Annotated in this window: 104 protein-coding genes and 2 pseudogenes (2 of these 106 cut by a window edge); 46 read left to right on the plus strand and 60 right to left on the minus strand. The window is 62.1% G+C overall.

The features are described from left to right. Positions 1-1,039: the 5' portion of a class I adenylate-forming enzyme family protein gene (locus NKF26_RS19990; protein ID WP_253234796.1), read on the minus strand. Its footprint begins 560 nt before the window's first position; the window shows 1,039 of its 1,599 coding nt (coding positions 1-1,039); the start codon lies at positions 1,037-1,039; the stop codon falls past the left edge of the window. A gap of 145 nt (positions 1,040-1,184) precedes the next feature. On the opposite strand from NKF26_RS19990, the gene NKF26_RS19995 reads away from it, so the two are divergent. Next, positions 1,185-1,349 (plus strand): hypothetical protein, encoded by a 165-nt coding sequence (locus NKF26_RS19995; protein WP_253234797.1) that lies wholly within the window; start codon positions 1,185-1,187, stop codon positions 1,347-1,349. Positions 1,350-1,400: 51 nt separating this feature from the next. Here NKF26_RS19995 and dpsA read toward each other — a convergent pair whose 3' ends face one another. Then, positions 1,401-1,946, minus strand: coding sequence for a DNA starvation/stationary phase protection protein DpsA (dpsA, locus tag NKF26_RS20000; RefSeq protein ID WP_253227842.1), 546 nt, complete (start codon positions 1,944-1,946; stop codon positions 1,401-1,403). Positions 1,947-2,333: 387 nt separating this feature from the next. Here dpsA and NKF26_RS20005 point away from each other — a divergent pair, with 387 nt between their 5' ends. Beyond that, a complete protein-coding gene (locus tag NKF26_RS20005) occupies positions 2,334-3,242 on the plus strand; it encodes a hypothetical protein (RefSeq protein ID WP_253227843.1) in 909 nt (302 codons plus the stop codon). A gap of 16 nt (positions 3,243-3,258) precedes the next feature. On the opposite strand, the gene NKF26_RS20010 is transcribed toward NKF26_RS20005, so the two are convergent. The 7 genes from NKF26_RS20010 to NKF26_RS20040 all read right to left on the minus strand — a co-directional run bounded on the left by NKF26_RS20010 (position 3,259) and on the right by NKF26_RS20040 (position 12,766). Next, positions 3,259-3,729: a universal stress protein gene (locus NKF26_RS20010; protein ID WP_253227844.1), complete on the minus strand. Its 471-nt coding sequence runs from the start codon at positions 3,727-3,729 to the stop codon at positions 3,259-3,261. A 72-nt stretch (positions 3,730-3,801) separates the two neighbouring features. Then, entirely contained in the window at positions 3,802-6,546 is a 2,745-nt protein-coding gene (locus NKF26_RS20015) for a cation-transporting P-type ATPase (protein ID WP_253227845.1), read from the minus strand. Between the two features lie 139 nt (positions 6,547-6,685). Beyond that, positions 6,686-7,966, minus strand: a complete 1,281-nt coding sequence (locus tag NKF26_RS20020; RefSeq protein WP_253227846.1) for an MFS transporter — start codon at positions 7,964-7,966, stop codon at positions 6,686-6,688. Positions 7,967-8,167: 201 nt separating this feature from the next. Continuing rightward, positions 8,168-8,527 carry a group 1 truncated hemoglobin gene (locus NKF26_RS20025; protein WP_253227847.1) on the minus strand — a complete coding sequence of 120 codons (360 nt, stop codon included), beginning with the start codon at positions 8,525-8,527 and terminating at the stop codon, positions 8,168-8,170. A gap of 246 nt (positions 8,528-8,773) precedes the next feature. Then, positions 8,774-9,412, minus strand: a complete 639-nt coding sequence (locus NKF26_RS20030; RefSeq protein ID WP_253227848.1) for a helix-turn-helix domain-containing protein — start codon at positions 9,410-9,412, stop codon at positions 8,774-8,776. Positions 9,413-9,446: 34 nt separating this feature from the next. Beyond that, positions 9,447-11,765, minus strand: coding sequence for a PAS domain S-box protein (locus tag NKF26_RS20035; RefSeq protein ID WP_253227849.1), 2,319 nt, complete (start codon positions 11,763-11,765; stop codon positions 9,447-9,449). A 152-nt stretch (positions 11,766-11,917) separates the two neighbouring features. Beyond that, entirely contained in the window at positions 11,918-12,766 is an 849-nt protein-coding gene (locus NKF26_RS20040; RefSeq protein ID WP_253234798.1) for an amidohydrolase family protein, read from the minus strand. Positions 12,767-13,042: 276 nt separating this feature from the next. Between NKF26_RS20040 and NKF26_RS20045 the strand changes: the two genes are divergently transcribed. After that, complete coding sequence (locus tag NKF26_RS20045; protein ID WP_253227851.1) at positions 13,043-14,869, plus strand: ATP-binding protein; 1,827 nt, start codon at positions 13,043-13,045, stop codon at positions 14,867-14,869. On the opposite strand, the gene NKF26_RS20050 is transcribed toward NKF26_RS20045, so the two are convergent. The 4 genes from NKF26_RS20050 to NKF26_RS20065 all read right to left on the minus strand — a co-directional run bounded on the left by NKF26_RS20050 (position 14,866) and on the right by NKF26_RS20065 (position 19,830). Further along, complete coding sequence (locus NKF26_RS20050; RefSeq protein ID WP_190303849.1) at positions 14,866-15,027, minus strand: hypothetical protein; 162 nt, start codon at positions 15,025-15,027, stop codon at positions 14,866-14,868. The genes NKF26_RS20045 and NKF26_RS20050 overlap by 4 nt on opposite strands. Positions 15,028-15,067: 40 nt before the next feature. Then, complete coding sequence (locus tag NKF26_RS20055; protein WP_253227852.1) at positions 15,068-15,364, minus strand: hypothetical protein; 297 nt, start codon at positions 15,362-15,364, stop codon at positions 15,068-15,070. A 607-nt stretch (positions 15,365-15,971) separates the two neighbouring features. Further along, the gene (locus NKF26_RS20060) at positions 15,972-17,753 is read right to left on the minus strand and encodes an asparagine synthase-related protein (RefSeq protein WP_253227853.1); all 1,782 of its coding nucleotides are present in this window, start codon (positions 17,751-17,753) and stop codon (positions 15,972-15,974) included. A 214-nt stretch (positions 17,754-17,967) separates the two neighbouring features. After that, a complete protein-coding gene (locus NKF26_RS20065; protein ID WP_253227854.1) occupies positions 17,968-19,830 on the minus strand; it encodes a bacterio-opsin activator domain-containing protein in 1,863 nt (620 codons plus the stop codon). 144 nt (positions 19,831-19,974) lie between these two features. Here NKF26_RS20065 and NKF26_RS20070 point away from each other — a divergent pair, with 144 nt between their 5' ends. After that, positions 19,975-20,142 (plus strand): hypothetical protein, encoded by a 168-nt coding sequence (locus NKF26_RS20070; protein ID WP_253227855.1) that lies wholly within the window; start codon positions 19,975-19,977, stop codon positions 20,140-20,142. 17 nt (positions 20,143-20,159) lie between these two features. Here NKF26_RS20070 and NKF26_RS20075 read toward each other — a convergent pair whose 3' ends face one another. Both NKF26_RS20075 and NKF26_RS20080 read right to left on the minus strand, forming a co-directional pair. Further along, entirely contained in the window at positions 20,160-20,687 is a 528-nt protein-coding gene (locus tag NKF26_RS20075) for a DUF6789 family protein (RefSeq protein ID WP_253227856.1), read from the minus strand. Between the two features lie 95 nt (positions 20,688-20,782). Further along, on the minus strand, positions 20,783-21,586 hold the full coding sequence (locus NKF26_RS20080; RefSeq protein ID WP_253227857.1) for a Sir2 family NAD-dependent protein deacetylase: 804 nt from the start codon (positions 21,584-21,586) through the stop codon (positions 20,783-20,785). 226 nt (positions 21,587-21,812) lie between these two features. Between NKF26_RS20080 and NKF26_RS20085 the strand changes: the two genes are divergently transcribed. After that, positions 21,813-22,214, plus strand: a complete 402-nt coding sequence (locus NKF26_RS20085) for a universal stress protein (RefSeq protein ID WP_253227858.1) — start codon at positions 21,813-21,815, stop codon at positions 22,212-22,214. Between the two features lie 138 nt (positions 22,215-22,352). Beyond that, positions 22,353-24,104 (plus strand): cbb3-type cytochrome c oxidase subunit I, encoded by a 1,752-nt coding sequence (locus NKF26_RS20090; protein WP_253227859.1) that lies wholly within the window; start codon positions 22,353-22,355, stop codon positions 24,102-24,104. Between the two features lie 51 nt (positions 24,105-24,155). Here the strand turns inward: NKF26_RS20090 and NKF26_RS20095 are convergent, their stop codons facing one another. Beyond that, the gene (locus NKF26_RS20095) at positions 24,156-24,635 is read right to left on the minus strand and encodes a DUF6789 family protein (protein ID WP_253227860.1); all 480 of its coding nucleotides are present in this window, start codon (positions 24,633-24,635) and stop codon (positions 24,156-24,158) included. 171 nt (positions 24,636-24,806) lie between these two features. Between NKF26_RS20095 and NKF26_RS20100 the strand changes: the two genes are divergently transcribed. Further along, positions 24,807-25,655, plus strand: a complete 849-nt coding sequence (locus NKF26_RS20100) for an aldo/keto reductase (protein ID WP_253227861.1) — start codon at positions 24,807-24,809, stop codon at positions 25,653-25,655. Positions 25,656-25,716: 61 nt separating this feature from the next. Further along, positions 25,717-26,718, plus strand: a complete 1,002-nt coding sequence (dhaK, locus tag NKF26_RS20105; protein WP_253227862.1) for a dihydroxyacetone kinase subunit DhaK — start codon at positions 25,717-25,719, stop codon at positions 26,716-26,718. Positions 26,719-26,735: 17 nt separating this feature from the next. Here dhaK and NKF26_RS20110 read toward each other — a convergent pair whose 3' ends face one another. Beyond that, positions 26,736-27,809: a PQQ-binding-like beta-propeller repeat protein gene (locus NKF26_RS20110; RefSeq protein WP_253234799.1), complete on the minus strand. Its 1,074-nt coding sequence runs from the start codon at positions 27,807-27,809 to the stop codon at positions 26,736-26,738. A gap of 1,014 nt (positions 27,810-28,823) precedes the next feature. On the opposite strand from NKF26_RS20110, the gene dhaL reads away from it, so the two are divergent. Together dhaL and dhaM are read left to right on the plus strand one after the other, a co-directional pair. Continuing rightward, positions 28,824-29,567, plus strand: a complete 744-nt coding sequence (gene dhaL / locus NKF26_RS20115) for a dihydroxyacetone kinase subunit DhaL (protein ID WP_253227864.1) — start codon at positions 28,824-28,826, stop codon at positions 29,565-29,567. Then, positions 29,564-29,944, plus strand: a complete 381-nt coding sequence (gene dhaM / locus NKF26_RS20120) for a dihydroxyacetone kinase phosphoryl donor subunit DhaM (protein ID WP_253227865.1) — start codon at positions 29,564-29,566, stop codon at positions 29,942-29,944. The genes dhaL and dhaM overlap by 4 nt, the downstream gene beginning before the upstream one ends. Positions 29,945-29,949: 5 nt before the next feature. On the opposite strand, the gene ptsP is transcribed toward dhaM, so the two are convergent. The 8 genes and pseudogenes from ptsP to NKF26_RS20160 all read right to left on the minus strand — a co-directional run bounded on the left by ptsP (position 29,950) and on the right by NKF26_RS20160 (position 37,902). Continuing rightward, positions 29,950-31,629 carry a phosphoenolpyruvate--protein phosphotransferase gene (gene ptsP, locus NKF26_RS20125; RefSeq protein WP_253234800.1) on the minus strand — a complete coding sequence of 560 codons (1,680 nt, stop codon included), beginning with the start codon at positions 31,627-31,629 and terminating at the stop codon, positions 29,950-29,952. Beyond that, a complete protein-coding gene (locus tag NKF26_RS20130; RefSeq protein WP_253227867.1) occupies positions 31,626-31,895 on the minus strand; it encodes an HPr family phosphocarrier protein in 270 nt (89 codons plus the stop codon). Before NKF26_RS20130 ends, ptsP begins: the two co-directional genes overlap by 4 nt. A 40-nt stretch (positions 31,896-31,935) precedes the next feature. Continuing rightward, a complete protein-coding gene (locus NKF26_RS20135; protein WP_253227868.1) occupies positions 31,936-32,178 on the minus strand; it encodes a hypothetical protein in 243 nt (80 codons plus the stop codon). 9 nt (positions 32,179-32,187) lie between these two features. Continuing rightward, the gene (locus NKF26_RS20140) at positions 32,188-33,141 is read right to left on the minus strand and encodes an MIP/aquaporin family protein (protein WP_253227869.1); all 954 of its coding nucleotides are present in this window, start codon (positions 33,139-33,141) and stop codon (positions 32,188-32,190) included. Between the two features lies 1 nt (position 33,142). Next, positions 33,143-34,681, minus strand: a complete 1,539-nt coding sequence (gene glpK, locus NKF26_RS20145) for a glycerol kinase GlpK (protein WP_253234801.1) — start codon at positions 34,679-34,681, stop codon at positions 33,143-33,145. A gap of 170 nt (positions 34,682-34,851) precedes the next feature. Continuing rightward, positions 34,852-35,834: pseudogene (locus NKF26_RS20150) on the minus strand (aldo/keto reductase). 120 nt (positions 35,835-35,954) lie between these two features. Further along, positions 35,955-36,743 (minus strand): HpcH/HpaI aldolase/citrate lyase family protein, encoded by a 789-nt coding sequence (locus tag NKF26_RS20155; RefSeq protein WP_253227871.1) that lies wholly within the window; start codon positions 36,741-36,743, stop codon positions 35,955-35,957. Positions 36,744-36,912: 169 nt separating this feature from the next. After that, on the minus strand, positions 36,913-37,902 hold the full coding sequence (locus tag NKF26_RS20160) for a lamin tail domain-containing protein (RefSeq protein ID WP_253227872.1): 990 nt from the start codon (positions 37,900-37,902) through the stop codon (positions 36,913-36,915). A gap of 275 nt (positions 37,903-38,177) precedes the next feature. Between NKF26_RS20160 and NKF26_RS20165 the strand changes: the two genes are divergently transcribed. The 3 genes from NKF26_RS20165 to NKF26_RS20175 all read left to right on the plus strand — a co-directional run bounded on the left by NKF26_RS20165 (position 38,178) and on the right by NKF26_RS20175 (position 39,479). Then, positions 38,178-38,606, plus strand: a complete 429-nt coding sequence (locus NKF26_RS20165) for a hypothetical protein (protein ID WP_253227873.1) — start codon at positions 38,178-38,180, stop codon at positions 38,604-38,606. A 118-nt stretch (positions 38,607-38,724) separates the two neighbouring features. Continuing rightward, positions 38,725-39,201, plus strand: a complete 477-nt coding sequence (locus tag NKF26_RS20170; RefSeq protein ID WP_253234802.1) for an SHOCT domain-containing protein — start codon at positions 38,725-38,727, stop codon at positions 39,199-39,201. 74 nt (positions 39,202-39,275) lie between these two features. Continuing rightward, positions 39,276-39,479, plus strand: coding sequence for a DUF4177 domain-containing protein (locus NKF26_RS20175; RefSeq protein WP_253227875.1), 204 nt, complete (start codon positions 39,276-39,278; stop codon positions 39,477-39,479). Positions 39,480-39,484: 5 nt separating this feature from the next. On the opposite strand, the gene NKF26_RS20180 is transcribed toward NKF26_RS20175, so the two are convergent. Further along, positions 39,485-41,212 (minus strand): DNA mismatch repair protein, encoded by a 1,728-nt coding sequence (locus NKF26_RS20180; protein WP_253227876.1) that lies wholly within the window; start codon positions 41,210-41,212, stop codon positions 39,485-39,487. A gap of 81 nt (positions 41,213-41,293) precedes the next feature. Between NKF26_RS20180 and NKF26_RS20185 the strand changes: the two genes are divergently transcribed. Next, entirely contained in the window at positions 41,294-44,068 is a 2,775-nt protein-coding gene (locus NKF26_RS20185) for a PAS domain S-box protein (RefSeq protein WP_253227877.1), read from the plus strand. Between the two features lie 53 nt (positions 44,069-44,121). Beyond that, on the plus strand, positions 44,122-45,402 hold the full coding sequence (locus tag NKF26_RS20190) for a TIGR00341 family protein (protein WP_253227878.1): 1,281 nt from the start codon (positions 44,122-44,124) through the stop codon (positions 45,400-45,402). Here the strand turns inward: NKF26_RS20190 and NKF26_RS20195 are convergent. After that, on the minus strand, positions 45,368-46,513 hold the full coding sequence (locus tag NKF26_RS20195) for a hypothetical protein (RefSeq protein ID WP_253227879.1): 1,146 nt from the start codon (positions 46,511-46,513) through the stop codon (positions 45,368-45,370). The genes NKF26_RS20190 and NKF26_RS20195 overlap by 35 nt on opposite strands. A 169-nt stretch (positions 46,514-46,682) precedes the next feature. On the opposite strand from NKF26_RS20195, the gene NKF26_RS20200 reads away from it, so the two are divergent. The 5 genes from NKF26_RS20200 to NKF26_RS20220 all read left to right on the plus strand — a co-directional run bounded on the left by NKF26_RS20200 (position 46,683) and on the right by NKF26_RS20220 (position 51,526). Then, complete coding sequence (locus tag NKF26_RS20200) at positions 46,683-47,882, plus strand: ABC transporter substrate-binding protein (protein WP_253227880.1); 1,200 nt, start codon at positions 46,683-46,685, stop codon at positions 47,880-47,882. A 342-nt stretch (positions 47,883-48,224) separates the two neighbouring features. Continuing rightward, positions 48,225-49,322, plus strand: coding sequence for an iron ABC transporter permease (locus NKF26_RS20205; protein ID WP_253227881.1), 1,098 nt, complete (start codon positions 48,225-48,227; stop codon positions 49,320-49,322). Between the two features lie 99 nt (positions 49,323-49,421). Next, entirely contained in the window at positions 49,422-50,261 is an 840-nt protein-coding gene (locus tag NKF26_RS20210; RefSeq protein ID WP_253227949.1) for an ABC transporter ATP-binding protein, read from the plus strand. Between the two features lie 173 nt (positions 50,262-50,434). After that, the gene (locus NKF26_RS20215) at positions 50,435-51,064 is read left to right on the plus strand and encodes a lamin tail domain-containing protein (protein WP_253234803.1); all 630 of its coding nucleotides are present in this window, start codon (positions 50,435-50,437) and stop codon (positions 51,062-51,064) included. Between the two features lie 102 nt (positions 51,065-51,166). Further along, a complete protein-coding gene (locus NKF26_RS20220; RefSeq protein ID WP_253234804.1) occupies positions 51,167-51,526 on the plus strand; it encodes a hypothetical protein in 360 nt (119 codons plus the stop codon). A 20-nt stretch (positions 51,527-51,546) separates the two neighbouring features. On the opposite strand, the gene NKF26_RS20225 is transcribed toward NKF26_RS20220, so the two are convergent. The 3 genes from NKF26_RS20225 to NKF26_RS20235 all read right to left on the minus strand — a co-directional run bounded on the left by NKF26_RS20225 (position 51,547) and on the right by NKF26_RS20235 (position 54,573). Continuing rightward, positions 51,547-52,659 (minus strand): Xaa-Pro peptidase family protein, encoded by a 1,113-nt coding sequence (locus NKF26_RS20225; protein WP_253234805.1) that lies wholly within the window; start codon positions 52,657-52,659, stop codon positions 51,547-51,549. 181 nt (positions 52,660-52,840) lie between these two features. After that, complete coding sequence (locus NKF26_RS20230; RefSeq protein ID WP_256487772.1) at positions 52,841-53,203, minus strand: P-II family nitrogen regulator; 363 nt, start codon at positions 53,201-53,203, stop codon at positions 52,841-52,843. Further along, positions 53,200-54,573, minus strand: a complete 1,374-nt coding sequence (locus tag NKF26_RS20235) for an ammonium transporter (protein WP_253227885.1) — start codon at positions 54,571-54,573, stop codon at positions 53,200-53,202. Before NKF26_RS20235 ends, NKF26_RS20230 begins: the two co-directional genes overlap by 4 nt. Before the next feature lie 559 nt (positions 54,574-55,132). Here NKF26_RS20235 and NKF26_RS20240 point away from each other — a divergent pair. Both NKF26_RS20240 and NKF26_RS20245 read left to right on the plus strand, forming a co-directional pair. After that, on the plus strand, positions 55,133-55,963 hold the full coding sequence (locus NKF26_RS20240; RefSeq protein ID WP_253234806.1) for an NAD+ synthase: 831 nt from the start codon (positions 55,133-55,135) through the stop codon (positions 55,961-55,963). Positions 55,964-56,075: 112 nt separating this feature from the next. Further along, the gene (locus NKF26_RS20245) at positions 56,076-57,365 is read left to right on the plus strand and encodes an AI-2E family transporter (protein ID WP_253227887.1); all 1,290 of its coding nucleotides are present in this window, start codon (positions 56,076-56,078) and stop codon (positions 57,363-57,365) included. A gap of 47 nt (positions 57,366-57,412) precedes the next feature. Here the strand turns inward: NKF26_RS20245 and NKF26_RS20250 are convergent, their stop codons facing one another. Then, the gene (locus NKF26_RS20250) at positions 57,413-57,691 is read right to left on the minus strand and encodes a hypothetical protein (RefSeq protein WP_253227888.1); all 279 of its coding nucleotides are present in this window, start codon (positions 57,689-57,691) and stop codon (positions 57,413-57,415) included. A gap of 31 nt (positions 57,692-57,722) precedes the next feature. Between NKF26_RS20250 and NKF26_RS20255 the strand changes: the two genes are divergently transcribed. Further along, on the plus strand, positions 57,723-58,010 hold the full coding sequence (locus NKF26_RS20255) for a hypothetical protein (RefSeq protein WP_066148437.1): 288 nt from the start codon (positions 57,723-57,725) through the stop codon (positions 58,008-58,010). On the opposite strand, the gene NKF26_RS20260 is transcribed toward NKF26_RS20255, so the two are convergent. Then, positions 58,011-58,748: a CPBP family intramembrane glutamic endopeptidase gene (locus NKF26_RS20260; RefSeq protein ID WP_253227889.1), complete on the minus strand. Its 738-nt coding sequence runs from the start codon at positions 58,746-58,748 to the stop codon at positions 58,011-58,013. It lies immediately after the preceding gene. 233 nt (positions 58,749-58,981) lie between these two features. After that, positions 58,982-60,775, minus strand: coding sequence for a S9 family peptidase (locus NKF26_RS20265; RefSeq protein ID WP_253234807.1), 1,794 nt, complete (start codon positions 60,773-60,775; stop codon positions 58,982-58,984). A 288-nt stretch (positions 60,776-61,063) separates the two neighbouring features. On the opposite strand from NKF26_RS20265, the gene NKF26_RS20270 reads away from it, so the two are divergent. The 8 genes from NKF26_RS20270 (at position 61,064) to NKF26_RS20305 (ending at position 70,661) form a co-directional block, all read left to right on the plus strand. Beyond that, on the plus strand, positions 61,064-62,911 hold the full coding sequence (locus tag NKF26_RS20270) for a cation:proton antiporter (protein ID WP_253234808.1): 1,848 nt from the start codon (positions 61,064-61,066) through the stop codon (positions 62,909-62,911). An 83-nt stretch (positions 62,912-62,994) separates the two neighbouring features. Further along, entirely contained in the window at positions 62,995-64,011 is a 1,017-nt protein-coding gene (locus NKF26_RS20275; protein WP_253227892.1) for a HEAT repeat domain-containing protein, read from the plus strand. Between the two features lie 132 nt (positions 64,012-64,143). Next, entirely contained in the window at positions 64,144-65,064 is a 921-nt protein-coding gene (locus NKF26_RS20280; protein ID WP_253227893.1) for an FAD-dependent oxidoreductase, read from the plus strand. Between the two features lie 75 nt (positions 65,065-65,139). Further along, positions 65,140-66,345 (plus strand): ABC transporter substrate-binding protein, encoded by a 1,206-nt coding sequence (locus NKF26_RS20285; RefSeq protein ID WP_253227894.1) that lies wholly within the window; start codon positions 65,140-65,142, stop codon positions 66,343-66,345. Continuing rightward, positions 66,346-67,554, plus strand: coding sequence for an ABC transporter substrate-binding protein (locus tag NKF26_RS20290; protein WP_253227895.1), 1,209 nt, complete (start codon positions 66,346-66,348; stop codon positions 67,552-67,554). Between the two features lie 2 nt (positions 67,555-67,556). Beyond that, positions 67,557-68,825, plus strand: a complete 1,269-nt coding sequence (locus NKF26_RS20295; RefSeq protein WP_253227896.1) for an ABC transporter substrate-binding protein — start codon at positions 67,557-67,559, stop codon at positions 68,823-68,825. A 184-nt stretch (positions 68,826-69,009) separates the two neighbouring features. Continuing rightward, complete coding sequence (locus NKF26_RS20300; RefSeq protein WP_253227897.1) at positions 69,010-69,168, plus strand: hypothetical protein; 159 nt, start codon at positions 69,010-69,012, stop codon at positions 69,166-69,168. Between the two features lie 254 nt (positions 69,169-69,422). Continuing rightward, the gene (locus NKF26_RS20305; protein WP_253227898.1) at positions 69,423-70,661 is read left to right on the plus strand and encodes a permease; all 1,239 of its coding nucleotides are present in this window, start codon (positions 69,423-69,425) and stop codon (positions 70,659-70,661) included. Positions 70,662-70,683: 22 nt separating this feature from the next. Here the strand turns inward: NKF26_RS20305 and NKF26_RS20310 are convergent, their stop codons facing one another. The 3 genes from NKF26_RS20310 to NKF26_RS20320 form a co-directional block, all read right to left on the minus strand. Continuing rightward, positions 70,684-71,955 carry an MFS transporter gene (locus NKF26_RS20310; protein WP_253234809.1) on the minus strand — a complete coding sequence of 424 codons (1,272 nt, stop codon included), beginning with the start codon at positions 71,953-71,955 and terminating at the stop codon, positions 70,684-70,686. 18 nt (positions 71,956-71,973) lie between these two features. Next, complete coding sequence (locus NKF26_RS20315) at positions 71,974-73,080, minus strand: MBL fold metallo-hydrolase (protein ID WP_253234810.1); 1,107 nt, start codon at positions 73,078-73,080, stop codon at positions 71,974-71,976. A 99-nt stretch (positions 73,081-73,179) separates the two neighbouring features. Then, positions 73,180-73,332: a hypothetical protein gene (locus NKF26_RS20320; protein ID WP_253227901.1), complete on the minus strand. Its 153-nt coding sequence runs from the start codon at positions 73,330-73,332 to the stop codon at positions 73,180-73,182. 164 nt (positions 73,333-73,496) lie between these two features. Between NKF26_RS20320 and NKF26_RS20325 the strand changes: the two genes are divergently transcribed. Further along, on the plus strand, positions 73,497-73,892 hold the full coding sequence (locus NKF26_RS20325; protein WP_253227902.1) for a DUF302 domain-containing protein: 396 nt from the start codon (positions 73,497-73,499) through the stop codon (positions 73,890-73,892). A gap of 2 nt (positions 73,893-73,894) precedes the next feature. On the opposite strand, the gene NKF26_RS20330 is transcribed toward NKF26_RS20325, so the two are convergent. The 5 genes from NKF26_RS20330 to NKF26_RS20350 form a co-directional block, all read right to left on the minus strand. Further along, a complete protein-coding gene (locus NKF26_RS20330) occupies positions 73,895-74,449 on the minus strand; it encodes a flavodoxin domain-containing protein (RefSeq protein ID WP_253227903.1) in 555 nt (184 codons plus the stop codon). A gap of 134 nt (positions 74,450-74,583) precedes the next feature. Beyond that, entirely contained in the window at positions 74,584-75,966 is a 1,383-nt protein-coding gene (locus NKF26_RS20335) for a sulfatase-like hydrolase/transferase (protein WP_253227904.1), read from the minus strand. Between the two features lie 127 nt (positions 75,967-76,093). Continuing rightward, positions 76,094-77,425 carry a tryptophanase gene (locus NKF26_RS20340; RefSeq protein WP_253227905.1) on the minus strand — a complete coding sequence of 444 codons (1,332 nt, stop codon included), beginning with the start codon at positions 77,423-77,425 and terminating at the stop codon, positions 76,094-76,096. A 183-nt stretch (positions 77,426-77,608) separates the two neighbouring features. Continuing rightward, positions 77,609-78,844: an ABC transporter permease gene (locus NKF26_RS20345; RefSeq protein ID WP_253227906.1), complete on the minus strand. Its 1,236-nt coding sequence runs from the start codon at positions 78,842-78,844 to the stop codon at positions 77,609-77,611. An 8-nt stretch (positions 78,845-78,852) separates the two neighbouring features. Then, entirely contained in the window at positions 78,853-79,599 is a 747-nt protein-coding gene (locus NKF26_RS20350; RefSeq protein ID WP_253227907.1) for an ABC transporter ATP-binding protein, read from the minus strand. A 196-nt stretch (positions 79,600-79,795) separates the two neighbouring features. Here NKF26_RS20350 and NKF26_RS20355 point away from each other — a divergent pair, with 196 nt between their 5' ends. Further along, positions 79,796-80,248 (plus strand): pyridoxamine 5'-phosphate oxidase family protein, encoded by a 453-nt coding sequence (locus tag NKF26_RS20355; protein ID WP_253234811.1) that lies wholly within the window; start codon positions 79,796-79,798, stop codon positions 80,246-80,248. A 77-nt stretch (positions 80,249-80,325) separates the two neighbouring features. Further along, a complete protein-coding gene (locus NKF26_RS20360; protein WP_253227909.1) occupies positions 80,326-81,564 on the plus strand; it encodes a M20 family metallo-hydrolase in 1,239 nt (412 codons plus the stop codon). A 9-nt stretch (positions 81,565-81,573) separates the two neighbouring features. On the opposite strand, the gene NKF26_RS20365 is transcribed toward NKF26_RS20360, so the two are convergent. Then, complete coding sequence (locus tag NKF26_RS20365; RefSeq protein WP_253234812.1) at positions 81,574-82,146, minus strand: DUF502 domain-containing protein; 573 nt, start codon at positions 82,144-82,146, stop codon at positions 81,574-81,576. A gap of 240 nt (positions 82,147-82,386) precedes the next feature. Here NKF26_RS20365 and NKF26_RS20370 point away from each other — a divergent pair, with 240 nt between their 5' ends. Together NKF26_RS20370 and NKF26_RS20375 are read left to right on the plus strand one after the other, a co-directional pair. Then, positions 82,387-83,055 carry a helix-turn-helix domain-containing protein gene (locus tag NKF26_RS20370; RefSeq protein WP_253227911.1) on the plus strand — a complete coding sequence of 223 codons (669 nt, stop codon included), beginning with the start codon at positions 82,387-82,389 and terminating at the stop codon, positions 83,053-83,055. A 167-nt stretch (positions 83,056-83,222) separates the two neighbouring features. Further along, a complete protein-coding gene (locus NKF26_RS20375) occupies positions 83,223-84,179 on the plus strand; it encodes an AEC family transporter (RefSeq protein ID WP_253227912.1) in 957 nt (318 codons plus the stop codon). A gap of 3 nt (positions 84,180-84,182) precedes the next feature. Here the strand turns inward: NKF26_RS20375 and NKF26_RS20380 are convergent, their stop codons facing one another. Genes NKF26_RS20380 through NKF26_RS20395 form a run of 4 tightly spaced genes read right to left on the minus strand, consistent with a single transcriptional unit; the run spans position 84,183 to position 88,259 of the window. After that, positions 84,183-85,274 carry an AI-2E family transporter gene (locus NKF26_RS20380; RefSeq protein WP_253227913.1) on the minus strand — a complete coding sequence of 364 codons (1,092 nt, stop codon included), beginning with the start codon at positions 85,272-85,274 and terminating at the stop codon, positions 84,183-84,185. A 52-nt stretch (positions 85,275-85,326) separates the two neighbouring features. Then, on the minus strand, positions 85,327-85,515 hold the full coding sequence (locus tag NKF26_RS20385; RefSeq protein ID WP_253227914.1) for a hypothetical protein: 189 nt from the start codon (positions 85,513-85,515) through the stop codon (positions 85,327-85,329). 55 nt (positions 85,516-85,570) lie between these two features. Continuing rightward, positions 85,571-87,286, minus strand: a complete 1,716-nt coding sequence (locus NKF26_RS20390) for a SulP family inorganic anion transporter (protein ID WP_253227915.1) — start codon at positions 87,284-87,286, stop codon at positions 85,571-85,573. 13 nt (positions 87,287-87,299) lie between these two features. Beyond that, a complete protein-coding gene (locus NKF26_RS20395) occupies positions 87,300-88,259 on the minus strand; it encodes a PrsW family intramembrane metalloprotease (protein ID WP_253227916.1) in 960 nt (319 codons plus the stop codon). 301 nt (positions 88,260-88,560) lie between these two features. On the opposite strand from NKF26_RS20395, the pseudogene NKF26_RS20400 reads away from it, so the two are divergent. The 5 genes and pseudogenes from NKF26_RS20400 to NKF26_RS20420 all read left to right on the plus strand — a co-directional run. Then, positions 88,561-89,217 (plus strand): annotated as a pseudogene (locus NKF26_RS20400) (MFS transporter); the annotation flags it as partial. Positions 89,218-89,329: 112 nt separating this feature from the next. Beyond that, positions 89,330-90,094 carry an MFS transporter gene (locus NKF26_RS20405; RefSeq protein WP_253234824.1) on the plus strand — a complete coding sequence of 255 codons (765 nt, stop codon included), beginning with the start codon at positions 89,330-89,332 and terminating at the stop codon, positions 90,092-90,094. 109 nt (positions 90,095-90,203) lie between these two features. Beyond that, positions 90,204-91,022, plus strand: coding sequence for a hypothetical protein (locus NKF26_RS20410; RefSeq protein WP_253227918.1), 819 nt, complete (start codon positions 90,204-90,206; stop codon positions 91,020-91,022). Between the two features lie 121 nt (positions 91,023-91,143). Further along, complete coding sequence (galK, locus tag NKF26_RS20415) at positions 91,144-92,355, plus strand: galactokinase (RefSeq protein WP_253227919.1); 1,212 nt, start codon at positions 91,144-91,146, stop codon at positions 92,353-92,355. A 209-nt stretch (positions 92,356-92,564) separates the two neighbouring features. Next, complete coding sequence (locus tag NKF26_RS20420) at positions 92,565-93,221, plus strand: O-methyltransferase (protein ID WP_253227920.1); 657 nt, start codon at positions 92,565-92,567, stop codon at positions 93,219-93,221. Positions 93,222-93,254: 33 nt separating this feature from the next. On the opposite strand, the gene NKF26_RS20425 is transcribed toward NKF26_RS20420, so the two are convergent. From NKF26_RS20425 to trpS, 8 genes are all read right to left on the minus strand, one after another. After that, the gene (locus NKF26_RS20425; protein WP_253227921.1) at positions 93,255-94,028 is read right to left on the minus strand and encodes a sulfite exporter TauE/SafE family protein; all 774 of its coding nucleotides are present in this window, start codon (positions 94,026-94,028) and stop codon (positions 93,255-93,257) included. Between the two features lie 10 nt (positions 94,029-94,038). Further along, the gene (locus NKF26_RS20430) at positions 94,039-95,331 is read right to left on the minus strand and encodes an NRAMP family divalent metal transporter (protein WP_253227922.1); all 1,293 of its coding nucleotides are present in this window, start codon (positions 95,329-95,331) and stop codon (positions 94,039-94,041) included. A gap of 162 nt (positions 95,332-95,493) precedes the next feature. Continuing rightward, positions 95,494-95,799 carry a hypothetical protein gene (locus tag NKF26_RS20435; protein WP_253227923.1) on the minus strand — a complete coding sequence of 102 codons (306 nt, stop codon included), beginning with the start codon at positions 95,797-95,799 and terminating at the stop codon, positions 95,494-95,496. Between the two features lie 323 nt (positions 95,800-96,122). After that, positions 96,123-96,920: a creatininase family protein gene (locus NKF26_RS20440; RefSeq protein WP_253227924.1), complete on the minus strand. Its 798-nt coding sequence runs from the start codon at positions 96,918-96,920 to the stop codon at positions 96,123-96,125. Positions 96,921-97,013: 93 nt separating this feature from the next. Beyond that, positions 97,014-98,345: an APC family permease gene (locus tag NKF26_RS20445; RefSeq protein WP_253227925.1), complete on the minus strand. Its 1,332-nt coding sequence runs from the start codon at positions 98,343-98,345 to the stop codon at positions 97,014-97,016. Between the two features lie 75 nt (positions 98,346-98,420). Next, positions 98,421-98,837 (minus strand): QueT transporter family protein, encoded by a 417-nt coding sequence (locus tag NKF26_RS20450; RefSeq protein ID WP_253227926.1) that lies wholly within the window; start codon positions 98,835-98,837, stop codon positions 98,421-98,423. 144 nt (positions 98,838-98,981) lie between these two features. Further along, complete coding sequence (locus NKF26_RS20455) at positions 98,982-99,449, minus strand: GNAT family N-acetyltransferase (protein WP_253227927.1); 468 nt, start codon at positions 99,447-99,449, stop codon at positions 98,982-98,984. After that, the gene (gene trpS, locus NKF26_RS20460) at positions 99,449-100,555 is read right to left on the minus strand and encodes a tryptophan--tRNA ligase (RefSeq protein WP_253234813.1); all 1,107 of its coding nucleotides are present in this window, start codon (positions 100,553-100,555) and stop codon (positions 99,449-99,451) included. The genes NKF26_RS20455 and trpS overlap by 1 nt, the downstream gene beginning before the upstream one ends. 264 nt (positions 100,556-100,819) lie before the next feature. Between trpS and NKF26_RS20465 the strand changes: the two genes are divergently transcribed. Continuing rightward, positions 100,820-101,041 carry a hypothetical protein gene (locus NKF26_RS20465; protein ID WP_253234814.1) on the plus strand — a complete coding sequence of 74 codons (222 nt, stop codon included), beginning with the start codon at positions 100,820-100,822 and terminating at the stop codon, positions 101,039-101,041. 82 nt (positions 101,042-101,123) lie between these two features. Here the strand turns inward: NKF26_RS20465 and NKF26_RS20470 are convergent, their stop codons facing one another. Continuing rightward, the gene (locus tag NKF26_RS20470) at positions 101,124-101,762 is read right to left on the minus strand and encodes an NAD(P)-dependent oxidoreductase (protein ID WP_253234815.1); all 639 of its coding nucleotides are present in this window, start codon (positions 101,760-101,762) and stop codon (positions 101,124-101,126) included. Next, positions 101,763-102,803, minus strand: coding sequence for a zinc-binding dehydrogenase (locus tag NKF26_RS20475; protein WP_253234816.1), 1,041 nt, complete (start codon positions 102,801-102,803; stop codon positions 101,763-101,765). Positions 102,804-102,926: 123 nt separating this feature from the next. Here NKF26_RS20475 and NKF26_RS20480 point away from each other — a divergent pair, with 123 nt between their 5' ends. Beyond that, positions 102,927-103,577: a helix-turn-helix domain-containing protein gene (locus NKF26_RS20480; protein WP_253234817.1), complete on the plus strand. Its 651-nt coding sequence runs from the start codon at positions 102,927-102,929 to the stop codon at positions 103,575-103,577. A 37-nt stretch (positions 103,578-103,614) separates the two neighbouring features. Here the strand turns inward: NKF26_RS20480 and NKF26_RS20485 are convergent, their stop codons facing one another. Beyond that, positions 103,615-104,886, minus strand: coding sequence for an MFS transporter (locus NKF26_RS20485; RefSeq protein WP_253227933.1), 1,272 nt, complete (start codon positions 104,884-104,886; stop codon positions 103,615-103,617). A 139-nt stretch (positions 104,887-105,025) separates the two neighbouring features. Between NKF26_RS20485 and NKF26_RS20490 the strand changes: the two genes are divergently transcribed. Next, positions 105,026-106,006, plus strand: coding sequence for a hydroxyacid dehydrogenase (locus NKF26_RS20490; RefSeq protein WP_253234818.1), 981 nt, complete (start codon positions 105,026-105,028; stop codon positions 106,004-106,006). On the opposite strand, the gene NKF26_RS20495 is transcribed toward NKF26_RS20490, so the two are convergent. After that, entirely contained in the window at positions 106,007-107,959 is a 1,953-nt protein-coding gene (locus tag NKF26_RS20495; RefSeq protein ID WP_253234825.1) for a heavy metal translocating P-type ATPase, read from the minus strand. 301 nt (positions 107,960-108,260) lie between these two features. Here NKF26_RS20495 and NKF26_RS20500 point away from each other — a divergent pair, with 301 nt between their 5' ends. Together NKF26_RS20500 and NKF26_RS20505 are read left to right on the plus strand one after the other, a co-directional pair. Continuing rightward, a complete protein-coding gene (locus NKF26_RS20500) occupies positions 108,261-109,703 on the plus strand; it encodes a sulfatase-like hydrolase/transferase (RefSeq protein ID WP_253234819.1) in 1,443 nt (480 codons plus the stop codon). Between the two features lie 105 nt (positions 109,704-109,808). Further along, on the plus strand, positions 109,809-111,356 hold the full coding sequence (locus NKF26_RS20505; protein ID WP_253234820.1) for a flippase: 1,548 nt from the start codon (positions 109,809-109,811) through the stop codon (positions 111,354-111,356). 208 nt (positions 111,357-111,564) lie between these two features. On the opposite strand, the gene NKF26_RS20510 is transcribed toward NKF26_RS20505, so the two are convergent. Together NKF26_RS20510 and NKF26_RS20515 are read right to left on the minus strand one after the other, a co-directional pair. Continuing rightward, a complete protein-coding gene (locus tag NKF26_RS20510) occupies positions 111,565-114,558 on the minus strand; it encodes a glycosyl hydrolase (RefSeq protein ID WP_253234821.1) in 2,994 nt (997 codons plus the stop codon). Positions 114,559-114,867: 309 nt separating this feature from the next. Next, positions 114,868-115,343: the 3' portion of an HdeD family acid-resistance protein gene (locus tag NKF26_RS20515; protein ID WP_253227938.1), read on the minus strand. It continues 121 nt past the right edge of the window; 476 of the gene's 597 nt are visible here — the last part of the coding sequence; its start codon lies beyond the right edge, outside the window; it ends in the stop codon at positions 114,868-114,870.

The following is a 115,343-nucleotide window of genomic DNA, read 5'->3' on the forward strand; positions in this document are numbered from 1 at the left end:
TGACCTCGCTCCCCTGTTTGACCTTCAGGGAGCGCCCGCGTTCGGCGAGGCGGCGCGGCGAGTTCGACGTGGTGATGATGGGTGCGGTCTCGGTCAACCCGTAAATATGGATGATGCGCCACCCGATGTCGTCCTCGACGGTTTCGATGGTCGCCGTCGCGGGGGCGCTTCCGGCCGTGGCGATGCGCAGTTCGCGGTCGCCCGTCGTCCCTACGTCGGGGTTGTTCTCGTTGAACGCGATGACGCGGTTGAGCACCGTCGGCGCGCCACACATGAACGACACGTCGTAGTTTCGAATCTTTTCGAGCGTGCGCTCCGGGGTGAACTTCCGGAGACAGACGTGCGTAGCGCCGGTTCCGGTGATGGCGTAGGTGTGGCCCCACCCGTTGCAGTGGAACATCGGGAGCGTCCAGAGGTAGGTGTCGTCGTCCCGAATCTCCATGTGCTGGTTGAGCACGATGGCGTGCCAGTGTTCGGTGCGGTGGGTTCGAACGACGCCCTTCGGGTCGCCCGTGGTTCCGGACGTGTAGTTGATGCTCGCGTCGTCGTCCTCCGAGATATCCGCCCGCTCCGGCGCGTCGGCCGACGCCTCGTCCACGAGGGTCATGTAGTCCTGCCAATCGCCATCGATTCTGTCCGCTTCGTAGCCGATGAAAAACTCGGCTGGCACCGAATCCCGAACCGCTTCGACCTTTTCGGCGAAGTCGTAATCCGCGATGACGACCGACGCCTCACAGTCGTTGAGGATGTACTCGTAGTTAGCGGGCACGAGACGGTAGTTCATCGGGACGTACACCGCGCCCAGATGGTTGGTCGCGTACAACGCTTCGAGGAAGTAGTGGGTGTTCGACGCCAGCATCGCCACGCGGTCGCCCTGTTCGACCCCGAGGTCCGCCAGAACGTTCGCGAATCGGTCGACCCGCTCGCTGAATTCTTCGTAGGTGTACTCCGTACCGTCGTCCGCGATGACGCCGACCACGTCATCGTAGCAGTCAACGGCGCGGTCGAGGAAATCCAACGTCGTCATTTCCTTCTTCATGAACTGTCATGTAGATGGTTTTCGGAAGAGGGGGTAAAGATTTCGACTCTTGGTAGCACCCCACAGAGACGAAAATGAAATCGGTGGGATACATCCCGAACGGGAATCGAACCCTTTTTCTTTTAGGCCACCCTAAAAATCTCCGATGGCTGTCAACTCACGGGCCGTTGACGAAACGACCACCCCCTCCCGATCGACGACTCCGGATATCGATCTCTGCGAAACACGGCCCGAGCGGTTCGTTTTCATCGAAGACGGAAACACGGATGGCTGGATCGCAACGGATACTGTCGTCTCGTCGTTGCGGTAATATTCGACAATTCGACGAAATCAAAAGCGAGACGATAGAAGAGCGACGGAATCAGTGCGTCGCGGATTCGAGGACGAGCGTGTCGTCTTCGAGGTAGTGGGCGATGGTGTGCGCGTACTCTTCTAGCTCCACCAGTTGTTCTCGAAGCATTTCTTCAGTCGCGTAGTCGCCCAGTCCGTTCGCGAGTTCGATGTGGTCGCGGTAGCTCTCGATGATGTCGCCGTACATTCCGAGGTCGTGGCGGAGCGAAGTCCGAATGTCGTACACGTCCTCGTCCTCGGGTTCGACCGTCGCGGCCGCCGAGAGAGTCGCCATGCTGGCGTGCGGGACGCCACCGATCGCCTGGACGCGCTCCGCAACCGCATCCGCGGCCTCCTCGACTTCCTCGTACGCTTCCTGAAGGAAGAGGTGGATGTCGTGGTGTTCGGCCCCTTCGACGTTCCAGTGGTGCTTGTGTAGTTGATGGTAGAGCACGTACGCGTCCGCGAGGTCCGTGTTCAACGCGTCGATGATCTGTTCTGCCTTCGCCTCTTCGAGGCGAACCGGGTTCTCCTCGACCGTACCGGCCTTCTGACGGACTTCCTCTTGAACACTCATTGCAACTACTACTCCGTGGTCCAGCCACATATATCTTTTCAAAGGAAAACAATTTTTTTGGATGCCCTAAAATTATTTGGACGTTGTCGGGGTCGATGCACCCGTTTTCGAAGGGATCACAACCGCCGTTTACGACGGTTACGAGGACTCTAACGGTGATAAACCGATCTGAATGACGAAAAAGGTGAGGGGGGTGATGGAAGCATCCGAACCGTGTCGATATACGCACCATTTATACATCGAACAAAACACTTTTAGGTTTTTAGGCTAGCCTAAAACCATGGAACAGGGCAACGATGAAACGGTGGACACGCGTAGCACTTCCGCCTCACACCGCCGGAGGACCCCAACGAACGCCGATTACACGGGAACGCGACGGACACACGCATGGTAGGACACACGCTCCACGACATTCGCCGAAGCGTCGAATCGCTCGAAACGGACGACGGTGTATATCACATCATCTGCGCCCGCACGGGGACCAGCCCGGTTCCCATCGCGGGACGACGGTTCGACAGCCGACACACCGCACGGGCGGCACTCCGCTTCGCCGAACAGTATCGAGCAGCGCTTCGTCGGTACGACCCACAGCTACCGTACCACGACCTCATCGTCTGCGAGGCACCGGAAACGTACGCCCTCGTCGGAGAGACGGCCGGAGACACGACAGCGCTGGCGCGACGGAAGGACGAATCGACTGCGGACGGTTCGGTTACCGACCGACAGCCGCTCATCGATTTCTGTCACGACGTTACCGGCGCGCTCTTCGAGACGCTCGCGGACGAGGGATACGAGCGCGTAGAGCGTGCGGTGATGGACGTGTATCTGGACGCCGCGGAGTCGGTCGCGGACCGGGACGAGTTCTGTCTCGTGCTGCTCGAAAGCATGGTCGTCGAGTTGACCGACCAGTTGTCCGCGGACGAACAACACCACGTCCTCGAAGCCGCGTCGAGACGAATGCCGCCGGTCGAAGACGACGGGAGGACGATAGAGACCGCCCTTCAGCGTCTGGTTTCGGTGTCCATCGCGGCCGACTATCACCTCACTCCCCTGGACGACACGTCGTCATCCCGCGGATGGCTCGTCACGCTCTCCGAATACGCGCTCGACGGGGACGAACGCTACCTTCCGACGCTTCCGCTCGCCATCGAACTCAACCGAATCCTTCCCGATCCGGTGTCGATAGAGTGGGCTCGGGCGGTCGATACCCACGATTGGGAGCTACGATTGTCGACACGCGACCCCACGAAATCCACCGACACCGGCCACCTTCGGGCGACGATCAGGGATACCTGACGACGGGCGGAACAGATCACTTGACGATCAATACCGGAACCGATGCCCGCCGCGTGACCGCTTCGGCGACGCTCCCGAGCATGAGACGGGTCGCACCGGACCGACCGTGACTTCCGAGGACGATGCGGTCCATGTCGTGTTCCTCCGCGTATTCGACGATGACGTGTTTCGGCTCGCCGAATTCGACGGCGGTCACTAGCGTGACGTCGAACTCGTCCGCGAGTTCCTGTGCCGCGTCGAACAGGTTCGTTGCTTTCTCGTGGGCGGATTCGTACCACTCGTTCCAGTACTCCATCGAAACGGACCCCGGCGGGGCACCGTCCGTGAACTTCGGTCGCATGACTTCGACGATGTTGAACCCGGATCCGATGGGGTCCATGACGTACAACACCGTGACCGTGGTATCCGGATAGTCCGAAAGCGCGACTTCGAGCGCTTTCGAGGACAACGGGGAACCGTCTATCGGGACGAGGATTCGTTGTGCCATGGGGACTATACGGGACCGTTTAGGATAAGCGATATCGGCGGGGAAAACCGACGGTCGGAATCTATTGCGGGTTCATCCGAGCGTTCGTTCGGCGACCGTCGTGACGATGACGAACGCGACGGTGCCGAGTGCGATCCAGACCCAGTGAGCGGCCGAGACGGGAAACACGTCGAACAGGGCGTTCAGCGGCGTATAGAGCACGAGCAGTTGGAGACCGAACGACACGGCGACGGCGGCGATCAGCCACGGGTTCGAGAACGGGGATTGGTTGTATCGGGATCGGATGACCTGGATGACGACCATCTCGACGGTGACGATGAACGTGAACAGCAGGGTCTGTGCCGTGACGAGCTCACGGACGGCCGCCAATCCGTAGAAGAAGACGCCCAACCCGATGACCGTCATCGTGAGACCGATCGAGACGATGGAGAACACCATGCGACGGTCGATGACACCCTGACCGTCGTTCCGTGGGGGTCTGTCGAGGATGTTGGGCGCTTTGGGGTCGGTTCCGAGAGCGAGCGCCGGAAGGCCGTCGGTCACGATGTTGATCCAGAGCAGCATGACCGGCGTCAGGATGAGCGGATCGGCTTCGGCCGCGAACAGGTCCGGAAAGAGGAGCGTGCCGACGAAGACGCCGAAGAAGACGGTGAGGACCTCACCGGCGTTCGCGGACAACAACAGGTTCACGAACTTTCGGATGTTGTCGAAGATGGCACGCCCCTCGGCGACGGCGTCGCGGATGGTGACGAAGTTGTCGTCCAGCAACACCATGTCCGACGCCTGTTGAGCGACGTCGGTGCCACGGATGCCCATCGAGATACCGACGTCGGCGTTCCGGAGTGCCGGTGCGTCGTTGACCCCGTCTCCCGTCATGGCGACGGTGTGTCCGTTCCCCTGAAGCGCCTGAAGGATCCGGACTTTGTGCTGGGGCGATACGCGAGCGAAGACGTCGACACGCTCGACGACGTCACGCAGTTCGTCGTCGGAAAGGGCTTCGACATCCGCGCCGACCATCGCCGTCTCCGAATCGAACCCGATGTCCCGGCCGATGGCTTTCGCCGTGTCGAGGTTGTCGCCCGTCGCCATGACGACCCGTATTCCTGCGTGCTGACAGTCCTCGATAGCCTCCGGGACTTCGTCCCGAGGCGGGTCGATCATCCCTTGGAGACCGAGAAATACCATGTCCCGTTCGATATCCTCCGGGTCCGCCTCGGTGTCATCGACCGACCGAGCGGCGAAGCCGAGCACCCGGAGCGCGTTCGAAGCGAACCTCCGATTCCGCTCGAGGATTCCCTCGCGTTTCGGGTCCGTGAGTTCCCGAACTTCCCCGTCTTCGAGGAATCGATCACAGCGTTCCAGAACCACCTCCGGTGCCCCTTTCATGTAGGCGGTCGGGGTCGAATCGACATCGACGGGGTCGCCGTGCGAAAGGACGGAGAGCGATTCCCGGGCGACGACCGTCATCCGCTTTCGCTCGGAGGAGAACGGAATTTCGCGGAGACGCTCGTGACCGGGACTGACGTTCGACTTCGCGGCGGAGACCAGAAGGGCGACCTCGGTCGGGTCGCCGTAATACTCCTCGTCCGCGGAGTTCGGCGTTCGTTCGGCGTCGTTACAGTACGCCCCGCAGGACAGGAGGGGTGTGAGTTCTTCGGCGTCCGCACGTTCGCCGTCGCGTCGAAACTCGCCGTCCGTCGAGAGGCCCGTTCCGGTGACGTCGTAGGCAGTGCCGTCGAAGTACACCCGCTTGACCGTCATCTGGTTCTCGGTGAGCGTCCCTGTCTTGTCGCTCACGATGACCTCGACGGAGCCGAGGCTTTCGACCACCGGGAGTCGTCGGACCAGCGCGTCGCGGTTGAGTATCTTTCTCGACCCCAGCGCCAGCGTCAACGTCACGACCGCCGGTAACCCCTCGGGGACCGCCGCGACTGCCAACGTGATTCCGGTCAGCAGTATCGAGAGCCACCCCGCGGCAGTGAACACGAATTGGGTGGCCGCGATGACGAGAATCAGCGCGACGATACCGAACCCGATCCGTTTTCCGAGTTCGTCCACTTCCTTCTGGAAGGGTGTTTCCCGCGGTTCGGCCTCCTGAATCTCGGTCGCGATGTCGCCCACTTCGGTGTCCATCCCCGTAGCCACGACGACGGCCCGCCCCCGACCTTTGATCGCGGTCGTATTCATGTACACCATGTTGTTCCGTTCGGCCAGCGGCGCGTCTGCGTCGACGGTCCCCGATTCCTTGGTGGCGGACGTGCTTTCGCCGGTGAGGGCGGCTTCGTTCGTCTCCATCGCCGTCGATTCCACGAGTCGCGCGTCCGCCGGAATCACTGACCCCTGCTCGATGACGACGATGTCGCCCGGAACGACGTCCGCGGCATCGACGGTGACGGTCTCCCCGTTTCGGAGTACGGTCGCGTTCGGCGTGGAGAGTTCCTGCAGGGATTTGATGGACATCTCGGCTCGGTAGTCCTGCACGAACCCAAAGAGACCGTTCGCCAGCAAGATGAGCAGTATCAGGGCCGCCTCCTCGTATTTGGGGGTTGTCCCCGGGAGCACCCCGACCGCGACCGAGAGGAGGGCGGCGAATATCAGCAGGTAGATGAGGAAATCCTGAAACTGGGAGAGAAACAGTCTGTATGGCGAAATCCCGGCTTCCTGCTCCAGTTCGTTCGGTCCGAACTCCGCTCGTCGGTCCGCGGCGTCATCGTCGGTCAACCCCCCCTCGTCCGAATCCAGTCGCTCGAAAACGCGGTCGCGCGGTTCGCTATACCACTCGGTCGGTCCTTCTTCCGAGAGTTCAACGGCGTTCATCGGTCACGGATGGTTGGAAACGGCGCGTTCGACTGTCGATATCCGTCGGATACAAAACATATATCACCGCACGTTTGCGGTCGTGAAAGAGCTTTGGTGGTTTTCTCGGGAGGCGATTCCTCATCCAACTGCCTGAAACTCAGTCGTCGCTCGGCACCGAAATCGGACGTTGGGTGTCGTTGCCGCCGAGCAGCGTGAGCGCGCCGATGAGAGCCGTTGCAACGACCAGTAGCACGCAGACGAGGTACTCCGTGGTGTAACTGAACTGGACGGCGAACGGGAGGGCGACGAGCGGGCCGACCGTCGAACCGAAGTCGCCGAAGACGTTGTAGACGCCCCCCAGTTTTCCCACATCGTTTTCAGGGCTGATGTCGCCCAGATACGCGAGCAGGGGAATGTTCACGGCCTCGACGCCGATACCGATGACAGCCACGCCGACGAACGTCCCGGCAAGCGTCGGAACGAAGGCGAGAAGGCCGAAACCGACGGCGAGGAAACCGAGCGACGGAATCGAGACGAACGCACGGTTCGACACGCGGTCGGACGCCGGACCGGCGACCAGCGTCGTAGCGCTGGAGAACAGCACGCTGACGGCCATCACGACGCCGCTGATCCCGGTCGCGTCGAGAAAGCCGATGTGGATGCCGACCGCCGCGGCGTACTCCACGACCGTCGAGAGGAGTACCCCGGCGAAGAGGAATCGGACGACGAAGTTCACGAGTCCGACCGAGAGGATGCGAACGTCGGAGGTGACGATGCTCGGTATCTCGCGCAGTCCGGTGTCGGTTTCGACGGCGGGTTGGAGGTCGGGTAGGACGAGGAAAGCGACGAACGCGGCGAACAACCCGGCGACGCCCGCGACGAGAAAGGCCGGGGTGAACCCGTATATGTTCGCAACGAGTCCGCCGACGACGAGTCCGGTTGGAAACCCGAGACTCTGCCCGCCGCGCAGGTAACCCGTCCACTTGCCGCGGTTTTCCGTCGTCGTGACCTTCGTCACGGTGCTGAACGCGCCGACGAAGACGAACGCCGACCCGATTCCCCACAGCACGCGCGACCCGGCGAACGTCGTGGCGCTCACGGCGGTCGCCGTCAGCGGAAGCGCGCCCGCGAGACCCTTCGTCCACGCGGCCGTCAACCCGAGGACGTAGCCGAACGGCGCGAGTCCTTGCAGGACGAACCCGACGAGCATGGGTCGTCGAGTGCCGAAGCGGTCGAGAATCGTTCCGGCGGGCGTGTTCAACAGCATTCGGGTGAATCGGTTGATGGCGAGGATGATGCCGACGGTCAGCGCCGAAAAACCGAGTAGTGTGCCGAGTCGTGGCAACGTCGGAAAGGCGACGCCGCCGCCGATGCCGCCGAAGAAGACGCCCGCGATGAGACTGAGAACGACGGTTTTCGTGTCGTGGTCGGAACTCACTCCGCGATCACCGTCACGTACGTTTCCGGGGTCGGTTCGTTTCGGGAAAACGAATCTGCAGTCATACCTAAACTGAGCCGATTGAGAGGGATAAACGGACGGTTTACGGCAGTTTCGTCGGACGGATACCGTGTGGAAAGTCCGAAGAGTCGGCGGTGTTTTCGAACACCACACCCACGGAGTCCGTCCCTGAAGAGTCCGTTATCGACCGAGAATAGGGTCTTTGAGCGCGACGACTTCCGCCATGATCGCCTCGACGTTGTCGTCATCGACGCCGTTCGTTCGAAGCGCGTTTTCGAGATGTTCGCCGACGGCATCGAAGTCGGGTTCGTCGATGTCGAGATGGTCGTGCGCCTCGCGCATGTCCGCACCCGTATACTCGACCGGACCACCGGCAACCGCACTGATGAACTGGATTTGATGTGCGCGTAGTTCTTGCATGTCCATTCCCTCGAAGTAGGGAACGAGTCGCTCGTCGGACAACACGTGGTCGTAGAAGTCCGTGACGACCGCTTCGACCGCACTGTGACCACCGATTTCCTGATACACTGATTGAGACATCGTGTCGTTACGAATGTCGGCGGGGATTTCGCATACGGTTGGTCACTACCATACACGGGTTTATTTAATTGGGTGTGAATTGATAGCAAGTGAAACGTGAACGAGGGACACGGTTCACGGTTCGTGACTCGCCTCGACGGATTCGTGGACCGCGTCCGGCCGGTTCGTGGTTCACGTTCGACGGGTTCGACGGGTTCAATGGGTTCGCCGATTATTGGACCGGTGATTCATCCGCCGACGGCGGTTTCAGGACGAAAGGATTTGGTCGAGCAGTTTCGTCTGTGCGACCGAGAGGTGTTCGAGGAACGTGGCGACCGAAATCCCGAGTTCGGTTGCGACCTCCTCGGCGGTCGCCCCTTTCGGCGATGCGAAGTACCCCATTTCGTGGGCCGTTTCGAGCGCCTCGTACTGGCGGTCGGTGAACGCTGTACGGTCCACGAACAGCAACGACCGCTCGTCGGCGGCCGCGGACCGTGTGAGCCGATTCACGGTCACGTTCCCGCAGCACGACCGCAAGTCGGTGACGACACCACGGAGCGTTTCGAGGTCGGGCGCGATGAACGAGAGGACGAGTCGGCCGGAATCCGCCCGGAGGGTCCGAACGGGACAACCGTGATCCGGCACGCGCTGACATGGACACTCGTCTTCGTGCGTGTACCGATACACCGATTTCGTCTCGTCGACGAACACTTCCTCGACCGCCGCCGGTTCCGTTCCGGCGTCGTCGGAGCGGTCGACCGTCAGTTCGCCGACGACTCCCGTCGCCGTCCGCGTGGCGTGTTGGTCCACGCGGAGGGATTCGATTTCCAACTCCTCGCTGATCGACGAGACGGGACATCCACCCGCGTCGCTCACCGCGAGTTGGACGTGAATACCGGAGGTCATATCTAAACCTATCCCCCGCCGACGGATAAATAACTCAGTACCGCCCCGCCGAACTACTGCCTTCCGTGACGCCGCGGATTTCGAATCTGGCACCGCCGCTCGTGGAACCGACCACGTCTATCTCCCACCCGTGGGTCTCGACGCACTCGGAGACGATGGTGAGTCCGTACCCCGTCCCGTCGTTTACGGTGTGGCCGTAGTCGAACACCTTGGACCGTTCGTCGAACGGAATTCCCGGTCCATCGTCCTCCACGAAGAACCCGTCGGAGAGCCTCCCGACGCGTATCTCCGTTTCGGGACCCCCGTGTTCGACTGCGTTCCGAAACAGGTTCTCGAACACCGTTTGGAGTTGGTCTTCGTCGGCCAACACTACCGGCATCGCCTCGTCGATGTGGAGGGTCGCATCGAACGTTTTGACGTGACCCCACGCCCGGTCGATGACGCTCGGAAGGGAGACGCTGCTCGGTTCGATGGTCGCCTCCGTGTTCTGCGCCATCCGCAACAGGTTGTGGATGATCCGTTCCATCCGGTCGTGTGCGCGCTTCACCTCCTCGAAATCGCTCTCCTGCCCGTTTATCTCGGCCTCTGTCAGATACATCTGTGCGATGGACAACGGGTTCCGAAGGTCGTGTGAGACGATGCTTGCGAACTGCTCCAATCGGCGTTCACGCTCCTTTCGCTTGGAGATATCGTGGAAATAGACCGAGAGACCCGTCTCCGACGGGTAGGCGTTTATCTCGATCCAGATACCGAGCCGTTCGTAGTTGAGTTCGAATGTGGTCGGCGTTTGGGTCTCCATCGCGGCGTGGAACTCCTCCCACAGGAGCGTGTCGCCGGTGTCGGTAAGCACGTCCCAGAACCGCTTTCCGAGTACTTCGTCGGCGGACTCCGACAGAATCTCCTCCGCACGGTCGTTGACGTGCGTGAACTGCCACTCGTCGTCGAGCGCGAAAAAGGCGTCCGAGACACGGCCGAGAATCTCGCTCAGTTCGGTTTCGAGTTCGCTCCGTCTGCGTTCGAGTTCGCGCTCCCGCTGTTTGAGTTCGGTGATGTCCTCGCCAGCCGAGATGATCCGTTCGAGTTCCCCGTCGGGACTGTACACGGGGGCGGCGCTGACGGACAGCCACAGCCGTTCGCCGTTCGGCTTTTCGATGGCGATTTCCTCGTCGTGCATCGGATCGCCCGTAGCGTGAACGCGCGCGGCCGGTGACTCCTCCGGAGGAAGGGGATCACCGTCCACATCGAAGAGACCCCACTCGTCGGCGTTCTCCCGTTCCGCGATCATTTCGTGTTCGGATAAGCCGAGGAGCTCCTGTGCTCGCCGGTTTGCGAGCCGTATCGTCCCGTCCGCATCCTGCACCGAGATGGCGACCGGTGACGTTTCCAACAGTCGTTCGGTCTGATTTCGCTCACGTCGGAGTTGCTCCGTTCGCTCTTTCTGTTCGGTGATGTCGTCGATGGCGTACACGACACGACCGACCTCGTCCTCGGTATCCTCGATAGGGGAGACGTTTATCGAGAGCCATCGCGGGTCGTCGCTTTCGGGACGGAACTGACAATGGAAATCGACCACGGGTTCACCGGTTTCGATCACCCGTGTGAACGGGTCGTCTTCGAGCGGAATCGGCTCGCCATCCACATCGTAGAGGTCCCACGACGTGGCCGTGTACTGCTGCAGTTCCGATTCATCGATTCCGAGACGATCGGAGATCCAGGAGTTCGACCGCAAGAAGGTCCCGTCCGACGAGATGACCGAGATACCGACCGGGACGATTTCGAGCGCCTGTTCGATCAGGTCGCGTTCCGACTGGAGACGTTGTTTCGCCTCCCGACGCTCGGTCATGTCCCGAGTGACTTTGGTGAACCCCCTGAGGCTCCCATCGTCGTTCCAAAGGGACGTGATGACGACGTTGGCCCAGAACCGCGTGCCGTCCTTCCGAACCCGATAGCCCTCGTACTCGGTACGTCCTTTCTCGACTGCGATTTCGAGGTGGTGTTCCGGAACGCCCGCCTCCTCGTCTCCCTCGGTGTAGAACTTCGAGAAGTGCTCGCCGATGACTTCGTCGGCAGTGTATCCCTTGATCTTCTCCGCACCCTTGTTCCACGTCGCGATGTACCCGTCAGGGTCGAGCATGAAAATGGCGTACTCTTGGACTTCATCGATCAACGACTGTAACTGCGTGTCCTCCTGTTCGAAGTCGGCCGGACGCCACCAGACGCGAGTTTCCGGGGAAATCTCCTTGGAGCGTACGACCCCCTGCTCCGCGAGTTCTTCGAGCATCGCCGTACCGACATCCGAACCGCATCCCGCTTCCCTCGCAAACTCTCGTGCCGAGAACGGCTCCCCCCCCATTCCCGATCCGGTCGAGGGCTTCGAGGGTTATTTTCTCGGGATTCATACACTTCCTCTCTGACGGACGAGCATAGTATTTTCCTTGCGCATCGCTCGACGGTTTCGTTAGAGTTCTTCTCGGCTACAAAACGCCGAATCGAGTGATCTGATGGCTATCTCTCGCCCAGAAATCGCTCCGCCGTATTCCGGAAGAGGTCCTCGTACACGGACGCCGGTAACTCGCGTTCGAGCAGTCCCCGGCGTTCGTCTTCGTAGGGATACGGCACGTTCGGGAAGTCCGTGCCGAACTGCACCGATTCGGCGAGTTCGACCAGCGTCTCGTCCGAAATACCGTCCGCGTCGAACCCCAACACGTCCGCCGAGCGGGGCGACAACGCCATCGTCGTGTCCAGAAAGACGTTTTCGTGGTCCCGCGCGAAGTTCAGGAATTTCCCCGTCTCGAACGTGCCCATGTGGGCCGCACACGCTCGAATTTCCGGATACGATTCGACGAACTCGGCGAACTTCTCGGCCCCGACGTGCGGGCTATCCTCGAACATCGGTGCCGTCCCCGCGTGGAACAGGATCGGTTTGTCGTACTCGGCGGCCGCCTCGAACGCCGGGTCGAGTCGGGGGTCCGCCGGGCCGCATCCCTGCACCGGACACTGGAACTTCAATCCCCTCGCACCCGCCTCGAACGCCTCGCGGACGACCGCCGCCACGTCGTCGTCGCCGTGCACCGTGGCGAACGGAATCGCCATTTCGGACTCCCTCGATCGGGTCAGCACCCACTCGTTCAGTTCCCTCGACATCCCGCGTTTGTGCGCGTACGGAAGGGCAACGTAGCGTTCGACACCCATCGAACGGAGTTTTTCCTCCATCCGCTCCCGGTCGGTCGGATGCTCGAACGACCACCCCGCTTCTTCGGTGAGTGACTTTCGTATTGCGGCCATGAGCTTCTGGGGCATGAGATGGACGTGACCGTCGATGACGTGGCCGTCGAGCGCTTCGGGAAAGGGCATGGGAGGTAGTTGTCGGGGAATCGGTTTGAAGAATTGGGTCACGGGGACGGCGAAACTGAGGAGTGTGTTTGACGTCGTGGGTTCGGTTTCGAAATCCGTTCCCCGTCCACTACGATAACGGCTTGGTAATTTTGGGTGGAGCGAGATGGTTGGTTTTGCTGTGATTGCAACTCCCGAACCACACAAGGTGACAAAGACCAACAATATCCCGCCGTTTCCCCGACCCCGTTGATGCAAAAATTGAAGGATTCGCTGCCGAATCGAGAATGTAAGAGAATGGACAACGAACAACAACTGCCGGTCGGTCACCTCGTCGCCGACGACACCGACGTCTCGATTCCGGTCGTCGAAATCCTGACGGGGCGCGGGTTCGTCACCGGAAAGTCGGGGTCCGGAAAGTCGAACACGGCGTCCGTCGTGGTCGAGCAACTGCTCGACGCTGGATACCCCGTCGCCATCATCGACGCGGACGGCGAGTACTACGGCCTGAAAGAGGAGTACGAACTCCTGCACGTCGGCGCGGACGAGGAATGTGACATCCAAGTCGGGGCCGAGCACGCCGAGAAGGTGGCGTCGCTCGCGCTCGAACAGAACGTCCCAATCATCATCGACGTCTCCGGATACCTGGACGACGACGAGGCGAACGCGCTCATCCGCGAGACGGCGCGGCACCTGTTCGCCAAGGAGAAAAAGCTCAAAAAACCGTTCCTGCTGGTGGTCGAGGAGTGCCACGAGTACATCCCGGAGGGCGGCGGCATGGGCGAGACGGGGAAGATGCTCATCAAGGTGGGCAAGCGCGGACGGAAACACGGCCTCGGCATCATGGGCATCAGCCAGCGCCCCGCCGACGTGAAAAAGGACTTCATCACGCAGGCGAACTGGCTGGTCTGGCATCGCTTGACGTGGGAGAACGACACGAAAGTCGTCAGCCGAATCGTCGGCAGCGAGTACGGGAATGAGGTACCCAACCTCGACGCCGGAGAGGGGTTCGTCCAGACGGACTGGACCGACGGCGGGATTCGCCGGGTGCAGTTCGACCGTAAACGTACGTTCGATGCAGGTGCGACGCCCGGCCTCGACGACTTCGAGCGTCCGGAACTCAAGTCCGTCAGCGACGCGCTGATGCAGGATTTGGAGGGCATCACGGAGCTTCAGGAGCAGGAACACGACCGCGTGGCCGAACTGGAGAGCCAACTGGAGCGAAAACAGGCTCAAATCGCCGAGTTGGAGAACGAACTCCAGACGGCGCGGGACGTGTCCAACGCGGCGCGGAAGATGGCGAACGCGCTCGCCCACGGCGACATCGGCGGTCCGGAGGAGTTCGAGGAGCGACTCCGCGAGAAGAACGAACGAATCCGGGAACTCGAAACCAGACTCGAAGAACTGGAAAACGAGCGAACCGAACAGCGGTCGTTTCAGGACTGGGAGGCTAACGGCGAGGACGCCGCGGAGGTCGAGGACGGCAGGGAAATCGAGGACACCAGAGAAATAGAGGACGTCGCGGAGAGCGAAGACCCACTGAACGTCGAGCGGGATGGGGCCGAGGACGAGGAACCGGCCGCCTCCGACGATGTCGAACCGTGGCCTGCACGAAACGCCGAATCGACGGACGGCATCCCGAAGGGACGGACGACGTGGGGGAACCCGAACGAGACGGGCATCGATCGAACCAGTCCGGACGACAAGGGTTCGATAGAGGCCTACCAACGCGAACTCAAGGAGCGCGGACGCGAACTCGGGAGCGCCGTTTCGAATCGATCCACCTCCGAAACGTCGTCGTTGGTGGAGTTGGCGAACACCGACGCCGTCGTGGTCCGAATCGATGCCGCGCGCCGTGATTCGCTGTGCAACGAAAATCACACCTGGGACGTCGTCGCCGCGCTCGCGAAGAGTGGGCCGATGACGGTCCACGAGATCGACGACGAGGTGGCGGCATCGATCGCGCAGATTCAGAGCCTCCTCGCGGAACTACGGAATCGCTCGCTCGTCACGCGGGACGAAGAGCGTCGATACGCACTCGATAGAAAAGAGATGGTTTCGATCATCACCGATCCGGACGAGCGGGCACATCACAGCGAACTCCACGCCCAGTGGCGCGACTAACGCCACTCCTCGTCGATCCCGGCATCACGTTCCATGTCCACGAGACCGCGTGGTTCCCACTCGTCCGCCGTATGGCACTGATAGAGGATGCCCGCGGCGACCGAGAGGAAGACGACCGTGATGAACAGTTCGGCGAAGAGGAAGACCCCGATCATCATGATTAACGATACGTTCCGCAGCGTGCTCTCTCTTTCGGCTTCATTCGTCAGATGTCGCCGAGTCGGTTCCGTCGTTCCGGTCGGCAGACTCACCGGATTCGGATTCGGCTTCGTCGCCCGATTCGTCGTCCGGTGAGTAGAGAAAACGAAATACACCGGCGACCATCAGTCCGACGCCGAGCGTCATCGCGGCGTAATCGATGGTCGATTCCTCTCCGAGATAGCCGGGGAAGAGTAGAAACGCCAACCAGCAGACGCCCAGCACTGGGAGCATGAGCGCAGTGAGGCGCTTCTTGGATATTCCGATCCCCGATTTGTCGTTCGTTTGTTGAGACACCGTGATCAGCCTGTCTCGGCATTACGGCCCGAATGCTTATATGTTTCTGTTATTTTGGATAGGTAGTAGTAGATCATTCGAGAGGACGCCGACATTACCAAAGAATCGTAAGAAATCAGATACAGATATGTTTCCGATATTTTTGTGTAAGACGGAGTCTGCGTACTCGGTTTGGGGTAGAGATGACCGTTTCAAGCGATGGCGGTGTACTCCACATTCCGAACGGTTTCCCCATCTCCTTTCTCACGATACTTTCCCGACTTGAATCACTATCTTCGTATGTTCCATCTGGGTGTGCAGTCTTCACTCGCCCACTCCACGCTCGACACGGGAGAAGAAGAGAGACAGAAAGGGAGGAGATAGACAGGAAGGAAGAAAGGAGACGATCAAAGGGACGAGAAATCGAGGGGGGATAGAGTAGACGATCAAAGGGACGAGAAATCGAGGGGGGATAGAGTAGACTGACGAGGGGGAATTCGATAGCCCGAGCACTGACGCCACGTACCGCCCCGCCGCGTACCATGCATTCGAACCGTCCAATCGGCGACCCTTGAACGTTGCTATTTCAGTTCAATGTGAGATCGATATCTTATATATCTGTGCCAATCTAGCGCACAGGAACACGCTGTCCAGCGGACGGACGTACCGTGTCGAGGTGCTTTTGCATCCAGAGTTCGAGCGTCGTAATGGCCGAAATCGGCTTCAGGTGGTCCGCGTGCCCGTCGAGGTGTTCGTGTTGGAGGGTCCGCACTCCATCGGCATCGAAAATCTCGCGGTCGGCGGCATCGTCGAGCAGGGAATCCACGAACGCGCGCATCTTCGGGTCGTTTCTGTACCAGCGACCCATCCTGCACGTATCCGGTCCCGTGGCCCGCTTTTTGAGATTGTCCGCGACGAACCCGAGCGCGTGCAGCGCGAGCGGTGACGTCGGCGGCCGATTCGTCCGATTGTAGGGGACGCGTGCGGAGGGACCACCGACGCGACGGGCGACTTCGAGTTTGAGCGGCGCGACGGCGGACGGCACCCGACCACGGGTACCGGGAATCGCCCCGATTCGATAGCGCTGGTAGGGCATCCGAGCGACGTGGTTCATGAACTCGCCGTCGGCGAACGGCACGCGCGTCCCGGCCTGACTGCGATAGAGGCGGTTCGACCGGAAATGAGAGTCGGCGAACAGTTCCCAGAGCGCATCGAGGGTCCGGTGTTCCCGCCGTGGCTGCGTGCTCCCTTCGACCACTCGACTGAGCGACTGCGTGGGCGAGACGTCCGACGAGAGGAGTGATCGCACCTGGAGAGGGGAGATCTGACCCTTCTGGGCGACCAACGCGTCAACGGATGACTTGCCGGTCAGGTACGACCGATACAGCACGTCGCCGAAGAACTCGCCCTGACTGCTCCCTTCGAACAGCACGTCGACTTCCCCCGACACGTCGTTCAGGACGGGCGGGAGGTTGACGAAGAACGACCATTGGAGCATGCCGTCCATGATGTCCACGCCGCGTTCGATGGATTCCATGAACTCGCTCGCGGAATAGTCACAGAACTGGTTGGGAACCGAAAGCGCGTCGGAGACGCGCTCGGCACCGAGGCGGTCCTCCTGCGTCGCCGAGTTGTCGTAGGTGAACGTTCGGACGGTGTCGATCTCGTCCTTCAGTGCGGCGGTGAGCGTCCTGCTGTCGAGGCCCCCGGAGAGCCAGACGCCGGTTCGGCCGTCGATGGTACCCGCGACGTTGCCGACCACTCGGCGATAGCGTTCGATCGCCTCATCGACGTAGCCCTCCTGTGGGTCGATGCCGAAATCGGGCTCCCAGTAGCGACGGGATTGGACGTTCCCGTTCTCGTATCGGAGGTACGATGCGGGTCGAAGCGACTGCACGTCGTTCACGAGCGTTTTGCGGCCGAAGACGTAGCCCATGAACAGCATGTCGCTCACCGCGCGTTCGTCCATCCGCGGCGCGTGGAGTTGGGAGATGAGGGATTTGAGTTCGCTGCCGAACAGGAATCCGTCGACGGTCGAGTAGTAACAGGGCCGCGTGCCGAGTTTGTCCGTGGCGACGATGGTGGAGGAGCGATCAGCGGCGACGAGCAGGAACGGTCCGCTGAGTTCCGGAAGGGTTCGGTCGGGATCCGCGAGCACCCGTTCGAAAATCTCGCCGTTCGAACGACCCAGTTCGTCTCGATTCGATATCACGCCGTGCAGGACGCCGACCTTCTTGCCGTCACGCCAGGTCGTCCATCCGTTCGGGTCTCGGTCGCCGTGGTGAACGAGTCCGATTCGACGGTCGCCAATCGATCGTTCCGCAGTCTCGTACCATTCCTCGTGGTCCATCGCGTCGAGCATCTCGTCGAATGCTCGATCGCTAAGAGTACCACCGGTTACGCCGGGCATGGAGGAAACGTTCACCACTGCCTATATTGTTATGAGACGCCTTCGACCGGGTTAGGCTCGATATGAAGAAAATCGAAGGGGAGCTGAAACGAATTGGGGTGGACTACCTCGAAACGATGGGTCGAGCGACGTGGAATGGTTGGGTCGCCCTACCGTAAAAGGATGGATCGGACTACCTCGAAGGAGGGAAGCGGACAACCTCGAACCGGGGAAGTCAGGCCGACTCATCGCTGAAGAACTCGGCACAGAGTTTCCGCTCCGCGGCCCGAAGGTGTTCGTGGAACGTCGAACGCGAAATGCGCATGGATTCGGCGAGTTCCTCCCCCGTCACGGGTCGCGGCCAGTCGAAAAAGCCGCTGACGTAGGCTTTCTGAAGCGAGGCCAACTGACGCTCCGTGAGCGAATCGGTCAGGCTCTCGATGAAATCCTGTTTGGTCTTCGCGGGACGCTCGCGGTGGCGATAGGCCAGCAGTTCCGTTCCGGAGTACGAATCCTTTAAGCGCTCGATGAGGCCGCGAACGTCCGCCTCCTGTGGGAACTCGACGAGAACGCGGGATTCGTCCGGCGTGGCCGATATCTCCTGCGTCTTCCCGCCGTAATCCGACATCGTGGAGACGAGCGTTCCCGCCGGGAGGACGAACTCGAAGAGGGTTTCCTCGTCCTGTTCGGCCACCAATCGTGCGTCGAGAACGTCGTCGCGCTCCGAGACGATGTCGAACACGTCGTCCGCGGACGCGCCCTGAATCGAGAAGAACGATACCACCGAACCGTCGTCGTGGTTCGTCGATTGCAGGTAACTGATTTCGGCGTCGGTTCGCTCCGCGATATCCACGAAGAAGAGGTCCGAACTTCGGAACGAGAACTCGGCTTCGACGACGCTGTCCGCGATGAGGATCCGACGCGTCTCGCGGGCGTTGATGGCGCTACCGATGGCGCGAGCGAGCGACTTCAGGACGACCTGCTCGCGCTCGTCGAACGCGTCGGATTTCGTCGCGCTTACCACGAGCACGCCGTACTCCGTGTCGTGGTACGAGATGGGAAGCGCCGCGGCCGCCGCACATCCCTCGATGTCGAGGTGGGCTATCTGTAGCTCTCCGGTCTCCAGTGCCTCGTTCACGATGGGATGGTCGGGGTCCGGATCACACTCCCCCGCAACCGTCCGCACCTCCACTCCGTCAGTTCGAACGTCGCGCTCGCCGACCCACGCGAAGGAATAGGGTTCGACCTGCGTCACCTGCGTGCAGACGGCCGTCTCGATGGCCTCGCGCGTCGGCGCTTCGACCACCGCGCTCGTGACGTCCCCGAGCAGTCCCTCGATGCGTTCGAGCAGGTGTTCGAGTTCGTCCGCCCGCTGGCGGGCGGCGAACTCCGCCCGCTTTCGCTCCGAGATGTCCGTCTGGAACCCGACGAAGTGACTGACGTCGCCCGTGTCGTCACGAATCGGCGCGATATCGACCCGATTCCAGAACTCCGTTCCATCCTGACGGTAGTTCAACAGCTCGACCGAAACCGGTTCCTCGTCGTGGATGGCCTCACGCATCGTCCGGACGGGTTCCGGCTCAGACTCCTCCCCCTGCAAAAACCGACAGTTGCGGCCCAGTACCTCGTCGGAAGGGTACCCGGTCAGTTCCTCGAACGCCTCGTTGACGTACAACAGCGGTTGGTCGTCCGGTTGTGCGTCCGCGATGGTGATACCGACCGGGGCTTCGTTGATGGCCCGCTCCTTCAGATCGAGTTCCGCGACGACGTCCTCCGTGGCGGCCTCGGACCGCTGAAAGAGCACCGTCACGCCGTCAACACCGGGATGAACGGTCGCCTGATATCGGGCATCGAAGGTGATGTGGAACGGTTCGGGGCGGTCGTTCCGCCGCGCCGTCTTGCAGTGGTCGAGAATCGTCTCACCCGCCGCCGTGGGAAGCGCCGTCGGCAACTGTTCGTCGATACCGACGCCGAGCAGTTCCCGTGCCGGGTCGTTGAGATACGTCACCCGCCAGTCGGAATCGAGCGCGAGCAGTGGATCGGAAAGCCGTTCGAGAGCCTGACTCGCCCCCACGTGCGTCTCGTCAGGAAGGTCCATACGGACAGTAAGGGCCGACGGGAAATAGTAGTTCAGTTATCGGTTACGAGTCAGGGGTTCGTTTCGGTGGTTCCGACCCCTCGTCGGCTCCTTTTTGTCCCTTTTGGCACGACGTTTTTGGGGGCTCGACGCTTCCGTGAACATATGCCAACCACCGTGTCACTCACGGACGACGAAGTCAGACGGGTCCTCTCGATACTGCGGGAGTATCGGATGCAGACGGGAGACGACGTCAGTGACCTCGTGGAGACGTTCGAGGAGCACGAACGGAAACCCGAAAAGGAGTACACGACGTCGGCGGACGAACGGTAGATCGAATTTTTGCCCGGCTACACCAGCGTCGTCGGGCGTTTCGAGAGGTAATCGAACACCGCGCCGAGGGCGAATCCGTAGGCGAGGTGTCCGAGGAGGGTGATGACGAGGTAGACGCCGAGCAACAGCCCAGCGTAGCCATCGTAGAACGCGATGACGAAGCCGGTCCAGAGGACGAACCCGTACGGGAGGCCCCTGGCGGCGTAGTTCTCACCCGGCAGATACGACCCGATAGAGACGAACAGGAGCGGCCACGTCACCATCCCGCCGCCGAGGAAGATGAGGTAGCCGACCGCCGCCGGATTCGACGGGAGGAGCACGTCGACGCCCGTCAACTGCGCCAACACGGCAAACGAATTCAGGTCGAACGCTCCGAGCGTGGTTCCGACCAGCAGTATCGCGGTCATGACGGCAGTGCCGACGAGACCGCCGACCGCGCCGATGAACCCGTCGGTGATGATTCCCGCGAAGGAGTCGAATTCCGGTTCCACGACCTCCTCGGAGATATCGACTTCCACTGACGGTTGTGAGTCATTCTCTGCCATGGATGGAGGTAGAACGTACACCGACAAAAAACAGTACCCAAACCAGAAGGGAGATATTTCCAAAATCGGGACATTTGGCCCCGAGAAACGTCGAATCAGGGCGTTTCAGTTCCGAGGGAGTTTCCCTCTGTCACGACCCGTGAACGGAGTTCCGGAAGCACCGTCGTCACGTCCCCCCGGACGTCGAACGTCGCGCGCGGACTGAACGGCGTTCGGTCGAAGTTGACGATGGCGGTCGTCGCCCCGTTGCGGGTAGCGGTTCGCGGCAGCGACGCCGCCGGTTCGACGGTGAGCGACGACCCGATGGCGATGAACACGTCCGCTCGCCTCGCATACTGCCGGGCGCGGCGAAGCGTCCCCTCGTCCAACCGCTCCCCGAACAGTACCACGTCCGGTTTCAACAGGCCGTCACAGTCGGTACAGCGGGGCGGCAGTTCGCCGGAGCGCACGCGTTCTCGCACCGGAGCGGCGTCGGCCGTCCGCCCGCAGGACTCACAGACGACGCGGTGGGCGTTGCCGTGCAGTTCGACCAACTCGGTGGCGTCTTGGCCGTCCGCGTGACCGTTCAGACTCTCGGCATGAAGTCCGTCCGTGTTCTGCGTGACGATGGCGTCCAACTGGCCGTTCGCTGCGAGGTCGGCGAGCGCGTCGTGTGCCTCGTTCGGGTCGACCTCGCCGCCGAACATCGTTTCGTGGAGGTCGAGGCGATCGGTCCAAAACGTCGCCGGGTCGGTTCGAAATCGACGGTAGTGAAAGTCCGCTTCGTCGAACTGGGTCCAGATTCCCGAATCGCTTCGAAAATCGGGAATCCCCGATGCGGTACTGGTTCCGGCACCCGTGAACGCCACGACGGTTTCGGCGTCACGAACTCGCTCCGCGAGCCGGGCGATATCGTCCATGTTCCAGAACAGCGGTGCGGGGATTGTATAGTTGTGGAAATCCGCTACGGAACGTGTTGCGTGGCGGCCGTTCGAGAACCGCTCCGTGAACGAGTGTGGATGTCTCGTTCCCTCGTCTACGAGGGGGAACCGCTTTTCGTTTCGACGGGAGGAGAAATATGTACTGACGGGACACATCATTTTGCCTGCCAACTCGTTTATGGTTCTTCCGATACTCGCGTTATTTATGACGAGAATCGTTGCAGGAACAGACAGCGCCGAGACGAGCGAGCGGATATGTGAGTATCTCGACGGCCGACTCCACGAGGGAGACGAGGTTCACGCGTTGAACTCGATTCACGGCGGAAACGACGAGGAGTTAGTCCAAGAAGGGCAGGATGCGTTGGCGGTGTTCCAGGACCGACTCGGGGACCGGTTCGATATCGAAACGGAACAGAACACGGACAGGAGCGACCCCGCTCACGACATCCTCACCACCGCGGATGAACTCGACGCGGACGAAATCGCCATCGGCCTGAGTCAAAAGCGAAGCCCGGCCCAAAAGGTCGTGTTCGGGAGCAACACCCAGTCCGTTTTGATGCAAACCCGGCACCCGTTGATCGGGATACCGATGAAAGACACGAGGTAAAATGACGGTGGCCGTTTTCACCGACTGGGAACGAACCGGTCGGTTACAAACCATCCAGCCATACGTTGGATTACGAGTCGTATCGCACCTGAAACTACGGTTACCAGCCGAGAGATATTCGGTAACGAGAGGATTACAATGAATCTGCTTGGAGAAACCGCGATCGGTGTCGGAATCGGCGTCGCGCTGCTAGCGCTCGCACTCTATTTCGGTCGCTCGATACGCATCGAAGACATCGTCAGCGCCGGACGAAAACCGGAGGCGAAGGCGGACGGCGGCTACGCCCACGGATTCCCGTCCGGGTACGGGAAACCGACGGGCGTCATCAGATGGCTGACGACGGTGGACCACAAGGACATCGGGCTTCTGTATCTCACGTTCGGCAGCATCGCGTTCTTCTGGGGCGGCACGGACGCGATGATGATACGGACGGAACTGTTCACCCACAGCGTCGATGTGTGGGACACGGCGACGTACAACGGGCTGTTCACCATGCACGGCCTGACGATGTTGTTCTTCTTCGCCACGCCCGTCCTGTTCGGGTTCATCAACTACTTCCTGCCGCTACTCATCGGGGCGGACGACATGGCGTTCCCGCGGGTGAACGCCGTCGCCTTCTGGATGCTTCCGGCAGCGTTCGTGTTGGTTCGCTTCGGACTCCTCTCGGACATCATCGGGCACGTGATCCAACCCGTGCTCGGAATGGCCGCTGCGAGTCCGTTCTTCCGCCTCGAACCGCCGCAAACCGGCTGGACGATGTACACGCCACTGGCGCGTCAGCGGCCGAACCCGATGATCAACATAATGCTGTTGGGGTTACACCTCTCCGGCATCAGCACCACGTTGGGTGCGATCAACATCATCGTGACGACGTTCACGCTTCGGGACGTGGACTGGAGTGAACTCGATATCTTCACGTGGACGGCGCTCACACAAGCGGGTCTCATCCTGTTCGCGTTCCCCCTCCTGGGCAGCGCCATCATCATGCTCCTGCTCGACCGCGTGTTCGGGACGACGTTCTTCGCGACGGGGGGAGGTGGGCCGATGTTGTGGCAGAACCTGTTCTGGTTCTTCGGCCATCCGGAGGTGTACATCCTCGTCCTGCCGCCGATGGGGCTGATCAGCCTCATCATCCCGAAGTTCTCGGGACGGAAACTGTTCGGGTTCAAGTTCGTCGTCTACTCGACGTTGGCCATCGGCGTGCTCTCGTTCGGCGTCTGGGCCCACCACATGTTCGCCACCGGAATGGACCCGCGCCTCCGCGCGAGTTTCATGGCCGTCTCGCTGGCCATCGCGGTGCCGAGCGCCGTCAAGACGTTCAACTGGATCTCGACTATGTGGAACGGAGCCATCCGCCTCGAAGCGCCCATGCTGTTCTGTGTGGGATCGATTGCGACGTTCATCATCGGCGGCGTGACGGGCGTCTTCCTCGCCGCGATTCCCGTGGACCTCATCCTCCACGACACCTACTACGTCGTCGGCCACTTCCACCTCATCATCATGGGACTGATCCCGTTCGGCATGTTCGCGGCGGTGTACTACTGGTTCCCCATCTTCACGGGCCGGATGTACGACAGGACCCTCGCGAAGGTCCACTTCTGGCTCACCTTCGTCGGCGTCATGATCACGTTCAACGCCTTCATCGTCCTCGGAATGATGGGACTTCCGCGCCGGTACGCGAGTTACCCGGTCAAATTCCAACTCCTCCAGCAAATCGCATCCTTCGGCGCGGTCCTCATCGCGCTCGGGTCGCTGGTCTGGATATGGAACATGCTCCAGTCCTACCGCAACGGCGACATCGTCACCGACGCGGACGTGTGGAACCTCAAGAAATACGGCATGTTCTCGAAGGAGTGGCAGTGGTTCGAGGAGCAATTGGAGTCGCGGTAGTTCGCCGAGATAGGCGAACGTTTTTCTAATTTTAGCAGACGGGGGTGCCGCCTACCGCGTGAACCGGCCGTAGAAGACGCCGAGCGAGTAGCCGTAGCCGACGTGTGCGAGGAAGCTGAAGGCGAGATAGAGGACGAGGAGTGCGGAACTTTCGAGTTGCATCCCCGTCGAACCGAGGCCGAGGAAGGCCAACCACAGCAGGAGCGAAAACATGACGCCGCGAACGGCGATATCCCCGCTCCCCGGTAGGACTTTGAACTTGTCCTCGATTGCCGCGAACAGCAGTGGCCAAACGACGATGCCGATGAAAACGAAGACGGAGAACCCGAGATACAAGTCCCCCGGCATCCTGACGAACTTCGCAATCGCGGCCGGGACGCCGAGCTTGAACCCCGATTCCGACTCCGCAGCGAGGAAGATGAACAGCATGAGAGCGGTACTCACGATTCCTGCTTTGATGGTCTGCACACCCTCCACGACGGAGGACGGGAGACCGGAATCGCTGTCGTATCCGGCGACTTCCTGTGACATAGTAACAGCGAGGACGGGAAGCCGTTTATAGGTACTCCCCCTCGTTCGGAATATACTACGGGCGACCCGCGAAACCGCCATCGGGAGTTCGGGTTTTCGGGGTCCGGACGAAGCGGCAAACGACACTGTTTGCCAAAAGAAGTTACCTCCTGGGCGGTTACCTCTCTCGATATGACGCTCGAAAACGAGAGCGATACGTTCGACATCGGCGGCGAACTGACCGTCAACCGACTGGGGTACGGTGCGATGCGTCTCACCGGTGAGGACGTCATCGGTCGACCGGACGACGAGGAGGAGGCCCGACGCGTCCTCCACGAGGTCGTCTCGACGGGGACGAACTTCATCGACACCGCCGATTCCTACGGCCCGGCCGTGAGCGAGCGACTCATCGGCGAGGCGCTGCATCCCTACCCGGACGACCTCGTCGTCGCCACGAAGGGCGGTCTCTGGCGGGACGACCGCGACGGCTCGTGGCCGAAATGTGGCGAACCTGGCTACATCCGCAACGCGATTTTGGGCAGTCTCGACCGGCTCAAGGTGGACACCATCGACCTCTACCAGTACCACCGACCGGACCCCGACGTTCCCTTCGAGGACGCTGTCAACACGTTCGCGGAACTCAAAGACGAGGGAAAGGTCAACCACGTCGGGTTGAGCAACGTCTCCGTCGAGCAGTTGGAGGAAGCCCGCGACATCGTGGACGTCGCCACGGTGCAGAACCAGTACAACGTCGGCAACCGCGATTCGGAGGACGTGCTCGAAGCCTGTGAGGAGTACGACATCGGATTCATCCCGTGGTTCCCGCTCGGCGCGGGTGACCTCGGCGACAAGGAAGAAGCGCTCGAAGAAGTCGCAGACGCACACGACGCCTCCGAGCGGCAAATCGCGCTGGCATGGTTGCTCCATCACTCGCCCGTCACGCTCCCGATTCCGGGCACATCGAGCGTGGAGCACCTCCACGAGAACGTCGCCGCCTCGCACATCGAACTCTCGGACGACGAGATGGAACTGCTGGACTGAGGGCGGGTCGTTCCGTCCGAAGGAACCCTTATGCGCCAGCGTGTAGATGGTAACACGACGCATGAAAAAACTCATCAACGAACCATCCGCCGTGGTGGACGAGATGTTGGACGGGATGGTCGCCGCGCACCCGGACGAGGTTCGTCGACTGCCGGACTCGAACGTCCTCGTTCGGAACGACGCCCCGGTCGAAGGAAAGGTCGCCGTCGTCAGCGGTGGGGGGAGTGGACACGAACCGACGCACGCGGGCTACCTCGGTCCTGGAATGCTCGACGGAGCGGCGGCGGGGGAAGTGTTCACGTCGCCGACTGCCGACGAGGTCAGCGAGATGGTACAGGCCTGTGACGGCGGCGAGGGCGTCCTCATGGTCATCAAGAACTACGAGGGCGACGTGATGAACTTCGAGACGGCGGGGGAACTAGCGGAGATGGAATCCGACGTGGAGGTCGCACAAGTCGTCGTCAACGACGACGTCGCCGTCGAGGATTCGCTGTACACCTCCGGTCGCCGCGGCGTCTGTGGAACCATCTTCGTCCACAAGGTCGCGGGCGCGATGGCCGACGAGGGCGGCGATCTGGACGAAGTCCAGCGGGTCGCCCAGAAGGTCATCGACAACGTAGCGACGATGGGAACCGCGCTCACGTCCTGCATCACGCCCGAGAAGGGCGAACCCACCTTCGATTTGGGCGACGACGAGATCGAACTCGGCATCGGGATTCACGGCGAACCCGGCGTCGAACGCGTGGACATGACCTCGGCGGACGACATCACCGAGCGACTCACCGAAAACGTCCTCGATGACCTCGACCTCGACCCCGGAACGGAGGTCGCAACCATCGTCAACGGGATGGGCGGGACGCCGCTGTCGGAACTGTACATCGTGAACCGGAAACTCCAGTCGATACTGGAAGACGAAGGGCTGGAGACGTGGGACGCGTGGGTCGGCGACTACATGACCTCGCTCGACATGCAGGGCTGTTCGGTGACGGTGTTGGAACTGGACGACGAACTGAAGGAACTGCTGGCGCATCCGGTGGAAACGCCCGCGCTGACGGTGACGTAGGCGGAAACTGATTTTTATCAGTCCAACTGAATCGAGTAGAGTTTCGGCTCGTCCGTTCCGAACACGAGGTTTCCGTCGCGAACGGCGGGTGGCGACGTGATGTGACCGTCGTGTTCGAACTCGGTTCGTTTTCCGTGCTTCGGGTCGATGGAGAGGACGGTTCCGTCGTAACACGTCAGAAAGAGGGTCGAACCGCGGATATCGCCCGGCCCGTTCACCCTCGGTGGGAGGTCATTCGTAGCGACGACTTCGCCAGTTTTCGGCTTGACGAGGGAAACCTGACCCTGTTTATCCCGTTCCCACGGTTCACCCGTCACGACCGCGAGCAAATCGTCGGTCACCAAGCCAGCGAACGACACGACCGAACCGGGAAGCGTTCTGCTCCAGCGTTCCGTGTCGTCGTCGGGGTCGATGTAGACGAGTTCGAGACTGCCGTTTCGGTACACCGACGTCACGACGTCCGATTCGTACAGGAACGGGTGAGCCACCATGTTCGAAAACGTCGTCCAGCGCTGTTTGCCGGAATCGAGGTCGAACAGCGCCGTTTCGAGCGACCGAGTGCCGACGACGACCCGTCGCCCGTCCCGGTTCCACCAGCGGCCGGGAACGGTGAGGTCGCCGACACGATGTATCTCGCGGTCACGAACGTCGATACGGTACACGTACGATTCGCTCGTCGTCACGAACGCGGAGCCATCGATGACGATAGGGCGGGACTGGATGCTCGCGTATCCCCCGTCCGGGAGTGCTTGCGACCACCTCAACTCCCCGGACGGATCGAGCAGGACGACGTGGTCGGTGACGGTGAGAAACGAGTCCACGATAGGAACGGGTGGTGTGCCCGCAGCGTTCGAACGGTTGCGCGGCGTACTCGCGACGGAGTTTCCGGAATCCGCGGAAAGGAGACCGATTCCACCGTCATCGGTGGCAACGGCGACGTATTTGTGATCGAGATACGGTTTTTGGGCGATATAATCGCCCTCGAACGGAGCAGACCAATCGACGGAATTTCCGTTGCCGCCGAGCGTACTGCAACCGGAGAGCGTGGCCGCGAGCGCGGTGGAGAGGGCCGCTCGCCTCGTCAATTCCATTGGACGAGGCTCAATCAGTGTCAGTAATGAGTCTTCTGTTCAGAACAAATCGCAGAAGTATCCGCCCAGTATGGCGAGAGATTCGGTCGAAGGTCGGTTATCGTCCAAAGACACCAGCTTCGACCAACAAGAGCGCCGCTAGCGAAATCACGACGAACCAGGCTATCAAGTCAAATCCGAGGACGTTCGGAAGAGAGGAGTCGGTCAGGGATCCGATGAACCCGAGAAGAAGTATCGATGAAAGGGGAAGTGAACGGCTTCCGACGATTACGTTAGGAGTTCCGACGTGCAGAGACGACCCGAAAAACGTTCCATCGAGTCGCAAGCAGGAATTGACCCGCAATCGGAACCCGTTCGGCGATAGGGGACACTGCGAGGCGCTCACCGAGATATCAGTTCCATACCCCAGTAGAGATGTCGTCTCGCGAGCGAGCCGAAATTATCGTGCCCACAATCTGGACACTCGAAACCATCGACGCTGTCTATGTCGATAGGGAAAACGTACCCGCAGTCGGTTTCACAGCGGTTCTGTCGAGGTCCGTTGACGAACGACACCAGCAAATCGTTTCTGTGATCTTCCAGATGTGCCGTACCTCGGTCGTACATCCCGTCGATGGATTCGGTCTCTAACACCTCGTCGCAGAACCCACAGACGAAATGGTACGTGACCGACGTATCGTCGTGTTCCTTCTCGTCACTGTTCTGGTCACTGTCGGGTCGGCGCGTTGGGACGGTCATGGTAGCGTGGAGCGAGCGTGAACTGTGTGATGCGCTCCGCGTGAGTCCTTCCGTCACACGAATAGAATGCCACTAGACTGCCGAGGAACCGCAAATGACCGGCAGTGGACGCATAGTGTGTAATCACTCGGCCGTTGCACATTGAATACATGCTGAGGTCATAAAGATGGTGGGACGGTCCCACACAGAGATGATGATAGCCTTCTCGATGTCATACCACCGTGGCCCGACACGAGCGAAGGTTTACCCCGATAGGGTGCGTGATATCAGGAAACAATGGCAGACACAGCGACGGAACGCGAGGCAGTGCTCGCGGCAATCGGACGGGTCGCCGATCGAATGGCGGACGAAAAGGACTACCTGACCGACCTCGACTCGGCCATCGGCGACGCCGACCACGGGGCGAACATGAACCGCGGCTTCCAGGCCGTTCTCGAAAAGACGGACGGGATGGACGACGCTGAACCGGCCGACCTCGTGAAGACGGTCGGCGTGACGCTCATCTCGGAGGTCGGCGGGGCCGCCGGACCGCTGTACGGCGGGTCGTTCATGAGCGCCAGCGCGGAACTGGCGGACGGTTTGACACCGGAAACCACGGTGGCGTTCGCCGAGGCGTTCCTGGAGAAGGTACAGGACAGGGGAGACGCGCCGGTCGGCGCGAAGACGATGGTGGACGCGCTGACGCCCGCCGTCCACACCTACAAGAAATCCATCGAACAGGACGACCTCGAACCGGTGGAGGCGCTGACGAAGGCGGTCGACGCCGCGGAGCGCGGCGTGAACTTCACGACGCCGATTCGAGCGCTGAAGGGTCGGGCATCGTATCTGGGCTGGCGGTCGGTCGGGCATCAGGACCCCGGCGCGACGAGCACCCTGTTCATGCTCGAAGCGATTCAGGAGACCGCCGTTTCCCACCTCGGGGACGGCAACCTCGAAGCCGACGCGACGTCGCCGACGGTACCGGACGAGGAAGCGACACCCGAGGCGGCCGACGGCGACGGAACGGAGGGGTCCGAATGATCGGACTCGTCGTGGTCTCCCACAGCGAGCAGGCCGCGAAGGGGATTCGGGAGGTCGCCGCCGAGATGGCGGGCGACGTTCCCATCGAGGCGGTCGGCGGCGACCCGGACGGCGGTCTGGGAACGAGCACGCCCGTGATTCAGGAGGCGCTTGATTCGCTCGCCGACGAGGACGGCGTCGTCGTCCTCGTCGATCTGGGCAGTGCGGTGATGAACACCGAGCTCGCCATCGAAATGGCCGATGTCGAAGCGGAAATCGCCGACGCGCCCATCCTGGAGGGCGCGGTCAACGCGGCCGTCACGGCCAACAGCCCGAAGGCCACGGTCGAATCGGTGCTCGAAGCGGCCGAAGAAGCCGGAGAGATTTCGAAATTGTAAGAGGTTTACAACAACTCGGCGACCTCTTCGCGCGTTTCGGCGTCGAGAACGCGCCGAGCGCGTTCTCGCGCCGTCTCGGTGTCGATATCCCCGACGTTCGCTTTCACGTCCGGTACGGTTATCGCGCTCATGCTGAGTTCGTCCAGGCCGAGACCGACGAGCAGTTCCGTCAGGTCGGGGTCGCCAGCCATCTCGCCGCACATGCCGACCCACGCGTCGCCCTCGTGTCCCGCCGAGACCGTCCGACGAATCGCCCGGAGGACGGCCGGATAGCGCGGGTCGTGGAGGTCCGAGACTCGCTCGTTTTCACGCGACGCGGCCATCACGTACTGGGTGAGGTCGTTCGTCCCGATGCTCAGGAAATCCACCCGCTCGGCGAGCGACTCGGCCATGAACACCGAGCCGGGCGTCTCGATCATCACGCCGAGTTCGGGCACGTCGAACGATTCGCCTTCCTCGTCCAGTTCCTCGGCGACGGTTTCGACCCGCGCGAGCGCCGCGTCGAGTTCCTCGACGCTGGCGACGAGGGGAAACATCACGGCGAGGGTCCCCGCGGAATCGTCCGCGGCAGCGCGCAGCAGCGCGCGCAGTTGGGTTTCGAACAGGTCGGAATCCGGGCCGAGCGAGCGCCGAATCCCGCGCTCGCCGAGGAACGGGTTCGCTTCGTCCGGCGCGTCGAGATACGGAATCGGCTTGTCGCCGCCGATGTCCAGCGTTCTGACGACGCATCGCTCGTCCGGGAAGGTTGCCAACGCCTCGGTGTACACCTCGTACTGTTCGTCCTCGTCCGGCGGCGCGTCGCGGTCGAGGAACAGGAATTCGGTTCGGAACAAGCCGATGCCGTCGGCACCCTGTTCGGCCGCGACGTCGAGCTCTGCGAGCGTCCCGACGTTCGCCGCGACTTCGATTTCCTCCCCGTCCGCCGTCGAAACGTGGTCGTCGATGACGGGCGTTTCGGCGTCGGCGATTCGGCGTTTCGCGCCCTCGTCGGGATCGATGACGACGACGCCGTTCTCGCCATCGACCAGGAGTTCCCGGCCGTCGCCGACCTGTGCGAGTTCGTCGCCGACGCCGACGACAGCGGGGATGCCGAGCGAGCGGGCGAAGATCGCGGCGTGCGAGGTTCGCCCGCCGAAGATGGTCGCGAACCCGGACAGCACGTCCGGGTCGAGTTGGGCCGTGTCGCTCGGCGTGAGCCGTTCCGCGACGAGTATCGATCCATCGGGAAGGTCGCCGAGGTCCATGCGGTCGCCGTCGGTGACGATTCGCAGGAGTCGGTCGCGCACGTCGCGCAGGTCGTCGGCCCGTTCGGACATCGAACCCTCCAGGTTCTCGAATCGGGCGATCGGATCGGTGAACGCACGCTGGATCGCGTGTGGTGCCGGAAGGCCGTTCTCGATGGCCGCCTCGATGCCGCCGACGATTTCCGGGTCGTCCACGAACGCGCGATGCGCGTCGAAAATCTCGGCTTCGTCCTCGCCGACGCGGTCGGTCGCTCGCTCCCGCTCCCGTTCGAGTTCCTCGTGTGCGGTCGCTTGCGCGGCCTCGAACGTCGCGAGTTCTTCCTCGGGATCGACCGTCGTCGGGTCGGGCGGATCGGGGAGATCCGTCGCTCCGCGGTACCAAACGACCCCACCGACGCCGGCGCGCGGCGTCACGCCGATTCCGGAGAGTTCGGTCGTCACGCTTCCCCATCCTCCGGCGTAGTGAGCACGTCCTCCAGCGCGTCGAGGGCGTCTTCGGCGTCGTCCCCCTCCGCGACGAGTCGAACGTCGTCTCCTTGCCGCGCGTTGAGCGTCGTCACCGACAGCATGCTTCGGGCGTTGACCGGGTCGCCGTCCGTGAGGGCGACGGTGAGATCCGATTCGAACTCGTTGGCGGTCGTGACGAAGCGCGATGCTGGTCGGGCGTGCAATCCGGCCTCGGGGACGACGGTGACAGTACGTTCCATACGGGTCATTTCCAACGTTTGGTGTGGAACCCGCTTCATGCTATCGCCGCCACCGCCGCAATCCCCACTGTGCTCGCGTGTAGCCGAGACCGAACAACACGGTTCCAACGAGCATCAGCGTCCCGCCGAGAAGCGGCTTGTTGACCGCCGTTCCGGGGGCGGAGATAGCGACGAGCACGAGGCCGGAGACCAGAACGGTGAGTCCGACGAGGCTCACCGGGTCGAGAAACATCAGTCTGAGGTACGCTCCCGTCGAACGGTCCGGGTCGTCTGAAGTCGTCACGGGCACTCGTTAGCTTCCTCCCGTCGAGCCTTCGTGTTCTTCATCGTGCACCGCAGGCTCCTCGGGTTCGATATCCTCGGCTTCGAGTTTGATGACGTACTGACGCGTTAGCACGTCGTATAACCCGCCGCCGATGATACCCCCGACGATGGTCGAAACGGTCGGCAGCCACCAGCCACCCCGCGGACCGGGGAACGCGATGGACCCCCATCCGGCGAAGTAGCCCATGATTCGCGGACCGAGGTCGCGGGCGGGATTCAACGCGGCCATACTGATGGGTGCTTCGTACTGGACGAGCGCCGCCACGAGAAGACCGATTAGAAATGCCGCGAGAGCGGGCGATGCGCGCGTTCCCATCGGGTTCTCGTCGTCCACGAGGGCGAAGATGACGGCCACGAGAATAGCCGTGATGACCATCTCGCTGAAGAACGCTTGTGGGAACGAAACGAGAGATGCTGCCTGTTGCAGCGTGTTGTAATCCCCGACTTTCACTCCCGCAAACGCCGGGTTCGGGAAGAACGTCCAGAGCGTCATTCCCGTGATCGAACTACCGGGTTGTCCGCGAACGACGTTGTTCGCTTGGCTGAAACTCCGGTAGTACCCCGACCACGTGATGAGCAGGGTTCCGGCCGCCAGAAACGCCCCGATGATTTGGGACACGATGTAGCCGGGAACGTGTCGCCACGGGAAGTCCCGCCAGACGGCGTTCGCAATCGTGACCGCTGGGTTGATGTGACCCTCCGAGACGCCGCCGACCCAGTACACCGCGAACATCACGGCGAATCCCCACAAGATGGATACGCCGAACAGGTCATACCCACCTGTCAGCACCGAGACGACGACTGCACCGTCGCCGAGCAGGACGAGGATGAACGTACCGACGATTTCGTTGATGTACTTCGCACGCCAGTACTCCTGGGGACCCTGCGTTGCTGCTCCGGATTCGTCGGCCGTTTCCGACATCTCAGGCACCCCCCTCGCTTGCCCAGCCAAGGGAACGTTCGACCGCGTCCTCCCAGCGAGCGTACTTCTCGTCCGCCTCCGCTTCCGTCATGTCCGGTTCGAACTCGCGGTCCACCTGCCAGTTCGTTCGAAGGTCGTCCGTCGAGTCCCAGTAGCCGACGGCCAGTCCGGCGGCGTAGGCCGACCCGAGCGCCGTCGTCTCGTCCACGACCGGCCGGACGATATCGGCCCCGAGGATGTCGGCCTGAAGCTGACAGAGGAAGTTGTTCTTCACCGCGCCGCCGTCGACTTTCAGCGACTCGACCTCGATGCCGCTGTCGGCCTCCATCGCTTCGGCCACGTCGCGGGTCTGATAGGCGATGGATTCGAGCGTCGCCCTGACGATGTGCTCCCGACGGGTTCCGCGCGTCATGCCGACGATGGTCCCGCGGGCGCGCTGATTCCAGTGCGGCGCACCGAGCCCCGTAAACGCGGGAACCATGTAGACGCCGTCTGTCGAATCGACGCTTCGGGCGAGGGATTCCGTTTCGGCCGCGTCGTCGATGAATCCCACGTCCACGAGCCACTCGATGGCCGCGCCGGTGACGAAGATGGAGCCTTCGAGCGCGTACTGGACGGGTTCGCCCGAGCGCTGGAACGCGACGGTCGTGAGCAAGCCGTGTTCGCTCTCGACAGCATCGTCGCCCGTATTCAGGAGGAAGAAACTGCCCGTGCCGTAGGTGTTCTTCGCGTCACCGGCGTCGAAACAGGTCTGCCCGAACAGGGCGGCCTGCTGGTCGCCAAACGCGCCCGCGACGGGAATTTCCGCGCCGAGGAAGCCGTCGGGGTCCGTCGAACCGTAGGTCTCGTCGTCGCTCGACGGACGTACTTCCGGGAGCATCGCGCGCGGCACGCCGAACTCCTCACACAACTCGTCGTCCCAGTCCATCTCGTGGATGTCGAACAGCATCGTCCGCGACGCGTTCGTCACGTCCGTGATGTGCTCGCCCGTCAGGTTGTAAATCAGCCAGGAGTCGATGGTTCCGAACAGGATTTCGCCCTCCTCGGCGCGTTCCCGGATATCCGCCGGTCGTGCGCGCTGGAGTTTGATGGGGTCGGCGTTGTCGAGCAACCACTCGGCCTTCGTCGCCGAGAAGTACGCGTCGGGTTCCAACCCCGTCTTCTTTCGGATTTCATCGACCTTTCCGTCCGCTTCCAACTGCTCGACGCGGTCGGTCGTCCGCCGGTCCTGCCAGACGATGGCGTCGTGGATCGGACTGCCGCTATCTTTATCCCACAGCAGCGTCGTCTCGCGCTGGTTGGTGATGCCGATGGCTTCTAGCTGATCCGCGGCGACGTCCGCCTCCTCCAGCGCGGCCGTGACGACTTCCTGTGTGTTCTCCCAGATTTCGAGCGGGTCGTGCTCGACCCACCCCGGTTCCGGGTATTTCTGTTCGTGTTTTTCGTACGCGCTGGCGACGACCCGACCGTCGTGGTCGAACAGCATGAACCGGGTTCCGGTCGTGCCTTGGTCGATAGCGCCGACATATGTATTTGACATCTGAATGCCCTCGTTTTGGTGCGCCGGACTCTCCCACTCGACGACACCTCTGGGAGAGAGACGGGACGGAGAATAATGATGTTTTCCCACAGGGAGGTTTCCACGCCCGTAGCCCTGGGTTTTCACTCTCTCGCCAACCAATCGTGAAAAATAGTCGTCAATTTCGTCGCTTATTCGTCTCGACCCACGTTCTCGATCCGGTCGTACTGCTCGCCCGAGAGTTCGATGTCGGCAGCGCCGACGTTCTCCTCCAGTTGGTCGGTCGTCCGCGCGCCGACGATGGGCGTACAGGAGAACTCGCGCTGTTGGATGAGCCATCGGAGCGCGACCTGCGCCGGGGTGGCGTCGAGTTCGTCCGCGACCGCTCGAATCTCGTCCAGAATCTCCCAGCCCTCCTCGGACATGTAGTAATCCTCGAAGTAGTCCACGAGGTCCGCGCGCGACCCGGCCGGGATGTCGCCGTCGCGTTCGTACTTGCCGGTCAGGAAGCCACCCGCGAGCGGGGAGTACGGACAGACCGCGATGTCCTGGTCGGCACAGACGTCGAGGTAGTCCTCCACCGGGCCGCTGGCCGCCGCGTGGTACATCGGCTGGGTCACGTCGAAGCGCTCGAAGCCGTTCACGTCGGATTTCCAGAGCGCCTTCGTGAGTTGCCACGCCGCCATCGTGGACGCGCCGAGGTAGTTCACCTTACCCTCGTCCACGAGTTCCGTCAGCGTCGCAAGCGTCTCCTCGATTGGCGTCTCCTCGTCCCAACGGTGGATGTAGTACACGTCGAGGTAGTCCGTTCCCAGGCGGTCGAGCGTCCCCTCTATCTGGGCGCGGATGTGTTTGCGCGAGAGCCCCGAGTCGTTCGGTCCCGGTTCGCCCCAGCCGTCGAACGGGAAGTACACCTTCGAGGCGATGACGAAGTCCTCGCGGTCGTACTCCGACAGCCAGTCGCCGATCCACTCCTCGCTGGTGCCGTTCGGGTCACCGTAGACGTTCGCCGTGTCGATGAAGTTGATGCCGTTCTCCCACGCCGTGTCGAGCAGGTCTGTGCCGTGTCGTAATCCGTTTCGACCGTGCCGTTCGATTCCATGGCGAATCGCCACGTCCCGAAACACAGTTCCGAGACCTTCGTGCCCGTCGAACCGAGAGTTCGATACTCCATACCACGGCGTCGTCGGGAAGGGTCCTAAAAGCCCGGAAAGCGGCTAAGTTCGGAAAGGTACGGAACGCGGATTCCGTACGTAAAACGGACCGAGCGTGGAGGGTCGCCCGGGTCGCGTCTTCAGGCCCCATCGTACTCGCTCAACCAGTCGCCGACTATTTCTTGAATCCCGAGGGTCGTCGTACCGATGTTCAGAATTTGATACCCGTTCCGAGCTTTTTCGTTGACATCGTCCATCCCGAAACCGAGGTTTCCCACGGGAACGCCTCGGTCGATACCCTCCGTACGAACGGTTTCGACGGCGTCCCGTACGTCCGGATGGTCGAGTTCGCCGGGGGAGCCGACCGCGACCGAAAGGTCGAACGGGCCGACGAAGACGAACCCGAGGTCGGGAACGTCCAGAATGGAGTCGATGTTCTCGACCGCCTCGCGCGACTCAATCGTCACACCGATGAGGACCTCTGCGTCCTCGGTAGCGACGTAATCGTCCTCCCGTCCCCACCGACTCGCTCGCGGAACCGCGAGGCCGCGTTCTCCCGGTTCGCCGTCGTAGCCGAAATACGACGCTCGAACGATATCCCGCACCTCGTCCGCTGTATCGACGTGCGAGAGGAACACGTTTCTCACACCGGCGTCCAGTACCTTCCGGACGAGCGCCGGTTCCGTAACCGGAACCCGAACTAACAGTTCCGTCCCCGTGAGTTCGCTCGCGCGAAGCAACGATTCCACTGCACCGGCATCCCATGGACTCGGTCCCGCGTGCTCGAAATCGATCCAGACGAAATCGAGTCCAAGATCACCGTACAGTTCGACGACCGTCGGCGCGTACGTGTCGTCGGCTATTCCGAGTACGATTTCGCCGTTTTCGAGCCGATTTCGCAAACTAGCTGTGTCTTCTGTCTGTGTCATGAGTCTCCCCCCACGAGGAATCGATTACGGTGGATTCCTCGGATGTGCTTTCTCCCCCCGATCGTTTCCGTACCGCGCCCGGTGATGGAGCGGCGAACCTGCTACGCTACCGGAGGTAGTATCCCTGTTGGTCAGTGATACCAAAGTACACGGTACCGTCGACATCGCACTATTCCTCGGTTGGATACTCCTTTCGCACAACTACGCCGCCGCTCGAATTCCGAACGACGACCGTATCGCCGCCGTTGTTCCAGACGGCGCTTCCCTCGCCCCAGTACAGGTCCGACGCGGAATCGCTTCCGCTGCCGGTGTGGAGCGTGACCGTCGAACCGGCGGCCAGCGTCGTCCCGGTCGGCACTTCGTAGCTGTGCCCCGCCGCGTCCGAAACCGACCAACCGGAGATGTCGAGCGGTTCGTTCCCCGTATTCTTCAGGACGACGTACTCCTCGTTCGGATTCTCGTTGTCGTTTCCGGGGGCGTCCGCACGAATTTCGCTGATGGCGAGGGGGCTGGTCGTGCTCCCTCCAGTCGTCGAGGTGGCGGTTGTCGTCGTCTGCCCGCCGTCACTCCCTCCGCTCGCACACTCCCAGAGTCCGAGACCGGTCTTTTGTGCGGCCGATTCGGCGGCGTAAAACCGCTGGCGCTTCGTGAACTCGCTGTCGTACACCCGCGCGTAGCCCTGCTTGACCAGTTGGTAGTTGAACAGCGTGCCGTCCCCCTCGCGGATGTAGATCAGCAGTCGTCCGTAGTAGCCGCGCGGCCCCTCGTTCTCGTCCAGCGTGATGGTCACCCGCTTGCCCGCGAGTTCGGTGTCGGCGAACTCGCTGGCCTTGTGGCCCCAGTCGCGCAGGCAACTCGAACCGGCGGCGTCGTCCGGAATACCCTCGAACTCCGTCGGGTCGTTTTCGGTGTGGACCTCGGGCGTATCCACGCCGAGCAGTCGTCCCGTGTCAGTCGTTCCGTTCTCGTACTGGAACTTCACCGTGTCGCCGTCAACGATTCGAGTGATGGTCACCGTCCAACTGTGGGCGGACTCCGGGTTCGACTGTCCGGTCGTCGTGGACTGCTGTACGGAGGTACACCCGGAGGTCAGCACGCTCGTCCCGACCAAGAGGAGAACGGCGAAGACGGCGAATCGGGAGGAGACGGTGAGAGACACGACGATATCGAGACGGGGTCGGGGGATAAAACTAGATGAGAGAGGCGAGTGAGTTCGCGGGTCACTCGTTCGTCGGTAGACACGGAAGCGGGCTAACGGGGCAGAACATCGTCGCTTCGGTGAGGAGGTGGCGGTCTCGGGCCATAATTTCCCCCGAAAAAGAGAACAGTTACGGTGGGGTTCGCGCCCCCTCCGACGCTCGACGTCGGGAGTTCGGAATTCGAATCGTAATTCAGCGCGGAACATTTATTATCAGAGAAGAATTGTTATTAGTAATGAATAAATCGGATTCGTCAGGAGTGCTGTACGGAATCGTGGGGATCGTTGGAGCCTTCCTCCTGTATTGGGGTGTCGTGAGTATCATGACGACGTCGTACGTCCCGTCCGTTACGTTCCCGTGGCTCGACCGGACGCTCACGGCAGTTGGTCAATACGTCTGGATTCCCGCGATCGGCGTCCTCCTGCTCACGGTGAGCGTGTCGCCACTCGTGTCAGTCGGTGCTCGAAGGAGTCGAATTGGACGAGTAACGATCGGTGGCTTCGGAGTCGTTCTGCTGGGTCTCGGCGGTGCGATCACGGCACTCACCATCTCCCCGACCTGGGGATTCCTCCAGTTCTCGCCCGTCGTTCTAACCGGCGTACTGCTGATGGCCATCGCTTTCGGGCTTCAGGACCAAGTGTCGAAACGCGTCCACCTGTCGTGATTTCCCCGACGCTCCTTCGACTCGAACGGACTCGGAGTGCTCCCGTCGCGGTGGTCACGAAACGGTAACGGATCGGAGAAGAAGGACGTTTTATACCTCGGCGAAGAAACGAACTGGTATGAGCGGGACCACGAGCGAGCGATTTCAGGAGAACGCGACCGAAATCGCGTCGATCCTCGTGACGGGGATTTGGCTCCTCGCCTTGCTCACCGGCCAAGGATGGTGGCTGTGGGCACTGTTGGGCGGTTACATCGTCGTTATTCCGATAGTCGAATTGCTGTTCGGTGACGAAGACGAGGAGGAAGCGGACGATGAACCGTCCTCGCGGAAACAGCGACGGCGGGAGCGCAGGGAGAGAAGAAGGAACCGACGACGAGACCGGTGGGAAGACGACCCGCAGGGAAACGACGAAAGCACACGCGGAGCGGCGAACAACCGCGACGCCCTCGAAACGCTCAAAGACCGCTACGCACGCGGCGAACTCACCGACGAACAGTTCGAGCGAAAACTGGAGAAACTCATGGAAAACGACACCGTGGAAGATGTCGAGGACCGATTCCGAACCGATCGGGAGCGAAACCTCGAACGCGAATGATCGAAATCGGCGCGATTTTTACTCGTCTCCCGACGCGCGAAAGTTTATAACTGAAACCGGGACAAGGTGTTTCCATGGACGAATGGGAGTACAAAATAGTGGAACTGTCGGACGGCGGCCTCTTCGGAGATAGTGAGAAACCGACGGAAGCGAGCCTCAACGAACTGGGCGAACGGGGCTGGGAACTGGCGGCATCGTTGACCGGGTCGAACAGGTCACTCGGCGGACGGCCCAAAAGCGAGACGAGCGCGCTGGTGTTCAAACGTCCGAAGGAGTAACCCCGTCACTCCTCGACCGTCCAGGAATCGAGCGTTTCCTGCACCAGCGCCTCGCCGACTGCTCGGCCGAGCACGTCGTAACCGGCGCGTTCGGCGCGGTCGTCGGCGGACGCGATGAGCCGCGAAACGATGAACTCCGGCGTGGACCTGCCGACCGTGTCGAAGCGGGGTTGGTAGTCCACGAGCAGGTCCAACTCCTCGTCCAACCCTTCGGCGAAGATACCGTCCTTCCGGGCTTGTTCGGGGAGCGGATTCAGGTCGTCCGCGAGGTGGGTGACGAACACGCCGAGCGCACCCCTGTCGACGGTCAAACTCACGAGGCCGTGGAGGAGGTTCGCGGCGCTCCCCGGTTCGGTAATCGCTTCGAACTCGTCCACCAGCATGAGCGTCCGTCCGTCGTCCGTGAGCGGCGGGACGATGCTCCGGAGCGTGGATTCGAGCACGCCAGCGTTGAAACTGGCGTGGCGGCGGTGGAAGACGATGGCGTCGGAAATCGACACCTGTGCCCGCGAGGCGGGGACGGGCAGACCCATCTGTGCAAGCAAGCCGACCTGACACAGCGTTTCGAGCAGGGTCGTCTTCCCACCGCTGTTCGCGCCGGTCAGAACGGTCACGCGATCACCTTTCGGTGGTCCCGCGACGGCGTGGTCGCCGATGCCGTAGGTGATGGGCTGGACGTCGCCGCTCCCCGTGGCGAGAAAGAGGTTCCGTGCACCCTCGACGGCGAACCCGGAGTCCACGAACTCCGGACGCGTGAGGTCGAACGCTGCGGCGAAGCGGGCGAGCGACAGCGAAACCGCGAGGTCGCTCACGGCCGAAGCGGCGGCATCGATGGCATCACGGGCGGTTTCGATGTCGGTTTCGAGTCGCTCGACCACCGAGGATTCCCGTTCCTCGGCCGCAGCACGGCTTTCGGCGACGAGTTCGCGGAGCGACCCGCCGACGAAGTCAGTGGCGTCGGTCGCCTCGCCCACCGTCGCGTCGCGGATCCGCTGCGGTTCGATGCCGGTCTCGCGGGCGACGTACTCGACATAGCTCTCGCGGAACTCGTCGGGGTTTCGAACGTCACCGGACTGGACGGCTTCGAGCACGTCGAGGGACCCGCTTTCGAGTCGTTCGGCCGCCGCGAGCGTCTCCCGGAGGCGGTCGAGTTCCTCGTCGGCACCCTCCGCGACCGATCCGTCGTCGAGTTTCCCGAGGGCACCGTCCGCGACTTCGAGGTCGTCCGGGTCGATTCCGGCGACGGTGGCAAACGCGCCGTCATCGACGCCGGTTCGTTGGAGCGCCCGCGCCGTCTCGACGGCGGTTCGCTCGCTGCCGTCGTAGGCGTCGAACGCATCGAGGACGGTTTCCCGCGTCTCGTCGTCCAGTTCATCCCACGATTTTACGGCCGCCATCGCGGAGTCGAGTCGTTCCTCCGCCTTCTCCCGGGATCGAACCGGCGTGAAGACGCGAATTCGGTCGCCCGCGTCGGGTGTCACGGCATAGTCGCTGGCAAGGTCGAGCAGTGACTTGTACACCGAACGAGCATCCCGCGTGGCGAGAACGTCCATCCCCTCGCCGCCGTTGGCCTGCCGGAGGATACGTGTCGCCCGTCCTCGGGGAAGCCCCGCCTTCGTCAGTGCGCGAACGTCGCTCGATTCGATGGCGTGAATCGCTCGTTCGACGCCGAGTTCCGATGCGAGTAACTCGCTCGTCTTCGGCCCGACGCCCCAGTAATCCTCCAGCCTCATACCTATCGGCTGACACGGACGAGTATTAATCGTTCCCGTTTGACCGAAAGGTAGAGATAGCTCGGCAGTGTTAATATTCCCATGTCCCTCCATGAATCATACCTGGACACGCCACAAATCGTCTACGTTGGTCAGAGCGGACGAGTTGGACTACAGGGAGCCACGGAGCGGCGAACGAGTGCCACGAAGGTGCTCGACCGACTCGATATCGCCGACTGCGTGGTCTGTGAGCAGTCACCGCCGGAACGTGACGCGGTGGCTGTGTTGGAGGAAGTACGCGAACGCGACACGGAATTGCCGTTCTTCATCGTCACCGACGACGACCGGACGATAACGAGGGCGCTTTCGTCAGGGGTTACCGACTGTGTCAATCCCGACCGTCCCGAGTTACTCACACACAGAGTCGAGCGCGCCATAAACGACTACCGAACCGGACAGGAGTTGGAACAAGCAACGGCGATACTCGGTGGGTTGGCGGATGCCGTCGTAACGATAGACGAGGAGGGACGTATCCGCTACGCCAACGACGGTCTCGAACGCGTTCTCGGGTACGACCCGACCGAAATGCTCGGGAGACAGTTGACGACGGCGATCCCGTCAGTCCTCCGGTCGACACATCGGAAATCGTTCGACCGATACGTCGAAACCGGAGAGCGCCAACTCGACTGGGAGCACGTCGAAACGATAGCACGGCACCGTGATGGCCACGAAGTTCCGGTACTGCTCTCGTTTCACAACGGCATGTGTGGCGGTGACGAGTTGATAACCGGCATCATCCGCGACGTATCGGAACGAAAAGCAGTGGAGACGGAACTCGAAGCGTCACGGGAACGCTATCGGCGGTTGGTCGCCACGAGTCCGGAGGCAGTTCTCGTCGCCGATGCTGAGACGGGTATCATCGTGGACGCCAATGGGGCGGCGGAGGAGTTGCTCGGACGCCCTCGGAACGAGATTTGTGGGATGCATCAGTCGGAGATTCATCCAGTAGAGCGACGGGAGCAGTATCGACAAATTTTCGAGAATCACTCGGAGGCGGAGGGAATAATACGGAACGTGGATCACCTTTCGGTCGTTCGCCCCGACGGCGAGGAAGTGCCGGTCGAGATCAGCGCGAACGTTTCGGAAGTCGGCGACCAACGGCTCGTCAACGCCATCTTCAAGGATATCTCGGATCGGAAGGACCGCGAACGGACGCTCGAATATCTGCGCTCCGCGACGCGTCGACTCATGACGGCGGAGACGAAGACGGACATCTGTGAAATCGCGGTGAAAGCCGCCGGGGATAAACTCGACCTTCCCCTCTCGATACTCCACCTCACGAACGAGGGAGGCGACGAGCTCGTTCCCGCTGCGATGACGGAGACGACCGAGACGCTACTGGACGAAATTCCACGTTTCGAGGAGAACGATGATCCGGTGTGGTCGGCGTTCGAATCGGGTGAAGCAGTCATGTTCGATGGGTCGGACGACGGTCTCGAAGTATGCGAGGAAGGAATGGAAGTCGAACAGGGGATCGTGATTCCGTTGGGGGCTCACGGTGTCTTTCTGCTCGGTTCCCCTTCCACGGGACGGTTCGACGAATACGTCCGTGATTTCGCCGAGATTTTGGCGACGAACGTCCAGTCGGCGCTCGATCGGGCGGAGCGCGAGGAAACGTTGGCGACACAGCGAGGCGAACTGGTCGAACTGAACCGAATCAACGAAGTCATCCGGGACGTGGATCGAACGCTGGTGCAGGCCACGAGCAGGGAGGAAATCGAGGAGACGGTCGTGGGGCGGTTGGCGTCGGCCGGACCGTACGAATTCGCGTGGATCGGTGAGTACGAGATGGGAGTCGAAACCGTCAGAGCAGTGGCGAACGCGGGGGATGATACTTACTACGAATCGGCCGACAAGAAGGCGGGACAACGGAACTGTCCGGTCGCCAAAGCGCTGCGATCCGGGCAGACGGTGGTGGTCGAGGACGTACCGACCGATCCGGCGTTCGAATCGTGGGTGACGGAAGCGCTCGACGGCGACTACCAATCGTTGGCGGCGCTTCCGATTCGATACGACGAAACTCAATACGGCGTCCTCGTCGTTCACGCCGACCGGGAAGGGGCGTTCGATAGCCGCGAACAGTCGGTGCTCGTCGAACTCGGCGAAACTATCGGGATGGCTATCGCCGCGATGGAGAGCCGAAAGGCGCTCGTCTCCGACTGCGTGGTGGAAGTCGAGATGGAAGCGCTGGAGGCCGACCACTATCTCATCGATATTCCGCAGAAACTCGGGTGTACGTTCGTCTTGCAGGGAACGACGATTTCGCCGACCGGCGAAATCCTCTGTTTCGTCACGGCTTCAGGTGCGCCACCGGAGGTCATCCGCGAGCGAACCGAACAGTACGATGGAGTAACGGACACGCGAGTCGTCCACGAGCGCGAGGACGAGTGCATATTCGAAGTCAGCTACGACGGCCCATCGTTCGTCAAGGCGCTCGTGGACAGGGGGGCGACGCTCGGACACGTCGAAGCGGGGCCGGAGAAGGCCAGAGGAACCATCGAACTACCGAGAGACGCGGACATCAGGGGAATGGTCGAAGCGGTGCAGCGCATCGCGCCGACCGCTCGGGTCGTCGCCCAGCGGGAGCGGGAAAAACCCGAACCGACGGCGACGGAGTTCAGGATGCAACTCGCGGAGTCGCTGACCGACAGACAACGGACGGCAATGGAGACGGCGTATCTCGCCGGGTTCTTCGAATGGCCGCGAAACAGCACGGGCGAGGAAGTCGCGGAACTGCTCGACGTTTCGGCACCGACGTTTCATCAGCACCTGCGACACGCACAGTCGAAGGTGCTGAAGACGTTTTTCGACCGATAGGTGAGGCGATATCGACCGGAGGGACTTTCACCTCCTCCTCGGTTTGTCCCGTCATGCGTCTCATTCAAGTTCTCGTTCCGGACGATTGCCGGAGCGACGTTCTCGCTGTGCTGGACGACGAGGACATCGATTACGTGCTCACACGGGAGGAGGGCAACGGGGGCGATTCGGCGGTCGTGCAGTTTCCAGTGCCGACGCAAGCAGTGGACGCCGTTCTCACGAGCCTTCGAGACGCAGGTCTGGACGAGAACGGCTACACCGTCGTCGGCAGTTTGGAGACGGCCCGGACACCGAACATTCAGGAGTTGGAGGAACGCTTCGTCAGGGGGCAAGACGAGGACGACAGCATCGCGACCGAGGAGATTCGGACGAAGGCGCTCGGCATGAACCCGAGTCCCGTGACGTACTACGCGATGACCGTGCTGTCGGCGATCGTCGCGACCGCCGGGTTGTTGCTCAACTCGCCCGCGCTGGTCGTCGGATCGATGGTCATCGCCCCGCAGATGGGGTCGGCGATGACCACGAGCGTCGGACTCGTCCTGAACGACCGCAACATGATACGCGACGGGTTGTCGTCGCAGGTGCTCGGACTCGCCGTGGCCATCGTCAGCGCGACGATTTTCGGGTGGTCGCTCAAGTCCGCGCAGTTCATCCCACCGGCCCTCAACGTGGCGACGGTGAACCAGATAAGCCAGCGCACCTCTCCTGGATTCCTCTCGCTCGCCGTCGGCCTCTGTGCTGGCGCGGCGGGGGCGTTGGGTGTCGCAACCGCACTGCCGGTCTCGCTCGTCGGCGTCATGATCGCGGCGGCACTCATTCCCGCCGCCGCCGCCGTCGGCGTCGGATTGGCGTGGGGACCGCCGGTGTTGGCGTTCGGCGCGTTCGTCCTGCTGGTGGTGAACGTCGTCTCCATCAATGCCGCGTCCGGTAGCGTCCTCTGGGCACTCGGTTACCGACCGAAAAACGAAGGGAGTATTCGGGATGCCGCACCGAGAATCGTCGCGGCCGCGATTTTGCTCGTCTCGTTCGTCGGCGCGGGAGCGCTGATGACCCAACAGGTCCACACCGAAAACACGGCGAACAGGGAGGTACAGAAGATACTGGAATCGAAGCAGTACGAGCAACTCGAACTCGTGGAGGTGAACGTCGAGTTCGACGACATGGGCCTCGTCGACGACAAACAGCACGTGACGGTGCTCGTGACCAAGCCGTCCGGAAAGCGGTATCCCGGGCTGGCGAAGAAGCTCGCCGGGAAGATATCCGCCAAACTCGACGGGAGGACGATAGTCGAACTGCAGTTCACCGAAAGCCAGCAGTCGGTGGCGAGAACGTGACGCCGTGGTCGGCCGTGATCCGGTAGGCGGCCGTGCCCCAGATGTAGTCCTCGACGGGCCACCACGTCCGGGCGTTGTTGAGACTTGCGACGAGGACGCCGTCGTCCGGCCGTTTGAGGTCGGGATGGAAACTGACGCTCCCGCTGTCACCGTCGGTAAACGAGGACCGTGACCCCCATTTCAGTTGTCCGTGTTTGCAGACGGTTCCGTACGCGCAGGTCATCCCGTCCACGGCTTGAATCCGACCCGACGAGTAACCGGAGACGGCGGCGACTTTCTGCAGTTTCGACCGACGTGCTTTGAGGTGGGCGAGTCCCGCGCGCGTGAACTGCCCCATGACCGCGGATGGTGAAGCGCCGTGGATGGCGCTCGTCGGAAGCGCGTCGTTCACCGGGTCGATGCGTACGAAGTCGTCCAACGCGTAGCCGCGTCCCACTTTGCCGACCTTTCGCCATCCGGTGCGTCCCTTGACGTAGAACGGTTCGCCGCGGTGTTGTTCGTCGTCGTCCCCGTAGAGATGGTTCGAAGTCGCAAAAAACGGCGTTCCGTCGTCGTACATCGCCGGACAGAGCGTTGCGGCGGCGTGCTTGCTCCCGCACTCGACGCTTCCGGGCACGCGGTCGTCGTCGAACGAAGCATCGTACGTCCGACTTTTTTCGGTCGTATCGGCGGCTTCGACGTGATTCACTTCGATGGCGACGTCGCCGATTCGTTCGGGGACGGAACCCGTCGCCTCGTCGTCGGTCACGTCCAAGGCGAGGGCGGCGTTTCGTCCGCCGAACTCGCCCGGAACGACGGCGCTACCGACGATTCCGTGACGAGAAAGCAAGTCGTGGCGCTCGTGTGCGTCGAACGCGGCACGGAGGTCGGCGAACCAATCCGCCGGAACTGTCGTCGTCAGCGGTTCGGAATCGGACCCCCGACCGTACACGAGTGGCACTTCGTCGCTTCCGGCCGCCCGCACGTCGTCGGGCGTGAGCAGGGCGGCCATCGAACCGAGCCCTGCACCCGCGAGTGTCGTGACGAACCGTCGCCGCCCCATCGTCCCCAGTCGTCTCCGTGGCAGCGAGCGCGTTGCTGGTCGCTGTCCGATGTCGTCGTGGTTCCCCATCGTGTCGTTTCCCCGTTCCCGAACTCGGGTACGACGGGGGAGTACTTGAAACTGAACCGTCAGGTACCCCGTCCGAGTGGATGAATTATCGGTATGACGACAGTGTAGTTTTAGGGCTGCCAAAAAATGAGAACATTTACGTACCTTTAGGCGAGCCTAAAACATGGGCATGGTAGCAGACGACCCTAAGACCACGAGCCGTCGACGGTATCTGTTCGGTTGTGGCGTCGCCGGAGCGACGATCATGGCTGGCTGTCTCGGCGGCGACGAGAGTTCAGGAGCAGGAACGGACACGACGAACACTAGCGAGACGACGGGCTCGAAATCGGACGGGACGAGCACGGAGACAACCGAGACGGAAACGTCGGAGTCGGGTCCGTACTCGGTATCGATGGAACCGGTCGGGTCGGTGAAGTTCGATTCCGTCCCGAAGAGTTGGGTCGCCAACAACGGCAGTTGGGCCGACATGGGCATCGCGCTCGGTCTCGAACCGCCGAAAGCGGTCTGGTTGACGAGTCGGTACCACACACAGTACTACGACGAGATACCCGGCGTCTCGGTGGACAAGAGCGGGATGAAGGACCTGTACCAGGACGGCGTCAACAAGGAGCTGTTCTACCAACTGGACGGCGACGTGCACGTCATCGACCCGAACTTCCTGATGAACCGATTCAAAGGGTGGTCCCAGTCGGACGTCGACGAAGTCGAAAAGAACATCGGGCCGTTCTTCGGCAACAGCATCTTCTCGACCGGATACAAGTGGCACAAGGACTACAAATACTACAGCCTCTACGGGGCGTTCGAAAAACTCGCCAAGGTGTTCAAACGCACCGACCGGTACGAGGCGTTCAAGTCCCTGCACACCGACTTCCAGTCGAACCTCGAATCGGTCGTCCCGTCGAAGAAGTCGAAACGGCCGTCGGTTGCTATCATGTGGGCGAACGGGAACAAACCCGAGTCGTTCTCGCCGTACCTCATCTCGGAGGGGACGAGCTTCAAACAGTGGCGCGACCTGAAGGTCCAAGACGCGTTCGCCAATACGGACGTCCGTGACTTCCACGCGACGCGCGGAGAGGTGGACTTCGAGACGCTGTTGAAGATCGATCCCGACGTGTTGCTCCTGCGCGGACACGAGAACCAGACGAAAAAGGAGTTCCAGAACACGGTCGTCGAGTTCATGAAGAACCACAAGATCGGCAAACGGCTCACCGCCGTCAAAAACGACGACGTGTACCGTGGTGGCGGGCTGTACCAGGGGCCGATCACGAACCTCGTCCTCACCGAACGCGCAGCAAAGCAGGTGTACGACGCCTCGGGCGACCTCTACGACAAGAAACGGGTCGCGAACATCGTAAAGGGAGATATTTAAGCAAGGAGAAAGACGGTCGGCGACTTCCGGAGGAATAACCCAGTTCAGTGCGACGCGGGCACGGTAGGCATCAACCGCTCGCGTCATCCCATATCACTTCGACGAGATCCCCAGTCATCACTTTTCAGAGCGAAATCGTAACCCATCGAATCGAGGATGGAGCCGTGCAACAAACCTGGAATGGACAGTGAGTGCGCGATAGAGGCGTAATTAGCACTCCGGGAGAAAAACCAAAGCTCTTATCGGTGTTTAGGCAGACCTAAAAGGTGAACAAGAGGTGAAGCACGAGTCGCTTCACCGGGTAGTGACAACGATGGAAAAACCGAGTACGGGGTCGGACACATGACAGAGGAAGTCGAGGCGACGATAGGAGAACGAATAGACGGGTCACTGGCGGGGCTTATTCTGGCGAGTGTCGGAGTCGTGATCGTTTCCGCGCTCGTGCAGGTCAGTTTCGGCGCGTACTCCACGACGCTTTCGCAGGCGTGGCACGCCGTGTTCAACCCGAAAGTCATCGCCGATCCCAAGGTACTCGGGGCGCTCCTGTTCGGGGGCGAGATTCCGGACGGTACGAACCTGAGCAACACCACGACAGTCGTCTGGAGTCTGCGGCTTCCACGAGTCCTGGTCGGAATCTTCGTCGGCGTGAACCTGGCCGTCTCGGGCGCGATATTCCAGGCTGTCACGCGCAACGAACTGGCGAGCCCGTACATCCTCGGCGTCAGCAGCGGTGCCGGACTCGCGGTGCTGCTCACGCTCGTCGTGTTCAGCGGCCTCTCGTTGTTCCTCCCCGTGTTCGCGGCGCTCGGCGGTGTCGTCGCGTTCATCATCGTCTACACCATCGCGTGGAAGGGTGGGACGAGTCCCGTCCGACTCGTCCTCGCGGGTGTCATCGTCAGCACGGTCTTTTCGTCGCTCCAACGCGGCCTCTTCTTCTTCGCGGACGACATCGGCGTGGTACAACAGGCCCTCGCGTGGACCACGGGGTCGCTCACGGGAACCGGCTGGGAGCAGGTTCGGATCGTCCTCATCCCGACGCTGATCGTCATACCGATTTCGCTGATCGTGTCCCGGCAGTTGAACGTCCTTCTCCTCGGCGAACGAACCGCGCGGTCGCTCGGCATGTCGGTCGAACGGGTCCGGTTCGGACTCTCGATACTGGCGATCATCGCGGCGAGTTCCGCCATCTCAGTGGCCGGAATCGTTAGCTTCGTCGGCCTCATCGTTCCCCACGTCGTCCGGAACATCGTCGGGAGCGATTACCGAAAGCTCATGATCGGGTGCCTGTTCGCCGGACCTGCGCTGGTCGTCGCCGCCGACGTGGGGGCTCGACTCGCACTCATGCCGATCCAGATTCCGGTCGGTATCGTCACTGGGCTCGTCGGCGGGCCGTACTTCCTCTATCTCATGCGGAAACAGCAGAACATGGGTGAGCTCTGATGGCACACGAAGGCACCACCGCCACCAACGAAGGGACGACCGGGACGGAACCGGACGCCTGCCGGAGGAATCAGAATGAGTGAACAGCTAGACCAAACGATGAACGAGGAAACGGACGAATCGGAGAACGAACGAACTGAAGAGCCGACGAACGAGCGCGCGAGCGAACTGTTCGGCGAGGAGTTGGCGATCGGCTATCCGACCTCCGGAATCATCGTGGAATGTAACTCCATCGTCCTCCCGGCGGGGGAGATAACCGCGCTCGTCGGCCCGAACGGGAGCGGAAAGAGCACGCTTCTCAAGGCGCTGTCCCGCGAGCTGGAACCCGAAAACGGCGTCGTTCGGTTGGACGGCAGTGACATCCAGTCGTTCGGGACGAAGGAACTCGCGCGGGAACTCGGGCTCCTTTCACAACAGAACAAGTCGCCCGGAAGCCTGACCGTCGAGGAACTCGCATACCACGGTCGATACCCGCACCGCAAGCTCTTCGAGTCGAAGACGGAAGCGGATCACGAGGCCGTCGATACCGCACTCGAACGCGCCGGCGTCACGCACCTCAGGGACGAGGAGATGAACAGCCTCAGCGGCGGACAAAAACAGCTCGCGTGGATCGCTATGGTGCTGGCACAGGACACGGACGTGCTGCTGTTGGACGAACCGACGACGTACCTCGACCTGCGCCATCAGCTGAACGTCCTCGAAATCGTCAAAACGCTCGCCCGCGAGGAGAACCTGACCATCGGCATCGTCCTCCACGATATCTCGCAGGCCGCCCGCTACGCCGACAACCTCGTCGCCCTCCGCGACGGCGAACCCTACGACTGGGGACCGCCGGACGAAGTCGTGACCGAGGAACTGCTCGCCGAGGTGTTCGGCGTCGAAGCGACGGTCGGCCTCGGACCGGAAGGACCGGTCGTGAACCCGCAACGACCGCTGTAAATGGTCGCGGCGGTACGTTCAGCCCGGGAACCATTCTTTTTCAGCCACAAATCCGTCAGGTATCGAGCCTGGAATATCTGTGAGATCGTCAACATATTTCAAGTATTCATGATTCCTGAGTAACTTGTGCCGATGTTGAACGTTCGATACTCGGTAGATACATCAATCGATACATGACACGAAATGGACGCGGAATCGTTATCGTAGTGGCACTGACCCTGATCTTCTCGGCCGCTGGCTTCGCGCTCGTAAGCGCTCAAAACAGCGGATCAAACGTCAAATTGACGCAAAACGCGGAGGGTGAGTACGTGACGATTCACAACAATGGGGACCAACCATTCGACCTCTCGGGAAAGACGCTCTCGTTCGACGACGGACAGACGAACTACACGTTCGACGACGGAGTGGAAATCGGTTCGGGTGAGACGGTGACCGTCGGAACCGGCGCGCACACCAGCATGGATACGGATTACAGCGCCGAGTACGACGGCTACGTGCTCAACAACACGAGTCCGGATACCGTACGACTCCTCGACGGCGACACCGTCATCGCTTCGACGGACGACGAGACGGACACGACAACCGCGACAGACACTGTGACGACCACCACCACACCGACATCGACTACGACGACGTTTGCCACCACCACGATTACCGAAGAAACGACGACTGACGAGACCACCACAACCAGCGGCACGACCACCACGACTGACCAAACAGCGACCACGTCGGACGAAACCACGACTACCACAGACGGGATGACCACGACCTACACGACGACTACGACCTCGAAGGACTGCTAAAAACGACTCTGCGGGATTCTTTTTCGGAATCAGGAATGGAGAGAGGCATACGTTTTTAACGGAGGAAGAAATGTTTTCGAATGACATTACCGGAGAGACATCATGAGCACAGCGGAGTATGCACGACGACTCACCGACCATCCCCTCGGCCGTCTAGTGATACTCATCGCCGGAATCACCGTCATCGGCGCGGCACTGCTGTTCTACCCACCGTTCGGGACCGTAGTGTGGTGGTTATTCCCAACCTTGTTCGTTCTCGTCGGTGTTTCGGAGTTGTACTTCCGTGGAGCGGACGGTCCATTATCGATGGCCGCCGGTTCCCTGCTCGTTCTCGGCGGTGTCAGCCGTGCGTTGTACCAACTCGTCCCGATGGACGAGTTCACCGGGACGGTAGCGAACGTCATTCCACTATTCGGGATTTTCGCCATGATGTACGCGCGGCATTACGGCGAGAACGAGTAAACTGCGCGCTAGATTCTACCTTACAGCGACTGCCACGTCCGGGGCGAGTCGTTCAGGCGCTCACAGCCGTCCTCGGTGATGACGACCAAGTCCTCGATTCGGACGCCGAACTCGCCGGGGAGGTAGATGCCGGGTTCGACGCTGAACACCATTCCGGGTTCGAGTTCGAGGTCGTTGCCCTCCACGATGTACGGCCCCTCGTGTACGTCCAACCCGACGCCGTGGCCGGTGCGATGGATGAACTCCTCGCCGTAGCCGTAGGATTCGATGACCTCGCGGGCGGCACGGTCCACGGATTCGGCGGTGACGCCGGGTTCGGCGGCGTCGACACCCGCCTGTTCGGCTTCGAGGACGGCCCGGTGTACCTCTTCGTACCCTTCGGGCGGGTCGCCCGCGAACACGACGGTTCGGGTCTGGTCGCCGGGGTAGCCGCCGACGAACGCGCCGAAGTCGAGGACGACGGGGTCGCCGGAGCCGATTTCGCGGTCACCGTGGCCGTGGTGTGGTTTCGCGCCGTTCGGACCGGAACCGACGATGGTGTCGAAGGCGAGTTCGTCGCCCCCCGCGTCGGACAGGCGGGCTTCGATTTCGGCGGCCAGTTCGGACTCCGTCATCCCGATGGCGTCCTCGCCGAGTTCCCGGATTCCGACGCTGGCTCGGTCCGCGACTTCGCCGGCCGTTCGTAGCGCTTCGATTTCGGTTTCGTCCTTCCGCATTCTGAGGGAGTCGATCGCCTCGCTGGCCAGTCCGAACGTCGCGTCGGGGAGAGTACGCCGGAGGCCTTGGGTGAACAGCGCCCACATCCGGTCGTCCACGAGGAGGTGGCCGCCGTGGAGGTCGAACTCGTCGGCGACCGATCCCACGAGCGAGAGCGGGTCGTCGCCGTCGCTCCACGTTCGTACGTCGGAAATCCACGACTCGTCGGCTATCTGCTCGCCGTACATGTCGGGGACGACGAAAACGGGGTCGTCATCCTTCGGGACGAACAGGAGCAGGTGTCGTTCGCCGGGATGTTCCCGGAAGCCGGAGAGGTAAAACAGGTTCGTGCTCGGGAAAAGGACGAGGGCATCGGCGTCGGCCGCATCCAATCGCTGCTGACACCGGCGGGTTCGTTCCGCGAAAGCGTCCGTCATGTCTCGAATATCGGAACCCGAAGCGTAAAAGTTGGTGCTCCGGGGCAATTCCGAAAGGGAAGCGTCCGCTGGAAACGAGGACGGCGGCGAAAAACGAATAACGAAGACCGGGACAAGGTTGCTGAATAAATCGCCGAACGTCGCTTCGAAGCGACGTTCCGAACCGACAGATGATCCGAACCTACACTGCGTCGATTCCGCGATTCCCGGTTCTGACCTGACAGGCGTCGAGGACGGGAAGGACGAATATCTTTCCGTCGCCGGGTTCGCCGGTGTGAGCCGCTTCACGGATCGCTTCCACGACGTCCTCGGCGGGCGTGTCCGCGACGACGCACTCGATTTTGACCTTCTGGTGGAGGTCGACGACGTACTCCTCGCCGCGCCACTGGCTCTTGGTGGCCGGTTGACTGCCACGCCCCGAGACGTTCGTGACGGTCAGACTGGGCGCACCGGCTTCCACGAGCGCACGCTTTACGTCCGCCAATCGGTCGGGACGAATTATCGCGACGACCATCTCGATTCCGGAGTCGGCTGCGGCGCTCATTTGTGTTCACCTCCGTCCGCGATGGCGTGACCATCCGTCGCTCCCGTCGGCGAGCCACCGCCGGTTTCGTCGAACGATTCGACGAACTCGGGGTAGGCCACGATGCCGTGTTCGGAGCTGTCCAGACCGGTGTGTTCGTCCTCCTCGTCCACGCGCAGGCCCACGGTGACTTCCGCGAGCTTGAACACGAGGTAGGAGGTGACGAGCGTCCAGATCGCGATGGTCAAGATACCGACCGTCTGCATCGTGAACTGTGCGAGCGAGAAACCGGAGACGGCGAACACGGGAATCAACAACGTACCGATCGCACCCGCGCTTCCGTGGACACAGAACACGCCACACACGTCATCGACTTTGAGCGTGTCGACGACCCAGCGGTAGACGAGGGGCACCTGCACGCCCGCGATGGCACCGAGGGCGATTCCGCCGAACCACGTGACGTGGGGGACTGCACCCGTGACGGCCACGAGACCGGCGAGCAAACCGTTCGCCGTGAACAGCGGGTCGGGTTTACCTTCGAGAAAGGTCGTCGCGATTGCCGCGGCGACGGCACCCGCACCCATGCCGAGGGTGGTGTTCAACGCGACGCGGCCGAGCGCGGCACCCGTGAACGTCAGCGTCCCGCTCGACGCATCGAGGACGGTCGCCTGCGTTCCGACGTTGAAGCCGTACCAGCCGAACGCGAGGATGAACGTCCCGAGCATCACGAGCGTCAGCGAGTGGCCGGGGATGGGGACGCTGTTGCCCTCCTTGTCGAACCGTCCGCGGCGAGGTCCGACCATGTACGCGCCCACGAGCCCCGCGATGCCACCGAGCATGTGAACCACGGTTGCGCCCGCGAAGTCCATGTACCCGACGCCGTCCGCGATACCGTAGATCGAACCGACCGCCTGACCGAGGAATCCGCTGGCAGTCAGCAGACCGGCGTCGGACCACGCGAATCCCTGAATAACGGGGTAGATGACCGCCGTCAGGGCGATGGAGTAGAACAGGTACGCCTTGAACTGCAGGCGTTCCGCGACTGCCCCACTGACGATGGTCGCCGCCGTCATGGCGAACACCGCGCCGAACAGCCAACCGATCCACGAATCCGGGCTGTTGACGTAGGAGAACGCACCGGCCAGCGAAAGTCCACCGGGAGCCAGGAACGTCGCGGCGATGGCCGCGATGCCGGACCCGATGAGGAAGTAGATGAGAACGCCGAGCGACCAGTCCATTAAGTTCTTCATGAGGACGTTCGCGACGTTCTTCGCCCGAACCTGTCCAGCCTCCAGCATGGCGAACCCGGGTTGCATGAAGAAGATGAGGAACGAGACGGTGAGTATCCAGACGTTGTTGACTCCGTCCGCGACAGTGCCGATGTCAACCATCAGCCGTCACACTCCTCGAACCCCGTTGGAGGGGTATCGATAACAAGATTGTTTGCCTTTTCACCCATTTTGACTGCGTTCGTAATCCAAGTCACGGTATAGAGTCGTGATTCATAAGGATATAAAATTGATCGTTTACAAACGTCCAATTAATCAAACCATTGTTGACGAACAGCCACTTTACAATCGAATATATTCCATATAAGGTTGTAAAGCGTACAGAAATAGGATGTATGTGGAATCAAAATCGGACGGATGTAAACATTATAAATTGACATGTCCGAGGCCGAGAATTCGAGCTGCGCGCTATCAGTGAACGTACTTCACTGTGCATAATTACATATGTTCACCGTGCACAAGCGGCGTGATTAAAGGTCCTATTACAGGATCCGAAAATATGGATTGGCACACAAGAAGTGTTTTATACTGCCGTATTGTTTCGTTATTTCGTGAGCAGAAATACAAACGTGGTTAAATATCGCCCGAATTGCCCCCTTTGTTGTTCTAGTTCGTTCGGCAGTGCGAACCGTCGCCCGTGTGATGTGGGGGGGATGGGAACGTGACGACGTCCTACCTTCCCCCAGCAGAGATGCTGACCGACGAGAAAAACGTCTCTGCGACATATCAGCAACTCACGCTCTTCATCGAGGAGTACGTCGAACGGTCGGGGGCCGAGGGCGTCGTCGTCGGAATGAGCGGCGGCGTCGATTCGACGTTGGCCGCGTACCTCGCGGTCGAGGCGCTCGGCTCCGACCGCGTGTTCGGACTCCTACTCCCCTGTAACTTGACCGCCGAAGCGGGGAGTCACGATGCCCTGACCGTGGCCGAGGCGCTCGACATCGACTACGAGGAGATCCACCTCCAACCGCTCATTCGTGGGTTCGAAGAACTGATAAGCGGCGACGCCGAGCGCGACGGTCGAGTGCAAGCGCTCGGTAACGCCATCGCACGCCTCCGGATGACCAGCACGTACTACGCGGCAAACACTCAATCCAAACTCGTGCTCGGAACCGGCAATCGGTCGGAGCAACTGCTCGGTTACTTCACGAAACACGGAGACGGTGGGTGTGACCTCCTCCCGTTAGCGAACCTCTACAAGACGGAAGTACGCGCGCTCGCCCGGCACGTCGGACTCCCCCGGCGGATCGTCGAAAAGCCCTCGACGGCGGGGCTGTGGGCCGAGCAGACCGACAAAGAGGAACTGGGTGCGTCCTACGAGCGAATCGACGCGGTCCTCCACTACGTCGTGGACAGACGCTACCGGGCGGAAACGGTCGCGGAGGAACTCGACATTCCGATAGAGACGGTCTGGGAAGTCGTCAACAGACACCTCGAAACCCATCACAAACGCCGTCTGCCAGCCACGCCGGGCAGGGAAGTCACCGAATAACGACCTCCCGTGCCGACGGACTGATCGGGATTCGAGGGAGGTCATCGATTTTACCCTGAGCGATATAATCACGGACCACGTAAGGGCTGTATGGGTGGGAACCCGAACGCAGATGGCTGACGATACAGCGCTGCCGATGGAGCGGTCTCGTCTCGCGTGGTGGGTGGTCGGCGTCGTCCTTGCGATCATCGTTCTGTTCGTCTTCTACTCGTTCGAGGGGACGTTCGTACTCGGCCTGTTCATGTACTACGCGACGCGGCCGATATACAACCGTCTCGAACACCGACTCGGCCATCCGGGACTGACCGCGTTCGCGTCGCTGATAGCAGTCGCACTTCCCGTCGTCGTGCTCATCTCCTACGCCGTCGCCGTGAGCGCGGTCGAGGTAGCGTCGATCGCTGGCGAATCGTTGAAGGGGTATGAAGGCGTGCTCCGGCCGTATTTCGACCTCTCATCGCTGACGGTCCATCCACAGAGAATCATCCATCTCCTCCAACAGAGCCAAGGGGAGATCATGCGACTGGGCGGGCCAGAACTGCTCAAGACGGCTGTCGACGTGGCGGCAGCGTTCGGAACCGCGCTCCTCCAGTTGTTCGTCGCGCTCGCGTTCGCCTTCTACCTGCTCCGGGACGACGACAAACTCGTCCGCTGGTTCGTGCGCGACATCGGCGGCGAGCGGAGCACGGCGTACAGCTACCTCGCTGCGGTGGACCGAAGCCTGCAAACGGTGTACTTCGGCAACATCCTGAACGCCTTCGTCGTCGGCCTCGCCGCCGCCGTGGTGTACAACCTCGCCAACGTCTTCGCACCGCCGGGACTCGCGGTGCCGCTTCCGACGCTACTCGGCTTGCTCACCGGAATCGCTAGCCTCGTTCCGATCGTCGGGGTGAAGTTGATTTACGTGCCTATCGCGGCCTACCTCCTCGTCAAATCGCTCGATACCGGGATTCGAACCATCTGGTTCCCGGTGGCGTTCGTCGCGCTGTTCATCATCGTCATCGATCTCGTGGCGGAAACGGTCATCCGACCGTATATCACGGGACGGGAATTACACGTCGGGTTGATGCTGTTCGCGTACATCTTCGGGCCGTTGCTGTTCGGCTGGTATGGGCTGTTTTTCGGGCCGTTGTTGCTCGTCTTGCTCATCCAGTTCAATCGCGTCGTCCTCCCCGATTTGATACAGGGAGAACCGCTTCCGAAACGGCACGCGACGGGAAAACCGGCCGAAAGCAGGGAGCCACGGACCGACGAGAGTGAAACGAAATCGGACGATGAAGTGGAATCGGACGACGAAGCGGAATCGGATGGCAAAACGGAATCGGGGAACGGGACCGAGGACGACGCGACCAACCTCCCGGACGAGAGTCACCGTGACGAGGACGACACTACGAGTCCCACGTGAGGGACGAAAGGTGGAGATGGGAAATCTTCGGGAACGAAACCCGATGATCAGTACTGCTCCTTATCGATGTCCTCCAGATGGCGCTGAATTCGGTCGAACTTATCGACCTCGACGAACGCGTACTCGGCACCGCCGAAGAACGAATCCGGCACCTCGGAATCCGTGAGGAGCAGTTCGGGGTCCGAATCGACGTGATTCACCTTCTGGAACGGGATGACGCGGGCCAGCGGTGGGTCAGCATTAATACAGACGACCGCGTTTTCCTGCACGAGCACCGCGTCGTAGTCCTGTGCCTCGTATTCGTCTACCGCGAAGACCGTGGGCATGGGTGAATCGATGCACGGAACGATATTAAAAATGAACCCGAGCGAACTCGACCGACGGCTACGCGAGCGATTCGACGCACCGGAAGGTGCACGCAGGGTCGTCGTCCGGGAAGCCCGCGACCTGTCCGATTCGGGCCGGTATCGGAAACACGCGGGCATCGAACTCACCGCATCTGCCATCGTCGGTCATCTGGAGGACGCACCGGACGACATGTCCCTCCCCGAGAAGTGGAACTGGTGGGTCGGGTCGCTCGAAATCGCCTACGGAGGCTACACCGAATTTCTCGTCGTTCGCTGGCAGGGAAGCGAGAATCAGTGACTACGGGTTGAGTTGACCGGTCACCATCAGATAGGCGAGCGCGAACTGAATCGCGTTGAACGCGCCGTGGATCAGCGCCGAGACGACGAGGTTTTGCGTGTACTCGTATGCCGCACCGAGGACCGGCGAGAGCACGAGCAGGATGGCGAGATAGACGAGTTTTCCCGCACCCTGCAACGAGAAGAAGTGGACGAGCGCGAAGATCAGACTCGCCAGCGCGATGGCGGGCCACCGTCCGAACGACTCCCGGAGACGCCCCTGGACCACCCCGCGATACAGCAGTTCTTCGCCGGGACCGATGAGCAGGAACGAGAGCGGAATCAGGAGCAAGAACACGTTCGGGTCGCGTTCCCCGATGGCCGCCAGTTCGTTCTGTGCCGACTGAATCCCGAAGGTCGTGAGCACGAGCGACACCACGATGAGACCGCCGTAGAAGACGGCGAATCCGCCGACCGTCCACCCGAGGTCCGAGAGCGTCGGAATTCGTGCGTGGACGTAGCCGAGGCCGCGTCCCGTGTAGTGGAGATACGCCAGTGCGAACAGACCGAAGGAAACGCCCTGTCCCATGACGATCGAAACCGCGACGAGCAACGTCGGTCGGGAGAGCAGGGCGATACCGGCCGCGGAAAACAGAATCGCCGTGAACAGGACGACGATGACCGCGAACGCGTACCCTCCAAATCCCAATCCGACTGCGGTAAACGTCGCCCGAGTCTTCGGGTTCCAGATCGCGCTCATTCGCTCGCCTCATCGAGATTCGCGCCGGTCGCTGTCGTAATTTTCCCGTTCACCCCAAATCCTCCGCCTCGTATGTTTACTCGCAGGGTACTGGTTGTTGTGTAGAAATACTGCCAGTAACCCGGGAACGAAAACGGCGGGAATCGGTTGAGAGAGTGCGAATCGCGGTTGGAATCAAAACGGTGAGAGCGATGATATGAAAATAGGTAGCCGTCCCGATACAGCAATTCGATCTACACGTGTTCGTCCAAGAAGGCCGAAATCCGCTCGAACTCCTCCACGAGGTTTTCGCGGGAGGTGGTGTGGTGCCCCTCGTCCTCGAAGATACAGGTTTCGACGGGGAGGCCCTGCTCGCGGACTTTCGCGGCGATTTGCTCGGCTTCGCCGACGGGGACGCGGGGGTCGTTCGCGCCGTGTTGGATGAACAGCGGGCAGTCGATCTTCTCGGCATCGTGAATCGGACTGATCCGTTCGAGGAGTTCGGGGTCGTCCAGCGAGCCGTACTCCTGTTCGCGGTGACTCCGTCGCCACTCGCCCGTGTTTTCGAGGAAGGTCTCGAAGTCGGCGATGCCGACGAACTCGACGGCGGCGGCCCAGCGGTCCGGGTACTCCGTGATCGCCGCGAGGACCATGAACCCGCCGTAGGAGCGGCCGTAGGCGACGATTCGGTCGGGATCGACGGCGTCCTGCGCGTGGAGCCATTCGACACCGGCCTCGATGTCGGCCACCGAATCCATGCGCTTTTCCTTATCGTCCAGATGGGCGTAGGCCGCGCCGTAGCCCGACGAGCCACGGACGTTGGGTTCGAGAACCGCGTACCCCTGCTGGAGGAAGTACTGCTTGGTCGGGTAGAACCACGGCTGACGCTGATGCTGCGGGCCGCCGTGGATGTCCACGATGACGGGCGTGTTTCCTGGTTCGGCGTTCGGCGGGAGCGTCCAGTACGCCGGAATCTCACGCCCGTCGAACGATTCGAACCGAACCGTTTCGGGTTCGAGGAACGTGTCGCGTGGGATGCCGAGCGTGCCGAAGTCGGTCCACTGCGAGACGCTTCCGGCCTCCGGATCGAGGACGAAAACGTTCTGCGGGTCGTCGCTCCGACTCAACGTGAGCGCGCACTGCTCACCGTCGGGGCCGAATCCCGCACCAAAGAGCACGCCATCGGGGAAGTGAGGCGTCGCCGTTCGCTCGATCTCGTCGGCCTCGGCGTCCAGTTTGCCCGCGTGCACCTCCGAGTAGCCGTCCACGTTGCGCGCCCAGACGACTCGACCCGTTCCACTGTGGAGCGAGAAGTGAGAAACGTCCCAGTCGCCGCCCTCCTCGACCGTCGTGAGAGTTCCATCGTCGAGGTCCAGTCGGGCGATGACGGTCGTGTCGAAATCGTGGTTCGTCACGCAGTAGCAGTTCCCGTCGGCGTCGAACCGCGCGCTGTGGTACTGCGCGTCGGTGTCGTCGGTAAGTCGCCGATGCTCCCCGGTTTCGGGATCGAGCAGGAACAAGTTCTGATCGAAACTGGCGTTCGCCTTCGAGAGGACGAGACCGGGTTCGCCCCATGCTTCGACCGTCAGAAAGCCGCCCGCCCCTTCGTGAACGAGCGTGGCCGATTCGTCGTCGCGGCCCTGCACGTACACGTCGAACGTCGATCCCTCGCGGCGGTTGGCCGTGAACGCGATTCGTTCGCCATCCGGACTAAAGCCGCCCCACTGATGGATGGCCTCCGGGGTCGCCGTCAGCGGCGTTTCGGTCCCCGTTTCGAGGTCGTAGCGGTACAGTTGGTCGTGTTCGTCGCTCCCGGTGTCCATGCCGAAGACGACCTCCGGACGCGAGGGCGACGCCGAGACGAACGAGACTCGCTCGTCGTGGCTCGTCAGTCGTTTCGGGAACGAATCCGGATCGTCGAGCGACCAGACCTGCGGCGTCCCCGTCGTGTCGGCGAGGAAGACGAGCGTCCCATCGACCGCGATGGTCGGGGAACTGGCCGAGTCGATACCGAGATAGCGCGTGAGCGGATACGGCGTGGTTGGCATGCTATAGCGTGCGAAGAGGGACGAGAAAAGGATTCGGCTCACGGTAGTTTTGATGGGTCGAAGCGGACGTGTCCGGAAGTTTCGTGATTGTAGTCGTTGCAATCCCAACAGAATCAAACTCGTTCGTCGCAAGCGGCTGAGGACGTTCGAAGTCAGCGCTCCTGTAGCTACGATTACAGCAAACCCGACTTCAGATCCAGCTCCTCACCACGAACGTCGGAGCAAGACCTATCGTGATTCATGACGTTCAATTGATGCGAGAACCCATCAGCGAAGTCCATCCAGCCAATGTCATCGGATCTGCTCCTCGTGTCGGCGTCGATAATCGCGCTCGGAGCGGCGTCGAAACTGCTCGCGGACCGGTACGAGATTCCGAACGTGGTGTTTCTGCTGGGTTTCGGCATCCTGTTCGGACCGGCAGGGGTTGGACTCATCGACCCGACGCTGTTCGACGACTCGCTCTCGACTATCGTCTCGCTGGCGGTCGCCATCATCATCTTCGAAGGGGCGTTCACGCTGTCCGCGTCGAATATTCGTGACGCGCCGAAATCGACGCTGAAACTGGTGACGGGCGGGGCGGCACTGACGTTCGTCTCCCTCTGCGGTCTCGTCCACTATCTTCTCGGCCTCCAGTGGAACCTCTCGTGTCTCATCGCCGCGCTGCTCGTGGCGACCGGACCGACCGTCATCACGCCCGTGTTGAATCAAATCGAGGTTCGAGAGGGCGTCAAGACGCTACTGGAGACGGAAGGCGTTATCAACGACGTGACCGCCTCCGTGTTGGGCGCGGTCATCTTCAGCGTGGCCGCGTTGGGCTACCATCCCGACCCGTTCGCGGGGCACATGGGCGCGGACGTCATCGTGGATTTCGTATCGAGAATCGGAACCGGCGTTCTCATCGGGATCATCACGGCCTTGCTGGCGGGATACGTCCTTCGATACCTGAGCCTGTCTCCACAGAACTCGCGGATCACCGTCATCGGGACGGCGCTGATTTCCTACGCCATCGCGGACGCGTTAGCGTCGGAAGCGGGCATCGTGACCGTGGCGGTCGCGGGCCTGATTCTGGGCACCGTGGATATCCCGTTCGAGCGGGAGATAGCGGGATTCAGCGGCGATATCACGACCATCGTGTTGAGCGTGGTGTACATCATCCTCGCGTCGCTGCTGGACTTCCGGCATCTCCTCACGCTCGGGGTGGGCGGTCTCATCGTCGTGGTTTTGGCGATGGTCGTGATTCGCCCGTTAGCGGTGTTTCTCTCGACGACCGGGACGCAGTTCACGTGGAACGAACGCACGTTCATTGCCGCCGTCGGCCCGCGCGGGATCATCCCCGCTTCGACCGCGACGCTGTTCTCGCTACAACTCGCCAACGCGGGGGTGCCGAACGCGAAGAGCGTCGTTCACGTCGTCTTCCTCGTGATTTTGGTGACCGTCGTCGTGGAGGCAGGCGGCGCGCCGCTCGCGGCCAAAACACTCGACATCATACCCATGACCGTACTCATCATCGGCGGGAGCCGAATCGGACGGGCGTTGGCGGACAGGTTGGACAAACGCGGCGAAAACGCCGTCATCATCGAACGCGACGATGCGGTTATCAACGAGTTGCGGTCGGACGGCTACTCGGTGGTTCGCGGCAACGGAACGGACGCGGCCGTGCTCGAAGAGGCGGGGGGTGATCGCGCGAAGATGGTCATCGCCGCGACGAGCGACGACGACCAGAACATCCTCGCCTGCCAGACGGCACGAACGCGGTTCGGCATCGACCGGCTCATCGCACAGGTGAACAAACTCGAGAACGCGGATGCCTTCTCCGACCTCGGCGTTCAGCCGGTGACGCCGGTCACGGCGACGGTAGACATGATGGACGATCTGATCCTCCGGCCGAACTTCTACGAGTGGCTGTCGGCGGTCGGCGACGAGAACGAAATCGCGGAGGTCGTCGTCGAGTCGGACGCGGCCGTCGGCGAACAGATACAACAAATCGAACTAGAGAACGACGCCGTCATCGCACTGTTCCGCCGCGACGACGAATTCATCGTCCCGAAACCGACCCTGAGGATTCGAGAGGGCGACGTGGTGACACTTATCGGAAAGCGGGAAGCGGTCGAACGGAGCGTCGCCATGTTGGAGTAGTCGGAATCGGTCGGATTCGGATCGACCCATCGTCCCGCGTATTTTTGGTGTCTCCGTGAGACGCTACAGGTGACACGGAGAAAATGGAGGACGTATCCCAGCCACCGACCGTCGAGGAAGTGAGCGAACTGCTCGACGCACGGGCGTACGACGACGTGACTGCCTGCCTGAAGCGGTTCGAAACGGCACCGGCCGACGACCGAAGAGGGCTGTCACAGGAACTCCAACGCGTCGGCGAGGAGACGCCCGACGCGCTGGCACCGGTCGTCCCGGCGCTCGTTCGATTCCTCACGGACGCGGAGCGGTCGGTTCGGTTGACGACGGCGAAGACGTTCGTCGCCGTCGCGAAACACGAACCCGACGCCGTCGCGCTGGTCGCGCCAGCGCTCGCCGAACGGCTCGCGGACGACGAGGAGTTCTACTACGTTCGCGCTCGCTCAGCCGAGGCGCTCGGTTACGTCGCCCTCGACCATCCAAATTCGGTCACGTCGCCCGAGCTGATGGCCGATCTGCAGGTCGGGCTGTCGTTCGACGAGCCGGAAGTAAAGCGGAAGCTGGCGAAAGCGCTCGAACACGTCTCGCTCGGCGATCCGAATCGGCTCGCCCATCGCGTCTCGAAGCTCACCGACCACCTCGATGACGACGACGAACTCGTCCGCTACCATCTCTGCACGGCGCTGGTGGCTGTCGGCTGTGCGAAACCCGAAAAAATCGGGGAGGCAACCGACGCGCTCACGCTGCGGTTGAACGACGAATGCGACTACGTTCAGGGGCGTGCCGCCGAAGCGCTGGGGTTGTTCACACGCACGGAGGAGGGGTCGTTTTCGCCGGAAACGACCTCGCTGTTGGAGGCCCGATGCGAGGACGGAGCGGAGTTCGTCCGCGAGAGAGCGGTGTTCGCGCTCGATGCGATCGATGACCCCGAGGCGGCCGACGAAGCGAACGGCGAAATCGGGACACTCGATGGGATCCGCGAGACGACCGAGGAGGCCCTCGACGAACTCACGTCGCCCGACGAGGAGAACGTGTGCCCGAACTGTGGACTCGCACTCCCGGACGCGGGGCCACCGTTGTGCCCCGGTTGTGGGATGCCCTGGTGAGCGGAACGAGGGACATCTCGGAATCCGAAAACGCTTTACTGTTTTAGGCGAGCCTAAAAACATGGCTCGAAACGGGAGAAACGACGATATCTCACGAATGGGACTGCAGAGGGTCCGATACGGTGATCATCGATGACGGCGACCGAGGACAGCTACGACGTCGTCGTCGTCGGCGGCGGCCCGACGGGTAGTGCCGTCGGCGTGTTCGCCGCACGATACGGACTCGACGTCGTGGTGTTCGACCGCGGCAAGTCCTCGCTCCGACGGTGCGGCCATCTGGAGAACTACCTCGGATTTCCGGGGGGTATCGACATCCAAACGTTCTACGAGTTGATGCACGACCACGTCGAGAAAGCGGGGTGTGAACTCGTATCCGATTTGGTCGAATCGGTGGAGTTAGTCGAGGAAGGGGAAGACGGGTTCGTCGTCGAAACGCAAGACGGACGCCGGGTCACGACGGACAGAGTGGTCGCCGCGACCCGCTACGGCGGCGAGTATCTCTCATCGCTGGACGACGGGTCGATGTTCAAGACGTACGAGTACGGCGGCGACGAGTACGAAAAATTCGACAGGTCGTACGCCGAGGACGATGGGACGACGCAAATCGATGGGTTGTACGTCGCGGCACCCGCGGAGGCGGCGGATCGACAGACGCTCATGGCCGCCGGACGCGGTGCACGCGTCGGTATCACGCTCCTCGAAGACGTTCGGGAGGAACGCGGCTACCCCGAAACGATCGCAAGCCAGTACGATTGGATACGACGCGAGGCGGGGAGAACCGGCGAGTGGAGCGACCGTGACCGATGGCGTGAATGGTTCGCCGAGCAGGTACCCGACGACTACGACCTCGACGAGGACGGACGAACCGAACTCCGCGAGCGGGAAATCGACCGGCGGTTCGACGCGTATCTGCCCGACGAAGAGATTGAACGGCGGCGTCGGCAGGGACACGAAACCCTCCTCGAACACATCGACGACGAACTCATCCTCGATGCCGCCCGCGAAATCAGGGACGAACGTGGAGCCGAGGGAAGCGACGGACGAGCGGAGTGACGTTTCTTTCACAACGTCTTTTAGGCTAGCCTAAAAAATCGAAGTAGTTATCAGTTATTAGGCTAGCCTAAAAACATGGCAAGAGACGGTGGAAGCCACGAAATGCCGACACGACGCGACTACGTCAAGTACGGTGGCGTCGTCATCGGCGGCGGGTTGTTGGCGGGATGTGCAAACAAAACGGAAACGGAAGCATCATCCACGACGCAAACGACGACCACATCGAAGTCGTCCGACGGGTCGACGGAGACGGAGAACGAGTCCTATTCGGTTTCGATGGCACCGACCGGGAAGGTCACGTTCGAGTCGGTTCCCGGTCGATGGGTCGCATACGACGGCGGCTATGCGGACATGGGCGTCGCGCTGGGGAAGGCCGATGGGATGACGGGTATCGGTAGTCCGGACCGGTACTACACGGGCGTCTACGACGAACTGCCCGGCGTGAGCGTCGACCGAAAGACGCTCGAAAAGAACGATTTCGGCAAAGCCGGGATGTCCAAAGAACTGTTCTACGAACTCGACAACGACGTGCACGTCATGGACCCGGAGATGCTCGTCAACTGGTTCGACTGGAGCGAGAAGGACGTCGAAGAGATCACGACGAAGGTCGGACCGTTCGTCGGAAACGTGATTTTCCGCCGCGAGGACGAGTGGCACGACTATCGGTACTACACCCTCTACGAGGCGTTCGAAAAGATAGCCGAACTCTTCCAGGAACGGGAACGGTACGAGGCGTTCGAAAAGCTCCACGACGAGTTTATCGCCGATATTCAAGCCAAACTCCCACCGGCCGACGAGCGTCCGAACGTGTTGCTCGTGTACGAAGGGAGCAACGAACCAGTGAAGTTCTCGCCGTATCGGCTCAACGACAAGGGGACCAGCAAGAAGCAGTGGCACGATCTCGGCGTCAGCGACGCGCTCTCCAGTACTGGAATCGACGGCATCAGCACCACCGACCGCGGGCGGATCGACTACGAGACGATGCTCGAAATCGACCCCGACATGATACTACTGCGCGCTCACGAGCGCCAGTCAGCGACCGAATTCCGGAACACGGTCCTCGAATTCATGCGGAACCACCCCGTTGCGAGCAAACTAACCGCCGTGAAGAACGGGCGGGTCTATCGCGGCGGCTACCTGTTTCAGGGACCGATTCAGAACCTCTTCCTGACCGAGCGCGCGGCGAAACAACTGTATCCCGATACGTTCGGCGAGGTAACGAACGACGAACAACTGTTCGACCGTCAGCGGGTTGCAGACATCATCAAGGGAGAGTTCTGAATGCGCGACGGGAGCGACGGATCGACGCGACGCGAGTACGTCAAATACGGCGGCGTCGTCATCGGCGGCGGACTGTTGGCGGGGTGTACGAGCGATTCGACCCCCGAAGACGGGAAAACGAAGACGACGAGCGAATCGACGGACGGGTCCGACGCTGAAACGGTGAAAACGACCGATTCCGACGGGTCGTACACGGTCACGATGGAGCCAGTCGGGGCGGTCGAATTCGAGTCGGTGCCCGTGCGCTGGTCGAACCCCGGCGGTCCCGCGTACCTCGATATGGGCATCGCGCTCGGGCAACTGGACGGACTCGTCGCCACCGGGTTCGGGTTGTTCCCGGCCGTGGCGTTCGAAGCGACGGGAATATCCATCGACGTGGATCCCGACGAAATTCCCGTCATCTGGCAGGACGGCGGCTTCGACAAGGAGGTGTTCTACGAAGCGGACTCCGACGTGCACTTCGCCGACCCGAACTACCTGCAGGCGTACGGCATGTCGAAGAAGGACATCGAGGAGGTGTCGAAGAACGTCGGCCCGTTCTTCGGCGCGTACGGTGCCCGGCCATACGACTGGAACAGCGACTACATGCCGTCGCTGTACGATCTCTTCGACAAGGTTGCCGAAGTGTTCCGCGAGCAGGGCCGCGGGGAACAGTTCCGGCAGTTACACGCGGGGATGCTCGACGACATCGAGGGCCGATTGCCCGCCGAGAGCGACCGGCCGACCGTCGGCGTCCTCTTCGTCGGGTCGAACCCCTCGAAGGGATCGTTTCAGCTCATTCAACTCAGAGAGGAGGGCTTCCGGCAGATGCACTACCGCGATGCCGATTTCGAGGACGCGTGGGCGTCGATGGACGTCCAAGCCGGGGAGTATCCGACGGTCGGATACGAGACGCTGCTGGACGTGGACCCCGACGTGCTCATCTACGACGCACAGATTCCGTCGGCGATGGATTCGACCGAACTCCGCGGGACCGACGAGTGGCGTCGTACCTACGTCGAACCCATGCGAGACCACGCCGTCGGGAGGAAACTCACGGCCGTCAAAGACGACGCCGTCTACCCCGGCGGACCGCCACAGGCGGGACCGCTTCTCAACCTGTTCAACACCGAACGGACGGTCAAGCAGGTGTATCCGGACGAATTCGGCGCAGACGAGAAACTGTTCGATAGACAACGAGTGAGAGATATCGTCAACGGAGCGTTTTGAACATGACAGACAGCAATAACAGTAGGATCGGCGTACCGACACGAAGGCAGTACCTGAAATACGGCGGCGCAGTCGTCACCGGCGGCGTGCTAGCGGGCTGTTCGAGCAGCGAAGGCGAACAGACGTCGGAGAACACCTCGACCGGAGAGACGAGTTCCACGGACGGAACGAGCGAGACGGGCAAAACGACGGACCAAAGCGGCGATGACGGGCCGTACTCGGTGACGATGTCGCCGGTCGGCGAGGTCGAGTTCGAGAGCGTCCCGGAGAACGTGATGATCTACAGCCTACTGTACGCCGACGCGGCGGTGGCGTACGGACACGGCGACGCGGTGAACTCCCTCGGCTTCGACTCCGAGGCCGGTGGAAACACGCTGGACGCGTACTACGAGCGCCTCGACGACGTCTCCTTCGACCGGGACGGGTTGACCCAACTCAACAGCGGGTCGGGAGGCGTCAACATCGACAAGGAGCTGTTCTACAAGCTCGATTCCGACCTCCACATGATCGACCCGGCGCTCGTGGTCTCGTTCAAGGGGTGGGAGAAATCCGATATCGAGGAGATTCAAAAGAACGTCGCACCGTGGTTCGGCAACAACTACAGCCGTCGGAACAGCCAACCGCCGAAGGCGTACCGGGACGACTACCAGTACTACACGCTGTGGGAAATCGCGGAGAAGGTCGCGGCCGTCTTCCGGGAAGAGGAACGCCACGCGAAACTCGCGGCGGTTCACGACGACCTCGTCGACAGGATACAGTCGAACCTGCCGCCGAAGGACGAGCGACCCACCGTCGGTTCCGTGATCTTCATGCAGGGGACGTTCTACCCGTCGAAGATCAACACGGCCGGGTTCGCAAACGCTCACGTCAGACCGCTCGGCGCGACGGACGCGTTCGCGGAGAGCGACGTGACGTTCCAAACCTCGTACGACTACGAAACGATGCTGAAGGTCGATCCCGACGTCATCCTGCATCGGTACGGAATCGCTTCGTACTACAACGTGGAGAAAATCCGGACGCAGTTCGAAGACGATCCGATCGGGAGCAAGCTCACGGCCGTCAAAAACGACGCCGTCTATCCGTCCGGAAACCCGGTTCAGGGTCCGCTTATGAACCTCTTCCAGTTGGAGATGACGGCGAAACAGCTGTATCCCGAGCAGTTCGGCGAGTGGCCCGGATACACGAACGGGGACCCCTATCCCGAAATTCCGGCGGACGAACAACTGTTCGACCGTGGGCGAGTGTCGGACATCGTCACGGGCGGTAACTGATTCCGACGACCCCGTTCGAAGGGACGATCTATCGACGGTAGGCACCCTTTACTTCGGGTATCGCGCCGCATAACAAAGGACGAATCGGTCGCCGAAAGAGACGAGGAAATCATGTTCCAAGCTCACGATCGCGGCCGATTCAGCATCGTATCCGACCTGCACGCGGCCAGTGGGGGCGCGTGAGATGTCCGTCGAGGACAACGAGACGACGGAAAATGCACCATCGTCGGACGCCGAGTACGAGATGTTGTTCTGTGACAACGGCTGGGTCGAGTTACGGAACCCCGACGATTCGGACACCCAGTGGCTGATGGCGAACACGAGCATGGAAATACGCCAGTGAGTCGTCGGAACGACGACTCACAGCGATACGAGAGCACGGTATCATCTCAGAAAGAAAGGAACGGCCGTCTTTTAATCGAAGGATATTAGTTCGAGGTGGAGATAGAGTTTCGAAAGCCAGCTCGGTAATGGCCATTCCGATCGAATTCGGCGTTACAGCGGCTGGCGCAGGCCATTAGTCGGGCGAAACGGGACGCCAGAGGATTTTCCCCTTTAGCCGCAACTGTAGAAAACCTCGATGCCGTACTAGTTTCCATGAACATCGCAGGGAGTCTGACCGACGCCGCCACGTTCTTCGGGGAGATGACGTGGAAAACGTGGTGGGCGCTCGTCCTCGGATTCACGATTTCGGGAGCGGTACAGGCGTTCGTAAGCGAAGAGCGGATGACGAACCTGCTGGGGGGGCGTGGATTGCGGGAGATCACCATCGGGAGTTTCTTCGGGATGATCTCCTCCAGTTGCTCGTTCGGGGCCGTCGCGACCACGAAATCGCTGTTCAAAAAGGGTGCATCGCCGGAAGCCTCGTTCGCCGGGTTTCAGTTCGCCAGCACGAACCTCGTCATCGAAATCGGACTGGTGATGTGGATCCTGCTCGGGTGGCAGTTCGTCGCCGCCGACGTGTTCGGCGGGATTCTGATGATCCTGTTGCTCGCCGCCATCACGAAGTACGTCGTCCCGGACTCGTGGTTCGACGCGGCCCGCGATCACGTTCGGTCGGACGAGGAGGAGAGCGGTACCGTCCGTGACCCCGTCTGTGGCATGGAGGTGGACCCGAACGACGAGAGCACGCTCAGCGTCGAGACGGAGGGAGGGACGGAGTACTTCTGTTCACAATCCTGCAAGGAGACGTTCGTCAATCAGCAGGAGGACGCGACGTGGAAGGACAAACTGCTCACCGTCTCGGGGTGGAAGAACGCCTTCCGGAACGCCATCGGCGAGTGGCAGATGCTGTGGGACGACCTGGTCGTCGGGTTCATCGTCGCCTCGCTCCTCGCGGCGTTCATCCCCAGAGCGTGGTGGGCACAGTTGTTCACGCTCGTTCCGGAGGGAACCGTCGGGTGGGTGGTCCTCGGGTCGGCCATCGGCGTCCTCGTGGGCATCATCACGTTCGTCTGCTCGGTGGCGAACGTCCCCTTCGCGCTCGTGCTGTGGAACGCGGGCATCCCGTTCGGCGGCGTCATGTCGTTCATCTACGCCGACCTCATCGTCCCGAACATCGTGGACATGTACCGGAAATACTACGGCAAACGGCTGGCGGCGGTGCTGTTCGTCTCCATCTTCGTCGTAGCGACCGTGGCCGGTATCGTCACCCACTACGCGTGGGCCGCCGGTGGATTGATTCCGAAGCACAACGCGACGGGCGGATCGGTCCCGCACGCCTACACGACGGTGCTCGACGTGATTTTCACCGTCGTCTTCGCCGCGCAGTTGTACGTCACCTACTTCGAATCGAGCGGCGAAGGGGAAGAAGAGATGGCCGCCCACGCGGACTGAAATCCGTTCTCACGTTTTTCGTTTACTCGTCAGAAACCGAGTTCCGCTCGGCGGTTCGCGGCCGTTCGTACTCGCCGAGCGTCGGGTGTGTCTCGCGCATCGAGACGAGAACGATGACCCCGGAAATGAACATCGCGTATGCCGTCACGTAGAACGCGTCGTGGATGGAGAACACGTCGGCCGTGATTCCGATGACGACCGCTCCAAACCCGTATCCGGCATCGCGCCACATCCGATACACGCCGAGTCCGGTCGCTCGCCACGACGGATGTGCGGCATCGCCGATGACCGTGATGAGGTTGGGATACAACAACGCCATCCCGACGCCCGTCACGCCCGCCGTGACGACCCACGACGAAAATCCGGAGACGAGAGTGGTCGCCAGCACGCCCGCACCGGCGACGAACATTCCGGCGACGACCGGCGGCCGACGCCCGATTTTATCGGCGAGTCGGCCGGTCCACAGTTGGAGTACTCCCCAGACGCCGCCGTAGACGCCGACGACGAGACCGATATGGGCGACGCCGAGGCCGGACGCGGAGAGATACAGTGGAAACGCGATCCAGACGAGAACGTCGACGAACTTCTCCACGCTGCCCGCCTGTGCCGCCGCGAACAGCGTCTGATCACCGTACGTCGCTCGTTTGACGACCTCGGAAAACGACAAGTCGGCGTCCGTCTCGTTCCCGTCGGACTCGGCCCGTGCGTACGGGAGCGTTTCCTCCACGAAGAGGACGGAAACGAGGCCGGCGAGAATGACGACGCCGAGCAGGCCGTAGAACGGTTCGGGTCGGAGTCCGTATCGTGCCGCGACGACCCCGGTAACCCACGACCCGACCGCGACGCCGCCGTAGCCGAACGCCTCGTCCAACCCCACCGCGAGTCCGCGTGCCTCGCTTCCCGCGAGGTCGATCTTGGCGTTGACGCTCATGCTCCACGTGAGGCCTTGGTTCACACCCAGTAGCACGTTCGCTCCGGTTATCCACCACCAGTTGGGCGCGTAGATGAGGACGAACGGAATCGGCAGCGCCACGAGCCATCCGGCGATGAGCACGCGCCGACGACCGAACTCCTCGGCCCACTTGCCGCCGTAGAGGTTCAGAATCGCTTTGACGAAGCCGAAACTGACGACGAACGACCCGATGACGAGGAGCGACTCGACGCCGAGAACGTCGCGGCCGAGGACCGGAACGACGGTCCGTTCCGACCCGATGGTGAGTCCGACGGCGAACACGACGAACAACTGAAGGGCGAACTGCCGCCAGTTGCGTCGGATACCCTGTGTGTAGTTCATTCGAAGGGAGATTCGAGATCAGTTCGACGCGCAGTTGTTGGGGCCGAGTTCGAGCGTTTCAGCTTCCGCCGTAGCTCGTTCTTTGCCGGTGTTCACGCGCTTGATTCGGTTGTAGTTCGCGGGCGTGTCCGGCAGGTCTTCGAGGATCGTCTCGACGAACGCCGACTTCGTGTCCATGCCGAACAGTTCGTTGTTCGCTTCGAGGTGTTCGATGGTCGCGCCGAGCGGTCGTATCTCCTCGTCGCTGAAGTGTCCGGGGAGGACGACGGTGTCGTCCGAGAGGTCGGCGAGTCGATCCAAACTGTCGAAAAGGAGCGTCGCGCCCTCACGGGCGACATCGCTCCCGCCTTCGAGGTCGGGTCGGCCGACGCTTCGAACGAACAGCGTGTCACCGCTCAGAAGGGCGTCACCGACGAGGAAGGAAATGCTTCCACGGGTGTGCCCCGGCGTGAACAGGATTTCGACGTCGTAGCTTCCGACCGAAATCACGTCACCGTCTTCGACCGCGGTGTACCGGTCGAGTTCGCGGGCGTCCGTATCGTGGAGATAGTACGGAACGTCCTCCGCTGCGGCGAGGTCACGCCCGCCGCTGATGTGGTCGGCGTGAGCGTGCGTATCCGCGACGGCGACGATGTCGAGGTCACGCGTGTCGGCGAGGTTCTGATACACTTCGGTGTGCTGGCCTGAGTCGACGACGAGCGCTTCGCCGCCGTCCGCGACGAGGTACGAAAGACAGCCGGTACCGGGACGGACGATCTGTGTGACGGCGTCCGAGTCCGTCACGTCGTAGGCCTGATACACCATCGCCCAGCCACGCATGCCACCTTGCATCGATTTGGCGTCGTAGCCGTTGTTTCGGAGCACCTGTGCGGCCCGCTGTGAGATGACGCCAGCGACACAGACGGTCGCGACTTCCGCGTCGTCGGGGACGTCATCGAGCGACTGTTCGAGTCCGATGGTGTTCCCGCCGGATAGTTGGTCGTAGACGGGGACGTTGTGGCTTCCATCGATGTTCCACTCCTCGTAGTCGTCCTCGTTTCGAACGTCGAGGACGTACAGGTCGTTATCACCGTCTCGGAGCCGTGCAGCGACTTCCGTCGGGCTGATATCGGTATTGCTCGTCATACACAATACTATGAAATACAGTATTGATAAACCTGTGGGTTTCCACGTTCGTTGCCCGCTTTGGCTATTCGAGGCCGAGCAACCGCTGAAAAGACGACTTTACCGCTCCCGTTCCGGGTTCGAACCGACGATTTTCCGTACTTTTCGTGCGATTCGTTTCACGAACAGAGCGTACTGTTCGACGGGGGACGTGCGACAGTTCGGCCCGTCGTCGATCGTACACGCGTCGCCGGAATCGGTTCGCTGGTTCATGGTTCTCCGTTATCGACGTTCGTCGCCGTAGTCGTTTCGACGGATAGGGCGACGAACGCCACGGGTGAAGATAGGTGCTGCAGCCACTTGTATTGTTCCATCATTGCAAGACACTCTGACCGAAACCTCAACTACTAACATCCCCGACGCCGTAGGGAAAGCCGATGACGTACTACGAAAAGCGGCAAGTGGACGGCGAATTCGACGAGGTCGTCGAGCGAACGACCGACGCGCTGGCCGACGAGGGGTTCGGCATCCTCTCGGACATCGACGTGAGCGAGGCGTTCGCGAAGAAACTGGACATCGAGGACTACCCGAACTACCGAATTCTCGGCGCGTGCAACCCGCCGCTGGCGAAGCAGGGACTCGACGCCGAATCCGACCTCGGCACCCTGCTCCCCTGCAACGTCGTCGTCTACGAGACGGACGACGGCGTGGTGGTCAGCATGGTTGACCCCGAAACGATGCTCTCGGTCGTGGACAGTCCGGAACTGGATGGCATCGCCGACGACGTCAAAAGTCGGTTCGACCGCGTGCTGGCGTCGCTTTCCGACGAGTAAAATTACCTCGCGGACGACTTCTCAAACGACCCGACGAAGTCGGTCGTGAAGCTTTCGACGTCCTTCCAGTCCGTGTACTCGTACTCCCGCGACGTATCGCTGTCGACGCTCGTCCGTTTCGCGACCTGTTTCATGACGAACCGCTTGAGCGTGCCGTACTGTCTGTATTTGAGCGCCCCCGGGACGACGGCGGTTTCGTCCGGGTTCCACCCCGTCTCCGCGAGGAACGCCGCGACTTCTCGACGGGCGCGGTCCCGCGCCTCGTCGGTGTCTTCGGCGGCGGTGAGGCTCACGGAGAAGAACGCGGACGGCAGTCGGTTCAACTCGTCCACCTGTTTTTTCACGTAGCGCGTGACGTACCGCTGGTGTTTCCCGCCGTGAACCGACGCGCCGATAATGATCGCGTCGTAGTCCGCGAGTCGGAGCGTCTCGGGTCGGTACAGGACGTGCGTGACGGTCGGGTCGTGGCCCGCCGCTTCGAGCACGTCGCCGATTCGCTCCGCGACCGTCGCGGTCTGTCCTTCGGACGTACCGTACAACACGAGTACGCGTGCCATTACTGACTCCTCCCGTTCGAATCCGTCGCGTCCACGGCGACGAGAAATCCCATTCCCGATTGCATCTCCCATTCCCCCATGTCATGTCGTCCGCCGCCGTCGTAAACCGTATGGCCGGGCGCTATGATCGGGTTCTACTGATACCCGAGTGCTTTCAGCCTGTCCGTTATCTCCTCGGGCGGGGCGTCCCCGCCCTCGTCGCTTCGATTCTCGTCGGCGGTCCCCTCGGACACCATCGCGGCGATTCGTTCCTCGACGGCCTCGTGAAGGCCCTCGGGGACCGCGATATTCTCGTCGCCGGAGAGCAGGTCGTTCGACTCTTCCGGGTCGTCGATCCGGTCGTACAGTTCGCGTTTTTCGGATTCCGTGTGGTAGATGTACGTCCACTCCCGAGTCCTGGCGCTCACGAGTAGTTCGCCGTCGTCCAATCGTCGCGGAATCGGCTGATACGTGACGTTCGCCCCGCGAACGGCAACGGACGTAACCGGCGTGGAGTCCGATTTCCGGTCCAGCAAACTCTCGCCGTCGAAGTCGTGTTCGACGCCCATCGCGTCGCAAATCGTCGGCGGAATCGCGTCGAGACCGACGGCACGCTCGACGGCATCGGCGTCGCCGACGGGATGCGAGACGAGGAGCGGGACGTGTATCAGTTCCTCGTACAGTTTCGGGTAGTGAGCGAGGTGGCCGTGTTCCATGAACTCCTCGCCGTGGTCGCCCGCGAAGACGAGGAACGCATCGTCCCGTAGCCCCCGCTTCGAGAGCGCCGAGAGGACGCGCCCGACGCTCTCGTCGACCTGCCGAATCGCGGCGCGGTAGAGCGACTGGAGGTTATCGAGGGTCTCGCCGCTGACCTCCCGGCCGAGTCCTGCCTGGGCGTGTGCCTTGAGCATCTTCAGCGACCCGACGTTGACCCCGGTTTCGTCGCGGACGAACTTCGGGGCGGGGACGTACGGGGTGTGAACGTCCATGTAATGCACCCAGAGGAAAAAGGGCGGTTCCGCGCGCTCGATGAAGTCGATGGCGTGACGCTCCACGTCTTGCATCCGGGAGACGTTTCGTGCCCCGCCGTCGCCGCCGAGCAGTCGCCGGAACGGCGACGCCGCGACTTGAAGCCACGCCTGAACGGTCGGATGGGCGGTGAGGTATTTGCTGTAAAACGAGTCGGTCGTGCTCGACGTGAACGTCTCGAACGCCTCGAAGCCACGGTCGTAGCCCCAATGGTCGGTCAGGAATCCGTTCGCGCCGTTGAACCCCGCAGTCGGAATTCCGGCGTCCCGAAGCGTTTCGGCGAGCGTCGGTCGATCGGAAAGCCCGATGTCGCTCGAATCGGTGAAAACGTGGTCACCGCCGAGAATCGAGGGGAAGGAAAACGGCGTCCAGTTGCCGTGTGCGAAGGCGTTTTTGAATGTGGTACCCCGTCGTTCGAGGTCGGCAATCTCGCCGTCCTTCGGCAGGGCGTCCGCTCGAAGCGAATCGACGGTGAACAGGACGGTAATGGGAATGTCGTTCGTGTTCATCTGTCGCGGTGAGTGATGGTTCGCTACGTGAGAATTCGGTAGCGCGGTCAAATAGCTTGCGAGACGGCAACTCTATTGCCGCTATATTTCACAATAGGACTCGTGAGACGTGGCAGCCAATGGTTCCCTATTCGACGGGTTCGAGTTCCGCGCTGAAGTGACGCAGTTCCTCCATCGGCGGTTCCCAGACGATTTCCAAGCCCGAGAGTTCTTCGCGCTTCTCGCCGACCGCTTCGAAGGTTTCGGCGATGTGCTCCAGATGCTCGCGGAAGTAGGTCCGGCGGGGGAGACAGAGCCGGACGAGTTGCGGGCGGTCCTCGCCGGGGAACGCGAACTCGCCGAGTTCGACGGCGCGAACGCCGCCCTCGCGGTACAGTTCGCCGACGAGAACCTGTCCGGGATACTGCTCGCGCGGGATTTCCGGCAGGAACTCCTCCGCATCCACGTACACCGCGTGGCCGCCGGTGGGACTGTAAATCGGAACGTCCGCTTCGAGGAGCAGGTCGCCGAGTTCGGCGACCTGCTCGACGCGCGACTCGATGTAGGGTTGGGTGACCGCTTCACGAAGACCGACCGCCATGGCCTCCAGGTCGCGTCCGGCAAGCCCGCCGTAGGTCGTGAACCCTTCGTAGAGGATGCCGCGCTGTTTCGCGTGTTCGAACAGGTCGTCGTCGCGCACGCCGACGAACCCGCCGATGTTGGCGAGCGCGTCCTTCTTCCCGCTCATGACGATTGCATCCGCGTAGGAGAGTTCCTCGCGGGCGATGTCGGCCACGTCTTCCCCCTCGAACTCGGCTTCGCGCTGTTGGACGAAGTACGCGTTCTCCGCGAACCGGCAGGCGTCGATGACCAGCAGCGCGTCGAGTTCGTCGGCTACCTCGCGCGCCTCGCGGATGTTCTCGACGCTCACGGGTTGGCCTGCCATCGAGTTGTTCGTGATGGTGACGAGGACCGCGGGGATGTTCTCTTCGCCGACCTCGTCGGCCAACTCGCGGACCTTGTCGGGGTCGAGGTTGCCCTGGAAGGGGTCGTCCGGCGCGACGTCCACGGGACAATCGACCGGTTTTCCACCGTTGTTGACGATGTGTGCCCGCGTCGTGTCGAAGTGGGTGTTGTTCGGGACGTAATCGCCCTCGGAGACGGTAACACCGTAGAGGACGTTTTCCGCGCCGCGACCCTGATGGGCCGGGACGATTTTGTCGAATCCCATCACGTCGGAAACGCTCTCTTGGAGGCGTTTGAAACTGTCACTGCCCGCATACGCTTCGTCGCCGCGCATCATGGCGGCCCACTGTGCATCGCTCATCGTCCCCGTCCCGCTGTCGGTCAGCAGGTCGATGAACACGTCCTGGGAGTCGAGGTTGAAGACGTTGTAGCCCGCCGCTTCGATGTTCGCGACGCGCTCGTCGCGGTCGGGGAGGTGAATCGGTTCGACGACTTTGGCCCGGTAGGCTCGCATATCCGAACTGGGGGAGTCCGTCTTCTTAACCCTGCTGAGAAATCATCGGTGGAAAACGGGCGTATCCGGGTGTCAAACCCCGAATCTGCACATCGCTACTTTCCATAGTCCATCCGTGTCGTGATGCCCTCGATGTGCATGGTGGTCGTTTCGTCGGCCAACCGCTCGACCGTTGTGCGCGTCTCACTCGTACCGCAACGCGTCGATGGGGTCCACACGCGCGGCGTTCCACGCCGGGTAGAGACCGGTGATCATGCCGACGAGGATACCGACCCCGATGGCGACGGGGACGACCTCGTACGCGAAGACGAGCGGCAGGCCGACGTACTGCGTGGCGATGTACCCACCGACGGCACCGAGTGCGACGCCGAATATCGACCCGACGACGCCGAGCAGGACGGCCTGCATCAGAAACAATTGGAGCACGTCGCGGTTCTGCGCGCCGACGGCTTTCATGATGCCGATTTCGCGGGTGCGTTCAGTTACGCTCACCAACATGATGTTGGCGATTCCGATGGCCGCGACGACGAGCGAGATGACCGCGATGCTCGTGATGAACGTCGTCAGCGTCGTGAGCACGTCCTTCAACCGATTCACGAGGTCCTGGTCGGTTCGTACCCGAATGGCGTACTTGTCGGGCGTGAGTTGGACCGCGTCGGAACTGGAGTGAAGGTAGGCTTTCACCGCCCGCTTGCTTTCCGGAATCGTCGCGTGGTTCTTTGCGACCACCGTCAGGAGCGGGTAGACGCGCTCGTCGGTGCCCTGCGTCGGACTCTTCACCGTCGAACTGTAGAACGGCCGTGTCGGGACGTACACCTGCGGGAGCGACCCGCCGCTGTCGAACTGGCCGTTCCCGTTCGAGTGGCGTAACACGCCGACGACGCGAGCGCGCACGGTACTGCCGTCGCTCGTTCTGATCTCGACTGTGTCACCGACGCGGAGGGTGTCGTCGAACATCGTCGCCGCCGCCGGGTTCACCACGACTTCGCGTTTTCCCTGCCGAAACGACTCGCCGTGAGCGAATTTTCGGGTTCGGAACTGCGCTGGCGTCGTCGCCACGATTTGGTTTTGGCTCACCGTTTGGCCACCGTGGGAGAGCGCGATGACGGGGAGGATGCCCCTCGGAACCACCGTCGCGACGCCATCGATGTGGCGGAGTCGGTCGACGTCGTGGGCGGTGAAGACGGGTTGTGCACCGAATCCGGCTTGGCCGCCGGGTGGACCCGCCCAGACGTACACGTTCGGGGCGTGGCCGCCGGTGAACTCGTGAAGGATATCGACGCGGAGGCTGGTGCCGAGCGTGACGAGCGTGATGACGGCGGCGATGCCGATGACGACGCCGAACGCAGAAAGGGAGGACCGAACACGATGGCTTCGGATCGCCCTGAGGCTCATTCGGAGCGTTTCGCGGAACTCCATTTGTCTCGCTACCGCGTCCCTTCGACCCGCCGCCGCGAATCGATCTCCTCCACCCGTTCGACGGTGCCGTCGAGGATGTGAACCACGCGCTCGGCGTGTTCGGCGATGTGGCGCTCGTGCGTCACCATCAGCACGGTGTTCCCCTCGTCGTTGAGTTCCTCGAACAGGGCCATTATCTGTTGGCCCGTCTCGCTGTCGAGGTTGCCGGTCGGCTCGTCGGCGAGGATGATGGCCGGGTCGTTCGCCAGTGCGCGGGCGATGGCCACGCGCTGACGCTGGCCACCTGACAGTTCGTTCGGCCGGTGGTCCTCCCGACCGCGAAGCCCCACCCGGTACAGCAAGTCGTCGGCCCGCTCCCGGCGGTCGGTTCGTGAGACGCCGCGAAACACGAGCGGAAGTGCGACGTTCTCACGGGCGGTGAGACGCGGCATCAGGTTGAACGTCTGGAAGACGAACCCTATCTCCTCCCCACGAACCCTCGTCCGTTCTTTGTCCGACAGGTCAGTGACATCGCGTCCGTTGATGGAGATGCGTCCCTCGGTCGGCGTGTCGAGACATCCGATGAGGTTGAGGAGGGTGCTCTTTCCCGACCCACTCGGTCCCATCACTGCCGTGTACGCCCCCCGTGGAATCGACAGGTTCACGCCGTCGAGTGCGTGAACCGGCTCCCCCAGAAAGTACGTTTTTCGAACGTCCGTCAGTGTCACCGCATCTCTCTGCCCCTCGTCGGAACTCGCCGAGTGGCTGGCTGCCATAGTACAGGTTACTATCCCGACAGTCTAAACCCTACTCCATAACACGATACCGGGTGCGGGAAAAATAACGACGGAGCGGTGTTACACTCATCGTCGCCGGTTCGGAACGTGAAACGTTTCGCACACCGGGGAATTTCCGTCTCCACGATCGCGGGTTATTCGATCGTCGGGAGCGTATATCATCGGTGAATTTCCGATGACCGAACTATCAGGCGTGTGGTCGAAGGACGAACTGATCGAGTACTTCGAGCGGACGACCGTTCCGCTTCGATTGGCCTGTAGGACCCCATCGGGGAACCTGTGGATGGTATCGCTCTGGTACCTGTACGACGGCGACGCCCTGTGTTGTGCGACCGCCGCGAGCGCGGATATCGTCGACCTGCTTCGGAAGGGTCCGTCCGTCGCCTTCGAGGTGTCCACGAACGACCCGCCGTACACCGGGGTACGAGGGAACGGAACCGCGAGCGTGGAACCCGATTCGGAGAAGGAACTGCTCCGGGAGTTGGTGACTCGGTATCTCGGGGACGCCGATTCGCGACTCGCACGGGAGTTGCTGTCGGACGACCGGAGCGAGGTGACCATCCGGATCGAACCGAACCGCCTGCACAGTTGGGATTTCACCGCTCGAATGGGCGAACCGTCCCCATGACGTGACGACGGGGTGACTTCCGGCAGTTCATACCACCCACCCCGACCTACTTGGGGCGCGCGGACGACACGGAACGCATGAGAATCGACCGGGACCGACTGCGGAAGGACATCGAGGCGAACGCCGAATTCGGTGCGCTGGACGATGCCGAACACGGGCGAACCGTCCTCACTGGAACGGAAGCGAACCGACAGGCACGGGAGTACTTCGTGGAGCGACTGGAGGACGCCGGATTGGACGTTCGCGTGGACGCCGTCGGCAACATCGCGGGACGGTGGACGCCCGAAAGCGCCGACCCGGACGCCGCTGCGGTCGCGGCCGGGGGCCACCTCGATTCGGTTCCGGAGGGCGGCATCTTCGACGGCCCACTCGGCGTGTATTCGGCGTTGGAAGCGGTTCGGGCGATGCAGGATTCGGGAATCGAGGCGACCCGTCCGGTCGACGTCGTCTCGTTCACCGAGGAGGAAGGTCAGCGGTTCGCCAGCGGCCTGCTCGGGTCCTCGGTCGCCGTCGGCGAGCGGTCGGTCGATGACGCGCTGGCGCTGACCGACGGACGAACGACGTTGGCCGACGCGCTCGATTCGATGGAATTTCGGGGAGAGGGACGACTCGATGCGAGCGAATGGGACTCGTGGCTCGAACTTCACGTCGAACAGAGCCGACGCCTCGAACGGGCCGACGTGTCGGTCGGCGTCGTCACGACGATCACCGGGATCACGCACTGTGACGTGGAAGTTCGAGGCGAGGCGAACCACGCCGGGGCGACCCCGATGGCGGAGCGAACGGACGCGCTCGTCGCGTCAGGCGAGTTCGTTCAAGACGTAGAGCGGGCCGCGAACGAAATCAGTGAGACGGCCGTTGGGACCGTCGGAAAGATCGACGCGCGGCCGAACGCGACGAACGTCGTCCCCGGAGCGGTCACGATGGGCGTCGATATTCGGGACGTGGAATACGAGTCGATGAACGAACTCGTCTCCCGTGCCGAGGAGTCGCTCACGATTCTCGAATCGGAGCGCGGCGTCGAGACGACCCTCTCCCGTGACTTCGACCTCGAACCGACGGACATGAGCGAGCGCTGTCGGGAAGCGGTGCACGAGGCGGGCGAAAAGTCGGAAATAGAGACGCTCGACCTCCACTCGGGGGCGGCCCACGACACGATGCACATCGCGGACGTGACGGACGCGGCGATGTTGTTCGCGCCGTCGCGCGACGGGATTTCGCACAACCCCGCCGAATGGACCGACTGGGAGGACTGTTCGACGGCGACGCGAGTGCTCGCCGGTGGGATTGCCACGTTGGCGGGCGCTCAATTCTGAGACAGAGGATCAGTCCTGATATCGAGCCACGTCTTGCCCCGTCAGACGTCGGAGTTGGTCTTCGCTCAGCCCCTCCGTACTGGCTCCCATCTCGTCCAGTCCGACGCCGCTGGTGACGAGGGCGCGGAACGCGACTTCCAGTGGAATATCGACGTCCAGGAGGTCGTCGTTGGGGACGTTGACGACGAAGCCGCCCATCACCGGGTTTGGAGCCATTGGAAGGAAGACGGTGGTCATCTTCTCCTCGCCGGTCGCTTTTCGCACCTCGTCCGGCGTCTCCGCCGTGACGAACGCGAACGTGTACGTGTCATCGGTCGGGAATTCGAGCAGTTTCACGTCCCGAAAGTGGTCCTCGTCGCTCTCGACCATCGCGTCCCCCATCCGCCGGAAGCTTCGATAGACGGTTCCGAGTCCCGGAATCTGGCTGATGGCGTAATCGAAGTTGTCGATGGCGCGCTCGCCGACCGGCGAGTGCGCGACGAACCCGACCATCATTATCATGGACACGATGACCAGTACCGCGATGCCACCGAGGACGAGTATGGAGCTGACAGGAACGAGTCCCAAGATCGGAATCAGCATATTCCTGACAAACTTTAGCAAAACGACGACGACGTACAACGTTATGAGAAGGGGAACGACGACGGTAATACCCGTGAGCGCCGTCTCCCGTGTTTTATCGAATAGTGACAAGTCGTCCGAGGTAGCCATCGTACAGCACACTCGGGCGGGGGAGTAAGAGCGTACTGGCTGAATATTCCAGCAAGAAAATTCATCAGCCACCAGCAGAGTAATCCCTCGGAAGCGCCTAGCTCTATCTCCATGAGTACAATCGCCATCGTGCGACTTCCGGCATCGGACTTCGCACTGGAGGCGACACTCGAACGGGTTCCAGGCGTTACGTTCGAAGTAGAACGTGTCGTCGCACCCGAAGCCGAGCGGGTAATGCCCTACGTCTGGGCGACGGCAGACCCGGACCAGTTCGACGCCCTCCACGCCGCCCTCGAAGACGACCCGACAACCGACGGTATAGAGCTTCTCGCGGACCTGGACGACGAATGGCTGTTTCGAATGGAGTGGATCGGGAAAACCAGATTCGTCATCCACATCCTCGTCGAGGAGAGCGGAACGATAATCGACGCGAACGGCTCTGGCGACGAGTGGAAACTACGGATCCTGTTTCCCACTCGGGACGCATTGGGCGCGACGTACCAGTACTGCGAAGAACACGGCATTCCGCTCGAAATCGAGCAGATCTACCGACTCGACGAATCCCCCCGACGGGGACAGTACGGACTCACGAAGGAGCAGTACGACACCCTCGTCGCCGCGCTGGAGGAGGGCTACTACGACATCCCGCGGACGATTTCGGGCGAGGAACTCTCCCGTGACCTCGGAATCTCACACCAAGCCCTCTCCGAACGACTCCGTCGTGCGTACACGAACCTGATAGCGAACGCGCTCGTCATCGGCGAAGGCGAACTCGAATAGTCGTTTCGTCGCCCGTCCAGTTGCAGTTGAACTATCCTGATTCATCATAAAACATAACGATTATCCAAATATATGCGGGATTGACCGCAGAACGTGGCTTTAATTCGGTCGTCAGTAGAGTATCGTTCGATGGATTACGAGACGATAGCCGATGCGAGGAGCAGTCGATGAGTGCGATATCCGCGTTCACCTCCGCAATCCTCCCGATCATCGCCATCGCGGGCGTCGGATACGTCATCGGGTGGCGAACCGGCATCTCGGTCGGTCAGCTCAACACGGTCGCGCTGAACTTCTTTCTCCCGGCGCTCGTCTTCCACGGAATCGTCACCACCGATTTGAGCGGCAAGACGGTGCTCAACCTCGGTCTCGCCGTCTTCGCGTACACGCTCGTAATGATGGGCGTCGCGTACCTCAGCGGGCGAACGCTCGACCTGCCGGACGCCGCCCTGCCCGGCGTCGTGTTGGCGAGCGCGTTCCCGAACTCCGGGTTCGTCGGAATCCCGCTCACGGAGTTCGTCTTCGGCGACGTCGGGCGAACAACGGCGACGCTGTTTCTCACGATACAGAGCGTCATCCTCTACACGGTCGGCGTCTACGTCGTCTCCGCGAGCAGCGACAACACCGCGGGCGTGCGAAGTGCGGTCCGAGAAGTGTTTCGACTGCCGCTCGTCTACGCCGTCGTCCTCGCAGCGCTCGTCCGTTTTCTGGGCCTCGTTCCGCCCGTCGATGGAACGTTCATGACGACGCTCGATAGCGTCGGGTCGGCGTCAGTCCCGTTGATGCTCACCGTCGTCGGCATCCAACTGGCCGAGGTGGACCTCGGCGGACTGCACCGAATCGCGCTCCCGACGGCGCTCAAACTCGTCGTCGCGCCGGTTCTGGGGGCGGGTATCGCGGTCGTCGTCGGCTTCACGCGACCGCACGTGGGCAACATCTTCATCCTCGAATGTGCGACGCCCGCCGCCGTCACCCCGCTCGCCCTCACCATCGCCTACAGCGACCACGACGAGGAGTCGCTCTCGACCGCCGAGTACATGAGTACCGTCATCTTCGTCACGACGGTCCTCAGCGTCGTCATCCTGACCGCGCTCGTGGTTGCCATTCAGGGCGGCTATCTCTTTTAATCATCAACCGTCATTCGATTCCGGAGATCCGGGCCACGACAACGTCGGAAACACGACCCAGAGGAACTGCACCACGACGACCATGATGAACGGGCCGAGGAAGATACCGTACCAGCCGAAAATCGGCGGGCCGAGGAGATAGGCGAACACGATGAGGCTCGTCGGGAACAGCCGTCCCGAGAGAACCGGACGGATGTAGGTCCGGACGACGTTGTCGAACGCGATTTCCATGATGAGCAGGAGCAGGATCGGGAACCAGAGCCGAACGGGGTCGGTTTCGAGCGCGACGATGGCGAGGTAGGCGACGACGAAGAAGTAGACGATGGAGCGCCCGACGAGCGGGACGATGGTGGCGAGGCCGGTCGCAACCGCCACGAGCATCGTCTGGGGAATCGCCATGCTCGGCGGCGCGACGAGGTTGAGCAGGTTGTAGATGACCGCGGAGAGGATGATGATGACGAAGATGGTCAAGGTGTAGCCGAAGAAAACGGAGTTCAGCCCCTGATCGACGGCTTGCAGGTACCGATAGGTACTCGTTTCCTCGTCCGCGACCGTCCGCCGGAACCAACCCGTGATCGTCGCCTCGTCGCGGACGAGGAAGAAGACGAAGACGAGCGTGAGAAACAGGTTGTACGATTGGGCCGCGAACGCCCCCACGAACCCACGAATCCGGAAGACGAACGATCGAATGGACGGGTTGCTGAGCAGTTCGGAGACCGAATCGTACCACCCCTCGGGTGTCGCCGGAATCGCCCCAAAATTGAAACCCGGAAACAGGGTTCGAACCAGTCGTTCGACGTCTGCGGCGCGGACGGCCGAAAGCTGGCCGAATGCGATCACGGCGATTGCCGCGAGCAGCGCGATGAACGGCAGGATGATGAGCGCCAGCGTCAGGATAGTGGCGATTCCGGACGGCACTCCCCGCTCCTGGAGCCATCTGGCGATCGGTCGGGCGACGTAGTACAAAAAGAGGCCGAAGACGAACCAGCCGAGATACGAATCGAGCGACGTGACGAGCACGACGGCCAACGCGGCGGCGAACACCCACCAACCGAGTTCGGTCGAACTCGGGCCATCGTCGCGCTCGAATTTCATGAACTCCTCCGGATACGGGAGGATACATCGAGAAGGATGATAGTTTGGTGGGTCATTCCGACCGGTCGTCGTCGGGGAGAAGGGTGATCAATTGACTACCGAACGCGATCAGACCGATGAACAACCCACCGAAGGCTATCAAATCGCCATGAGTTCCGGGAACGTCGTAATCGAGAGTCATCCAGATGGCAACCAGCACGAGGAGAATGGCGAACAGGAGGATGTCAGTCGTCCGACTCATACACTTTCGTTTCGTTATTTTCTGATAATCGTTTCGAATCCGTGATAGCAGTGCGTCACCACTCCCGTTGCCACTCGTCGATGACCGTCACGACGCGCTCGTTGAGCGGCACGTCGCCGAACGGTTTCGCGGAATCGATGGCGGCGAGGGTGTCCCGAACCGGGCCGTCGGCCTCGGCCAATCGAAAGTCGATACCGCGCTTTTCGAGGTCCTTGGCTAACGATACGAGCATGTCGGCGGCGGTGAGGTCGACCGTCGGCGACGAGCGCATGTCGAGGACGACGAGCGAGACGGGGCGCTCGCGGGTATCGACCTCGTCCATGACTGCCGCACGGATTGTCGGCGCGTTGGCGAAGAACAACTCGGCGTCCACGCGGTACACCAGCACGCCCGGAACGCGTTCGTTTTCCGGATGGCGCGACAGGTCGCTGAACTCGTCCGACCCCGGAACCCTGCCAATCGTAGCCGTGTGCGGGTAGGTCGCCCGCGCCACGACGACGAGGATCGAGACGAGGACGCCGATGAACACGCCCGACAGCATCCCGAAGAAGAGGACGCCGAGAAACGCGGACGCGGCCGTGGCGAACTCCGGCTTGTCGATGCGGTAGATGCGCTTGAGTTCCGACACGTCGACGAGTCCCGAGACGGCGACGATGACGACGGCGGCGAGGACGGTTTCGGGAAGCGTCGTGAACAGATCGGTCAAAAACAGGAGGACGAGGGTGATAGCAACCGCCGCGACGCCGCTCGTGAGTTGTGTCTTTCCGCCGATTTCGTCGTTGAGCGCGCTTCGGGACATGCTCCCCCCGACGACGAAGCCGTGACCGATTCCCGCCGCGAGGTTCGTGAGACCGTCCGCGAGGAGTTCCTGATTCGCGTCCACGGAGTCGTCGTGCCGCCGGGCGAACGTCTCGACGGCTCCCATCCCCTGGACGTAGGAGAGCAAGAAGAGCGCGAACGCGACGGGGAGCAGGTCGGGGAGTGTTCCCGTGGTCAGCGTCGGAATCGAGAGCGGCGGCAAGCCGTTCGGAATGTTCCCGACGATTTCGACGCCCCGTGCCTCCAGATTCGTCACGGCAACCAGTCCGGTGGCGAGGAGAACAACGAGGAGCGCGGTCGGAAAACGCCTCGCGTAGCGTTCCCCGAGGACGAGCAGGACGATGGCGGCAATGCCGACCGCGAGCGTCGGCAGGTTCGTAGCTCCGAGGTGGGAGACGACGAACCCCAGTCGGTCGAAGAAGGTGCCGCTGGCCCGTGGAATCCCGAACAGTTTGTCGAGTTGGGTCGCCGTAATGTACAGCGCCGCGCCCGCCGAGAAGCCGGTCAGGACGGATTCTGAGATGAAGTTCACGACGAAGCCGAGTCGGAACAGCCACGCGACGACGGAGACGAGACCGACGAGCAGCGTCGTCAGCGCCACGAGCGAGGCGTAGTCGGCCGGGGAGCCGCTGGCCACCGAGCCGACACCCGACGCGACGAGGATGGCGAGCGCGGACGTCGGACCGTAGATGACCTGTTTCGACGTGCCGACGAACACGTACGCGAGGAGGGCGAGGAGACTCGCGTACAGGCCTGTTTCCGGCGGTAGACCGGCCAGCGAGGCGTAAGCCATCCCCTCGGGCAGGATGGCGGCGGCAACCGTGATGCCCGCGAACAGGTCCGGACGGAACAACGACGCATCGTAGCGGGGAAGCCAGCGAGCGATCGGAAGGACCGATTCGACGAGTCCACCGTCCGTATCTCCGTCCCGGTGCGAGGATTCCGGAGCCATTCGATGACCTCAGTTACGAGGGACTCTGTTCGGGCTGTTCCGTCGCCTGCTGATACTTGTGGCGGTACCGCGATATCTTTCGGTAGAGAATCGCAAGGAAGATGCCGTCGTAAACGATGACGAAGGCGATGAACGTCACCCCCGTCAGCGGGAGGTACGTCACCAGCGTATCGTAGGTCGCGTGAATGAGCGCGGCGATGAGCAGGCCCTTGACGATGATGGGACCGCGATTTTCCGGGTTCCCCTTCGCCAAGCCGAGGTAGTAGCCCGCGAACGACGCGTAGATGACGTGGCCCGGGCCGACGAACGACCGCTGTGCGGCGGTGCCGACCACGACGCTGACGAGCCTCGACATCGGAAGCTTGCCCGCCGTGAACAGCGCGTTCGTGATGTACGTGAAGTTCTCGATGGTCGCGAAGCCGAGTCCGGCGAACGCGCCGAACACCGCGCCGTCGATGGCGGCGGAGAGGTACTCGGTTCGATAGGCGTACAACCGCGAAGCGAGCCACTTCGACGTCTCCTCGACCGGACCGACTTCCAGATAGAAGAACAGAACCGTTCCGACGACGGGAATCAGCTGGAAAACGGGTTGCAGCGCCGTGTTGAGCAGGGACGCGAACCCCGCGAACAACACGCCCAGCAGGAACGTCACCGCGAGCGGCGCGAGCGGTTCCCGCTGGACGTCGTCGCCGTACCAAATGAGCGCCGCGAGGACGAACGCCGGAATCACCGACAGAAACGTCAACACCCCCAGCGCCGGTTCCACGAACAGGATGAACCCCGTGGCCGCGAGTTGCGCGACGAACAGCAACACCGCGAGTACGACGAATATCCGTTGCCAGTTGTTCGTGAGCCCACTGTAGATACCGACCGACACCCGGTCGAGCACCGTCCGTTTCTCCCACGTGGTAACGTCGTACAGGTCTTCTTCCCGAAGCGATCTTTCTATCTGCTCGTCTTCACTCCCACCCATAACCCGTAAACAACCCGACACGCCATAATCGTTGTTGGCAACGACGGGCGGTCCACTACTTCGATCCTTCGGACTGCGCGGATCGTGTTGACGGGACAGAGATTTAGCCGAGGCGAACGTTTCTAGGGTCCGACGAAGAAGTTCTTCGGGGACGGGGGGACGATGAAGTTCGTACCATCGAACGCAGAGGGGAGAGGAACGAGCGAGGTGAACGGAGGGAGTCGTGGCTGAGGCGGACGCAGCGGACACGGAGGACGCGGTTTCGGTCTGGGAACCCTTGGGCGAACCCGTTTTCCGGGCGATGTGGACGGCAGCTCTGGTGTCGAACGTCGGGACGTGGATGCAGAACGTCGGCGCGGCGTGGCTGATGACCTCGCTGACCACCTCGGCGCTGTTGGTCGCGCTGGTGCAGACTGCGACGACGCTCCCGGTCGTCCTCGTGTCGCTTCCAGCGGGTGCCATCGGCGACATCGTGGACCGGCGCTGGCTGCTGTTGGTGGTTCAGGCGTGGATGCTGATCAGCGCCGTGATACTGAGCGGGCTGACGGCGGTCGGCGCGACGACGCCATGGGTACTGCTGTTGCTAACGTTCTCGCTCGGCTTCGGCACCGCGTTCCTGAACCCGACGTGGCAGGCGATTCAGCCGGAGTTGGTCCCGCGAAGGGAGCTTCCGGCGGCGATTTCGCTGGGCGCAGTAGGGTTCAACATCGCCCGCGCAGTCGGTCCGGCGGTCGGCGGCCTCATCCTCGCTGCGACCGGCACGGCGACGGTGTTCTTCCTCAACGCGGTGTCGTTCGTCGCCGTCCTCGTCGTCGTGTATCGCTGGAAGCGGGAACCGACGACATCGGACCTACCGCCAGAGCGGCTATCGGAGTCGATCTATCGCGGGGTGCGGTTCGTCCGGAACGCCCCGGCCTTGCGGTCAGTGCTGGCTCGAACGGTGCTGTTCATCACCTTCGCCAGCGCGATTTGGGCGCTGTTGCCCCTGCTCGTCCGCAATCAACTCCACCTCGGCGCGGGGGGGGTACGGCATCGTCCTCGGCGTCACGGGTCTCGGGTCGGCGGCAGGAATCACCGTCCTCGAACGGGCGCGAAAGCATTTCACGACGAACCAAGTCGTCCTCGGGGCGTCAGCCCTGTTCGGCCTCGTGCTAGTGGTGCTGGGAACCGTCCACATCGTCCTCGTCGCGCTGGTCGCTGTCGCGCTCGGTGGTCTCGCGTGGATTTCCGTCCTATCGAGCCTGAACACCGCCGTGCAGACGCTCTCGCCCGAGTGGGTCCGTGCACGGACGCTGTCGGTGTACATGCTGTTCTTCCTCGGCGGGATGGCGGTCAGCAGCCTCGGATGGGGCGTCGTCGCCGACCATCTCGGCACGCCGATGGCGTTCGTCATCGCCGGAGTCGGGTTGGTCGGCGGCCTCGTCGGGGGTATTCACTGGCGGATTCCCGAGACGGACGACCTCGACCTGCGACCCTCCGGGGACTGGTTCAACCCCAGAACTGAGTTCGAACCGCCCCCCGACACCGGCCCGGTGCTCGTCAGCGTCGAGTATCGAATCGACCCGGCGACGGCCGACGATTTTCTGGCGGCCGTGGAAAAGTTGGGGCGCGTGCGGCGGCGGAACGGCGCGCGATACTGGAACGTGTTCCGCGACACCGAAACCGACGACCGCTACCTCGAAGTGTATCTCACGGGGACGTGGATGGCCCACCTCCGCGAACACGAGCGCGTTTCGGTAGCCGACCGGGAGATACAGAGCCGAGCGGTGTCGTTTCACGTCGGCGACGAACCGCCGCAGGTCTCGCACTTCGTCTCGGGGATGGACGAGTACTGACGCCGCGAGTATTTGATTGATGGAGAACAGTTATCCCAGTTGTCTGTGTTTGTTTGCGTATGTTCCCTCCAACGAAGAAATCCGTCGTCCGGAACGGTGATGATTCGCCGTGAGGTTCCTCGAATATCTCTCCGACGGCTTCGACCGTCTCGGAGACCTGCTCCCCCTCGCGGTAGTGCCGCTCCTCGCAACTTTCATCGACATCGACAAGATTCGAAAAGTGTCGGAGGTGAACGGGCTCCGACTTGGAGTGTCGTTTCACTTTCCGACGGGCCTACCGACGTTCTGGACGTTCGTGAGCCTCCCGAACACGACGACGGGGATTCACATCTCGCCGATGTGGTATTTCGTGCCGATATACGCCGTCGTCACGAGCATCCTCATGGGCGGCTTTCTCGGAAGTATCCGGGACGGCATCGAAACCGGCAGCTACGATTTCACGTACAACGCTCGCAACTACTTCCTTCCGCTCTTGGGCTACACGGTTCTGGTGTGGGTCGCCATCCTCGCAACAGGCGGTGCCGCGTTGGTATTTGCGCCGCTCATCTTCGTTGCACTTCTCGTACTGTTGGTTCTGAATTTCGTGTTCTACGGCGTTCCCTTCATCGTCGTCGTGGACGACCGTTCGCTGACCGAGGCGCTCCGACGGAGCTACGAACTCGCCACGGGAGAGTCGAAGTACGCCACTTTCGGCGTCGGCTATCTCGTCGTCGTCTTCCTGCTGTCGCTCGTCGGAACGCTCTTCATCAATCTCGGTATCGCCGGTATCGTTATCGGGGCGGTCCTTTCGGCACCCGTTTCGCTCGCGCTGACGGTCGCCACCGTCGAGTTCTTCATCGATCTCAGGTCGCCGGGGAGCAACCCCGTCGAACGACCACCGACCGAACGGTCCGATTGGCCACCCACCGAACGGTCCGATTACGACTAGCACCCACGATTCTCGGATTTTATCACTGTCGGTGCCGAAGCCGTGGCCATGCACGTTGCAGACGAGCGGCCCTCCAATCGGACGGGAAAAACGACGCGTCGGCGAGCGGAGATGATGACACGTGGGTGATGGTGACGATGGTGACGAAGGCTCTGACCTCCGGAGAATCGCGGTCGAGCAGTTCGGCGACGAGGATGCGGAATTCGTGCGGGCTTCCGCACCCGGCCGGGTGAATCTCATCGGCGGACACACGGACTACAACGGCGGCTTCGTTCTCCCCGTCGTGATCGATCGGCGAACCGAAATCGCGGTGCGCCCCCGCACCGGAACCCGCGACCGTCCCGACCGTACCGTTCGCGCATACTCGACGAACTTCGAAGAGAGTCGTGAGTTCTCCCTCGATTCGCCCCCGAGCGAGGGATCATCGTGGCTCGGCTACATCGAGGGAATCGCCCGGGAACTCGCCAAGGGAGCGCCGGGAGTTTCGGGGTTCGACCTCGTCGTGGACGGCGACGTTCCGATGGGGGGCGGCCTGTCGTCGTCCGCGTCGCTCGAACTGGCGACTGCGACAGCGCTGAACGAGGCGTGGGACTTCGATTACACCCCGACCGAACTCGCGGATCTCGGGTGGCGGGTCGAACGGGAGTTCGTCGGCGTCGAATGCGGCATCATGGACCAGTTCGTCGTCGCGCTCGGCGAGCGGAACCACGCGCTGTTTCTCGACTGCCGCACCCGAAACTACGAGCGCTACTCGCTGGACGAGGACGTTCGCGTCGTCGTGACGAACACGAACGTCGAACACGAGTTGGTCGATTCGGCGTACAACGAGCGGGTCGCCCAGTGCGCGGAAGGCGTCGAACTGCTGGACGAACTCCTGTCCGACGACGTGAGCGCACTGCGTGACGTGTCGGTCGCCGAGTTCGAGGCGGTCGAGGACGAACTTCCGGAGACGATACGAGAGCGGTGCGGACACGTCGTGTACGAGAACGAGCGCGTTCGCGAGGCCGCGAACGCGCTCGAAACAGGCGAGATGGCGCACGTCGGGGAACTGATGGATGAATCGCATCGAAGCCTCCGGGACTCCTACGAGGTCAGCTGTCCGGAGCTCGATTTCGTGGTGGAAACGGCGGGCGACATCGACGCCGAACTCGGTTCGCGGATGACTGGTGCCGGGTTCGGCGGCTGTGTCGTGAGCCTCGTCCGGGCGGAATCCGTCGAATCCTTCGCGGAAACCGTTCGGGAGGCGTATCTCGCCGAAACCGGCATCGAACCCGACGTCTTCCCGTGCGCCGTCGGCGACGGCGCACGGGTCGAAGCGGGACTTGAGAACTGACCGCCACGGAATCGAAACGGCGGAGGAAGGCGGGCGGCGGCGAACGTTCGCCGCCGCCCGCCAGCGAACCGGTGGTTCAAACCTGGGAACCCGGCGGTTCATACCGGTGAGACCGGCGGTTCATACCGGTGAAACCGGCGATTCGTACCGGTGAAAATTTGGAGCACGTACCCACGAGAATTATCGTCCTTCCACGTGTAGGCCGTCGTATGACGGAGATCCTTCCCGAGAAGTCGAAGCGTTTCGTACGTGCCGCGGTCGCCGAACCGGACGAAACCCTGCAAGCGATGGAGGAGCGCGGCGAGGACTTCCCGACCGTCGGTCGGGAAGTCGGGCAGTTTCTGCGGTTGCTCGCGTACGCGGTGGACGCCGAGCGGATTTTCGAGTTCGGGTCCGGTTTCGGCTACTCGGCCTACTGGTTCGCCGAGGCGCTGCCGGAGGACGGCGAAATCGTCCTCACGGAGTACGACGCGGACGAACTCGACGAAGCACGGGAGTACCTCGAAGCGGGCGGGTTCGCCGACCGCGCCACCTTCGAGAACGGCGACGCGAACGAAATCGTCGATCATCACGACGGCCCGTTCGACGTGGTGCTCATCGACCACAACAAGGACGGCTATCCCGAAGCGTGGGAGTCGATCCGAGGGAAAGTCGCACCCGGGGGCGTCGTCATCGCCGACAACGCGATGATCGCCGGGCGGCAGGACTTCGACGCGATTCTCGACGCCATCGAAGGTGGAAACCCGGAGATGAACGAGAACACCCGCGGCATCGCGGAGTATCTGCTGGCGGTGCGCGACGACCCCGACTTCGAGACGAGCGTGATTCCACTGGGCGAGGGAATCGCCGTGAGTTATCGACGATAAGTCGGGAAGAGGGGGGAGGGAAGAGAAGGAAGATCAGAACAGCGCGAGCGCGAATCCGGTGGCGACGAGCGACGCACCGAGCGCGAGTTTGAGTCGGGACGGTTCGACGCGGTGGGCGACCCGCCACCCGACGACGACGCCGAGGAGTTCGGGGACGCCAACCGCGACGGCCAGCGGAACCGACACGGCACCCTGCGTCAGGTAGGTCATCGCCGCGAACGCAGAGAGGAACACCGACTGGACCTGTGCGGCCGCCAGCGCGTCGAGCATCGAGACGCCCAGTACGATGAGGACGGGGACGGCGATGACCGGACCGCCGACGCCGAGCAATCCACCCACAACGCCGATACCGAGCCCGAGACCGCCGAATACCGCGATTCCGACCGTCGAATCGTGGTCGAACGACCACTTCGACCCGAGGCCGTGCCGTTCCCGATAGACGATGGTGACGCCGACGAGGGCGGTGAACGCCGTCAGCATGGTGCCGAACGAACCGGCGGCGAGAATCGTGTTGGCGAACGCCCCGAGGACGGCACCGACGATGCTCGGAACCGTCACGAGAACCGCGAGTCGTCGGCCCGAACGCGACCGGAGTTCGCCGGAACGGACGTACGTGAACGTTCCGAGGAGACCCGTGAACACGAACGTCGTCATCGCCGTCCCGGCGACGACGGACGACGAGACGTCCGTGAGCGCGAACAGGGCGACCGTGATGAAGATTCCGCCGGGGCCGACGGCGGTGATGCCGACGCCCGAGAGGAACGCGATGACGACGAGAATCGTCAGCGTCGTCGGTTCGGGGAGCATCCGTCGGGAATCAGAGTCCTCCGGAGGTCAGCGCGTCGATGAAGCCGGGGAGCGAGGTCACGGCGAGGTAAATCGACAGGAGGACGAGCAGGACGTTCAGCCCGGCCATCACGATGCCGTTCTTGTGCTCGCCCATCGTCTTCCGGTCGTTGACCGCCCAGAACAGCACGAGGGCCGTAATCGGCAGGCCGACGATGCCGTTGTACGCCGGGAACAGGAGTATCATGTCGATGATGCTCAGGCCCGCGAACTGGTGGACGAGCGGCGAGAGGCTACCGAGACCGACGCCGACGGCGTAGATGATCTTGAACTCACGGCTCGCGCTGTCGGCGACCTTGCCGCGCGCGTTCTGCAAGAGGTACGCCGGCGTCCACATTATCGGAATGATGCTGTTGAACGCGGCGGCGACGGTCCCGATGAGGAAGACGTACATCGCCCACTTGCCGAACACGCCCGCCAGCGCCTTGCCGGGCGTGATGAACGTGTCGAGTTGGGTGTATCCCGCGGGGCGCAACACGGCGGCCGCCACGACGACGATGGCCGCCGTCGTCAATCCGCCGACGACGTAGCCGATGCCAAGGTCGCGGCGCATCTCCGGGACGTCGTCCTTGCCGACCCAGCCCTTCTCCGAGACGAGGTTCGATTCGAGGAAGAAGTTCGGCCACAGGGCGGTGGTTCCGATGATTGACGCGGCGAGCGTCAGCGCGCCGACGGCCGGAATCTTCGGGATGAACCCACCCACGAGATGGGTCACGGATGGCGTGCTCACGCCCGCAACGACCATGTAGACCACGAGCAGGATGAGCATCATCGCGGTCATGATCCGCTCGATACCGTCGTAGTTCATCACGCCGACGAGGATGGCGAGCACCCCGGTCACCAGCGCGAGCGGTTGCCAGCCGATGGCACCGCCGAGCAGAATCGAGACGGCCTTGCCGACCGCGGCGGTGAGTTCGAGCGTCCACGCGACACAACCGACCGAGAGGAGTACGGCCAGTACCGTCGCGCCGGTTCCCCCGATTTTCTTACGGACGAACGACATCAACGGTTCGCCGAAAATCCCGAGCCGAGCGCTCATATCCTGCGCCATGAACCCGAGGAACACCGCGCCCACGACCGCCCAGAGGAGACCGTAGCCGTACCGAACCCCTGCGGAACTGGCGATGAACACCGATCCCGACCCGAAGTAGCTCGCGACCATAACGAACCCGAGGCCGTACTTCTGGAAGAAGCCGCTCGTGGCGTCGCGGAGGCCCTCCGAATACTGCGCTATCTTCGACTGCCCACTGCTCTTCGTTGCCATTCTGTCAGTATCGTGGGGCGTCGGCCGTTATTTCCCCATGGCTGTGTGTGCAAGGGGTATTTACGTCAAAAATCGGATTGAAAGGTGTTCTGGCCACGAAAATATAAAATATAATCGGCACTTGAAGTAGGGACGAACGAAGGACCGAGCGCCTTCAGGAGGTCATCCGAGTCGTCCGAGCGTGTCGAGGATAAGGTACGCGACGAGAACGGTTTCGATACCGGCGAGGGCGAGCAGATAGGTCGGCGCAGACCGTTCGTTCCGCTCAGAACCGTCGATGTTCCGATATACTAACGCTCCGGCGAGAATCGAGAATGCGCCCAGAGCAGTTCCGCCCGCCGAACTCGCGGTCACGCCGTCCGTGAACGCCGTCACGGCGTTGTCGAGGACGAACCACAGGCCGAACAGTACGAAGTTGTACGCGTACACGTCGGCCCGACGAATCGCCGGGAATGGGGACGAAGACATCCACGTATCCATCCGCCACAGCCAGTCATCAGTTTTCTGGTGACACCGAAAACGCGAAACGAAGGTTACGACCCTGACCACGAGACTTGGTGGTTGCCTACCTCGGAAATCCGAGCGTCGCCCGTCGAAGGGATTCATCAATATCAGAGAGTGTCGTCAGTAGCAGAGAGAATATCGGTAGCAGAGAATATCATCAGTATCAAGATATATTTCTGGATAGCTATCCAGAAATCCATTCAGAATTCCGTACAGAAATCCATCAGTAGGCGGCACGGGAGATCAAAACACCGAAAAAGTGGGTCGTTCCGAACGAGGCCGGGTTCTCAGTCCCGCCGACTGCCGGGTTGCGGGTCCACGTGCGGTTTCGCCATCAGATCCGAAAATCGGGCGTCGTCCAACCAGTCGAGCAACTGCACCAACTGCTCGGTTGCCGCCTCGAACAGTTCCGCCCCTTTCTCGGGCGTCGCGTCGGTCTGATCGCCGAACACACCGTTTTCGCTGTTGTCGATGGCGTCGTAGAAGTTCCGCGCGCCGTGCTTCGTGAGGTTTCCGGCCGAGATGTCCATCAATCCGTCGTCGCGGGCCTCCGCCAGTCGGTCCTCGTGCACGAGTTCCGGCGCGATGTGCATGATCATCGCCGTCTCCTTCGGACCGCCGTGAGGGCCGTTGTGTTCGAAGATGCTGCTCACGAGTTCCGGAATCGATTCGTCCCACATCCACTCGACGGCGAAGGCGACTTCGTCCCGACGGAGTCGCCGTCCGACCTCCCGCAAGTGCTCCATGTTGCCGCCGTGGGCGTTGACGTAGACGATGCGGTCGATACCGTGGTAGGTGAGGTTGCGCGAAAAGCTCTCGACGTAATCGCGGAACTGCGGCGGGTCCACCGACATCGTCCCGTGGAACTGCATGTGATGCGTGCTGACGCCGACGTTTATCGTCGGCGTGCAGAGATAGCCCGCCCGGTCGGCCGCCTCGCGGGCCAACGCTTCGGCGATGAGGTGGTCGGTGGCGAGCGGAAGATGCGGGCCGTGCTGTTCGGTCGAACCCAACGGGACGACGGCGACGGATTCCTCCGCGACGTAGTCCCCGAGGTCCGGCCACGCTTGGTCGGCGAGGTACATACGAGAGGGAGGGTGCCGAGAGGGCATAAATTTCAGCACGCCGGAAAACGATTCTCCTAGGACAGGCGGTGACCGGCGAGCGAGAACCCACAATCAGAACCGCTTTTCGATGGACTCGACCCCGGTCATGACTTCGTCGCGTTCGAAGTAGAGACCTTCAAGGAGGATCAGGGTGATGGCGATGCCGAAGACGAGGCAGAACACGCCGAACTCGGCGGTGTAGAGGTGCCAGACGAAGATCGGGAGAAAGAGCGCCGTTCCGATCAGTCCGACGAGCGGGATGACCGAGATCAGTTCGGAGCGTTGCGTGTAGGCGAGCGCGTTCATCGCGCCGAAGACGACGATGAACGACAGGGACGCGAACTCCGTGATTGCGGTGAGGCTGCCGTACACCGTCAGCAGAATCGTCAGTCCGCCGATGACGAACAGCGTTTTCGTCGGGACGCCCGCTTCCCGCGTCGGGGCGAGTCGGTCGGGAAGCAGGTCGTCGGTGCTCATCCCCTTCGCGAACAGTGCGGTGCTGAACAGGGTCGCGTTGATGGCGCTGGCGGTGGAGGCCACCGCCGCGACGCCGATCAGGACGTACCCGATTCTCCCGGAGAACTCCCGGGCGGCGATGGCGAGCGCGAGGTCGGGGCTGGCGATCACGGCCCGCTGGTTCGCCACGCTGAGCGCGACGAACGCGACGAGGATGTAGGAAAGCGCCGAAACGGGAATGGAGATGTAGACCGCTTTTCGGATCGTCGCGACCGGATTTTCGATACTCTCCTGATCGTAAAAGAGGAGTTGCCACCCTTCGAACGACACGAACGCGACCGCGGCCGCGAGAACGGGTGCGTCCGGCTGTTTCAGTGTCCGTTCGACCCCGAATTCGAGTTGTCCGTGGGTGTAACCGTACCTGATGCCGAGGATGATGAACAACAGGACGATGATGAGTTTGAGGGCGACGAGGAGGTCTTCCACCACGCCGGATTCGTGGACGCCGAGGAGGTTGACGCCGATGAAGCCGACGATAACGAGGAGGGACAGGACGGGCCGCGACGGGAGGCCGAGGAACGGGAGTTCGGTGATGCCGAAGATAGCTCCGAAGTACGCACCGAACGCGTAGGCGTACATCGCCATCGTGCCGACGTACCCGACGATCAGCGTCCATCCGACCATCCCGGCCAGTGTCGGCCGGTCGAGAAAGACCTCGATGAAGGCGACCGCACCGCCGGACTCTTCGGTCGTCGGAACCCGTTCGTTGAGCTTGACGTAGGAGTAGCCGGTCGCCATGACGACGATACCGGCGATGAGGTAGGCGACCCACGCGGTCGGGCCTGCGACCCGTGCCACGACGCCGAGGACGGCGAAAATCCCCCCGCCGATGATCCCACCGAGGGCGAACGAAACGGCTTCCGTGAGGCCGAGTCGCTCCGTCACCATCCGTCGTACACGAGGACGCGACTGCTCGGATTGGGTCCTCGAATCGACCCGGAGTAGCCACACGACGGGACGCACTTACGCATCGGCATCGACGGCCTCCCGTTCCCGTTTTCGAACCCGACCGAGCGTATAAATCACGTACACCGCGATGAGCGTGACGAGGCCACCGGCGATGACGTCGCTCCAGAGAACGTTGTCCGAGACGAGACTGGAAACGGTCGAGATGCCGAAGACTATCAGCCCCAACAGGGCGATCATCCATTCGCTCACGAACGAAAGCGACCGACTTCGAAGCAGTCCAACGATGTAGAGGCCCGCGAACAAAACTATCGCGAGGCCCAACAGTGCGTGATCCTCGACTCGAAACTCGGAGCGGAGCGTGAGCGGCGAGAACGTGATCCACAGTCCGAGGAGAACGAGGAGACCGTGCAACCAGATGAGTCTCCGACGTTCGTGCTGGTCGAGTTGCGGGGCCACGGATGCAACGCTCATAGCGAGGTCTGTTACCAGAGTATGTCCTCGGTGGCGACGATAATAAGCGTATTCCACGTTGTCACGTTGGACCCGAGTTTCGAACGGTCCCGCCGGAAGCGTGCGTCGAGCAGGAATCCCGCCGGAAGCGTACGTCGAGTCGAATTACAGTCGTTTCGTCATTCGATGGCGCTTGGTCACGTAGTCGTCGCGCCGGTAGAGCGACTGAGCGACGTGGTTTTCCGCGTGAACGTCGAGCGAGATAAACTCACACCCCTGCCGTCGTGCCCACGATTCGCCCCGCGAGAGGAGCGCGGTAGCTATTCCGTGCCGTCGGTGGCTTCGGCGGACGAACAGGCCGTCGATGTAGCCACGTGGGCCGCGGGCGAAGACGGGCGGGGAATCCCGTTTTTCGACCGATACGTAGCCGATCAAGCCGTCGTCGTCCGCGACGAACGTGGCGATGCTCGCGTCGGAGAAACGGTCTTTCACGTACGAAAATACGTTCGCCCTGACCCCGTGGTCGGCCAGCGTGTCGAAGTCGTCCATCTCCGCCATCTCGCGAGCGAACGGGACCCAGAGGTCGTCCACGAACCGGACGAGTTCCCCCGCTCGCAGTCGTCGAATTCGCATCAGGTCGCCTCTCCGAACCCGTGTTCGGCGAGATATCGCTCGACGTCCGGTCGCGCCGCCTCGCGTTTTTCCTGATGATCACGAAGGAAGGTTTCGAGGCGCTCCTTGGCGATTTGTTTCAGTTCGCCCGAGAGCATCGCGCCGGATTCGTACTTTCGCCGGATTCGTTCGAGTTCGTCGTCGTCCCGAACGAGGTGGAACGCGAGCAGTTCGAACACCATGTCGTCCTCGACGGTTCCCCCTTTCTCGCGGTGTTCCTCGACGCTGGCGCGACCGCCGGTCTTCGCCGCGTCGATTTTCCGCTTCGCGTCCTCGACGGTATCCGTGAGTGCGATGTAACTCGCCGGGTCGGACGAACTCATCTTCCCCCCTTGTAGCCCGCGCATGAACCGATGGTACGTACTCGCGGGTTTTACGTACGCGGTCTCGCGGTAGCGCGAGGCGACGTCCCGCGTCAGGCGAACGTGCGGGTCCTGGTCGATGCCGACCGGGACGACCGTCGGTTTCGGCCCGCCGTTCTCGGGTGCCTGCGGCCGGAGAATGTCGGCGTACTGGGTCAGCGCCGAGGATATCTTTCCGGGTGAGGTCGCGCCGTAGGTCGCCTCGAACTCGTTTTCCGTGATGTACCGCGAGAACAGTTTGCTCCGGGCGAGGTGGTCGTTACCCGCCCCCGACTGGAAGTAAAAATCCGTCCTGTCGAGATCGAGCCCCGCCGCGACGTAGTTCAGAAGGTACTCCTCGACCACCAGTTCGCGGGCGTCTTCGAGCGACACGTCGCGCGTCGCGTAGGCTTCGATATCCGCCGCACAGAGGGTGACCTCGGCACCCATCTCCTGAAACATGCGGACCTGCTCGACCACGGCGAGGTGGCCGAAGTGGAAGACGCCGGAGGGCATGAGGCCAGTCATGACGGCGAACGGGTCGCCCCGGTCGCGGGCGTCGAGGACGGTTTCGAGGTCGCGCTGGCCGAAGACGATGCCGCGCCGGACGAGGCGATTATCGGGAAGACGGTCGGCGAGCGGGCCGATGGGTTCGATGCCGAACCCCTCCATCGTCGCCGAGTAGTCGGCGATTTCGACGTCGCCCCACGGGTCGATGTCGGTCATCGGCCATCACCGCCGAGCGAATCGCTGGTGGAGAACGGACTATCGGTGAAACGATACGACAGGATCAGTTGACTATGCCGTGGTCGGCCAAAATCGACCACCGGCAGTAGTGAACGAAGACATGCCGGTTGCTACTCCGGGAGTTGCGGGCAAAAGGGTTTCGCGGGCGTGAGAGACGGTGGCAAACGCGAGTGACCGAGCGAGCGATTCGGCCGCCATGGCGGCCGAATCGCAGTTGTCCGTGGCTATCGTAGGGGAGCCATCATGGCAACCGAGATCGGCCGAAAAGAGATCGTTGTTGCGATTCGAAATGCGCCAGCGCCGGTGGTGAACACGTCGTATCTCGCGGACGAGTTGGGCGTCCCCCGTGAGCGACTCGGCGACCAACTCCGCGAGTTGGTCGCCGATGGCGTCCTCGAACACACGGAAGCGCGCGGCCGAGGCCACCTCTGGTGGCTCTCGGCCGCGAGCGAACTGGCCGAGTGAAAAAACGGGGACGACATTGGAGGAATCGGCCGATTGCCCACTTCGCAACACCGGCGCAACTGGACGGTACTGAGGCGTCAATTCAGTTAACGATCATCGGAGCCTCGCCGACCCATCTGTCCGTCTCCGCCGCACGAACCATGAACGCCGCCACAGTAGCTCGCGAGACCGTTGACAAGGTTGTGAGTCCGAGATACCCCGTTCGATAGTCACGAGTGCGTGGGCCGCTCCTGATCCACGGCGGTCTGACCATGACCCATTCGCAATCGCTCGCCGCGAGCGTTCTCATGAGTCGTTCTCCTCCCCCGGTGAGATCACCTGCGACGAGGTCCACCGCGGACGAGAGAACTCGTCCCGAAACGGAGAACGGGTCTTTTGGATGGGAAATAACTCTGCCGCCGAGAATCACGACCCGTGGAACGTCGTGTGCTTGCATCGCAGCGAGGATGTTCTCCCCGCCGCGAATCGCCACGTCGATAGGGGAACCTTCTGCGGGGCCGAGCGCGCTGAGGACGGCATCGGCCCCCTGCACGGCGCGTTCGACCGCATCAGTGTCGAGAGCGTCACCCTGGACAATCGACAGATGGCTGTTGTCGCGGTGGATCGAATCCACTTTCTCCGGACTGCGAACGAACGCTCGTACCTCGTGCTCCCGTAACAGCGCGGTATCCACGACGTGACGGCCGACGCGCCCCGTCGCCCCAAACACGACGACTTCCATTCAGTTCCCGTCCCCTTCTCTCGTCTCGAGAATGATCTTCCCGCAGAGGTGCCCGTTCTCGCTCAACTCGTGTGCCTGCTGTGCTTCGGCCAGCGGGAACACCGTATCGAGCGTCGGCGCGACGGTACCGTCTTCGAGGAGTTTGGTAATCTCGTCGAGCCATTCCCGGTCGAGGGTGTCCGACCGTTCGACGCGGATGCCGTGCTCGTCGGCCGCCTCCTCCTGTTCCGGCGTGAGGTTCAGCGGGAGATTGTCGATGACCCCGCCCTCCTTCGTGATTTCGAGCGAGCGGGTGAAGGTACCGCCACCGATCGCGTCGATCACCACATCGACCGGTTCGATGGCGTCCTCGAAGCGCTCTTCGCGGTAGTTGACGAATTCGTCCACGCCCAAATCGCGGAGATACTCCTCGTTCGAACCGGAAGCGGTTCCGATGACGTGGGCACCTCGCCGCTTTGCGAACTGGACGGCGAAGTGACCCACGCCGCCCGCCGCGGCGTGAATCAGCACCCTCTGACCGGGTTTGAGGTCGGTCAGTTGCATGGACCGCCACGCGGTGAGTCCCGCCATGGGAACACCGGCCGCCGCCTCGAACGACAGCGACTCCGGTTTCTGACCGAGTTTTCCTTCCGTAGGGGAAACCGCGACCGCTTCCGCGTACGCGCCGCCGTCGCCCGGAAACGGCAGTATCCCGTACACTTCGTCGCCCGGTTCGAACTCGGTCACGTCCATGCCGACTTCATCGACGACCCCGGCGATATCCCATCCCGGAATCCACGGGAGGTCGATGGGGAATGGGGCTCCTTGCCGAATTTTACAATCGGCAGGGTTCACACCGGCCGCGTGAATCCGGACGCGGACCTCGTCGTCGGCCGGTTCCGGAGTCTCTATCTCCTCGTACCGGAGATTCGATGCATCGCCAAACTCGTGAATACGTACTGCTTTCATCCGTGATTTCTCCTGAATTCGTGGTCGTGCTGTACCGCGCTGTGCGCGTTTTTCGTCCGCGCCGTCGGACGCATCGTGTTGCTGTCTGACCACACCGAACGCTACGTCTCCCCGGCGGATGCACCGACTGCCCCGAAAGTGGGGCAGTATTTAAGGGAACGTCGCATGAGTAGTAGCACGGTAGGCGACCAAATCGGACAGGATACGCGATACTGCATGAGATCGATAACGTTCACCATCACTCGACCTGACGGGTTTTACCCGGCCGTCCACGAACTGCTCGCCAGCGAATCCGCCCCCGTCCGAAAATCCATCCTCCACTTGAACACACTGGACGACGGGACGATGGTCATGTTGGCCCACGTCCATGGGAATCCCGACCGCACGCGTCGACTGATCGAGCAAAACCCGGACGTGATCGACTACAGCGTTTCGGACGAAGGGGACGGTACCGGCCTCATGTACGTTCACAGTCAATTTCCGGAACCGATACGTGGGGTCCTCCGCCCCCTCGACGAACACGAAGTGTTCTTCGAGTCCATCGAATACATCTCCGAGGAGGAAATCCGCGTGACCATGATCGGCGAGACTAACGAAGTGTTGCAGCGGGCGCTCGCCGCAATCCCCGACGAAATCGACATCAGCGTCGAGCGCATCGGCGTGTACTCTCCGGGGACGAGCGATCTCACCGGATTATTGACCGACCGCCAACAGGAGATTTTGGACATCGCGATGGAACTCGGCTACTACGAGAATCCGCGCCGTGCCACCCACGGGGAAATCGCCGAGCGCGTCGGAATCGACGCGAGCACGGTCAGCGAACACATGCGAAAGATCGAAGCCCGAGCGTTCGCGTTCCTCGCTTGAAATTCGATATAGGAGCACAAGGGAGGAGTATTCGTTCTCACTCGTTCGGCAACAGCGCGTACAGTCCGAGTGCCATCGCCGACAACACGCCCAGAATGATGAACGCGAGATTCAATTCGTTCGCGTCGGCGAAGACCCCCATAAACGTCGAACCGAGCGAACCGACGAGGAAGAAACCGGTTCTGATGAATCCCCACGCCGAGCCTTGAAGGTGGTCGGGGAGCGCGCCGACGATGAAGGAGTTCGTGACGGCGTTGACCGCCATGCGCGTACCGAGAATCCCGACGACGACCGCTATCGCGAGTTTTCCAGAGACGAGCGTCAGTGCGATGGGAGCGACGACGCCGATGGCGGTGACGACGAGGAGGACGGGTTTGATGCCGATTCGGTCGGCGGCACTGCCCGCGACGATTTGGGACGCCGCGCCGACGACGAACATGAACCCGAACAGCAGGGCGGCGGTTCCCTGACTCAGTCCCTTCGTCTGGAGATACGTCGGGAGGAACGCGGTGATCCCCTGATAGGCGAAGAGCAATATCGCCACCGAGAGGGTCGCGAGCAGGATGGAGCGGTCCGAGAGCGTCCCGACGAGTTCGCCGAACTCCGGTAGCGTGGAGGACGAGGCCGTGTCGGATTCACCGCCGTCGGAGACGGCGTCGGTCTCCGACGGGTCGTCGCTCCGACGGTCGTCCTCGGCGGGACGTTCGGGGACGACGTTCCACGCCATCACCGCCATGACGAAGAACGGGACCGCCAACCCGGCGAGGATGGCCCGCCAGCCGACATCGGTCACGACCGCCGCCGCGATGTTCGGGAGGAACGCGGACCCGAGGCTACCGATGGCCAACGTGATGCCGAACGCCGCGCCCGCGTTCCGCGTGAACGTCCGCGAGAGGACCGTCCCCCGACTCGGGCCGTAGAGGCCGGACGTGAGTCCGTAGGCCGCGCTGCCGAGGAAGAAGACGCCGAAAGCCGGCGCGAACCCGAGGAGGAGCATGCTGAATCCGGACAGACCGAGGCTCGCGGTCAACAGCCGTCGCTCCCCGAGACGGTTGACCAACACCCCCGCCGGGAACTGCATCAAGGCGTAACCGATCCAGAGGGCGGTGATGGCGAGTCCGGCGAGCGAGTCGGAGATGTGGAGATTCGATTCGATCTGGGGCAACAGCGTCGGGAGGATAAACCGCATACCGAGCGTGAACGCCCACCCGATTGCGACGGTGACGAGCAGCCAGCCCCGGCCGTCACCGCGGAGGCCGCGAACCGTCTCCCGTAACTGTCGAGATAGCGAACGATAGCGAGCGGACATCTGGTAGTTCGAGGATGGTTCGGCGGCCGGTTAAATGGGCGGATGTCACCCAATCTTCACCGGTATTCCGCCGTCACGACGATACCCGGCCCCCCTCGCCGGAGCGGTTTTGTCGATAGGGGTCGTCATCGCTCGGACGATGGAAACGGAATCGGAACCGGTTCGGGGACTCGTGGACGTGGACGTACAACCGCTGTCGGCGTTACATGAGCGCGTTGGGGAGCGCGTCGAACTCACGGTCGGCGGCGACCCCGACGAGGACGCGCTCGTCGACGAATTGGCCGACATGGACGTGGTGTTCACGACCTCTCGCCTGCCGATTTCGCGGCGAGTCCTGGAAGCGACGAACCTCTCGGTGGTCGCCAAGTTCGGCACCGGCCTCGACAACGTCGATGTCGAAGCCGCGAACGACCACGGAATCCCGGTGACGTACACGCCCGGACTCAACGCGCTCTCCGTGGCCGAACACGCGCTCGGCCTCCTGCTGGCGACGCTCCGACGAACGGTTCACGCCCAGCGCGTCCTCGAATCCGGCGGCTGGCGGGACGAAACGCCCATCGGTCGGCAACTCTCGGGGAAGACGGTCGGCATCGTCGGCTACGGTCGAATCGGCCAGCGGTTCGCCACGCTGCTCGACGGGTTCCACGCCGAAACGCTCGCGTTCGATCCGTACGTGGAGCAGGAGGACGCGGAACTGACGGGCACGGCGATGACGACGCTCGATTCCCTGTTGGAACGGAGCGACGCCGTCGTGATCACCACCGAGTTGACCGACGAGACGCGCGGCATGCTCGACGAAGCGGCGTTCGCCGCGATGAAACCGTCGGCCGTCGTCGTCAACGTCGCACGGGGGGCAGTCATCGACCAATCGGCACTCATCGGGGCGCTCCGCGACGAAACCATCGCCGGTGCCGGACTCGACGTGTTCGAGTCGGAGCCGCTGACCCCCGATTCGCCGCTCCACGGGTTCGAAACGGTCACGCTGACGCCGCACATCGCGGCGCGAACCGAGGAGGCGAGCGTGGCCTGCATCGACCGTTTGGCGACGAACGCGCTCGCCCTGCTCGACGGGCGAACGGTTCCCGACCGCTATCTGGCGACGGGGTCGGGGTTACGATGATCAGACCGACAGGTCGGCCCCTTGCAATCGACGGGCGTTGATGGCGACGATGACCGTGCTCGCGGACATGAGCACGGCACCGACGGCGGGCGAGAGCAGGATGCCGAGGGGCGCGAGGACGCCCGCCGCGAGCGGGAGCGCGAAGACGTTGTACCCCGTCGCCCAGACGAGGTTCTCCTGCATCTTCCGGTAACTCGCACGGCTGAGGCGGATCAGTTTCACCACGTCGAGCGGGTCGTTCTCCACGAGGACGATGTCGGCGGATTCGATGGCGACGTCGGTGCCGCTCCCGATGGCGATGCCGACGTCCGCGCGCGTCAACGCCGGTGCGTCGTTCACGCCGTCGCCGACCATCGCCACGCGCTCGCCGCCCGCCGTGAGGTCCGTGACTCGCTCGTCCTTCTCCTCCGGCAGCACCTCGGCGAAGTAGGTGTCGATACCCAGTTCGTCGGCCACGGAACGGGCGACGGCCTCGCTGTCGCCCGTCAGCATGGCGACTTCGATTCCCATCCCGTGGAGCGCATCGACGGTCCGCTTGCTCGCCTCCCGAACCACGTCCGCCAGCGCGAATCCGGCGACGACGTTCCCGTCGGAGACGAGGTAAACGACGGTCTGGCCCTTCTCACCGGCAGTTCGGGCGAAGTCCGAAATGTTCTCGGGGAGAGCGGCATCGAGGGAATCGAGCAGGTTCGGCCCGCCGACGATCGTCTCTCGGGTCTCGACCGTCGCGCGAACGCCGCGACCCTTGATGTTCTCGAAGTCGCTCGCGGTCGGGATCGAGACGTCCTCGTCGTTCGTGTGGCGACGGACCGCTTCGGCGATGGGGTGTTCGGAGTCGGCTTCGACGGCGGCCGCGACGGCCGATGCCCGCCGGTCGTCCCATCCGTCCGCCGTCTCGACGTCGACGACGCCCTGTTTTCCTTCCGTGAGCGTCCCCGTCTTGTCGAACATGACGATATCGAGGTTTCTGGCGTCCTCCATCGCGGTGCGGTCACGGACGAGGACGCCGTTCGTCGCGGCCATCGAGGTGGTGATGGCGACGACCAGCGGGACCGCCAACCCGAGCGCGTGCGGGCAGGCGATGACCAACACCGTGACGACGCGTTCGACCACGTCGAGGCCGAACCCCGTGGCGAGAATCCACGCGACCGCCGTGACGGCGGCGACGCCCAGCGCGACGTAGAACAGCCACCCGGCGGCCCTGTCGGCCAGCAGTTGCGTTCCGGATTTGCTCCCCTGTGCCTCCTCGACGAGTCGCACGATACCGGCGAGGGCCGTCTCGTCGCCGGTCGCCCCGACTCGGACCCGGAGACTTCCGTCCCCGCTGTTGACCGTTCCGCCGATGACGTCGTCGCCGGGGTGTTTTCCCACCGGGCGCGATTCGCCGGTGATCATGGCTTCGTCGGCGGACGACTCGCCGTCCTCGACCGTACCGTCCGCGGGAATGCTCGCCCCCGGTCGGACGAGCACTCGGTCGCCGACTTGCAAGTCGGCGACCGGAACCTCGTCCGTCGTTCCGTCATCCGTGATTCGCTCCGCCGTATCCGGCATCAGTCGGGCCAGTTCGTCCAGCGCACCGGAGGCCTGCCGGACGCTCCGCATCTCCATCCAGTGACCCAACAGCATGACGTCGATGAGCGTCACGAGTTCCCAGAAGAAGCCCATCGTCCCGGGGAGGACGAACACCGCCGCGATGCTGTAGACGAACGCGACCGTGATGGCGAGCGAGATGAGCATCATCATCGCTGGTTGGCGGTTTTCGAACTCGACCCGCGCCATCGAGAGGAAGGGAACCCCGCCGTACGCGAAGACGATTACGGCGAAAACCGGCGTTACCCACTCGCTCCCCGGAAATCTGATCGCGGTGTAGCCGAGCGTCAGTTGAACGAACTCGCTGAAGTAGAGCACCGGTACCGAGAGAACGAGACAGACCCAGAACCGACGCCGGAACATCCCCTCGTGGCCGTGATGGTCTATCTGCGCCGGACGGTCGTCGCGGGACGACGGTGTTTCGGCGTCGTGTGGTTCCCCAGGACTATCCGAACTGACGTGTGACATCTTCACCCACCCTGGAGGGGATACGCCGGTGAGAATCATCAAGCTGTCCACAATTATGCGTTCGGAACACGAGATAACCGTCCGTAGAGGTGGTGAAACTGGGGAATTTATTTATTATGAACGATTCGGATAACAATCCTGTCGTGTAATTTTTTGGCCAATAGCGTTTTGGATGCCATCTCCCTGATGGGTAGCAATGGCAGCGAACGCCCCTCCAGCATCCCGCGCTCGAAACGTCCTCCTGATCTGTCTCGATACCGTTCGGGCGGACTTCTTCGCCGAGTACGCGAAGCGTCTCCAACGACTCTCGGACGTGACGTTCACCGGGTGTCGCGCCGCGAGTTCGTGGACGGTTCCGAGTCACGCGAGCATGTTTACCGGGGAGCTACCCTCCAAACACGGCGTCCACACGTACAACCGCCAGTTCGATACCATCGACCGCGACGAGACGTTCCTGTCGGAGTTGGACGGGTACACGACGTTCGGCGTGAGCGCCAACGCCTTCGTCAGCCCGACGTACGGCTTCGATTCGTGGTTCGACGAGTTCGCCGCTGTCGAACCGAAACACCGCTATCCGGAGGCGACGAGCCTCAACGAGGTCGGCCAGGAAACCGACGGCTCCGAGAAGTACACGGAGTTCCTTCGGGCGGCGATGGCGGACGACCACCCAATAGAGAGCCTGAAAAACACGGCCTACGGTGTGCTCCACCAGACGACGAAGACGGGTCCCGTCCCGAAACTGGTGGACAACGGTGGGTCGGCGGTGCTCGACGCGACGAAACGACGGGCCGACGATGCCGACGAACCGTTCTTCGGTTTTTGTAACCTGATGGACGCGCACACGCCACTTCAGCCGTGCCGGGCGTACGACTCGGAGCTACTTCGTGGCGTGCCGAACTCGTGGACCTCGGAACAGTACGGCGTCTGGGAACTGATGAACGGGGAAGACGAGCACGAGGACTACTGGCGTATCCGTCGGCAGGTGTACGGCGCGACGATCGAGTACATAGATCGACTCCTCTCGACGTTCGTCCACGACGTGCTCGATTCGTCGCGGCGCGAGACGACGATCATCGTCACGGCGGACCACGGCGAGAACCACGCCGAGGAAGCCGACGACTACCTCGCAAACCACAAGAGCAGCCTCTCGGAAGGGCTGTTGCACGTGCCCCTCTGTATCATCAACCCACCGGCGGGCTACGAACCGGAGGAAACCGGGTACGTCTCGCAACTCGAACTCGGCCGTCTCGTCACTGGGCTTGCGAACGGCGAGACGCCCGACGTCTCGCACGACGAGATACCGGCCGAACTGGTCGGGCTGAGCGCCGGACCGGAACCGCCGGAAAACCGGGAGTACTGGGACCGGATGATGCGCTGTGCGTACGAGGAAGGGGAAAAGACGGTCTGGGATTCGCTCGGGACGCGAACCGAGTACGAACTCGACCCGAGTCGGCTATCGTGGCAGCGGAAGGTCGAATCGGACGAGGACGGAGCGGACGAACCGGACGACGAGTCCCCGTTCTTCGCGGACGCCATCGCCGAGGCGAAAGCGACGGCCCAAAGCGAAGACCGGGACGAATCGGACGACGAAATCGACGCATCGACCGAGTCGCGCCTGCGAGAGCTGGGATATCTGTGAGTGGATCCCGCATCCCTCCGGGGGGAGGGATACCGACGGTTCGACGCCGGACCGACGAAACACAAGAAATAACCACCGACGGTCGGATACCAACAGCAGACGCCAATGGCTGACGACTCCTCGGACTCATACTCACCACTGAAATCGATCTCCCGTGGCGCGTCCTTCTTCATGGTCGGGAAAGGGCTCGACAGCGGGCTTCGGTTTCTGTTGAGCATCGTGCTGGCACGTGGGCTCACTACTGGTGGAAACGCTGTCATGTTCAGCGTCTACACCTTCGGGTTCGTCGTCATCCAATTCGTGGAGGTGCTGGCAAACCTCGGCACCGACCAGTCCATCCTGAAGTTCATCCCCCAGTACGAGGACGAACCGAGGAAACGGCAGCGGATGGTCGGACTGGCGTATCTCACGTCGCTGATCGCCGGTTGTGCCGTCGGCCTGGGGCTCTACATCGGGGCACCAGTCATCACGGGAATCGCGGCCGAGTCCTTTCGGCCGTACCTGACCGACGTGCTTCGAGTCCTCGCCGTCATCGTGCCGTTTTTCACGCTCACGAGTTGTATCAAGAGCGTCTTCAAGAGCCTCGAACTGCCGGAGTATCAGGTGTTCATCATGAACGTCCTGACGCCGGTAGTGCGGTTCGCCCTCGTCGGTGTCGCGCTGCTCCTCGGGTACGAACTCGTCGGCGTGACGGCGGCGACGGTCGTCGCCACGATTCTCGTCTTCGCCGCGGCGGCGTGGCTCGTGTGGTCGAAGACCGACCTCGTGCCGTCGTTCCGGGCGTCGAAAGGCGAAATCAAGGAGTTCTACAACTTCTCGCTGCCGTTGACGCTGAATCAGGCCGGGTACGTCCTCTCGAACCGCGTCGATATCATCATGATCGGCATCTTCGTCACGTCGATGTCGGACGCCGCGGGAATCTACCGGGCCGCCGCCGTACTGGCCGGACTGCTCATTCTGCCGCTGAGCGCGTTCAGCCAACTGTTTCCCCCCATCGCCTCCCGACTGTACAGCAACGGGAAGATGGACGACCTCGAATCGCTGTATCGACGGGTCACGCGCTGGACGTTCACGATGGCGCTGTTTCCGGCGGTCGGCGCGGTAGTCTTCGCCCACCAACTGCTCCTCCTGTACGGTAACGCGTTCACGCAGGGGGAAGCGATTCTGTTCCTGCTCGTCGTCGCGCAACTGGCGAACGCCAGCGTCGGCCCGAGCGGTTACGTGTTGATGATGACCGACAACCAGTACCTCGCGCTCGCGAACCAGTGGATTCTGGGCGTCTGCAACGTGGTTCTCAACTACGTCTTCATCCAGCAGTTCGGCCTCATCGGGGCCGCCATCGCCACGGCGACGGTCATCATCTCGGTCAACGCACTCCGCGTCGTCGAGGTGTGGCACTTCGTCGGTCTCTTCCCGTACTCACGAAAATACGCCAAGCCGATAATCGCGGGCGTCCTGTCCGCGGTTTCCATGCTCGGCGTGAAGGCCGCCGTCGGCGGACCGCTCTCGGCACACCTCCCGACGACCGCGGCCGCGCTCGCACAGGGTGTGGTCGGCGGCGTCGTCGGCCTCGCCGTCTTCGCCGGGGTGCTCTACCTGCTCGGCATCGAGCGGGAGGACCGGGAGTTCGTCTCCGAAAACGTCCCGCTGTGAGATTCGTCGAGCGTTTTGACGTATGTATCGCGAAGACAGCGGGAGTCTCGAATGAGAATCCCGAGTGAAAGTCCCGAGCACGCGGCGACGCCGCGTGCTCGGGTGGTGACGGCGGTTGGATTTTCCGCGGTTCGGTTTTCCCCGGTTCGGTTTTCCCCGGTTCAGGTTTCAGCGATTTTCGACCTTCCGGTGACTTTCGGCTTTCGTCTCAGTAGGTGAGGCTGAAGTGCTGGGAGTCGTTGCCGGTGCCGCCGTTCTCGTAGGTGAAGTAGTAGTCGATGGCGTCACCGGACGAGAAGTCGCCGACCACGTAGTCGGGAGTGGTTTCGAGCGTGTGGGTGTCGCCGCTCTTGTTCATCCGGTAGTTGTACTGTGACCCGCCGTTGACGGTGTAGTGAACGTCCACCCAGTTCGACCCGACGTTCGAGACGAACGTGAACGACAGTTCGTCGACGGTTGAGTCGCTGTCCGACCCGTCGATGCGGGAAACGCTTTGGTTGAAGTCGCCACTGCCCGACGAGTTCGTTGTGACGCTCACTGTGTTGGACGCGCTCGACTCGTTGCCCGCACCGTCCACGGCCGTCACGGAGAAGTCGTAGGTCGTCCCGCCGGAGAGTCCGGAGACCGTCGTGGACGTGGTACCCGCCGAGACGGTCCCGTTCTGCGAACCGTTCACGTAGACCGCGTAGTGGTCGAGTCCCGACCCGCCGGTGTCGCTCGCGGCGCTCCAACCGAGATCGACCGACGACGTGGTGTGGCCGGACGACGAGAGGTTCGACGGGGACGACGGTGCAGTCGAGTCTCCCGAACCGCCACCGCTGCTCCCGCCGGTGCTCGAATTCATCGAGTTGGCTCCGACGGAGAGCGACGTACCGTCCGAGAAGTTCACCGTGATCGCCGCGTTCCCGCCGTTGTAGGCGACGTAGGTCTTGTCGCTCCCGCTCCCGAAGACGTACGCCAGCGGATAGTCCGCGGTGACCGACGGGTTGGGGTTGCCCATGCCGTCGATGGCGTAAATCCAGTGGTACGTGTGCGCCTTCGTCTCGCCCGATTCCGGCGTGTAGGAGCCTTTCTTGGCTTGGAACATGCTCTTGGCGTCGCTCGGGTTCGAGAACACGCGGTAGTTCCACATGATGTCGGGCCAGAGGTTCCAAGCGCCGCCGTTGTCGTCGTTGGCCACCGCCTCGGAGTAATTTCGCTCGGCCAAGTCGGCGTCCCAGCCGAGATACAGCGAGTGACCGGCGTACGGCAGGTAGTTGATGCCGTGTACCGCCTCGGCGTCGGCGTTGAACCACGTCGCGTAGGAGTACTTGTCGCTCCAGACGATACCCGCCGTGTCGTGACCCCAGGCGTCGGGTTGGTTCCCGTCGTCCACGTCGAACCAGTACTCCATCGCGGAGATGACCTCGTGGGTGTATAGGTAGGCCGCCCAGTTCAGCATCTCGTCGTTGTCGGTGTACACCGCCCACTCGACCATCGCCCCGTAGGCGTTGATGGCCTCCGAGGACGATTCCTGGTCGTTGCCGTCCGCGAACTCCGCGGTACCGGCGGCCCACGAGTGACCGCCGAACGGGCTGAAGTTCCGCAAAAACGGGAACGAATCGGCGGGATTGGTCGCGGGTTCCTGTGCGTTGGCGCGGTTCGGCCGTTCCCAGTTGGCGAAGTCACGGACGATGAGGTCGACCATGCCGCCCCAGTTGCCGTCGTCGCCCCACGAGTCGTCGGTTCGCGAGAGGGCGGCGGCACCGCGGACGAAGTAGCCGTAGTGGAAGTGGTGGTCGTTGAGGCCCGACGCCGACCCGTACGAGTCGGGGTAGCCGATGAACGTGCCCCAACTGTCGTCGTAGTAGAACAGGTTCGAACTCTCGCTGCTTCCGGCGACCAGCCAGTCCTCCATCCGCGACTGGATGGCGTCGTACAGCGCGTCGCGTTTGCTCGTGTTACCGACCTGGTCGGCGATGGGTGCGGCCGCGGCCGCCCGACCGAACTCCTTCCCGGTCGAGTACGTGTCGCTGCCGCCGAGGCTCGACGACACGTCACCCACGTAGCCCGAGAGTTCCGATTCGTCGTACGTGCCTCGGTCGGGGAGATACGGGAGGACACCTCGGAACGGGTGGGTCGTCGTGAACGACGACCCGCTGGTCGTCTTCATCGTCCCGCGGGGGCACACGTACGTGTCGCTCAGCAGGGCCTCGTCCGTGTACTTGTGCTGGTGCGGATACAGTCCCGTTATCGTCCCGCTGGCCTGACTCTCGGCCTTGTCGTCCGTGTTGAACGAGTAGGTCGTTCGGACCTCGCTCGCGGACTGGTCGTAGGTCGGACTGACGCGAGTCGCGTCACCGGCCCCGGTGTCCATGACGAAGTTGTAGGCGTACTCCTCGAACGTGTCGAGCGTCGAGGTGTTACCGTCGGGGAGGATGGCTATCGACAGATAACCGCCCGACAGCCCGTTGGTCAGCGTGGCCGAACCGGTGCCGGACCAGTCGTCGCCCGACGGCGCGAACAGGCCGTAGTGGTTGCCGTTGTGGGTCACGCCGAGGACGTTCCCGCGGTCGGCCCAGACGTTCGGGGCCGCCGGAAAGTCCAGTTCCGCACCGCCGCCCGTGTACTCACAGAAGACGAAGGGCAACCCCGTCGTCAGCGACGCCCTGAGGGTCGTCCCCGTTGCGCTTCCCCATTTCAGCGTCACGGACCAGTCGCTGTGGCCGTCTACGCGCGTGTCGGCGAACGATGAGGTGGCGGTGTGGCCCAGCGTGAAGTCGCTGCTGACGTCCATTATCGCGGCAGTGTCAGAGATCGTCCACGTCGACGGGTTGCCGACTTCGAGACCGGCCTCCACCGCCTGTCCGTATCCGGGGTCGAAAAAGAGGTTCTCCGAATACCCCTCGACCAGTGCCGACGTCCACCAATCGTTCGATGGAAGCGGCGCTTGGACGTTCCCGGTCGTATACAGCGTCGAAGGCGGTCCGTCCTCTCCCGATGGCTTCGTCCCGGCGTAACTTCCGTTGCCGACGCCGTGAACGTCGCTTGCCGCCATTGCCGGTGCGGGAATCCCCGCCGCGCCGGCCAGTCCGGCGGCCCCGAACGCCTTGAAATACGTGCGCCGCGAGAGCGATAGCCCGTCGTTCGATTCGGCTGGTTCGTCCGATTCGTCCGTCTGACTCTGCCGTTCGTCGGCAGAATTGCGAGTTGGCTCGTGCATATGTTCGTGTCCTGCTGTGCGATTAATCCCTGATCAATCGCAATAAAATACTACTTATTGAGTAGTTATAATTATTACTCAAAAATTTGAATTATTAACGAGTAGCGACCATACTAATAATTATTTGATACGAGTGGTGACGAGTGAACCCGAATCCGGAACTCGTCGATCACCACCCGTCACCGTTCATCGCCACCCCCTCATCCATCACAATCCACGTGAGGACCACGCTCACAGCGGACGGTTGATCACGCGTAAGTGTTCGGGAAAGCGAGCGAAACGACGATCGAATTGGGAGAACGGAAGCAGTTATCCCGTTTCCGCCCGCGTTTCCGTCGCTTTCTTTACCGCTTCGCGGCCGCCCATCGCGGCCGCGACCATCGAGAGACCGCTCGTGAAGAGGCCGATACCGAACAGGAGTCCGACGGCCCACGTCGCGGAACTCGGGTACGACAGCCAGACGAAGAAGGCGACGAGGATCGACGCAATTCCGCTGATGGCGATCCATAGCCACCCGCGCTCCGGTCGGAGTCGGAACCCCATGGCCAACTCGACGGCCCCCTCGACGAGGAAGAAGATGACGAGGAGGATGGTTAGCGCCGTGAGTCCGACCAGCGGGTTCAGGAGGAACGCGATACCGCCGATGGCGAAGATGATTGCCAACAGCAGTTGAAAGACGAATCCCGTCCACCCGCGCCCCGAAAACGCGTGGACGAAGTGGGCGACCGCACCGATCACGAGGTACACGCCGAACAGAAACGACAGCGTGATTCCCGTGAAGAACG

Origin of the sequence: Haladaptatus sp. AB618, from assembly GCF_024136965.1 — an archaeon.
Lineage (GTDB): Archaea > Halobacteriota > Halobacteria > Halobacteriales > Haladaptataceae > Haladaptatus.

Bases quoted from the DNA above. Each gene is read 5' to 3' on its own strand.
- NKF26_RS20175 (WP_253227875.1), top strand. From the start codon at position 39,276: ATGGACGAATGGGAGTACAAAATAGTGGAACTGTCGGACGGCGGCCTC.
- NKF26_RS20480 (WP_253234817.1), top strand. From the start codon at position 102,927: ATGAGATCGATAACGTTCACCATCACTCGACCTGACGGGTTTTACCCG.
- NKF26_RS20485 (WP_253227933.1), bottom strand. From the start codon at position 104,886: ATGTCCGCTCGCTATCGTTCGCTATCTCGACAGTTACGGGAGACGGTT.
- NKF26_RS20295 (WP_253227896.1), top strand. From the start codon at position 67,557: ATGACAGACAGCAATAACAGTAGGATCGGCGTACCGACACGAAGGCAG.
- NKF26_RS20015 (WP_253227845.1), bottom strand. From the start codon at position 6,546: ATGAACGCCGTTGAACTCTCGGAAGAAGGACCGACCGAGTGGTATAGC.
- NKF26_RS20100 (WP_253227861.1), top strand. From the start codon at position 24,807: ATGACGCTCGAAAACGAGAGCGATACGTTCGACATCGGCGGCGAACTG.
- NKF26_RS20005 (WP_253227843.1), top strand. From the start codon at position 2,334: ATGGTAGGACACACGCTCCACGACATTCGCCGAAGCGTCGAATCGCTC.
- NKF26_RS20200 (WP_253227880.1), top strand. From the start codon at position 46,683: ATGGTAGCAGACGACCCTAAGACCACGAGCCGTCGACGGTATCTGTTC.
- NKF26_RS20500 (WP_253234819.1), top strand. From the start codon at position 108,261: ATGGCAGCGAACGCCCCTCCAGCATCCCGCGCTCGAAACGTCCTCCTG.
- NKF26_RS20340 (WP_253227905.1), bottom strand. From the start codon at position 77,425: ATGCGAGCCTACCGGGCCAAAGTCGTCGAACCGATTCACCTCCCCGAC.
- NKF26_RS20255 (WP_066148437.1), top strand. From the start codon at position 57,723: ATGAACCCGAGCGAACTCGACCGACGGCTACGCGAGCGATTCGACGCA.
- NKF26_RS20225 (WP_253234805.1), bottom strand. From the start codon at position 52,659: ATGACGGACGCTTTCGCGGAACGAACCCGCCGGTGTCAGCAGCGATTG.
- trpS (WP_253234813.1), bottom strand. From the start codon at position 100,555: ATGACCGACATCGACCCGTGGGGCGACGTCGAAATCGCCGACTACTCG.
- NKF26_RS20220 (WP_253234804.1), top strand. From the start codon at position 51,167: ATGAGCACAGCGGAGTATGCACGACGACTCACCGACCATCCCCTCGGC.
- NKF26_RS20300 (WP_253227897.1), top strand. From the start codon at position 69,010: ATGTCCGTCGAGGACAACGAGACGACGGAAAATGCACCATCGTCGGAC.
- NKF26_RS20275 (WP_253227892.1), top strand. From the start codon at position 62,995: ATGGAGGACGTATCCCAGCCACCGACCGTCGAGGAAGTGAGCGAACTG.
- NKF26_RS20495 (WP_253234825.1), bottom strand. From the start codon at position 107,959: ATGTTCCGGCGTCGGTTCTGGGTCTGTCTCGTTCTCTCGGTACCGGTG.
- NKF26_RS20180 (WP_253227876.1), bottom strand. From the start codon at position 41,212: ATGAGGCTGGAGGATTACTGGGGCGTCGGGCCGAAGACGAGCGAGTTA.
- NKF26_RS20395 (WP_253227916.1), bottom strand. From the start codon at position 88,259: ATGGGTGGGAGTGAAGACGAGCAGATAGAAAGATCGCTTCGGGAAGAA.
- dhaM (WP_253227865.1), top strand. From the start codon at position 29,564: ATGATCGGACTCGTCGTGGTCTCCCACAGCGAGCAGGCCGCGAAGGGG.
- NKF26_RS20050 (WP_190303849.1), bottom strand. From the start codon at position 15,027: ATGATGATCGGGGTCTTCCTCTTCGCCGAACTGTTCATCACGGTCGTC.
- NKF26_RS20465 (WP_253234814.1), top strand. From the start codon at position 100,820: ATGGCAACCGAGATCGGCCGAAAAGAGATCGTTGTTGCGATTCGAAAT.
- NKF26_RS20210 (WP_253227949.1), top strand. From the start codon at position 49,422: ATGAACGAGGAAACGGACGAATCGGAGAACGAACGAACTGAAGAGCCG.
- NKF26_RS20350 (WP_253227907.1), bottom strand. From the start codon at position 79,599: ATGGCAGCCAGCCACTCGGCGAGTTCCGACGAGGGGCAGAGAGATGCG.
- NKF26_RS19995 (WP_253234797.1), top strand. From the start codon at position 1,185: ATGGCTGTCAACTCACGGGCCGTTGACGAAACGACCACCCCCTCCCGA.
- NKF26_RS20085 (WP_253227858.1), top strand. From the start codon at position 21,813: ATGACGAGAATCGTTGCAGGAACAGACAGCGCCGAGACGAGCGAGCGG.
- NKF26_RS20440 (WP_253227924.1), bottom strand. From the start codon at position 96,920: ATGTACCTCGCCGACCAAGCGTGGCCGGACCTCGGGGACTACGTCGCG.
- NKF26_RS20290 (WP_253227895.1), top strand. From the start codon at position 66,346: ATGCGCGACGGGAGCGACGGATCGACGCGACGCGAGTACGTCAAATAC.
- NKF26_RS20070 (WP_253227855.1), top strand. From the start codon at position 19,975: ATGCCAACCACCGTGTCACTCACGGACGACGAAGTCAGACGGGTCCTC.
- NKF26_RS20450 (WP_253227926.1), bottom strand. From the start codon at position 98,837: ATGAGCGTTGCATCCGTGGCCCCGCAACTCGACCAGCACGAACGTCGG.
- NKF26_RS20505 (WP_253234820.1), top strand. From the start codon at position 109,809: ATGGCTGACGACTCCTCGGACTCATACTCACCACTGAAATCGATCTCC.
- NKF26_RS20270 (WP_253234808.1), top strand. From the start codon at position 61,064: ATGTCATCGGATCTGCTCCTCGTGTCGGCGTCGATAATCGCGCTCGGA.
- NKF26_RS20165 (WP_253227873.1), top strand. From the start codon at position 38,178: ATGAATAAATCGGATTCGTCAGGAGTGCTGTACGGAATCGTGGGGATC.
- NKF26_RS20430 (WP_253227922.1), bottom strand. From the start codon at position 95,331: ATGGCAACGAAGAGCAGTGGGCAGTCGAAGATAGCGCAGTATTCGGAG.
- NKF26_RS20185 (WP_253227877.1), top strand. From the start codon at position 41,294: ATGTCCCTCCATGAATCATACCTGGACACGCCACAAATCGTCTACGTT.
- NKF26_RS20390 (WP_253227915.1), bottom strand. From the start codon at position 87,286: ATGGCTCCGGAATCCTCGCACCGGGACGGAGATACGGACGGTGGACTC.
- NKF26_RS20230 (WP_256487772.1), bottom strand. From the start codon at position 53,203: ATGAGCGCCGCAGCCGACTCCGGAATCGAGATGGTCGTCGCGATAATT.
- NKF26_RS20190 (WP_253227878.1), top strand. From the start codon at position 44,122: ATGCGTCTCATTCAAGTTCTCGTTCCGGACGATTGCCGGAGCGACGTT.
- dhaK (WP_253227862.1), top strand. From the start codon at position 25,717: ATGAAAAAACTCATCAACGAACCATCCGCCGTGGTGGACGAGATGTTG.
- NKF26_RS20315 (WP_253234810.1), bottom strand. From the start codon at position 73,080: ATGACGAGCAATACCGATATCAGCCCGACGGAAGTCGCTGCACGGCTC.
- NKF26_RS20205 (WP_253227881.1), top strand. From the start codon at position 48,225: ATGACAGAGGAAGTCGAGGCGACGATAGGAGAACGAATAGACGGGTCA.
- dhaL (WP_253227864.1), top strand. From the start codon at position 28,824: ATGGCAGACACAGCGACGGAACGCGAGGCAGTGCTCGCGGCAATCGGA.
- NKF26_RS20035 (WP_253227849.1), bottom strand. From the start codon at position 11,765: ATGGGGGGGGAGCCGTTCTCGGCACGAGAGTTTGCGAGGGAAGCGGGA.
- NKF26_RS20380 (WP_253227913.1), bottom strand. From the start codon at position 85,274: ATGAAATTCGAGCGCGACGATGGCCCGAGTTCGACCGAACTCGGTTGG.
- NKF26_RS20455 (WP_253227927.1), bottom strand. From the start codon at position 99,449: ATGCGAATTCGACGACTGCGAGCGGGGGAACTCGTCCGGTTCGTGGAC.
- NKF26_RS20250 (WP_253227888.1), bottom strand. From the start codon at position 57,691: ATGCCCACGGTCTTCGCGGTAGACGAATACGAGGCACAGGACTACGAC.
- NKF26_RS20170 (WP_253234802.1), top strand. From the start codon at position 38,725: ATGAGCGGGACCACGAGCGAGCGATTTCAGGAGAACGCGACCGAAATC.
- NKF26_RS20095 (WP_253227860.1), bottom strand. From the start codon at position 24,635: ATGTCACAGGAAGTCGCCGGATACGACAGCGATTCCGGTCTCCCGTCC.
- NKF26_RS20345 (WP_253227906.1), bottom strand. From the start codon at position 78,844: ATGGAGTTCCGCGAAACGCTCCGAATGAGCCTCAGGGCGATCCGAAGC.
- NKF26_RS20060 (WP_253227853.1), bottom strand. From the start codon at position 17,753: ATGCCCGGCGTAACCGGTGGTACTCTTAGCGATCGAGCATTCGACGAG.
- NKF26_RS20130 (WP_253227867.1), bottom strand. From the start codon at position 31,895: ATGGAACGTACTGTCACCGTCGTCCCCGAGGCCGGATTGCACGCCCGA.
- NKF26_RS20425 (WP_253227921.1), bottom strand. From the start codon at position 94,028: ATGCTCCCCGAACCGACGACGCTGACGATTCTCGTCGTCATCGCGTTC.
- NKF26_RS20195 (WP_253227879.1), bottom strand. From the start codon at position 46,513: ATGGGGAACCACGACGACATCGGACAGCGACCAGCAACGCGCTCGCTG.
- NKF26_RS20065 (WP_253227854.1), bottom strand. From the start codon at position 19,830: ATGGACCTTCCTGACGAGACGCACGTGGGGGCGAGTCAGGCTCTCGAA.
- NKF26_RS20140 (WP_253227869.1), bottom strand. From the start codon at position 33,141: ATGTCGGAAACGGCCGACGAATCCGGAGCAGCAACGCAGGGTCCCCAG.
- NKF26_RS20245 (WP_253227887.1), top strand. From the start codon at position 56,076: ATGGCTGACGATACAGCGCTGCCGATGGAGCGGTCTCGTCTCGCGTGG.
- NKF26_RS20325 (WP_253227902.1), top strand. From the start codon at position 73,497: ATGACGTACTACGAAAAGCGGCAAGTGGACGGCGAATTCGACGAGGTC.
- NKF26_RS20280 (WP_253227893.1), top strand. From the start codon at position 64,144: ATGACGGCGACCGAGGACAGCTACGACGTCGTCGTCGTCGGCGGCGGC.
- NKF26_RS20265 (WP_253234807.1), bottom strand. From the start codon at position 60,775: ATGCCAACCACGCCGTATCCGCTCACGCGCTATCTCGGTATCGACTCG.
- NKF26_RS20510 (WP_253234821.1), bottom strand. From the start codon at position 114,558: ATGCACGAGCCAACTCGCAATTCTGCCGACGAACGGCAGAGTCAGACG.
- NKF26_RS20090 (WP_253227859.1), top strand. From the start codon at position 22,353: ATGAATCTGCTTGGAGAAACCGCGATCGGTGTCGGAATCGGCGTCGCG.
- NKF26_RS20435 (WP_253227923.1), bottom strand. From the start codon at position 95,799: ATGTCTTCGTCCCCATTCCCGGCGATTCGTCGGGCCGACGTGTACGCG.
- NKF26_RS20385 (WP_253227914.1), bottom strand. From the start codon at position 85,515: ATGAGTCGGACGACTGACATCCTCCTGTTCGCCATTCTCCTCGTGCTG.
- NKF26_RS20310 (WP_253234809.1), bottom strand. From the start codon at position 71,955: ATGAACTACACACAGGGTATCCGACGCAACTGGCGGCAGTTCGCCCTT.
- NKF26_RS20155 (WP_253227871.1), bottom strand. From the start codon at position 36,743: ATGACACAGACAGAAGACACAGCTAGTTTGCGAAATCGGCTCGAAAAC.
- glpK (WP_253234801.1), bottom strand. From the start codon at position 34,681: ATGTCAAATACATATGTCGGCGCTATCGACCAAGGCACGACCGGAACC.
- NKF26_RS20365 (WP_253234812.1), bottom strand. From the start codon at position 82,146: ATGCTGATTCCGATCTTGGGACTCGTTCCTGTCAGCTCCATACTCGTC.
- NKF26_RS20420 (WP_253227920.1), top strand. From the start codon at position 92,565: ATGACGGAGATCCTTCCCGAGAAGTCGAAGCGTTTCGTACGTGCCGCG.
- NKF26_RS20110 (WP_253234799.1), bottom strand. From the start codon at position 27,809: ATGGAATTGACGAGGCGAGCGGCCCTCTCCACCGCGCTCGCGGCCACG.
- NKF26_RS20215 (WP_253234803.1), top strand. From the start codon at position 50,435: ATGACACGAAATGGACGCGGAATCGTTATCGTAGTGGCACTGACCCTG.
- NKF26_RS20080 (WP_253227857.1), bottom strand. From the start codon at position 21,586: ATGGACGATATCGCCCGGCTCGCGGAGCGAGTTCGTGACGCCGAAACC.
- NKF26_RS20355 (WP_253234811.1), top strand. From the start codon at position 79,796: ATGACCGAACTATCAGGCGTGTGGTCGAAGGACGAACTGATCGAGTAC.
- NKF26_RS20375 (WP_253227912.1), top strand. From the start codon at position 83,223: ATGAGTGCGATATCCGCGTTCACCTCCGCAATCCTCCCGATCATCGCC.
- NKF26_RS20360 (WP_253227909.1), top strand. From the start codon at position 80,326: ATGAGAATCGACCGGGACCGACTGCGGAAGGACATCGAGGCGAACGCC.
- NKF26_RS20330 (WP_253227903.1), bottom strand. From the start codon at position 74,449: ATGGCACGCGTACTCGTGTTGTACGGTACGTCCGAAGGACAGACCGCG.
- NKF26_RS20320 (WP_253227901.1), bottom strand. From the start codon at position 73,332: ATGAACCAGCGAACCGATTCCGGCGACGCGTGTACGATCGACGACGGG.
- NKF26_RS20285 (WP_253227894.1), top strand. From the start codon at position 65,140: ATGGCAAGAGACGGTGGAAGCCACGAAATGCCGACACGACGCGACTAC.
- NKF26_RS20025 (WP_253227847.1), bottom strand. From the start codon at position 8,527: ATGTCTCAATCAGTGTATCAGGAAATCGGTGGTCACAGTGCGGTCGAA.
- dpsA (WP_253227842.1), bottom strand. From the start codon at position 1,946: ATGAGTGTTCAAGAGGAAGTCCGTCAGAAGGCCGGTACGGTCGAGGAG.
- NKF26_RS20235 (WP_253227885.1), bottom strand. From the start codon at position 54,573: ATGGTTGACATCGGCACTGTCGCGGACGGAGTCAACAACGTCTGGATA.
- NKF26_RS20305 (WP_253227898.1), top strand. From the start codon at position 69,423: ATGAACATCGCAGGGAGTCTGACCGACGCCGCCACGTTCTTCGGGGAG.
- NKF26_RS20040 (WP_253234798.1), bottom strand. From the start codon at position 12,766: ATGCCCTTTCCCGAAGCGCTCGACGGCCACGTCATCGACGGTCACGTC.
- NKF26_RS20335 (WP_253227904.1), bottom strand. From the start codon at position 75,966: ATGAACACGAACGACATTCCCATTACCGTCCTGTTCACCGTCGATTCG.
- NKF26_RS20010 (WP_253227844.1), bottom strand. From the start codon at position 3,729: ATGGCACAACGAATCCTCGTCCCGATAGACGGTTCCCCGTTGTCCTCG.
- NKF26_RS20030 (WP_253227848.1), bottom strand. From the start codon at position 9,412: ATGACCTCCGGTATTCACGTCCAACTCGCGGTGAGCGACGCGGGTGGA.
- NKF26_RS20470 (WP_253234815.1), bottom strand. From the start codon at position 101,762: ATGGAAGTCGTCGTGTTTGGGGCGACGGGGCGCGTCGGCCGTCACGTC.
- NKF26_RS20445 (WP_253227925.1), bottom strand. From the start codon at position 98,345: ATGGTGACGGAGCGACTCGGCCTCACGGAAGCCGTTTCGTTCGCCCTC.
- NKF26_RS20490 (WP_253234818.1), top strand. From the start codon at position 105,026: ATGGAAACGGAATCGGAACCGGTTCGGGGACTCGTGGACGTGGACGTA.
- NKF26_RS20370 (WP_253227911.1), top strand. From the start codon at position 82,387: ATGAGTACAATCGCCATCGTGCGACTTCCGGCATCGGACTTCGCACTG.
- NKF26_RS20260 (WP_253227889.1), bottom strand. From the start codon at position 58,748: ATGAGCGCGATCTGGAACCCGAAGACTCGGGCGACGTTTACCGCAGTC.
- NKF26_RS20045 (WP_253227851.1), top strand. From the start codon at position 13,043: ATGGACAACGAACAACAACTGCCGGTCGGTCACCTCGTCGCCGACGAC.
- NKF26_RS20075 (WP_253227856.1), bottom strand. From the start codon at position 20,687: ATGGCAGAGAATGACTCACAACCGTCAGTGGAAGTCGATATCTCCGAG.